Raw genomic sequence first — 110,208 nt, 5'->3', positions numbered from 1 at the left:
GGTATTCGTGGACGGTGCCGGGTGGTTACGGTGTCGGCGACGGTGGGCAGGTTGTCCTCGTCGACAACCGCACCCCGGGAAACGTCCCGTTCGTTTACACGTTGACAATGGCTGGCGTCGCGGAAGCGTCGAACGCTGTTGAGGTGCCTTTCCCAACCGACATGGTGTTGCAGTCGCTGGATGGGCAGCGGACCCTTCCGGTGGAGTTGCTGGACGGTTCGTTGGACGTTGAACTGCCGGTGAACGCAGCCCTATTCCGTATCCCCGGCCGAGCTCGCCCGGTGACCCGTTACGACGTGCTCGGCGATGTGGTGTCGACGTTCAAGATCATGGTGCCTGTTGAGGATTCGGCCAGGTTCCGTTCGTTGATCGCTTCGGGTGAGCCGGTCTTGTACCGGCTCGGTGCGACGGTCATGGACTTCGATCCGGTGAGTGTTGTGCAGCTTACGTCGGTGTCGTCGGTGGGTTATTCAAACGCGGGACTCCGCGTGTGGGATCTCGGGTACGCGCTGATCGATGACCCATATGCGGGTGTGCGTCTGGGTGCGTTCACGTGGGACCAGTTCGACGAGGCGTTCTCATCTTGGAACGAGTTCGACGCGGCGTTTACGGGGTTGTCGTGGGACGACATGGATCGGACGGACTGGGCGAATGCGTAGTGGGCCTAGTGAACGGCAGTTGGCTTCGGCGGTGTCGTGGCGTCCGAAGGTTCAAGCGTGGCTTGGCGGGCGGCTGCTTGCGGAGTCGTTGCCTGTCCTGTCGGGGCGGCTGGTGTGGGATGCGGGTAACAAGGTCCCAGACCGGGTGACCATGACGGTGGCGAGGTTCGATGGGCTCCGCGACTATCTCCCGTCTGCACCGGATGCACCGTTGGCTCGTTATGGGCAGCAGCTTGACGTGACTTTGGAGGTCGCGGGGGTTGATGTGCGGATGGGCCGGTATCAGATCGATGGGTGGGATTACGACGAGTCGACGATCACTGTGACGGGGTTGGGGCTTCTTCAGATTGCGGCTGATTCGCGTCTGTTGGAGCCGTTGTCGCCGCGGACTGATGGGTCGTTGGTGTCGGAGTTCATCCGCCTGTTGCCTCCGCAGATTTCTGCTCAGTTCGATGTGGGCTTGGTGAACCGTGATGTTCCGGCGGCGATGGCGTGGAATGAGGAACGCCTGGACAACCTGTGGGATATCGCTGATGCGTGGCCTGCGGTGTTGCGGTCGGATGCGTGGGGGCAGGTGAGGGTGAAACCGCCTGTCAAGGTGTCACCGTCGCCGGTGTTGTCTGTGACGGATGGTGTGGGTGGGACGGTGGTGTCGGTCCCCAGGGCGGATGAACGTCAGGGGTCGTACAACATTGTGGTTGCTCGTTCGTCTGCGGATGGGGTTGAGGCGTCTGCGGTTGCTGAGGTGACGCAGGGGCCGATGAATGTTGCGACGTATAACCCGGTGCCGAAGTTTTACGCGTCGCCGATGTTGTTGACGGATGCGCAGTGTCAGGCGACGGCGAATGCGATGCGGGATGAGGCGACCCGGAAGTCGTCGATTCTGAAGGTGACGATGGCGCCGGATCCGAGGCCGGAGTTGGACGACACGATCGGTGTGACCCGTGATGGGGTGCTCGATTTGGGTGTTGTGGTGGCGGTCGATTTGCCGTTGACGATCAATGACGGGCCGATGCGGGTTGATGTTGGTATCGCGGTGTAGGGGGTGAGCGTGGACGTTTCCCCTATCGATTTGTCGCGTATGGCGGCGTTGATCCCGGAGGGTGTGAAACCGGGTTCGGACGTGTCGCCGCTGCTGGTGGGGACGGTGACTGGCCTGGATATTGTGCACGGTCAGGTTCAGGTGACTGTGGGCGGGTCCGACCCGGTGTGGTTGCCTGCTGCACCGTTCATTTACACCGCTGGCGGGAAGGTTCGTGTTCGCCGGTCCCCGTTGGATGCTGGTCGTCTCGAGTATTGCGAGGGGCCTCTGACGGTGTCGCCTGTGGTGGTGACGGGGAGTGTGTCTGCGATCACTGATGAGACGTTGACGGTTGATGTTCTGGGTGGGTCGTGGGAGTTGGGGTACACGTCGTCGACGTATGACGTGGGGGAGACGGTTGCGGTGTTGCGGCATCCGACCGGGTTCGGTGTGCCGCAGTGGGTGTTGGGTATTGCGGGGCGTGAGCAGGCTGCGGTGGACCCGGGTGCTGGTGCTGCGAATCCTCGTCAGGAGGTGTCTCGGCAGGCTGTTGTGGGGCCGCAGGATTCTGGGTCGTGGCGGTCGGCGTATGGCCGTTGGGATACGTGGAACACGTCGCGGTATGGCGGGCCGCGTGCGTTGTGGCAGGGGAACGCGTACGGGTCTGGTCCGATGATCGGTTGGGCTGGGTACGGGGATCAGGTTGTGAATTTGCGTGCGGCCCGGATTGACCGGATGTGGGTTGATGTGATCCGGTCTGATTCGTCTGTGCCGAACCCTAAGGCTGTGGTGGTTCAGGGGTCTCCGCATGGTTCGCGTCCTGGTGGTTCGCCTGCTGGTGTGGGTGAGGGTGCGGGGTCTCCGGGTTTGACGCCGGGCGCGTCTCATCGGATCGAGTTGCCGGCGTCGGCGTATGAGGCGTGGCGTACCGGCGCGATTAAGGGTTTGGTCACGGTGGGCGGCGATTACATGGCCGTGTTTGGTGCGGACAGGGGTGGCGCTCTCGCTTTGGTCGTGCAGTACACGGTGGTGGTTTGAGTGGCTGTGTGGTCGAAATGTGCTGTTTGCGGCGTGGTTGTCGCGGACCAGGAACTTCATGACGTGTGGCATGGCCACGGGGAGCAGGTAGGCGATGGCGAAGAACACGCGTAAGCATGAGGTTCCTTCTGGGGTGGACGCGTCCGTTTCACGGCGGACGATTTTCGAGGTGTTCGGCAACTCGATTCACGATGTTGTGCCTGTCGCTAACGAGACGGACCGTGCGCTTCTTGTCGCGGGTCTGGCGGCTGCTGAGCCTGCGCAGGGTCCGTCGTCGGGGAACCCGTTGTACGTGCATCGCGCGAACGGCCGGGGCATGCACAAGCTCGAGTACACGGAGGACGGTGTTGTGTGGGCGTCCGCGTCGGGGACTCTGGGGTTCCCTGACATTGGAGCCCGGAACGCGTTTTCAACGGCGAACGGTGGGCTTCTCGCTGTGGGGGACGTGTGCTTCGTGGGGCCTGAGCGTTACGAGTGGCTTGGTGTGGGGGTGACTCCGTCCGGTTGGAACGACTGGGTTGCGGTCACGTCGTTTCAGAACGGTTTCTCGGCTGCGGCGGATGCTCCCCGGTATCGGCGTATTGCTGGGGTGGTTTATTTCGCTGGGTCGGTTCACCGTGCTTCTGCGACTGGTGGGTTCTTGACGGCGTTCACGGTGCCTTCGGGTTTTCGGACTGTCACGCAGGTGCGTTGGCAGGGTCGTCGGGACTTCTCTTTGGAGGTTGCGGTGATCTCGTCGGGCGAGGTGCAGGTTAACGCGGCGGCGGCGTCGGGTGTGGGCTTGGGTTACACGCTTGGTGGGCTTCAGTACCCAGCGGAGGGATGACTCATGGGTGGCGCACCGAGCATTGTGACGTTGCGCCCGGGGGTGCAGTTCACCCCGGAGGCTGCCGCGTCGTTTCGTCGTGCTGAGGGTGCGTGGGGTCGGTGGATTGACGTCAACCGGACGTACGCGGATTACGACACGCAGCTGCGGATGTACAACAACTGGCAGGCGTATGTGCAGGGGCGCGGCCCTCATCCGGGGCATTCGCGGGCGTTGCACCCGAACGATTCGATGCATTGCCGTGGGGTGGCGTTGGACTCGGATGACTGGCGCACTCCCGGGTTCGTCAATCACATGGCCGAACACGGGTGGATCCGTACAGCCGCGGGCGACCCGACTGAGCAGCACCATTTCGAGTATCAGGTGTGGCGTGACCAGCACCGCAACGAGCCCGCGTTCGCGGGAGACGAGGAGGAGGACATGCCACTGACACCGGACGAGATTAAGCGGATCGCGGTTGCGGTTTGGAACCATGATGTTCAGCCGCAGAACGCGGATGGACAGTATGTGGTGGGTGCGTTCCCGGCGCGGGGGTTCCTGGCGTCGGCCGCCGCCCAGTCGCAGGCAGCGAAGGTCGCAGCGCAGGAAGCGCCGGCCAAGGTGTGGAAGGTTCCCGTTCGCGTGCAGGACCCCGCGACGGGGACGTGGGTCACTCCCGAGAAAGCCTTCCCCGCCGAGTCGTTCCTGTCGAACACGAACACGCAGATCGGTGCGATGCGTGCGGACGGTGTGCAGGTGACGGTGGATGTGGAGTTGCTCGCGGAGCGCATTGTGGCGAAGTTCCTGAGCTCCAACATCACCGCGGATCCTGCCGCGATTGCTGCTGCGGTGAAGGCGGAGCTTCCTGCCGCGGTGGTGGACGAGCTCAGGGGGCGGTTGTGACCTGTTGAGTGTGCGACCCCGGGTGGTGTTACAGCACCGGTCCCGGGGTCTGACCCGCCGAATCGACTGAACCGATTGGAGGGCTGCCGTGCAGTCTACCGACCCCAGAATCCACGGTGCCGGAGGCTCCAACTTTGACGTCGCAGGGGGTGCCGTATGGACCCTTTCAGCGAGCTACTCGCGAACCTGAACCTCCTCGACCTTGGCGCTTCTGGGCTTCTCGTTTTGGTGGTGTTGATGATCCTCACCGGTCGTCTCGTGCCGAAGTCCGTCGCGGATGTGTGGCGTACAGCGCACGCGAAGTCTGAGGAAGCGTCACGGCAGAAGGACTCGATCATCGCGAAACTCGTGGAAGCGAACACTGTGGGGGTCCGTGTGTTGGATTCTCTGCCGTCAGCGTCTCCGGGGGGTGAACCGGATGTGGAAGAAACTACGCAAACTCGTCGGAGGCGACGCGAAAGCGGAGGCTGAGCAGGCGTTGCAAGCCGCGGAGGCCGACTATGAGTCGACGGTGCGGCAAGAGGCCGATATTGACTTGTTGGTGTCCCGGATTTACGCGCATGGGACTGAGAACCATATTGGTGAGCGCACCCTGGCGGGGTTGACGTCGAACCTGGCCGACCTGGCCCGGCACAGAGCGAAGGAGGCGTGATGTCGATCGATGACCTCATTCTTCTGATCCTGTTGACGTGGCCGCTCCCGTTGGCGAGGTTCATTTTCTACTCGATCACGGAGCCGGTGCCTGGTAGGCGGTGGCGTCGCCGGTTGGTGAAGTTCCGGTCGTTGCAGGCAATCACCCGGATCTTGTTGGCGCAGAAGACGGCGCTGATCCTGGTGGTCGCGTTCATTTTCGTTGCCCGCTGGTTGGGTGATTTCCCTGGCCGTGAGTGGGTTGCGTTCGGTTTGTATTCGTTGCTTGTGGGGTTGGCGTGGTGGGCGTCGGTGTATCAGCGGCGTGTGCAGAAGCCGTTTGAGGACCGCATCCGCGACCTGTAACCCCTGCCCTTGTCTTGTTGTGCCGTCCCGTGTGGGGCGGCTTTTTCTATGGAGGAAACCTAATGCTCGCGTTCTCGCTGTCATGGCCGCTCATCATCGGTCTTCTCGTGTCCACGATCCTGCCCCTTCTTGTCGGGCTGGTGACGACCCGTGTAACCCATCCCGGGGCGAAGGCTGCTCTCCTCGCCGGCCTTGCCGCTGCGACGGGTTTCCTGTCCGAGCTCGCTAACGCGCTCACTTCGCAGTCCCCGTACGACGTGGGCACCGGCCTGGTGTTCGCGCTCACGTCGTTCCTCGTCGCCGTGGGGCTGCACTACGGCATTTACAAGCCGACCGGTGCTTCCGCTCGAGTGCAGGAAACCGGGCGCACGAACGCGTGACCCGCCGCCTCGTCCTCGTCGTCGTGCTGTTGCACGCGGCATCCCTCATCGTTTTCGCACCCCACACACGGGAGTAACCAATGGCGTATAGCAAGAAATACCCGGGCGGGTGGAAGAACAAGGGTCAGTCGGGAACGCCTACCCCGTTCACCGCTGACGTGGGTAACCACCTTGAGGACGGGATCGCGGCGGCGGCTGAGGACGCGGATGTTGCGCGTACGGCTGTTGAGGGGCGACTGTCCGAAGGGGCACTATCAACCACGATTGCGGATGTCGCGGCTGCGTCGTTCAACGGTTTGCAGGACTTCGACGCGAAGGTGCTGAACAACAACGCGAACGTCGAAATCCTGTGCGTCGGTGACTCCACTCTCGACGCCGCGAACGGGGCGCAGGCATGGGGCTACAACCTGGCCGCGTTGCTGCACGAACGGTACCCGACGCACACCATCAAGCGTCGCGTTTGGGACACCGCCTCCGACACCGCATGGCTGGCCGAGACGACCGTCCACGCCGGCACGGGAACGCGCAGCATCACGATCTGGTCCGGCGGTCACGCGGGAATGAACTGGCGGTACTTCTTCCACGACTCGCTGCGGGAGACGTTCTGGAAGACCCCCACGCCGGATGCGGTCATCATCGCTCTCGGCCACAACGACAACGACGGCGACACCCCGGACGGGATCTGGGGTCGGAACCTCACCCTGATCGAGTGGGCGCGGACGCTCTGCCCGCGGGCTCAGTTCACGATCTCGTCGCAGAACCCACGCAGCGTCAGCCCCGGCCGCGCCGAACTGCGGAACGACCTGTACCGGCGGATGGCTCGCGAACGTGGGCTCGGGTACATCAACGTCACGCAGGCGTTCCACGACGACGGCCGGGCGCTCGCTCCGGGCGGGCCACTCATCGACGCCCTAGGCGTGCACCCCACCGCGGTCGCGATCGCGGAGATTTGGACGCCGCTGCTGCGTCGCTACATCTGGGAAGCACGCAACGCGCCTGTGACGCCGACCACACCGCCGAGCATCACACTCGCTGGGAAGTCCCTCGCGACCATGCGGAACCGGCCGCTCGCCGCGAACGGTTGGACTCTCGTCAACTGCACCGAGCAGGAGGACTACGCCATCCGGTACGGGTCGGCCACGTCTTCCGTCGCGCTCACCAAGAACGCCGGTTCCTCGACTGCGTACGCCGAGCGCGCATTGAACCTCGAGGAGATCCGCGGGCGGTCCATCTTCATCTCAACCCGTTACCGGCTCAGGTCTGCCGACACGGGCGACTTCGGCATGATCTGGGTGGTCATCAACGGTGCCCTGTCGTCGTTCTCGATCCTCGAAGGCACTCGTGACCAGTTCATCCCCGCGGGTGTTGTCGCGGACATCCCCACCACGGCTACGTCGGTCGTCGTCCGGTTCATGCTGAACCCGGGTGGGGGGACACCGACCCCGAGGATCAACGTCGACTCGCTCGACGTGTTCGTCGGGAACGTCCCGCTGGACGCCCAGCCGACGCCGGTACCCCTCTCGGTCACGGTCGCCGCGTCGAAGGCTGGGGCGCTCAAAGCGATGCGCGCGGCGGGCGGCAGTGTTGTGGCCGAGAACATGCACCCCAACGCCGGCTTCGAGCACGACGTGGCATCGTTCAGCCGATGGTTCTCAGGGGGCGGTGCCACGCCGACACGGAGTACGGAGTGGAAGGCCACAGGCGAGTTCTCGCTGCGCGCGGTGTGCAACGCGACGCTACAGAACGACATCCTCGGGACCTCGCTCAGCAGCTCCCCGGCCGCGGCAGAAGGGGATGTGTGGTCTGGCGCGCTGACCATACGGAACCCGAACAGCGGCTCATGCGCCTTCCGACGCAGCATCGCATTCATGGACGCTGCCGGAACCGTGCTCGCAGCCACATGGCTGGGACCGGCCTCTGTCGCGGCGGGAGCGTCCGCGCGCTTTGAGGTGACGTCCGCCGCGGCTCCGGCGGGGACCGCTCGTGTCGCGCTGCGCGTCGAGCGGAACAGCGGGGTCGGTGCCGGGGGCGACGTGTTCCACGTCGATGACGTGGTGCTGGTAAAGTCGGCTACCCTGCCAGCGGCACCCGCCAATGCGGACACGGACGACGCCTACTACTACAGCGGCCTCGTGGGGCTCTCGTCCTCGATCGGTATCGCGCTGTAACCGCTAGTAAGCGGTCGCCTGAGCGAAGTCGGCCTCGCAGGCATCGGAGCAATACCGCGAGTTTTCCGCGCGAGGTTCCGCAGCGCAGGCCACGCACAGTTCGCGGCGCTCGCGGAACCACTCCGCGAGGCGGTGAATTGGTAGGCGTTGCGACATGGTTTGACGGTATCAGGCCAGGGTTGTCTGTGAAAGCAAGAACAGTGCGATCGCGGTCGCTACGACGGTGGCGCAGCAGGCCACGATCACCCACACCACGTCATCGGGCACTCGACGTCGGAAGCGGCGGCTGTTCACGGTTCGACTCTAGCTGGCGGAGTGGCCCACTCTTGCTCAGATTGTGCCCCTTCTCATTCAGCCTTCATGGCTGGGTGGGGAGGGGCCTTTCTGTCGTTCTATGGGTGACCGCGTTGCGCCAGACGACGATCTCCCACCCGCCACCAGGCCCGTCAACCCACACGACCGCGACCCTGTCATTCGAGCCCTTGACGTAGCCCTTCCGGCGTTGCGCGGGCTGCGCGTCGGGGAAATGCACCCACACCCACACAGGAGGGCGCGCACCAGACCAGTCGATGGGTTGGGTCCCGTACGCCTCCAAGGGGAGGGTTTGTGGGCCGGGGGTGGATGCGGCGAGGCGTGCGTCCCGCCGCGCATCAATCTGCGCCGCGTACCTTTTCGAACCGCTCATGGCCGGTGCTCCCTATCTCCGGCCGGAACACAATCCTAAAACGCCACCCCCGACATCACACCCCGATGAAAACCACACGGCACCACGCACACCAGTACCCGCGCGGCAACGGCCGCAACACCGTCCCGCACGTCGGGCAGTGAGGCGTCGCGGCCACCTCGAGACCGTCCATGCGGGCAGAGTACGCCCAGGGTCGGAAGTCCCGGGTATAAAGACCCACATGCCCACTGCCGCCGAACTCCTCGACTTCGAACAAGCGTGGCCGCGGCATTCGGGGCACAAGGAAGAAGCGATCATCCGCCGGTTCGGCATCCCACCAGCCCGGTACTACACCCTTCTCCACCGTGCCGCGGACAGCATCGAAGGCATCCAAACCAACCCCCACACAGCCCGACACATACGGGAACGCGTATACACCGCCCGATAAAAGCAGAAGAGCGGCACCCGACACCCCCAACGCCGGGTACCGCACCACCACCTATATCAGGGCGAGGAATCGGTCGGATCGGAGTCTGAGTGCTTGTCGATCTGGACGACAGTGAAGCGCACCGTGCCGTCGTCTAGCCGCTCGGCTTCCGCCAGCGTCTCGAACTCGTCCGTCTCGTCGTGGCCGTACGTGCGCTCACCCATGTCGAGAATCCTCCCCGGTCGAACCGGACCTTAGGTGCATGCGCGCCCAGGCGAGGCCACTGTCGATCGACCGCGCGAAGGCCTCGCTCTCCGCGCGCTGGCACTCCTCGGACCGCTCCTCTTGCCAGCCGTCCTCATAGGTTCCAGGCTTGCACGCGCAACCGCTCATCGCTGCCCCTCCCCGGTCGGATTGGAGTCTGCGAGCCAGCGCGCGTGCCGCAGCCAGCCGCTCATGAAGCCCTCTTGCGCGTCGATGTCATCGGGGGCGTACTCCTCGGCGTAGATCCATCCCTGCGCCTCCTCGTTCTCGCTCATCGCTGCTCCTCCCCGGTCGGACAGGTCGGCGTATGCGTGCAGGTCTCGTCGTCGCCGGGCGCGAGCGGAGGGCACAGGCCCTTGAATGCGTCGATGTTGAACGAGGCGGGCGGCTGGGGGTTGTCCAGCGCCCATCTGAGCATCTGCTCGCGATCAGGCATCTGCGCCCCCATCCGTGTGATTGGTGAGCGCGCCGTCCGGGTCGTCGGCCGCGTCGATCCAGTACTTCGCGAACGACTTCACTGATCCCTGACGCACAGCGCCCACGTCCACGTGGACCTCGGTGCCGTCGTCGAACGTGATCCCCAGCCACCACGCGCACTTATCCATCCGCTCGAGATGCACCGACGCCGGCTGGAAGCAGACCACCTCGTCCAGCACGCCGGACTCGTCCTCGCGGACCTCCCAGCTCGGCGTGCGCGTCTCGGCGGTGACGCCCGGAGCCATAAGGCTACGCACGCGTCCGTCGTTGCTGACTTCATAGCGCCCCTCGGCGCCCACGATCGGGCGCCATTCCTCAGTCACGCTTGCTCCCCTCCGCGCCAGCCATGGCCTTGTTGATCGCGGCCACGAGGCGGTCGAGGCGTTCCTGGGCGTCGTCACGATCGTTGAGGATCCGCTCGAGGTCGTGGACGTGGTCCGGGAGGATGTCGTATCCAACGACGATCCGCTGCCGTCCGTCCTCGAACTGCTCGCCGTTCATGACGATGACCTGGCCGCGCTCCGGGATCGGTGATCGGGTGACGCGGGGGGTAGATGCTGACAGTTTCATTTCGGTGCCTCCTCAGCACGGTATTGGTGAACGTCTGCGACGGCATCGCGAGCCGCGGCAGCGAGGCGGTCCTCGTACTGCCAGCGCGTCTCCCGCTTGATGTCGTACGGCTTTTCCCGCTGAATTGCGCGGCGCGCAGCGTCGATCTCTACCGCGCGGTCAAGTGACCTAGGCATCACAGACCCCTGTCCTGTTGGTCTGTGTGCGTGCGCGAGGGGGCCATCCACCCGAGGCGAGCCCACTCCTCAATCGTTCGAGGTTCCGCGTATGACCAGTTCTCGTAGCGACCGTCTTCAGTCTTGACAACGTCCATGAGTCCGAGTCGGCGGTGAGTGAGCGTGAGGTCGCGAGCGGGTCGATCGGGCATGCAACCATGGTTGCAGAGTTGCGCGCTGCCTGCAACCCCAGTTACAGTCTGAGCATGGCCGACGACATCCTCGAAACCCTCTCCGCTTTCCAACAGCGGATGAACGGGATGCCCGCCCGCCGCGCCGAACTCATCGCCGAGGCCCGCGCTACCGGGCATTCCTGGCCCGCTATCGGCCGCGCGCTCGGGATGAGCCACCAGGCCGCGATGAAAGCCGCTCGCGCCGCTCAACGCTGATCCTCCGGCGCGCTGGTTCCTCCCTTGACCCGGTATGGGTTGACGGGTGGTTCGCCGAATTCACGGCTGTCCATCCAGCGATCTGCGCCCGCTGAGAGCCCCTCATCCCACGCTTCGGCGCGTACATGGGCGTCATGGGCGGCCCATAGGGGCTGCAAGTCATCGATCAGCCGCTCAGCCTCGTAGCGGTGACGCATCCACAGTTCGACGCCAGGAGCGACGACTTCATCGAGCGAGCGCCCGGTACGGCGTCCCTCGATAGCGCAGAGAACTCGGGCGACCGAATCGACGTCGGTCAGCGGGTCGGTGGTGGGCGTGTACTGCTCAGCCATGCTCATTCGCCTTCCGGTAGGTAGGTCATTCCGATGGGTTCGAGGTAGTCGCAGCCGTGGCACTTCTGCCAGTTGCGGTCGCGGTAGAAGTCGTGCTGTCCGCTGTGCTCGGCCTCAGTCATCAGTCGCCCCAACCTCTGGGATTGGAGCCTGGGGTCCTGCGAACGCGAGTTGCGGCTGCGTCAACGCCTCCCCTGTGAACGATCGAGCCTCGACTACGCGGCCCATCACGCCTGTCCCGGGAAACAGATCGACCACCTCGTCTCCGGGATGCCAGCCGAGCAGGTCGAGCACCCAAGAGCAGAACGCTTCCGGCTTCGCGCCGACGAGGCCACGCCGCAGGGTGATTCCCTCCGCCAGATAGTCACGGACGGTCGGTGTGGTGATGTCGTGCTTCCGGGTCCGCATGAAGATAACTGGCTCCCAGGTGTACGCCGGCGAGACGTTCTTCTTGAATGACGCGAACGGCTTCACCCAGGCGGCGATCCTGGCCTCATGCGGCACGAGGGGCAGGATGTCGTGCAGGTTCCCGCTGGTGAGGCTGAGGGCCCATCCGTCGCTGAACTCGTCGCACAGACGGGCGATCAGGCCACGGTGGGTCTCGAGGTCATCCCAGACCCGGGATTCTTCGTGGTGCTCGTCGTAGAACTTCCCGTACCCGAAGTACGGCGGGTCAGCGTAGGCGAGTTTCATGCTGCTGCCTTCTCTCAGATGTGGTCGGCAAGGTGAGCGCCGATGTGTTCGGTGTACGACGGGGGCAGCGCTTCAACGAACCCATGTCGGTCCATCCAGTCGATACCCATCGCCGCCGGCCATTCGTTCTGGCCGCCGGCGTTGCCGTAGACCTGCACGACCGTGGATAGACGCTTCTCGCCCTTGGGTCGCCAGCCGGTCCAGTACCGCGGCTCGGTGAACGCGCCGTGCGCGCAGGGGACGCCGGTGAGCGGGACGTTGGACTCGAACAGGCGGTGCCGGCGCAACGGTCGCCCGAGGCCGGTCCCGCAGATCCGCACCGGCTCGATCAGGTGCGCCTTGGCGTCCTCGACGTTCTCGATCACGAACGGCAGGCCCGAGTCGATCAGGAGATCCCGCGTGGGGCCGATCAGGTTCGGGTAGTCGTAGTCGCGTCCGAGCGCCTTGTTCACGGCACCGAGGTTGAGGAACGACTGGCACGGCGGGGATGCGTGCGCGGCGGCGAAGTCCGCCAGGCCGAGCCACTCGCTCGTCCCGTCAGGGTGGATGAACTCTAGGACACCGCCACGGTTGAGGGTGGTGAGCGCTTCGAGCGCGTCCATCTGGCAAAGCGGGAACGGGTAGCGGGGCTGCTGGTCCAGGTCCACACCGTAAGGCGTGAGGCCGGCGGCCTTGTACCCGGCGGATGCGCCGCCCTGGCAGCAGTAGAAGTCGATGATCCTGGGCATCTCAATGCACCATCCAGAAGGACCGTCGGCCGGTCATGCCGTCGTCCGGTCGGTGTGCACAGACACCAGGCCCCACGTGTCTACTGGCTTCCGGTTGGCGAGCCGGTCCGCGGCTCGGATCGCAGCCCACCAGGTCGAGAAGACAAAAACTCGGGTGAATACCTTCGGCCCCGTGTGGTCAATTACCTTCCAGTTGCGTCGGGCGCTCGTGTTGGCGTGCCCGTTGCGGGTCCGCTCCACGCGCAGCGCACTTCTCATGTCGGTCATGCCGCGTCCTCCTGCGAGAGTTGCTCGACGGGCACGTAGCAGTCGCCCTTGTGCTTGCAGCGCGTCCAACCGGGGTGGTGGGAGTGCCACCCGCACTTCGCGTCGTGGACGCTGGTCTCGTTGAGCGGGAGCTCGGCACCGCAGCCGACGCATCGGACTCTCATCGCGACACCGCCGGCCATGGGGTCTCGACCTCGATGTAGATCGCGAGGTGGTTGCGGTGGAAGAAGTACGGTGACCCGGACGCTTCTTCCTCGGTGGCGAGGAGGCGGAGGCGCTCGTATTCGGGGTTGCCTGCGAGGCGCGTTCGGGTGTCGGCGTAGCTTGCTTCCACCGCGGCGATCACCTCCGCCTTATGAAGGGGTGTCCCCTTATCGGGGGGAGTCCTGTCAGTCACCATGCGTCCTTCGGGTTGGGTCAGCATCCGGGGGGAATGCTTTTGGGTCCAGGGGGTGCGTGCCGTTTTGGTCTTAGCCCGGGCGTCATCGGCCGGGCTTACGGTCTCCTTCTGTGCGGGTACATTTCCGTCTTCTCCTCCGGCCAGGATTCGTGGGTGGGTGGGTGCTACATGGATGAGAATACACACCCCGTCTGCTGCGCGCAACAGACAGACAAGAATGATTTGTCCTGCGTGTGCGCAACCGGGGGAGCGAGGGGTTGACTCCAACGTCATCCAGTACTTACCCAGTACTTTCGGACCAACAAGCGCCAGCACTCACCAACGGATCGAGCCGTTAACAGGGGTCGGAATCGCCCGCGCGAGGCTGACGACGGGAGCGTCTAATACCCGCCGTTACCCCTCATTAACGGGGCTCCCTAACAGTGGGTTCTGGGTTCAAGTCCCAGGGGGTGCACGAAGCCCCGCAAACTCTCGCCAGTTTGCGGGGCTTCTTTCGTCACAGGGCGCACGCTCCTGTTCGCGGCGGCCGAGCCGGGGGTTATGAGGCCGGCGGACGCGTGGCGTCCATGACGAGATCGAGCAAGTGGCTCGAGCGTGCCTCCCACGTGGCATCGGTCTCTATACGCCACAGGAACCCGACCAGCAGGATCATCTCCTCGGCTTGGATATCCGGTCGCACGGTGCCCTCCGCCTTCCCGGCGTCCAGGAGCAGAGCGATGGCGTCCACGATCGAGCTGTACCCCTCCTCGGACAGCGTCTCCCGCATGGCGGAGTAAAGCGCGTCGGCAAGGCCGTGCTTGACCTTGCCGTAGGCCGCGAGCTGGTCGAGCCACTCGCGGAGTGCTTGGCGAGCTGGCCGTGAGGACGCCAGCTTCGGCGCGGCCTCCACCAGCGCACGTACGTCGTTCCGGTGGACTGCCATGATGAGCGCTTCGCGCGTGGAGAAGTGCCGGTAAAGGGTGCCCTGCCCGACCCCGGCCGCCTTCGCGACGGACTGCATCGTGGCATCTCCGGAGAGTGCGAGCACCGCGCGGGCGGCGTCGAGAATCTTCTGGCGATTCGCCGCAGCATCCGCACGCATGTGGGGCTGACTGCCGGCGTGATCTGTCGGCGGGGTCACACCAGCTCCTTCGAGTTCCCGGGCACAGGTCAGCCGGGGCATTGCTAAACGGGCAGCTGTCCGCTAACGTCGCAGACCGAACGGACACCTGTCCGTTTCGACAATAGTCTAAGCCACGAGCGTGGCGGACGCCAACGAAGAATCGTGGAACTCATGGATATGCACGACAAGGTCGCGGTCGTCACCGGCGGCAGTTCGGGGATCGGGCTCGCCATCGCGGAAGAACTCATCGCTGTCGGCGCCAAGGTGACCATCACCGGCCGCCATCCGGATTCTCTCGAGGCGGCGGCCGCGTCACTGGGGGATGCGTGTTCCGTCTTCACCGGCGACGTCGGCTCCCTCACCGACGTCGATGCTCTTTACGCAGACGTCAAAGCCCGGCACGGGCGCCTCGACATCGTGATCGCTAATGCCGGTGCCGGGTACCACGCCCCACTTGGTTCCATCACGGAGCAGGAGTTCGACCAGACCTTCCATACGAACGCGAAGGGCGTGGTCTTCACAGTGCAGGCGGCGCTGCCCTATCTCACGGCGGGTTCCAGCGTCGTGATCATCGGCTCGACCGGATCCATCAGCCCGCCCCGTGGCATGAGCATGTACGGGGGAGCGAAGGCCGCTGTGCGCGATTTCGTTCGGAGCTGGATCCAGGACACGAAGGGGTCTGGCATCCGTATCAACGTGCTCAGCCCTGGTGCTGTCGACACCGAGTCTCTCCGCGCCGCGATCGCCCGCGCCCAGGGCGAGCAGCGCGTCCAGTCGGAGGTCGACCGTATGGGCGCCGGCAGTCCCATCGGTCGTATCGGCCGACCGAGCGAGATCGCCAAGGCTGTCCTGTTCCTGGCATCTGAGGATTCGAGCTTCATCCACGGCGTGGAGCTGTTCGCCGACGGTGGACTGGCCCAGGTGTGAACAGCCAACAGGCTTGCGGGGAAAGGAAAGAACGCCATGAACGGGATTGACGGCAAGGTGATCGCCATCACCGGGGCCAGCAGCGGGATCGGGGAGGCAACCGCGCTTCTCCTGGCCGAACGGGGGGCCAAGATCGTCCTCGGCGCGCGTCGCGTCGAGCGGCTCGAGAAGCTCGCGGCCCAGATCATCGCGGCGGGTGGGGAGGCTGTGTACGCCGCGGTCGACGTCAGCAGTCGTCACGATGTCGAGATGTTGGTGGAGCTGGCCACGGCGACCTTCGGGCGACTCGATGTGCTTATCAACAACGCCGGCGTCATGCCCCTCTCCGCGCTGGATGAACTCCGGGTGGAGGACTGGGTGTCCATGGTCGACATCAACATCAAGGGGGTGCTGTTCGGCATCGCAGCTGCCCTTCCCGTATTCCGGTCTCAGAAATCCGGCCACATCATCAACACGGGATCCACCGCGAGCCTGAGGGTCGTGCCGACGATGGCCGTCTACGCCGGTACGAAATCCGCCATTCGCGCGATCACCGAGGGACTGCGACAGGAAGCGGGAGAGCATCTGCGTGTGACGCTCATCACCCCCGGGATGACGTCCACTGAGGCAGCCAACGCGGTGACCAATCCTGAGATCCGCGCAAACCTCCAGGGCACGATCGACAGCATGGCGATGCCCCCCTCGGCGATCGCGCGTGCGATCGCATTCGCGATCGAACAACCTGACGGGATCGACGTCGGCGAAATCGTCGTCCGCCCGACGGCGCAAGCGTGAGATCAATGACGGCGCTGGCGGGGCGAGTGCCGCTGCCGGTGTAGCGAGGGGCTCGCCTGCGAGAGGTCCGCGGGTCACTGCCCGGGTGCCGCCTCGCTCGCGGCGAGCCACGCCAGCATGACGGCCTTGGAGTTGCCGTCATCCACGCTGTCGCCGGGGAGAGCCGCCAGGGCCTCGCTCGCGGCGGCACGCGGGGCCGCACCGCCCAGCGCCGAATACATCAGCACGTACTCGCCCAGCGGGCCGCTGAAGGCCTGTGGGCCGGCGTCGGAGACGTTCACGGCGACGCGGTCGGGTTCCTGCCCCAGATAATCCAGCGTGACGGGGGTCAGCGGCAGTACCTGGATGCCGAGGATCGCCGACGGTTCCGGACTGAACCACGTGGCATAGTCGCGCTTGCCGCCCCACGTCAGCGACACGACGGGGTGGGTGAACCCGTCGGGGAGGGTGGCGGGGTCGGGCTCGAGCCAGAGGGCACGCGCGGCGGCCACTTCCGCCGACAGCAGCCATGCGGCGGTCTGCGCCAGCTCATCGTCGTCGCGGGTCTCGGCCCACAGCGCCAGGCCGTTCCACGCCGCGACCGCTTCGGAGCTGGACTCCTGGTTGTTGCCGTCGGCGAAGGGAGCCAGCCCGGACGCCCACGAGTGCCCGCGATACGGGTCGAACACGCGCAGGCGCGGGAGCGACTCCGCCGATGCACCGCCGGCGATGTCGGCGGCGAGAGCGTCCATCACCGTTGTCAGCTCAGCGGCCTTGTCCGGCTGGGCTGAGACGAGGGCGGCCGAGGCGGCCAGGAAGTAGCCGTAGTGGAAGTGGTGGTCATTGCCTTCCTCCGAGCCGAAGGACGGCGTCAGCCCGACGACGGTCCGCAATTCGTCGTCGTAGACGAAGCAGCGACTGTCACGTTCGCGGCAGCCATCCGCCTCCGCCCACGGTGCGAGCTCCGTCCACAACCGGTCTGCGACGCGTTCGGACAGCGCCGTGTCGCCGAGGTCGCGCGCGAGGGTGAGGAGCGCGCCGAGCCGGGCGAGGGCCTTGCCGCCGTAGTAGGTGTCCGCAGGGAGAGCGGGCGTCGCATCCAGGTCCGCGGCGACCTGCGCCAGGATGGCGGCGCGGGTGTCACCATCGATCGCCTCGAGATCGAACGAGGCGCGCGGCGAGATCTCGGGCACCGTCCACGTCAACTCCGTGCCGCGGCACGCGTCCGCCTCGCCATAGGCGGTGCGGAACGTGCCCAGCTCGCAGTCCGAACCCGCGCCGGCGTGGCTGGGGAAAGGCACGAGCACGGTGCTGTCCGTCCCGGCATAGGTCAGGGTGGTCGACGAACCCGAGGCGCTCGTGCCGGGCTCCACGCGCACCGCCTCGATCGGCGCGTCCAGGGCGTCGGCCCACTCGGTCACGTCGGCGCCTTCGGGCATGGCGAACCATTGCGCATGACCTCCCTCCGGGACGGTCAGCGTCTGCCCGTCCCAGCTGGCCCCGGCTGCCACGACCCCGAAGCTCGTTCCGTCTGTCGCGGCCGTCCACACCCCATCGCCGGCCGCGCGCAGCGGCGCGGCCGGAACCAGCGCGCTCTCGCGCGCAGCGGTGAAGCCCACGACGGGCGATCCCTCGGCGATGGTGACGTCGCCGACCGGAGCGTCGCCGTCCGACCAGCGCAGGGTGACGGACACGGGATCGGCCCGCACCGCCGCGAAGCGGTCGGCGTCCAGCCCGATGCGCAGCCCTCCGCCGAAGGAGGCGGCGATGGTCTTCTCCGTTGCGCTCACCTCCGGCAGGTCGACGGTGAACGCGTCGTCGTCGGCGGCGAAGGCGATGGGGAACGGGTAGACCGGCTGCGGTTCGGCGCCGAAGATCAGCCCGGAATACCATCGGTTGGTCGGCGGGATGAGATCCTCTGCCAGGCGGGCTTCGCCGATATCGGCCATCCGCTCCACGGGCAGCGCGGCGATCGACGCGGACGGCTGTGCGGCGTCTTCCCCGGCGGGGGCAGCCTCATCCGCGGGCGTCGCGGCGGTGCATCCGGTGACGGCGAGCGCCGCGACGAGCGCCAGCGCCGGCAACAGCCGGCGGGCGGTCATAGGCCGACCTTCCGGAGAAGATCGCGCACCGCGTCGCCGACCCCGGCCAAAGGCCCGTCTTCGCGCAGCTGCAGCGTCGCCTGCATGGGGGTTCCGGCCTGGAACATGCCTGTGGCGCTCTTGTCCGAGAGCTCCTCGCTGTCGATCCGCAGGGTCGACAGCGCCTCCCCGTCGACGGTCGTCACTTCGATGCCGACGACGGAACCCTGCAGTACCGCTTGGTTGGGAAGCAAGAGCTCGACGTCGCTTCCCTCGGAGATCCGGGCGTAGTCCCGTGCGGAAAGCTGGAACTCCGCTTCCACGAACAGCGAGGAATTCTCGTCGACGGTCGCGAGCATGCTTCCGGCCTGGGCGAAGCCGCCCTGCGGGACGGCGATCTCCCGTACGGTGCCGTCCACCGTCGCCGCGATGGTGGATGTGCCGTCCGCCGAGACACCGACCGCCACAGCGGGGTCCGCGATCTGGCCCGAGGCGATGTCGCGCTGCAGGTGCAGGCTCCGCACGTCGAAGAGCGGCTCGCCCACCGAGACCTCGTCGCCGACCTCGACGTATTGCCGGGTCACGATGCCGCCGTAATCCGTGCCGACCGGGAAGCTCTCCGCAGCGATCGTGGCGCTCGTGGAGAGGACGCGCTGCTGCCGCTGATTGAAAACGACCGTGAAGGCGGCCACGAGGACGAGCACGCACAGGATGCCTCCGGCCATTCTCAGCCGGTTCCCCCACGTCATCGGGCACCTCCCGCGGACACGAGGGTCGGTTCATCGGCGGTGGGCTCCGCCGCGACGGGGGCGAGCGCGAGCGGTCGTGCGACGATCGTCAGCGGGGCCGTCACGACCGGCGCCGCGGGGAGCCCGAGGCGTTCCTGCGGATGTGCGAGGGCGTGCGCTTCACGGAGCGCCGTCACCAGGAACGCCCCGAGGATCAGGGTGTTGGTGGCGTTCCAGGCCGTGGCGAGAGTGAGCGCCCCGTTCTCGACGTCGCGCCAACAGGCCACGATTGTCGTCAGCGCGAGGAAGACGAAGAACAGGGTCTGCGGGATGACGAAGTTGAAGGGCGAGCGGCGCGACGCCGATCCGGTGACGTGCCATCCGATGTCCCGCCCCAGAAGGACGTTCCACAGCGCCTTGACGTAGATCGGGAACGAGACCGTCGCCAGGGTCAGCGTCTCCCAGCGGAACGACCCCACGGCGAACCACGCGAGCAGGATCTGCATGGCGTAGAAACCGCCGTAGTACAGCGCCCACGTGAAAACGGTGGTCTCCAGCGTCATCGGCCGCAGGTCGAAGTAGATCTCCAGCGGCGGAACGAGCAGGAGCAGGAGCGGGCAGATGCCGGTGAGGTAGAAGGTGGCCGTCACCAGATACTGGATGCGCTGATCCATCGTCAGGCGACGCCGCAGGCCCAGCGGGTTGTGGCGCAGGAGGATCTCGAAGCCCCCCGTCGCCCAGCGCAATTGCTGCTTGCTGTACGCCTCGATGGTCTCGGGCGCCTCCCCGACCGCGAGAGCGTCGGCGAGGAAGACCGAACGCCAGCCTCGCTCGTGCAGGAGGAGTGACGTCCACACGTCTTCGGATTTCGAGTCGGTGTACATCCCGCCGACCTCGTCGATCGCCGACCGGCGGAATACCACGTTGGTCCCCACGCAGATCGCCGCGTTGAACCGGTTGCGCCCGGGCTGGACGAACCGGTAGAACACGGTCTGCATGTACGCGGCTCCGCGCGCGACGACCGTGTGCAGGTTTCCGTATACCTGCGGGGTCTGGACGAACGCGACGTCGTCGTGCACGAACAGCGGCATGGTCTGCAGCAGGAACGTCGGCACCGGAACGAAGTCGGCGTCGAAGATGGCGAAGAAGTCGCCTTTGGCCAGCGTCAGGCCGTGGTTGATGTTGCCGGCTTTGGCGCCGTGGGAGCTGAGCCGGCGTACGTAACGGGCACCGGCGGCTCCGGCCAGAGCCCGCACGTCGTCGGAGCGGCCGTCGTCGAGGACCCACGTGCGATGGGCGCCCTGCATCCCCACGGCGGCCGTGACCGTGCGCCGGACGGTGTCGAGGTCTTCGCCGTACACCGTCACGAGCACATCGATCATGACCGGCCTCCCACGGAGGTGGACCCGGTCGTCGCCGCGGGCCAGACGCGGCAGGAGGCGCGCGGCGGCCTCGTGCGCCGCGTAATCCCGGGGGTTGCGGCCGCTGGAGAGGATCGTCCACATCGACAGCAGCGCCTGTAGGACGAGAACGGACTCGGCGACGATGATCATGACATACGGCAGCAGATCGCCGCGGCTGCCCGGGGCGAGCAGGAACCCCGTATACGCCAGCACCCCGATGGTCGCGATCACGACGAGCAGGATCATGACGGGCGTCGGCTCCCCGCCCTTCTCCGGATGCTCCGGCGAGTGGCCGTGGCGGCGCTGGTGCGTGGATGAAATGCGTGCCATTGGGTTCCCTTCCCCATGGACGGCGGTGCCCCCATCCGCAGCGCCGTCGGCACGCATGGATCCCTACCCCAGGTTTCGTGCCCCCAGAGCCCGAAACGTTGGCTCCATGCTCCGCTCCTCCGGCGTCAACGGTGTTCCCCACGTGTGAACGCTGCGTGACGATCGCCTGTACGCGTCCTCAGCGGTCATGCCCAGGGGTGCACCAAGCCCCGCACCCTCTCGCGAGTGTGCGGGGCTTGTTTCGTCTCGTCGGGCGGCGCGGTGCGTCAGCTCCGGTCGACGACCACGTGCTCGTTCGGAACGACGTGGGTCATGGTGAGGCCGGACACATCGCGCGGGCCGTTATGGCCGAGGTTCTGCAGGCGCTGCATCTCTTCCTCGTTCAGCGTCTGGGATTGCAGCGGCGGAAGGTCCTTCACATCGTCCACGGTGATGCCCAGTCCCTCGCCGACGCGAAGGCCCAGCTCATCGTCGACCATGAGGAAGTGCCACACCATCCGCTGCTGGACCTGGGGCGTCGCCTCTCCGATGAGCGTCACGAAGTTCAGAACGAGGTCGTCCTTCTCCCACTGCTCCATGAGCTGGTAGCGCTGACCGGCCTGCATGTAGTCGTTCGTGCGAGGAATGCGGGCCCGTGTGAGGCGTCCGCTGATCACAGGACCCTGCTCGTCCTTGGTCGCGTACTGGGCTTCGCGCAGCCCGCCCATGGTTGATGGCTCGTAGTTGACGTGCGGGTTCTGGCCTTCGCCGAGGTCGACGCCGTACGACATCTGCCCGCCGCGCTGGTTGGTGGCCACCCGCGCGTTCTTCGGGCTGTTCACCGGCAGTTGCAGGTAGTTCGGACCCACGCGATACCGCTGGGTGTCGGAGTAGGAGAACGTACGACCCACCAGCATCTTGTCGTCCGAGAAATCGAGCCCATCCACGAGCACACCGGTGCCGAACGCGATCTGCTCGTTCTGATTGTGATGGTCGGAGACGTTGCTGGTGAGAGTCATCGTGCCGACCAGCTTCGGCTCGAACTCGTTCTCCGGCCACACTTTGGTGTCGTCCAGCGGGTCGTAGTCGAGCTCCGGGTGGTCGTCGTCGCTCATCAGCTGAACGAAAAGGTCCCACTGCGGGTAGTCGCCCGACTCGATCGCTTCGTAAAGGTCCTTGGACGCGTGGCCCAGATCGCCGGCTTGGATGTTCGCGGCGTCGGCCTCGGTGAGGCTCTTCACGCCGGCGCGGGGGAGCCAGTGGTACTTGACCAGGTGCGTCTCGCCCTGGGCGTTGACCCACTTGTAGGTGTTCACGCCGAAGCCCTGCATCGTCCGGTAAGTGGCCGGGATGCCGCGGGGACTGAAGAGGTTCACCAGCATGTGCATCGACTCCGGAGTCTGCGACATGAAGTCGAAGATCCGCGCCGGTTCCTGGCGGAAGGTGATCGGGTCGGGCTTGAGCGAATGGATGACGTCGGGGAACTTGATGGCGTCGCGGATGAAGAACACCGCGAGGTTGTTGCCCACGAGGTCCCAGTTGCCGTCCTCTGTGTACATCTTCACGGCGAACCCACGCGGGTCGCGCGCGGCCTCGGAGGAGTCCCGACCGCCGATGACGGTCGAGAGGCGGATCGCGAGGTCGGTCTTCTTCCCCGCCGTGCTGAAGACCTTGGCGCGGGTGTACTTCTCGATGGGCTCGTCGCCCCACTTGCCGGTGGCCTCGAAATGTCCGAACGCGACCGCGCCGCGCGCGTGGACGACGCGCTCCGGGATGCGCTCCCGGTCGAAGTGACTGATCTTCTCCAGGAACTGGTAGTTCTCCAGCGTGGCCGGGCCGCGGTCCCCGACGGTGCGGGAGTTCTGGTTGTCGTAGACGGGGTGACCCTGTCGGTTGGTCAGGATCGGGCGGTCCTCTTCGCTGGGTGCGGGCGGTTCGTTCGCGACATCGCTCATGGCGGGTCCTCTCGTTGGTTCCCTTCCAGCCTCCGCTGTCGCGGACAGGGTTCCACCCCCCTCGCAGACGATCTCACCCCGAGCTATAGTGCGGAGCCGCGCGGCCGCTGCGCGCAATCGTATGTACGGCGGGCGGGGGAGCATGGTGTACCGCTGCGTGGCCTGGTTATATCCAGAGGCGCACACAACCGGTGCGCCGTTTCCAGGAGGACCTCAGTGACTTACGCCCAAACCGACCCGACCGCCAACGTCATGAGGTTGCTGACGGGACTGGCCGACCCCCTGCTCCGTCCCGTGGAGGGCCTGCCCGAGGGTGCCCACGTGGTGCAGCTGGCCTCCGGCACCGGCGGGCTGAGCCTGACGCTGGCTCGTCGACGCCCGGATCTGCGGATCACGGCTATCGACATCGATCCGGCCGTGCTGACCGCCGGACGTGCCGAGTCGGACAGAGAGGGGCTCGGCGTCGACTTCCGACTCATGTCCATGGGCGCCCTGGAGTTCGAGGACGCCAGCGTCGACGCGGTCATCTCCCGGATGGGTCTGTTCCTGCCGGGAACGGCCCCGTTCGCTGTGGCGGCGGGGGAGGCCGCGCGGATTCTGCGCGCCGGGGGGCCGTTGAGCATCGCCACGTGGAGCGCCCTGGACGACAGCCCCTACACCCGGATCGGCATCTCCGTGCTGCGCCGGATCCTTCCGGAAGGATCGGTTCCCGACATGGACGCGCTGTTCCGCGAGGTGGGCGCACCTGGTGTCTTCGAAGGGTTCCTTTCCGAAGCGGGCTTCCGCGACGTCGAAGCCTCCTGGGTGCACTGGGACACGACGTATCCCGACTTCGGGGCGTGGTGGGAGTTCGACACCGGCTTCGGGCCACTCGCCGCGTTCTTCGGTGCCCTCGACGAGGAGCAGCGTCTCGCGGCGCGCCGCGCCATGCTCAGTGAGATGGAAGAGCACCGGACCGCGTCGGGCGGCTACGCCCTGCCGTCCACCGCACGATTCATCAGCGCTCGGCGGTGACGAGGCTCAGCCGCCGATCGACCGGAAGCGGCCGGGTGGGATGCCGTACTCGCGCCGGAAAGCGTGGCTGAGCGCGAACTCGGTGGAATAGCCGGCCTGGCGGGCGATCGCGGCCAGCGGGGCGTCGGTTTCGCGGAGCAGACGGGCGGCGTAGGACAGACGCCACGCGGTGAGATATCGCCTGGGTGGCTGGCCGACGGCGGCCGTGAAACGTTCGAGGAAGGTGGTCTTCGACACGCGGGCGATCGCGCTGAGCTCTGGAACCGTCCAGGCGTGGTCGGGGGCCGCATGAATGCGCCGGAGCACCTCCACGATCGTCGGGTCGGAGACATCCGCGGCCTCGGCGCTGCGGTTGTCCGCCAGCCATTGGCGCAACAGGTGCGTCAAGACCAGGTCGAGCAGTGCCGGGCGGGTGACCCGCGCCCCGGGACCGGTATCGGCAAGGGTCGCCCGCACCAGCGTCAACAGCGGGCTCAGCTCCGGATAACGGTCATGGTCGGGGGAGATCGCGATCACCTCGGGGAGAGAACGCAAGAGGTGCGGCACCGGGCCCTCGTGGAGCCGGTACGCGCCGCACAGGAACGCCGCGTCGGCCTTGGCCGGACCCGGGAAATCCTGCTTGGCGTCCGCGGGCGTCAGCTCGTGCAGCGGGCGTGGCGCGTGGCTCAGGCCATGCTCGGCCCCTGCAGGGGTGAAGACGACGTCACCGGGACGCAGGCGCCGCGGCGCCGCGCCGGAGACGGCCAACCACGCATCGCCCTCCAGGACGAGGTGGAAACCGGTTCCGGGAAAGGCGGGGTACCGCCAACCCCACGCTCCCGACTCCCGCACGGAGCATGCCTCCGCTCGCCCGATCCGAACGCCGCGGAGCGCCTCGCTGACGATGTCCACCTGCCAACGCTAACCGCCGAGCGTGAGCCACGGGCCGTCGCGTGGACGGGGCCGTGGCGTGGATGGGTGCGGGGTCAGCGCTTGCGGAGCCGCTTCTGCAGCAACTTCTGCTCCTTGCCCGAGATCGGGGAGTCGGAGGGGACGATGCCGCCTCGCCCCGCCCGGCGGGTGTCCACGACGGAACCGATGGCCAGAGCGAGCGAAATACCCCAGCTCAGCAGCGCCAGAGCGGTGCGCCATGTGAAGGGCTCGTTGCTGCGGAGGCTCCGCAGCAACGTCAGACCGCCGGTGATCGCCGTCACGAGTCCACTGCCGAAGAGGTACTTGCGCATGCGTCAACGCTAGCGGTGCGCACAGGGTAGCGCGGGAAGGGTTGACACGGGTCGCCCCCGGGCGCCCAGAAGGAGCGCTGTTAGCCTGGGGGGAACCGCACCGAGGAGCCCCGTGTGACCCAGGCAGAGTTCGTCGTCGTCGCCAACCGACTTCCCGTCGACCGCATCGCGGACGCGGAGGTGGACGATGACACCGCATGGCGTCGCTCACCCGGCGGTCTGGTCACCGCGTTGGAACCGGTCATGCGCAAGGCCGCGGGAGCGTGGGTCGGCTGGGCCGGACAGCCCGACCTCGACTTGGATGCGTTCGACTTCGACGGCGTTCACCTCGTGCCGGTGACTCTCTCGGCCGACGATGTCGAGAACTACTACGAGGGTTTTTCGAACGACACCATCTGGCCGCTGTACCACGACGTCATCTCGCCGCCCCGCTTCAAACGGCAGTGGTGGGAGGCGTACGTCAAGGTCAACCAGCGCTTCGCCGATGCGGCTGTCGCCGTCGCGGCGGAGAACGCGATCGTGTGGGTACAGGACTATCAGCTGCAGTTGGTCCCGCGGATGCTGCGCGATGCCCGACCGGATCTCACCATCGGGTACTTCCACCACATCCCGTTTCCCGCGTACGGTCTGTACTCCCAGCTGCCCTGGCGGCGCCAGGTCCTCGAGGGTCTCCTCGGGGCCGACGTGATCGGGTTCCAGCGCGTGGCTGACGCCGGAAACTTCGCTCGCGCGGTGCGGCGGCAGCTGCGCTATGAGACGAAGGCATCCGGGATCTCGGTACCCGACAGCACGGGCGGAACCCGCACGGCGCTGGCCAAGGCGTTTCCGATCTCCATCGACGCCGACTCCTACATCGAACTCGCGCATCGCCCCGACATCCGGGCGCGCGCGGCGGAGATCCGCGAAAGTCTGGGCAACCCGAAGAAGATCCTTCTCGGGGTCGACCGCTTGGACTACACCAAGGGCATCCGCCACCGCCTGAAAGCGTTCGGCGAGCTGCTCGACGACGGCCAGCTGAGCGTGGATGACGTCACGCTCGTGCAGGTGGCGAGCCCGAGTCGCGAGCGGGTGGAGGCGTACGTCCAGTTGCGTGACGAGATCGAGCTCACGGTGGGCCGGATCAACGGCGACTACGACACGATGGGCCATACGGCGATCCGCTACCTTCATCAGGCATATCCCCGCGAGGAGATGGTGGCGCTCTTCCTCGCCGCCGACGTGATGCTGGTCACCGCCCTCCGCGACGGGATGAACCTCGTCGCCAAGGAGTACGTGGCCAGCCGGGTGGACAACCGCGGAGTCCTGCTCCTCAGCGAGTTCGCCGGCGCCGCCGACGAACTCGGAAGCGCCATCCTCATCAATCCGCACGACATCGACGGACTGAAGGAGTCGATCATGCGCGCGATAAAGATGCCCGGGGCGGAACAAGGGCGGCGGATGCGGGCGCTCCGCCGCCGCGTGCGCGAGCACGATGTCGAGGACTGGTCGCAGGACTTCCTCGACGCCCTCTCCGCGTTCCACGACCGTCCCTCGGCGGTCACGTCGTGACCACCACGGTGGCCGAGGACGTCCTGGCACCCCTGGCCGACACCCCACGCCTGCTGCTCGCCCTCGACTTCGACGGCACGCTGTCGCCGCTGCAGAACGAACCGATGGACGCGCGGATGCTTCCCGCCGCCGCGCAGGCGGTCGAGAAGCTCGCCGCCCTGCCCGACACCGTCGTGGCGCTGGTGTCGGGTCGGAGCCTCAGCGATCTCCGCATCATCGCCGAGCACGATGACACTTCCCCGCTGTGGCTCGCAGGCTCCCACGGCGCCGAATACTGGGAGCCGGGCATCGGCGCGGTCGAACCCGACGAAGCGCCGGCGGACTTCGCTCTGCGCAATCGTGTGCGCCTGGCCGCCGAGGAAGCCACGCGGGCCATGGAGGGCGTGCGGATCGAGCCGAAGACGTTCGGCATCGCGGTGCATACCCGCGTCGCAGACGCGGCCACCGCGGCGCGGGCGAACGCCGTCGTCGACGAGCTCATGCACGCCCAAGCGCCGACGTGGCGCCGGCGCACCGGGCACAACATCGTCGAGTACGCCTTCCGCCATGAGGGCAAGGACACCGCCGTGCAAAACCTCCGGGAGCGGACGAACGCCACGGCCGTGCTGTTCGCGGGCGATGACGTGACCGACGAGGATGCGCTGCGCTCACTCGGCGCCGGCGATCTCGGGGTTCGAGTCGGGGCGGGGGACACCGCCGCGACCGTGACGGTGGCCGACATCCCGGCGTTCGCCGATCTTCTCGGGCTGCTCGCGGAGATGCGAGCCGCGCGGCGGCAATAGACTTCGAGAATGCCTGACAGCACCATCGACATCAAGCCGCGCAGCCGCGTCGTGACCCATGGCATCGAAGCCACGACCTCCCGCGGGATGCTCCGCGGCGTGGGTATGGGCGACGAGGACTGGGACAAGCCCCAGATCGGCATCGCGTCCAGCTGGAACGAGATCACCCCCTGCAACCTGAGCCTCGACCGGCTCGCGCAGGGCGCCAAGGAAGGCGTGCACTCCGGCGGGGGATACCCGCTGCAGTTCGGCACGATCTCCGTCTCGGACGGGATCTCGATGGGGCACGAGGGGATGCACTTCTCGCTCGTGTCCCGGGAGGTCATCGCCGACTCCGTCGAGACCGTCATGATGGCCGAGCGCCTCGACGGATCCGTGCTGCTCGCAGGGTGCGACAAGTCCATTCCCGGGATGCTGATGGCAAGCGCCCGCCTCGACCTGTCGAGCGTGTTCCTGTACGCGGGCTCGATTGCCCCCGGCTGGGTGAAGCTCTCGGACGGCACCGAGAAGGAGATCACGATCATCGATTCCTTCGAGGGCGTCGGTGCGTGCCTCGCGGGGCGGATGAGCGAGGCCGATCTCAAGCGCATCGAGTGCTCCTTCGCGCCCGGCGAGGGCGCCTGCGGTGGCATGTACACCGCCAACACCATGGCTTCCGTCGCCGAGGCGCTGGGGCTCAGCCTCCCCGGTTCCGCCGCGCCGCCCTCGGCCGACCGTCGTCGCGACTACTTCGCCCACCGGTCGGGTGAGGCCGTCGTCAACCTCCTCCGCCTGGGAATCACGACCCGCGACATCCTCACGAAGGAGGCGTTCGAGAACGCGATCGCCTTGGCGATGGCGCTCGGCGGCTCCACCAACGTCGTCCTCCATCTCCTCGCCATCGCGAGCGAGGCGGAGGTCGAGCTGAACCTGCACGACTTCAACCGCATCGGCGACAAGGTGCCGCACGTGGCCGACATGAAGCCGTTCGGCCAGTACGTCATGAACGATGTCGATCGGCACGGCGGCATCCCGGTGATCATGAAGGCGATGCTGGACGAAGGCCTCCTTCACGGCGACGCCCTGACCGTCACCGGCAAGACGCTGGCCGAGAACCTCCGCGACCTCGACCCCGACCCGGTCGACGGCACGGTCATCCACACCTTCGACAACCCCATCCACGCAACCGGCGGCATCACCGTCCTGCACGGGTCCTTCGCCCCCGAGGGAGCGGTCGTGAAGACCGCGGGCTTCGACGCCGCAGTGTTCGAAGGACCCGCGCGCGTGTTCGAGCGCGAGCGCGCAGCGATGGACGCCCTCGAAGCGGGAGAGATCGCCGCGGGGGACGTCGTGGTCATCCGGTACGAGGGCCCCAAGGGCGGGCCGGGCATGCGCGAGATGCTCGCCATCACCGCTGCCATCAAGGGCGCAGGCCTCGGAAAAGATGTACTACTGTTGACGGACGGACGATTCTCGGGCGGCACAACCGGCCTGTGCATCGGCCACATAGCACCCGAAGCGGTGGACGCTGGTCCCATCGCCTTCGTGCGCGATGGTGATCTGATACGGGTCGATATCGCGGCTCGCACTCTCGACCTACTCGTCGACGAGGCCGAGCTCAGTTCCCGCCGCTCTGGCTGGGAGCCGCTTCCCCCGCGCTATACCCGTGGCGTCCTGGCCAAGTACTCCAAGCTCGTGCACTCCGCCGCGGAGGGCGCGGTCACGGGGTAACCCGGCCCACCCGTCATCCCTTCTCTGTTCTGAGGATTTCACCATGCCCGCCGAATCCGCCCCGGCCGTTCCCCGGCCACCCGCTCGCGCCGCGGCCGCTCCCGTGCTCACCGGCGCGCAGGCGGTCGTCCGCTCGCTCGAACTGCTCGGCGTCACCGACGTGTTCGGTCTGCCCGGCGGCGCGATCCTGCCCGTCTACGACCCGCTCATGGACACCTCCGAGATCCGCCACATCCTCGTGCGCCATGAGCAGGGCGCCGGCCACGCCGCCGAAGGGTATGCATCGGCGTCCGGACGCACCGGCGTGGCGATCGCCACATCCGGGCCCGGCGCGACGAACCTCGTGACGGCGATCGCCGACGCGTACATGGACTCCGTGCCGATCGTCTGCATCACCGGGCAGGTCTTCTCGACCCTCATGGGCACGGACGCCTTCCAGGAGGCCGACATCGTGGGGATCACGATGCCGATCACGAAGCACTCGATCCTGGTGAAGCGCCCCGAGGAGATTCCCGGCGCCATGGCCGCCGCGTTCGAGATCGCCGGTACCGGCCGCCCCGGTCCGGTGCTGGTGGACATCACCAAAGACGCCCAGCAGGCCGAGGCGCCGTTCGTGTGGCCGCCGAAGATCGACCTGCCCGGTTACCGACCGGTGACGAAGGCCCACGGCAAGCAGATTCAGGCGGCGGCGCAGCTGCTGGCCGGGGCGAAGAAGCCGGTGCTCTACGTCGGCGGCGGCGTCATCCGTTCCCGCGCCTCGAAGGAGCTGCTGGCGTTCGCGGAGACCACGGGCACCCCCGTCGTGACGACTCTGATGGCGCGAGGGGCGTTCCCCGACTCGCATGCCCAGCACTTGGGCATGCCCGGCATGCACGGCACCGTTCCCGCGGTGCTCGCCCTCCAGGAGTCCGACCTGCTCATCTCGCTCGGCGCGCGGTTCGATGACCGGGTGACCGGCAAGGCCGCACTGTTCGCCCCGCATGCGCAGGTCGTGCACGTCGACATCGACCCCGCCGAGATCTCCAAGATCCGGACGGCCGATGTCCCGATCGTCGGCGACCTGCGCGAGGTGCTGGTCGACCTGGATGCCGCCTACCGCGAGGCTCTCGGCACCGCGACGCCCGACACCGAGGAGTGGTGGGCCTACCTCGACGGTCTGCGGGCGGAATTCCCGCTCGGCTACACGCAGCCCACCGACGGACTGATGTCGCCGCAATACGTGATCCAGCGCATCGGAGAGCTCACCGGTCCTGAAGCCGTGTACGCCGCGGGCGTGGGGCAGCACCAGATGTGGTCGGCGCAGTTCATCAAGTACGAGCGGCCCAACTCGTGGCTGAACTCCGGCGGTGCCGGCACGATGGGCTACGCGGTTCCGGCGGCGATGGGGGCCAAGGTCGCCGAGCCGGACCGGGTGGTGTGGGCGATCGACGGTGACGGATGCTTCCAGATGACCAACCAGGAGCTCGCCACCTGCGTCATCAACAACATCCCCATCAAGGTCGCGATCATCAACAACTCGTCCCTGGGCATGGTCCGCCAGTGGCAGACGCTGTTCTACGACGGCCGGTATTCGCACACCGACCTCAACACCGGCCACAACAGCATCCGCATCCCCGACTTCGTCAAGCTCGCCGAGGCGTACGGCTGCCTCGCGCTGCGCGTGGAGAAGGAGGAGGACGTGGACGCCGCCATCCGCACGGCCCTCGAGACCAATGACCGCCCCGTCGTGATCGACTTCGTCGTGAGCGCTGACGCCATGGTGTGGCCGATGGTGCCGCAAGGCGTGAGCAACAACTACGTCCAGTACGCGCGCGACCACTCGCCCGCCTTCGGCCAGGAGGACTGACACGATGCCCAGTCATGTGCTGAGCCTCCTCGTGGAGGACAAACCCGGTCTGCTCACCCGCGTGGCGGGGCTGTTCGCCCGCCGGGGCTTCAACATCACCTCTCTCGCGGTGGGCGTCACCGAGGTTCCCGGGCTCTCCCGCATCACGGTGGCCGTCGACGTGGAAGATCTTCCGCTGGAGCAGGTGACGAAGCAGCTGAACAAGCTGATCAACGTCATCAAGATCGTTGAGCTCGATCCCGCGTCATCCGTGCAGCGCGAGCACATGCTCGTGAAGGTGCGGGCCGACAACGCCTCGCGCTCCCACGTCCTGGAGGTCGTGAACCTCTTCCGCGCGTCTGTGGTCGACTACGCGCCCGACGCCCTCGTGGTCGAGATCACCGGCGACCACGGCAAGGTCGAGGCTTTCCTCCGGGCGGTCGAGCCGTTCGGTATCAAGGAGATCGCCCAGTCCGGACTCGTGGCGATCGGGCGCGGCGGCAAGAGCATCACCGAGCGCGTTCTGCGCAACTGACCACCGATTCCACCCCTCATGAAGGAGAACAACCCCATGGCAGAGATCTTCTACGACGACAACGCCGACCTCTCGATCATTCAGGGCAAGAAGGTCGCCATCGTGGGCTACGGCTCGCAGGGCCACGCTCACGCGCAGAACCTTCGCGACTCCGGCGTCGAGGTCGCGATCGCGCTGAAGGACGGCTCGAAGTCGGCGGCGAAGGCGCAGGAGGACGGGTTCGAGGTCCTCTCCGTCGCCGACGCGACGACGTGGGCCGACCTCATCATGATCCTCGCGCCCGACCAGCACCAGCGCGGCATCTACAACGAGAGCATCCGCGACAACCTGACCCCCGGCAAGACCCTCGCCTTCGCGCACGGGTTCAACATCCGCTTCGGGTACATCGACGCACCCGAGGGTGTGGACGTCATCCTCGTCGCCCCGAAGGCTCCCGGTCACACCGTGCGACGTGAATTCGTCGCCGGTCGCGGCATCCCCGACATCATCGCGGTCGAGCGCGACGCGTCGGGTACCGCCTGGGACACCGCCCTGTCGTACGCGAAGGCCATCGGCGGCACGCGTGCGGGCGTCATCAAGACGACCTTCACCGAAGAGACCGAGACCGACCTGTTCGGCGAGCAGGCGGTTCTCTGCGGCGGCGTCAGCCACCTCGTGCAGGCCGGGTTCGAGACCCTCACCGAGGCCGGCTACCAGCCGGAGATCGCGTACTTCGAGGTGCTGCACGAGCTGAAGCTCATCGTCGACCTCATGTGGGAGGGCGGCATCGCCAAGCAGCGGTGGTCGATCTCCGACACCGCGGAGTACGGCGACTACGTCTCCGGCCCGCGCGTCATCTCGCCGGCGGTGAAGGAGAGCATGCAGGGCATCCTCGCCGACATCCAGTCCGGCGCCTTCGCGAAGCGCTTCATCGCCGACCAGGATGCGGGCGCGCCCGAGTTCCTCGCTCTGCGCGAGAAGGAGCAGAACCACCCGATCGAGGCCACCGGCAAGGAGCTGCGGTCGTTGTTCGCGTGGAAGCAGACCGATTCGGATTACGTGGAGGGCTCGGCCGCGCGCTGACCTTTCTTTCCTTGGATGCCCCGGACCCGTCGAGGTCCGGGGCATCCGGCGTTCGTGCCTGGGTATCGTGAGTTCATGCAGGCAGACCCGGATGTGCCCACCTCGCTCGCGTTGGATGCGTGGCTGGCCCGTCTGGCCGAACCGACCGGCGCCCCCGGCGGCGGGTCGGCCGCGGGAGTGATGATGGCGATCGCCGCCGCCCTCCTGCACATGGTGTGCGGCTACACGCCGGACGAGCCCGTCGCTGCGCGGGCGGGCGAACGCGTGCGGGTGCTGCGGGAGGAGTCTCTCGACGCCGCCCACGAGGATGGGGTCCGCTCCGTCGCCCTCGGCGCAGCGCTGGCCGCGAAGGGACCCGGCCGCGAGGGCAACCTGCACCGGGAGGCGGTCGCCGCCGCAGCATCCTCGGCTCGGCTCGCCGAACTCGGCATCGCCCTCGCGGAGCAGTTGCGTGTGATCGCCGAGGTGGGGAACCCGCACCTCGTGGCCGACACCGGTGTGGCGGGGGAGGCCCTGCGCGCGGGGCTCGGTGCCGCCCTCATCAACCTGCGCTCCAACGTCCGCTTGGCTGAGGCGCATGCCGGCGACGCGGGGGATCCGCACGACGCCGCGCCCCTCGCGGCGACAGCAGACCGTGCCGCGCGGACGCGCTCCGAGATCGACGGGCTGCTGGCGTCGCTGCCGGTCGGCTGAGCCACGGCCACGGCGACGGGACATCCCGGCATCGAACAGGGATCGACCCGGACGCCCGTCGAGCGGGGCCCTGTCGGCAGAGGGAGGCGCCGCGGATACTCTGGGGGAATGAGCACCGGACGCGACGACGACGCCCTGAACTGGAACGGCGACGACGATCCGACGCTCGACGCGCGTGCGAATTCCACCCCTCCCCGCGCGCCGAAACGGAACGGGCGCGACCTGCCGCCGGGGTACACCGCCGTGGGGCGGGGGAGCGGTCGTAGGCGCACGGATCACGCGCCGGACCCCGAGACGGAACCGACCGCGCTCAGCAACGCTGCCCTCATCGGCATCGGGGCGGTCGGGGCGGCGTTCGTCCTCTTCGCCGTGGGCTGGCTCTTCGTCAGCTTCCGGCTGCAGGCCGTGGAAGGGCTGCCGGTGCCGGCCGTCGCGCTCGTCACGATCAGCCTCGCCGCTGCGGCGGCGCCGCTGATCTGGTTCGCCGCGGCCTACCTCCTGACGCGTCGCTCGAAGACCTGGGTGCGATTCGCCTGGCTCCTGGCCGGCGTGGTGCTGCTCGTGCCGTGGCCGTTCCTCGCGACGGGAGGACTCGGATGACCGCGGACATCGCCGGTCCGCGCGCGGCGCGGCTTCCGTGGAAGACGGTCGCGATCGCCGCCGTCTTCGGACTCTTCTACGCCTACCTCGTGTGGAGCGCCGTCGACGTGCTGGTGCGACAGGCGACGGGGCCGTTGGGGTTGAACGGATGGGGGTGGTTCGTCCACATCCTGCCGATCGTCTTCCCGATGATCGCGTTCGCGGTCGCCCTGGCCCTGGGCTGGCGTCGCCGATCGTGGGAGTTCGCGCTCGTGCTGTTCGCGGGGCTCGCGCTCTCGGCCGCGTTCTGGGTCAACATCCTCGCCTACGCCGTCACATCCTTCGCCCTCTACGGCGGCTGATGCCGCGGTCCGTCACACGGTCAGAGCGCTCCCGGCGCCCGCGCTAGGCTGGCGGAGGCCTCGCCACGCCTCCCGAGGCCCGAAGGTTCGGCGGCGCGGCTCTCCTGCCCGCGCGCCCGAAGGAATTGCCTGTGACGAAGCCCGTCGTCCTCATCGCCGAAGAACTCTCACCCGCGACGATCCACGCCCTCGGTCCCGACTTCGACGTACGTTCCGTCGACGGCACCGACCGTGCCGCGCTTCTGGCGGCCCTGTCCGACGCCAACGCCATCCTCGTCCGCTCCGCGACGAAGGTGGATGCTGAGGCGATCGCCGCGGCGCCCGTTCTGAAGGTCGTCGCCCGCGCCGGGGTGGGCCTCGACAACGTCGACATCAAGGCGGCCACATCCGCCGGCGTGATGGTGGTCAACGCGCCGACGTCGAACATCGTCTCCGCGGCCGAACTCACCGTCGGTCACATCCTCAGCCTTGCCCGTCGCATCCCGGCCGCCCACGCGTCGCTCGCGGAGGGGCAGTGGAAGCGCAGCGCGTTCACCGGCACCGAGCTGTTCGAGAAGACCGTCGGCATCGTCGGGCTGGGTCGCATCGGGGCGCTCATCGCCGCGCGCCTCCAGGCGTTCGACATGCGCGTGATCGCCTATGACCCGTACGTCACGAGTGCGCGCGCGCAGCAGCTGGGCGTGCAGCTGGTGACCCTGGAGGAACTGCTCGAGCAGGCCGACTTCCTCACCATCCACATGCCTAAGACGCCCGAGACCACCGGCATGATCGGCATCGATCAGCTGCGCCGCATGAAGCGCACCGCCTACGTCGTGAACGTGGCGCGCGGCGGGTTGATCGATGAGGACGCGCTCTACAAGGCGCTCACCACGAACGAGATCGCCGGAGCGGGCCTGGACGTCTTCACGACCGAACCTCCCGCCGAAGACGGCCCCGCCCGTCGCCTGCTCGATCTCCCGAACGTCGTCGTCACGCCGCACCTGGGCGCGAGCACCGAGGAGGCCCAGGAGAAGGCCGGCGTGTCCGTCGCACGCTCGGTGCGTCTGGCCCTCGGCGGTGAGCTCGTCCCCGACGCCGTCAACGTCGCCGGCGGCGTCATCGACCCGTATGTGCGCCCCGGCATCCCGCTCGTGGAGAAGCTCGGACAGATCTTCGCCTCCCTCGCGCACAGCCCGCTCACGAGCCTCGACGTCGAGGTGCACGGAGACCTCAGCCAGTACGACGTGAGCGTCCTCAAGCTCGCCGCGCTGAAGGGCGTGTTCACCAACATCGTCAGCGAGACCGTGTCGTACGTGAACGCCCCGCTCCTGGCCGAGCAGCGCGGAGTGGATGTGCGGTTGCTGGTGGACGACGTCAGCGACGAATACCGCAACGTCATCACACTGCGCGGTGCGCTGGCCGACGGTTCGCAGCTGTCGGTATCGGGCACGCTGACCGGCACGAAGCAGATCGAGAAGCTCGTCGGGATCAACGAGTACGCGGTCGAGCTGCCGATCGAGAAGCACCATGTCGTGATGCTCTACACCGACCGGCCCGGAATCGTGGCGGTCTACGGCCAGCGCTTCGGCGAGGCAGGAATCAACATCGCCGGAATGCAGATCGCCCGTCTTGCGGCCGGCGGCCAGGCGCTGTCGGTGCTCACGGTCGATTCGCCGGTGCCGGACGACCTCCTCGAGCGAGTGCGCGCCGACATCGACGCCGACCTCTTCCGTCAGATCGAGATCACCGAGTCCTGACCGCCGTCATCCGCCGCGGTGCGGGGAGCGCCGCACCGATGCGGGCGGCTGTGTCGCCGGTGGCTTGCTGTGCCACCGGGGGGCGCTGTGTCGCCGGATCAGGTGTTGTCGCGTAGGCAGGACGATTCGGCGGGGATCCTCCTGTGTCCGCGAATACTCCTGATCTCGGGCCCGGTTCGAGGCGTCCGCGGGCGCCGCGCAAGGCCCGATGCCCCGCGGCTTCCGCGGAGCGCGCGGGTTCGCGTCGCACGGGATGCCGGCGGCGCGCTGTGTCGCCGGATCAGGTGTTGTCGCGTAGGCAGGATGATTCGGCGGGGATCGTCCTGTGTCCGCGAAAACTCCTGATCTCGCGGCGAGCCGCACCCGCGGATGCCGCGCCAGGACGGGCGGCGGCCGACGCGTCAGGCGCCGGGGCGCGTCGCGGCGCGGACGAGCGCGACGAGCGCATCGAGCTCGGCGCCCGAGGGGACGGGGCCGGGGACGGAGCCGACGGTGAGGGCGTTGTTGAAGTAGAGCCCGTCGCTCACGAGCATCACGAGCTGAAGTGCTGTCTCGTCGCGCGTATCCGGCCTGATCGCGTCTTCCCACAGGTCGCGAACGCGACGGAGGGCTGCGATCGCGGGAGCACTGCCGTTCTGGGCGAGGCGGGACACCGCGACGATGGCGTTATCCAACGGCGTGCCGGTATGCAGCGACGTACGCATGAAGGCAGCAGCGGCGCCTTCGGGCGACTCCCTGATGCGCGCGATGTCCTCGGCAGCCAGGGTCTCCAGGCGCTCCAGGAGGCCGGCTTCGAGTGCCTCCTTGGAGGCGAAGTGGTAGAGCAGGCCGCCTTTGGACACGCCGGCCGCACGGGCGGTCGCATCGATGGTGGCAGCGCGTTCACCATCCTGGGCGAGGATGCCGGCGAAGGCGTCGAGGACGCGTTCGCGGGCGCGGGGCGGACGGCTCATGAGTGGATGGTATCCAGGGGAGAGGGCGGGGGGCACGTGTTACTATACCGGCTGGACGGTTAAGTAAAGGCACTCATGCTCCAAACGACAAGCACCACCTCGACCCTTCCCGTGATCCGGGCGGATTGGCGCGGATGGGTGGCCCTGGTGGTGCTCATGCTGCCTGTCCTCCTGGTTTCGGTCGACAACACGGTGCTGAGCTTCGCGCTCCCCGCGATCGCCCTCGACCTCGCGCCCACCAGCATCGAACAGCTCTGGATCATCGACGCGTACCCGCTGGTGCTCGCCAGCCTCCTTGTCACGATGGGATCGCTGGGCGACCGGTTCGGCCGCAAGCGGATGCTGCTCCTGGGCGCGACCGGATTCGGCGTCGTCTCGGCGCTGGCGGCGTTCGCCCCGACGGCGGCGCTTCTCATCACCGCGCGGGCACTCCTCGGCGTCTTCGGCGCGATGCTGATGCCCTCGACCCTCTCGCTCCTGCGGACGATCTTCCGCGACCGTGATCAGCGCCGCATCGCCATCGCGATCTGGGCCACCGGCTTCTCGGCGGGATCCGCCCTCGGCCCGATCGTCGGCGGATTCCTGCTGGAGCACTTCTCGTGGGGGTCGGTCTTCCTACTCGCCGTACCCGTGCTGGTCCCGCTGCTGATCCTCGCGCCCCTCCTCGTGCCCGAAAGCCGAGACCCGAGCCCGGGTCGCATCGACGTCCTCAGCATCCTGTTGTCGCTGGCAACCATGGTCCCGATCGTCTACGGCATCAAGGAGCTCGCCGTGCACGGCATCCTCAGCCCTGCGCCATGGATGTTCGCGGTCGGTGCGGTCTTCGGCGTGCTCTTCGTCCGCAGGCAGCTGCGGCTGGACTCGCCCATGCTGGACATGAGCCTCTTCCGCCGCGGCACCTTCTCCGGGGCGATCCTCGTCAATCTGCTCAGCGTTGTGGGGCTCGTCGGCTTCCTGTACTTCGTCGCGCAGCATCTGCAGCTCGTGGTCGGACTCTCGCCGTTGCAGGCGGGACTCGCGCTGCTGCCCGGACTCGCCGCCATGATCGCGTCCGGGCTCCTCGTCGTACCGATCGCCAAACGTTTCCCGCCACAGATCGTGGTGCCCGTTGCCCTGGTCTTCTCCGTCGTCGCCTACCTCGTCGTGGCGTTCGCCACCGGGGATCTACCCGCCCTCATCGGCGCGTTCGTCGCGCTCGGGATCGGTCTCGGCGCGGCCGAGACGGTGTCCAACGAGCTCATCCTCTCGAGTGCACCCTCGGCCAAGGCCGGCGCCGCGAGCGCCGTATCCGAAACGGCCTACGAGCTGGGAGCGGTTCTGGGAACGGCGGTCCTCGGCGGCATCCTCACCGCGATGTACCGTGTGCAGCTCGTCATCCCGGCCGGGGTGCCCGACGCCGCAGCGGATGCGGCGCGCGAGACACTCGCCGGAGCGGTCGCTGCCGCCCAGTCGCTCCCACCGGATGTCGGCGCAGCGCTCCACGAGGCCGCCGCGCACGCGTTCGACTCCGGGGTCGTGGTCACCGCCCTGATCGGCGCGGCGCTCATCGTCCTGGCCGGGGTCATCGCGGCCGCTAGCCTGGGAGGACCCCGCGGCGCGAAGTCCTGACGCGCCCGATCCTCGCTAGGAGTGCCATGTCGCGTGTCGTCAAGCTTGCCGTCATCCCGGGCGACGGCATCGGCCCGGAGGTGGTCGCGGAGGCCGTGAAGGTGCTCGACGCCGCCACGGACGGTCGTGACGTGGCTTTCGAGCGCACGACCTTCTCGCTCGGAGCCGCCCGTTACCTCGACACCGGCGACACCCTCACCGACGACGACCTCGACGCCATCAAGGCGCACGACGCGATCCTCCTCGGGGCTGTGGGCGGGGTCCCGGGCGATCCGCGCCTGAAGGACGCGAACATCGAGCGCGGGATGCTCCTGAAGCTGCGCTTCGAACTCGATCACTACGTGAACCTGCGCCCGTCCAAGCTCTACCCCGGAGCCCCGGGCCCGCTCGCCGATCCGGGCGAAATCGACTTCGTCGTCGTCCGGGAGGGCACCGAGGGCCCGTACGTCGGCAACGGCGGGTCGATCCGCAGGGGCACCCCGCACGAGATCGCCAATGAGACATCCGTCAACACGGCCTTCGGGGTGGAACGCGTCGTGCGATACGCGTTCGAGCTCGCCGGGCGGCGGAGGCACAAGCTCACCCTCGTGCACAAGACCAACGTGCTCGTGCACGCCGGCGGGATCTGGAAGCGGATCGTGGACGCCGTGGCTGCGGAGCATCCCGACGTCGCCGTGGACTACCTGCACGTCGACGCCGCGACGATCTTCCTGGTCACCGACCCGGGCCGTTTCGATGTGATCGTCACCGACAATCTCTTCGGAGACATCCTCACCGACCTGGCCGGCGCCGTCACCGGTGGTATCGGCCTGGCAGCCTCGGGCAACATCAACCCCGACGGCGCCTTCCCCTCGATGTTCGAACCCGTGCACGGATCGGCGCCCGACATCGCTGGACAGCAGAAGGCCGACCCCACCGCCGCCATCCTCTCCGTCGCGCTGCTGCTCGATCACCTCGGGCTGTCCACGGAGGCCGACCGCGTCACCGCTGCGGTCGAGGAGGACATCGCATCCCGGGGCGGCTCCGCCCGCACCACGTCGGAGATCGGCGACGCCATCGTCGCGCGGCTCCAGGCGTAGTCTGAAGCCCAGCGCGCACCGACGCCCTGCTCCCTAACCCGCCAGGACGAACATGACTCTCATCGACAGCGACCCCGACACCGGACTCGAGCCCCTCGAGTTCGCCGTCACGCGAAACCTTGCCGCGAAGTCCCCGGCCCAGCGCGAGGAGATCCTCGCCAACCCCGGGTTCGGTACGAACTTCACCGACCACATGGTGGACATCTGCTGGTCGGTCCGCGGCGGATGGCACCGGCCGCGGGTCTCGCCGTATGGACCCATCTCCCTCGATCCGGCGGCAGCGGTGCTGCACTACGGCCAGGAGGTCTTCGAGGGGATCAAGGCGTACCGTCACGCCGACGGATCCATCCACACGTTCCGCCCCGACCAGAACGCCCGTCGGATGCAGCGCAGCGCCCGGCGCCTCGCGCTGCCCGAACTCCCCGCCGCGTATTTCCTGCAGTCGCTGCGGGAACTCATCGCCGTGGATGGCGCGTGGGTGCCCTCGGGCGATGACCAGAGCCTCTACCTCCGCCCCTTCATGTTCGCGAAAGAGGCCTTCCTCGGCGTCCGACCCGCGAACAAGGTGGCGTACTACCTGATCGCGAGCCCGGCCGGCGCGTACTTCAAGGGCGGCGTGCAGCCGGTGTCGATCTGGCTGAGCGAGGACTACGCGCGTGCGGGCCGCGGCGGCACGGGCGCCGCCAAGACCGGAGGCAACTACGCCTCCAGCCTGCTTCCGCAGTCGGAGGCCTACGAGCACGAGTGCGACCAGGTCGTCTTCCTCGACGAGAAGCGCAACGTCGAGGAGCTCGGCGGGATGAACGTGATCTTCGTCTTCAAGGACGGAACGATCGTCACGCCCGAGTCGCCCAGCATCCTCGAGGGCATCACCCGTGACTCGCTCCTCCAGCTCGCGAAGGACCGCGGCCACAAGGTGCAGGGTCGCTCGGTCTCCCTGGACGAATGGCGCGAAGGCGTGGCATCCGGGAACATCACCGAGGTCTTCGCCTGCGGAACCGCAGCCGTGGTGACGCCGATCGGCATGCTGAAGGGCCGCGACTTCATCGACGTGCAGCCGACCGGCACGCTCGCACTGGAGCTGCGCCAGGAGCTGACCGACATCCAGTACGGCCGCGCCGAAGACCGGCATCACTGGCTCACGCGCCTCGACGCCTGACCTGACCCGACCCGCGACCCGCGACCCGCGACCCGCGAGACTGCGTCTCCGCCACGGGACCGCGTCCGATGGATGGGGTCTCGTGGCGTGCGTGCAGTCTCGCGGCTCGGGGGAGCGGGACGCGCGGGACGGACGGGCCGGGGGAGGGTGGAAGGGCGGGAGCGGCTGGGTAGGGTGGACGGGTGAAGATCGCGCGGTTCAGCCACCAGGACGCCATCCGCTACGGCATCGTCGACGACGACGACCTGGTCGTCCTCGCGGGCGACCCGATGTTCGCCGGGTTCGAGCCCACCGGGGAGCGCGTGCCCCTGGGAGACGCCGCTCTCCTGGCGCCGGTCATTCCGCGGTCGAAAGTGGTCTGCGTCGGCAAGAACTACGCCGACCATGCCGCCGAGATGGGCGGCGAAGCCCCCGCCGAGCCGCTGCTGTTCCTCAAACCCAACACCGCCGTCATCGGGACCGGCGATGTCATCGTGCGGCCGTCGCAGTCGCAGAACACCCACTTCGAGGGCGAGCTGGCTGCCGTCATCGGCCGTATCGCCAAGAACGTCCCGGCCGAGCGAGCACTCGACTACGTCTTCGGCTACACCGTCGCCAACGACGTGACAGCGCGTGACCTGCAGCGCAGCGACGGCCAGTGGTCGCGCGCCAAAGGCTTCGACACGTTCTGCCCGCTGGGCCCGGTGATCGAGACGGAGTTCGACGCCTCCTCGGCCACCGTGACGACGCGCCTGAACGGTGACGTGAAGCAGCAGGCTCCGCTCACCGACATGATCCACTCGGTCGCCGACATCATCGCCTACGCGTCCGCCGCCTTCACCCTGCTCCCCGGAGACGTCATCCTCACGGGTACGCCCGCCGGCGTCGGCCCGTTCGGTGCCGGCGACACGATCGAGGTCGAGATCTCCGGCATCGGCGTGCTGCGCAATACCGCGCGGGATGCCTGACTCCTCGGTCCCCGCGGACACCGACCTCGCCCGCATCCAGCGCCGTACGATCGCGGTGCTCGCCGCGGCCCAGATCCTCGGCGGCGTGGCGTTCGGAGCCACGCTGTCGCTCGGCGTCCTGCTGGCCGCCGACGTCTCCGGCGACGAATCCCTCGCGGGACTCGCGACCGCCGCGATCACCTTCGGTACCGCGCTCGTCGCGATCCCCCTGGCGGGACTCGCGCGCCGCCGCGGCCGCCGGCTGAGCCTGACGACCGGGATGCTGGTGGCTCTCGCGGGCGTGCTCCTGGTGATCGTCGCCACCGCGGCACGAGCCTTTCCCCTTCTCCTGGTGGCGTTCGCGCTGGTGGGGGGAGGGCAAGCGTCCAATCTCCAGTCGCGATTCGCCGCGACCGACCTCGCGTCGGATGCATCGCGGGGTCGCGCGCTGTCGATGGTCGTCTGGGCCACGACGATCGGCGTCGTCCTCGGCCCGAACCTCGTCGGGCCCGGTGAGGTGCTCGGGGGGCTCCTGGGGATGCCGGAGCTCACCGGTCCTTACGTGTTCACCGTGGTGGGTCAGCTCCTGGCGGTCGTGGTGTACCTCGTCGGTCTCCGCCCCGATCCGCTGCTCCTGGCCCAGCGACTCGCCGTGCGCGCGGCCGAGGGTTCCCCCGCCGCCGCCGTCGCGAACGAGGACCACCCGCGCGCCGCCCGGTACGCGATCTTCGCCGTCGCGGCGGCGCACGCCACGATGGTCTCGGTGATGGCCATGACTCCCGTGCACCTGCTGCACCATGGCGCCACCCTGTCGATCATCGGGCTCACCATCAGCCTCCACGTGGCCGGGATGTACGCGCTTTCCCCGGTGTTCGGTTTCCTGGCTGACCGTGTAGGGCGCGCAGCGACCATCCTCATCGGCCAGGCGCTCCTGGCCGCATCCCTCGTCCTCGCCGCGGCCGCACCGGACAGCATGCCCGCCGTGACGACGGCGCTGGTCGTGCTGGGGCTCGGCTGGAGCGCCACGACCGTTGCCGGGTCTGCGCTTCTGACGGAGGCGTCCGCCGCCTCGTCCCGCGTCCGCCGGCAGGGGCTGAGCGACTTCACGATGAGCATGGTGGGCGCCGCCGGCGCCATCATCGCCGGGGTGGTCCTGACGTGGATCGGCTACGGCGGGCTCGCATTGACCGCGCTCGTCCTGGTCGCCGCCGTGTGCGCGGGGCTGCCGTTCAGCCGTGCAGAGCGCGCATCGACCGCTGGAGATCGCGGACGTAGCGCCCCGGCGTCGTATCCGCCACCGCCCGAAACTCGTTGATGAGGTGCGCCTGATCGGCGTATCCCAGAGCGGCGGCCGTGGCCGCCGCGTCGGCGTCCGGCAGTGACAGCTGACGAACGACCTCCTGAAGCCGGATGCGTCGCGCAACGTCGTTCGGTCCGAGGCCGATCGTGCAGCGCAAAGCGCGTTGCAGGGTGCGCTCGCTCGTCCCGATCTCGGCAGCGATCGATCTGCCCCTCCGAACCCGGGGGCTCGCGGTGAGCGCGTCGAGGGCAACGTTCGCCAGCCGCTGCGCTGCGCTGAGGCTTCGTTCTCGCAACATCCCGAGAATAAGGTCATCCGCCCGCGATGCGCGGTCGGGCACGGAGTGAGCCCGTGAGACCGCGCTCAGGAGGCGGTGGGCCCGGTCGTCCACTTCGGGAGTGATCTCCTGCTCGTGATCCATCGCACGCACGTCGAGATCAGACACCACCGCGAGGCCAGCCGGCCGCAACCGGATCGCGAAGACGGCGCCGCGGCCTCTGATGACCCGCGACCATGCGCCTGGCCGCACCGTGGTACCGACGAAGGGCGCCGGCACATCGCCCTCCTCGATGCTGAGGGTGACCGCCGGGAAGTCCACGATCCGCTGCTCGACCGCGTCTGCGGGGGCGAGCTGCCAGTTGACGGCCCAGTAGGTGTCCACGACGTCGCGGACGGCGGCCGCCGGCTGCACCCATTCGGCCCGGAACCGGGTGAGATTCGACGGCACGAGCACCCCCGACCGTTCGCTGTCGTCTATGCGTCGGGTCCGGGCGTCCATGATCTGGCGCAATTCTCCAAGACAGCGGGGCCGGCTGTCGAGAGCATCAGAGGGTGACGACCAACTACCTCAACACGTTCATCGCGGTCGCCCCCGACTGCCGGGTGTCGAGCGCCGAGATTCCTCCGCTCACGGCGGGCACGCCGACCGTTGCCACGCTGCAGTTCGAGCTCATCGCCGCGCATCCCTACGCGATGACGTCGGACGACATCCTCTTCGCGGTGCATGCCACACGCAAGGGCATCCGCGCCGACGAGCTCGACGCCGAGCGCGAGCGCTTCTGGGCGAGAGAACAGGCGTGCCTGCGCGCCTCGCCGCTCGGAAAGCGGTACGGGTGGGGAACGCACCACGACGCGCACGGGCGGGTGGCGGTGTACGGGGTCGGCACGACCGACTACGAACGGCTCATCGCCCGGCCGGATCTCAGCCAGAAGTCCGCGATGCGTTCGCGGCGGGCCTGAGGGTGACGGGGGAGATCACGTGGTGGGGCGTCGCCGTCGCCGCGATCGTCTACTACGCGCTCGGCGCGCTGTGGTTCACGCCCTTCTTCGGTCGCGCCTGGGACCGGTCCATCGGCTACGACCGCGCGAACGACACCGACCGGTTCCCCCTGGCCTACTACACCGTGCCACTGGCAGGAACCGCCATCAGCACGGGTGCCGTGGCGGCTCTCGCCGCACTGGCCGGAGCCGACGGGGTTCTGATGTCTGCCGCGGTCGGCGCGGGGGTCGGCTTGGCGATCGCGGCGGCGTCCACCACGAATGCCCTGACGCCGCACACACCCCAGCCTTATCGGTTCGCGGCCATCACGGGGGGATACCACCTGGTGGGATGTACGCTCGGAGGGTTCGTCATCGGGCTGTTCTGAGCACGGCCGGCCGCCGCGCCTCCCCCCGGCGCTCAGCGGGAGGCGGTGGATGCGGCGACTAGGATCGGGGGGTGCCTGCCACGCCCCACCCCCGTACCACGACCGCCTCCGGCGGCGACATCCGCGTCCGTTTCTGCCCGTCTCCGACAGGACTGCCGCACGTCGGGCTCATCCGCACGGCCCTGTTCAACTGGGCGTACGCGAGGCACAACGGCGGCAAGCTGATCTTCCGCATCGAGGACACCGACGCCGCCCGGGACAGCGAGGAGAGCTATCTCCAGCTTCTGGACGCTCTCCGCTGGTTGCGCATCGACTGGGACGAGGGCGTCGAGGTCGGCGGCCCCCATGCGCCCTACCGGCAGTCGCAGCGGCACGACATCTACCGCGACGTGCTCGACAAGCTCGTCGCATCCGGCGCCGTGTACGAGAGCTATTCCACCGCCGAAGAGATCGACGCCCGCAACGAGGCGAACGGCCGCGCGAAGCAGCTCGGCTACGACAATCACGACCGGCACCTCACCGACGAGCAGAAGGCCGCCTTCCGCGCCGAGGGCCGCGAGCCGGCGTGGCGACTCCGCGTGCCGGACCACGACCTCACCTACGTCGACCTCATCCGCGGCGAGGTCACCTTTCCCGGCGGGAGCTTCCCCGACTTCGTGGTCGTCCGCGCCGGGGGAGTGCCGCTGTACACGTTCGTGAACCCTGTGGATGACGCGCTCATGGGCATCACGCACGTGATCCGCGGCGAGGACCTCATGCCCTCCACCGCCCGCCAGCTCGCGCTGTACGCGGCGCTGATCGACGCGGGCGTGACCGACTTCGTCCCCCGGTTCGGCCACATGCCGCTGGTCCTGGGGGAGACCGGGAACAAGAAGCTCTCCAAGCGCGACCCGAAGGCGGATCTGTTCCTCCAGCGTGAGAAGGGTTTCGTCCACGAGGGCCTCCTGAATTACCTCGCCCTTCTCGGGTGGTCGATCGGGCCCGATCGCGACGTCTTCTCCCTCGACGAGCTGGTCGCCGCTTTCGACATCGCCGACGTCAACCCGAACCCGGCCCGGTTCGACCAGACGAAGGCGGAGTCCATCAACGGTGACCACATCCGGATGCTGGAGCCCGCTGATTTCGCCGGACGCATCGTTCCCTACCTGGCCTCCGCCGGCCTGGTCGACGCGATCCCCACGCCCGAGCAGACCGCCATCATCACCGCGGCGGCGCCCCTGGTGCAGGAACGCGTTCAGCTGCTCGGGCAGGTTCCGGGGATGCTCGGGTTCCTCTTCGTGGAGGAGGTCGCGTACGAAGACGACGCCCTCAAGTCGCTCCCGGCCAATGCCGGCGAGGTGCTCGTCGCCTCCGTCGGTGCGTTGGAGCTCGTCCCCGAGGCGGAGTTCACCGCGGCAGCCGTGCAGCAGGCGCTGTCCACGGCGTTGGTCGAGGAGCTCGGGCTCAAGCCCCGCGTCGCCTACGGTCCGCCCCGCGTGGCTCTCACCGGCCGCCGTGTGTCGCCGCCGCTGTTCGAGTCCATGGAGCTGCTGGGAAAGGCGGTCAGCATCCGTCGCCTGGGAGCGCTGGTGGAACGCCTCGGGCGGTAGCCGCCGGTTTGGCGAGGGTCCGGCTGTCCTCTAGACTGGATCGTCGGCACGGCTTCGGCTGTGACCCGGTGGGGTATGGTGTAATTGGCAACACGGCGGTTTCTGGTACCGTTGTTCTTGGTTCGAGTCCAGGTACCCCAGCAAGACGAAGCAGCCCGGAAATTCGCAGAAGCGCGGATACCCCCGGGCTTCTAGTTTTCTCCGGCGAGGAGCGGGTCACACTGGACCTATGCTCCATCAGCGGCCCCCTGATCGACCCGGTCCGGCGCGGGCGGTGGACGTGGCGCTGCCGGGCCCAGGTCTCTGGCTCGTGCGGAACAGCCCGGCCGATCGCGTTCCCAGCCATGGGACGACGCTTCTCGCCACCGCGTACGCGATCGACCTCGTGCCCGTGGACGATCGCGGTCGGACGGCACCGGTGCGCGCAAAGACGCTGTGGCGCCCGGAGTCGCCCGAGTCCTTCCCGGGGTTCGGGCGGCCGATCCTGGCGCCGATCGCCGGCCGAATCGTCGCGTTGCGTGATGGCGACCCTGACCACGCGACCTACCGTGGCGTCCCCTCGCTCTGGTACGCACTGACGCAGACGCGGCGCGTCAGACAGGGGTGGGCATCCGCAGCCGGAAACCATGTGATCATCGCCGCGCGTCCTCACGTGCTCGTGGCGGTGTGCCACCTGCGGCGGGGAAGCGTCCACGCAGCGGTGGGCGCCGAGGTCGCTCTCGGTGAGGAGGTGGGGGAGTGCGGGAATTCCGGTAACAGCACGGAGCCGCACATTCACCTTCAGGCGATGGACGATGGGGACCCCCGTCGGGCGCGCCCTCTCCCGATCTCCTTCGGTGGCCGGCTCCCACGCAACGGCACCGTGATCGGCACCAGACCCCCTCGTCAGTGACCCGCACGCGGCGATAATGAAGCATGGACGCAACGGCGCTGAGTCCTGAGGAATCTCGGGAGCTCGCCGCGCTGCGTCGCCGGGCGTACGGCCCGAGGCCCGACATCGCCGCCGACCCTGTCGCCGTCGCTCGGCTGGAGGCTCTCGAAGCGCTGCTGCACCGCGCGGGCGCGATGCCTGCGCCGGTGCCGGCACCGACCGCATCCGCTCCATCGTCCCCGCGGGGGGACCGACCCAAGGTTGGGGGGACCCTCGCCGACGCTCCCGCCGATGACATCGGCGACACCGGTGCCGCGTCAGAGGGGACCGGGGCACGGTCGCGCCGGGTTCCGCCAGGGTTCGGCCGGGTCCGGAAGCCGTGGCTCGTGGCCGTCCTCGCCGTCGCCCTCACGGCCGTGCTCGTGTGGGGCGTCTCCCAGCTCTCGGCACCCGGATCCGACATGTCTCTGGGGCGCATTCCCGCCGGGCAGGATGCGGAGCGCCTGGCTCGACAGGGGTTCCTGGATGCGGCGGACGTCACCGCGGACGAGGTCCAGAGGTTCGAAGCCTACGAGGCGCTTCAGATCTGGCTGGTGGTGGCGGCGTCGGGGGAGCGATGCCTCGTGATCGAAGCGGAGAGGTACGGCATCCTCGGCGTGAACTGCACGCCCCGTGGACTTGATCCCACGATCGATCTCCGGATCTGGCGCGGGATGCGCGCCAACGTCTTCGGTGATCTTCCCCCCAACACGTTCCTCCGTTTCTCCCACCACAGCGACCGCGTGCACGTCTGGATCCGCCCGCCATCCGGGGAGAGCTGAGCCGGGGTCAGATGTCCGCGCTGTCGCCCGGGTCCAGGGCGAGGAACTCGCCCCCGTGCTGCTCGGTGGCCCACTGCAGCCGTGCGCGCCCCATATCGCGGCCGGCTACGGACAGGGTCATGTCGTGGGTGCCGAACGCACGTCGTGGGCGCACGGCGAGGACGAAGTCCATCGCCTCGCCGATCTTGAGCCACGGAGCCCCCACCGGGGCGGCCAGGAGCTGTACATCCGCGCCTTTGGGTACGGCGTAGGAATCGCCCGGGTAGTAGAAGGCGCCGTTCACGAGCACACCGACGTTGTCGATCACCGGGATGGACTCGTGGATCACGGCGTGCCGACCGCCGAAGAACTCCAAACGGAACGGTTCGAGTTCGACGGTGTCGCCGGGCGCGACCACCGTGATGTCGTGGCCCGGCGCGGCGTGTGCGAGGCCCTCGGGACCGAAGATGGGGACACCCCCGGTCGCCTTCCGGATGCGGTCGAGGTGTTCGGCCGTCCAGTGGTCGGGGTGCTCATGCGTGACCACGACGCCGATCACGCCGCCGAGGTCGGTCAGTGGAGTGGTAAACACCCCCGGATCGATGATCAGATGCTTGCCCGACACCTCCACGCGGAGGGCCGCGTGCTCATACTTCGTCACTCGCATACGGCCGAGTCAACCGCGCCGTGAGCCGCCGGGCAACCACCCCTCGCCGGGTCGCCCCCGATTTGGCCGCCTCCCCGCGTGCATGGCATAATCGAACGGTTGTCGACGGCCCCATCGTATAGAGGCCTAGTACGCCGCCCTCTCACGGCGGTAACGCGGGTTCGAATCCCGCTGGGGTCACAACAGGGAAAGAAGCCCGTCCGGATGGACGGGCTTCTTCCGTATTCCCCCAGGCAAGAGCCGGGGCGCGTTAGCTCGCCTCGGAGGCGCGCGCAACCCCGGGAGCGCGGTTGTCCCGGCGAGGCGACCGCGGGGGAGGATGAGGGTATGTCCACCAATCCGTACGAGTCTCGTCCCTGGCTCTCCTCCTATGCCGACGGCGTTCCCGCCGACATCGAGGAACCCACGCAGACGCTCCCCGCGATGATGGACGCGAGCGTCCGCGCGTTCGGGCGACGGCCGGCGCTGGAATTCTTCGGAGCTGTGACGACCTACCGGCGGCTCGGCGAGGAGATCGAGCGCGCCGCGGAAGGCCTGCGGCGGATGGGCGTTCGGCGCGGAGATCGGGTGGCCCTCGTGCTCCCCAACTGTCCGCAGCACGTCGTCGCCTTCTATGCGGCGCTCAGGCTGGGTGCGGTCGTGATCGAGCACAACCCGCTCTACACCGCGCGCGAACTCCGTCATCAGTTCGAGGATCACGGCGCGCGGTTCGCGATCGTCTGGGACAAGGTGTACGACACCGTCGCGGGGTTCCCGTCCGATCTGGCGCTCGATCGGATCGTGAGCGTCGACATCACCGAGGCCCTCCCTCTTGCCAAGCGGCTCGCTCTGCGCATTCCGATTCCGAAGGCGCGGGCAGCGCGCGAGCGCATGACGAGCACGCCGAAGACGCGGCATCCGCTGGCCTGGAAGAAGCTCATCGCCTCGCGCCGTCTCTCGCGGCGGGTGGCCGGCCCGGTGGTCACCGATCTGGCGCTGCTGCAGTACACCAGCGGCACCACGGGCACTCCGAAGGGCGCGATGCTCACCCACGCCAACCTGCGCGCGAATGCCATGCAGGGGCGGGCCTGGGTACCCGGACTGGTCGACGGTCGCGAGACGTTCTACGGCGTCCTGCCCCTGTTCCACGCGTACGGGATGACCCTGTGCCTGACGTTCGCGATGAGTATCGGCGCGAAGCTCGTCCTGTTCCCGACGTTCGACCTGGAGCTGGTGACGGATGCGGTGAAGAAGAGCCCACCGACGTTCCTCCCCGCCGTTCCTCCGATCTATGACCGCCTCGCGCGCGCTGCATCCCGCGGCACCATCGACCTCTCGAGCGTTCGATTCGCGATCTCCGGCGCCATGAGCCTGCCGACCGCCACGGTCGAGAGGTGGGAGGAGGCAACCGGCGGACTGCTCGTCGAGGGATACGGGATGACGGAGACGTCTCCCGTGGCGCTCGGCAACCCCATGGGACCCACCCGGCGCCCGGGCACCGTCGGCGTCCCTTTTCCGAGCACGGAGATCCGCGTGGTCGACCCCGACGACCCCGCCGTCGACCGGCCGCTGGGGGAGCCGGGCGAGCTGCTCCTTCGTGGACCGCAGGTGTTCCAGGGGTACTGGCACCGTTCGGAGGAAACAGCCGCCACCCTGCTTCCCGGTGGATGGCTGCGCACCGGCGACATCGCCTCCGTATCGCCCGACGGTTTCGTCACCATCGTCGACCGGCTCAAGGAGCTGATCATCACGGGGGGTTTCAACGTGGCACCGACGGAGGTCGAGTTCGCGCTGGAGACCCATCCCGACGTCGCCGAGGCCGCGGTCGTGGCGCTTCCGCGTTCCAGCGGAGGTGAGGATGTGGCAGCGGCCGTCGTTCTGCGCGAGGGTGCGGAGCTCGACGTGGAGGCACTCCGCGACCACTGCCGCGAGCACCTCGCGGCGTACAAGGTCCCGCGTCGCATCGTCGCCGTGGACGACCTGCCGCGCTCGCTCATCGGCAAGGTGCTGCGACGAGAGGTTCGGGAGCGCCTGCTCGCCCGCTCCTAGGCCGGCAGGACAGGGAGCCTCGCCCCCGGGACCCGGATTCGGCCGCGGGCACCACCGGCGTCGCGTACCGTTGAGACGAACGAGGAGGAGACGCCGTGCGGGTTGTGCAGTCATCGGATTGGCGGGACGAGATCCCGTTCGACGTACCCACCCCCGCGGCCGAGGCGGCTCCGGGCGAGCCGACGCGCTGCTTCACGTGCGGCGTGGCCGGCGATCCCCTTCCGCGCACCGAGCTGTGGGTTGTGAAGCACCGTCACCCCAACCACCACGCCGGCTATGTCCGCTTCTACTGCAGCGCGCACACCCCCGCCGCCCCGGCACCGCCCGCCGTCGTCGCGCCGGTGCGACCCGCGCGTTCGTCGAAGCCCCGGGCTCCGCGCGCCGAGGCCCCCGTCCGCCGCCCCGCGCCGTCGGACACTGTTCGGGCGATGTGCCCGGACTGCTTCGTCGAGGTGTCTGCCACGGGTGAGTGCGGCATGTGCGGCCGACAGGTCGCCTGAAACCCGCTCGAACTCAGGAGCGGGGGTCGGAGGGCCCCGACGTCCGGGTGCGGCGACGCCGTGCGGTCCGCACGAGGCGCACGATGCCCCAGACGACGGCGGCGGCGACGGCGGCGACAGCGATCCAGGGCAGCAGGAATCCGATCGCGATGACGAGACCGTTGAGGCTCGCGACGAGGCCGTTCCAGCCGGCCACGACGCCATCGGTGAAACCCGCCGGGTCGGCTTCGACGGCTGTGGATCGCGGTGTCAGCTGCACGCTCAGCGTGGAGAGCTCGACCTGACCCTCCAGCCAGGCAAGCTGCTGCCGGTCCGATTCCAGAGTCGCCTGTCGCTCTGACAGCGCTGTTTCGGCGGCGATGAGGTCAGCGACGTCGGCCGCCTGCGCCATGAGTTCGGTGAGCCGGGCGACGGATGCTTCGCCGGACGCGATCCGGGGGCGTAGGTCGATCGCCTGGTCCGTGACGTCTTGACGCGACACGGTGGATGACGTCACCTCTCCGATTTCGCGCAGCTGCGCCATCGCGGCATCGAGCTGATCGGCCGGAACCCGGACGGTGACCCACCCCTCGCCGGTGGCGCCCGGTGCGGGGTAGACGAGCATCTCCGAACCGTCGGGCCCGCTGCGTGCATCCCCGCCGCCGGCGCCGAGGTTCTGCGACTCGACATAGCCCCCGCGTGCCTCGGCATCGCGGGCGACAGCAGCGGCGGCTTCGGCGACGTCCTCCACGACGACGGTCGCCGAGGCGGTGGAAATGACCTCGCGACCGGTCTCCGCCAGGCCCTCGGCGGCCACGACGGCCCCTCGGGAGTCGTCGACCGCGACATCCTGTGCCCCTTCGGGAACAGCCCCCCACTCGACCTCTCCGCGGTCGTCGATGGGCGCGACGGCCGAGCTTCCGCCTGTCCCGCCGGAAAGCGACGACATGACACCCGGCGCGATCACGGCCGCGACGAGAACGATGGCTGCCGCAGCCCCGCCGACCGACCAGCGCAGCCGCCGGCGCCGCCGCTCATGGTCACGGTCCGCGGCGATCCGGGCGAAGACGGCGCGCTCCATTCCGGCGACGCGGTCGTCGCTGAGGGCGGGCAGCACCGGGGGCTGGGCGTCTGTGGTGTTCATGCGTTCTCCGTCTCGGTCACAGCGCTTCGCACACGCGTGCGGATGCGGGAGAGACGGTTCCGAACGACCCCGTGCGCGACGCCGAGTTCTTCGGCGGCGGCCTGATACGCGTACCCCTCGGCGGCGCACAGACGGAAGATCTCGCGATCGAGCTCGCTCAGACCCTCCACTTCCCGCAGGATGGCCGCCACCGTGGCGCCGTCCACCACCTGCTGCTCGACGTCGATGGTGGCAGGAACGCTCTCGTCCAGTTCGGTTGACCGTGCCCTGTCCCTTCGGCGCGCGCGGAGCCTGTTTGCGGCCTGCAGGCGACAGATCGTCGCGAGCCACGGGAGCAGCGACGTGCCCTGAAGATGCAGCTGCGGAAGCTTCCGCCACGCGACGACGAAGGTCTCCTGCGTCACGTCTTCGGCGTCGGCCGCGTTGCTCAGGAGGCGGTGGGCCATCCAGTAGACCGGTCGCACATACGCCTGGTAGAGCGCGCGGAACGCGAACTCCGATCCGCCCGCGGCGTGCGCCACGAGCGTCGCGTCGTCGACCTGGTCGTGCGTCATGTGGTCCCGTCCCCGGAAGCGCCCCCGCGCCGCCGGATCATTGTCTCTCACTGAGAAGGTGTCCGACCGGCCGCGATCGTCTCACGTCCATTCGCGCCCGCGGTCATGGCGATAGACTCGACGCCGCGAGAGGGAGTATCCCGACAGTGCGCATCCGTCATCACGGGCTCTTCCTCGGGCCCCGGGTACGCGCCGCGACAAGCGTCGCGGGGAGAGACTTTCGGATTCCGCCGACCCCTCACCTCTGAAAGGCCCCGATGGACCTGGAACTGCCGCTCTGGTTCGAGATCGGCTCGCTCGTCGTGCTGACGCTCATCCTGATCGCCGACCTGCTGCTGATCCTCAAGCGGCCGCACATCCCGTCCACGCGTGAGTCGACGATGTGGGTCGTGTTCTATGTGGTGCTGGCGCTGATCTTCGCCGGGCTCATGTGGATCTTCGCCGGGGGTGAGTACGCGGGCCAGTTCATCGCCGGATGGCTGACCGAGTACAGCCTCTCGATCGACAACCTGTTCGTCTTCGTGCTGATCATGTCGCAGTTCTCGGTGCCTCGCCGGTACCAGCAGGAGGTGCTGATGGTGGGCATCATCATCGCCCTGGTCCTGCGCGGCGCGTTCATCCTCGTCGGCGCGGCGGTCATCGAGAACTTCAGCCCCATCTTCTACTTCTTCGGGCTGTTCCTGGTCTACACGGCGATCCGCCAGGCCTTCCCCGGCGGCGAGCACGAAGACACCGCGAAGCGCGAGAACTTCATCGTGCGTCTTCTACGCCGCACCATCGACATCAGCGACGAGTACGACGGCTCCAAGATCCGCACCGTCGTCGACGGCAAGAAGATCTGGACGCCGATGATCATCGTGTTCGTCGCGATCGGGGTCACCGACCTGCTCTTTGCGATCGACTCGATCCCGGCGATCTTCGGAATCACACAGAGCGCCTTCATCGTCTTCACCGCCAACATCTTCGCGCTCATGGGCCTCCGGCAGCTGTACTTCCTGCTCGGCGACCTTCTCGACCGCCTGCGCTACCTGCACTACGGGATCGCGTTCATCCTCGCGTTCATCGGTGTGAAGCTGGTGCTCCACGCGATGCATGTCAACGAGCTCCCGTTCATCAACGGCGGCGAGCACATCGAATGGGCGCCGGAGATCTCCACGGGCGCGTCGCTCGTCGTGATCGTCGCCGCGATGGCCGTGGCCACCGTCGCGAGCCTCCTCGCCTCCGCCCGCGAGCGGCGCGCGGCAGCGGCAGCCGCGACGCGCGACCGCTGATCTGGATCGCCCGTCCCGGGCTGAGCAGCGAGAGCGCCGCAGAACGGGGCGGGTGAACCGCGTGGCGGGTGCGTTGTCGGACGATCGGCCGCGGCGCGGTGGTATCGTGGGCGCGTGCGGATCGCTCGCCTTCTCCTTAGCGGCCGCGACGGGACCTCGTAACCAGGCCTTTCTCGTCGCGGAGTTGTCGCGGGCTTGATCCCATCCGAGGAGAACGGCAGAACCCATGGGCATCCCCCATCCCGAAATGACGTCCATTCCCGATCGTCCCCGCACTCTCGCGGAGAAGGTGTGGGACGACCATCTCGTCGTCAAGGGCCACAACGGTGAGCCCGACCTGATCTACATCGACCTGCACCTGGTCCACGAAGTGACCAGCCCGCAGGCGTTCGACGGACTGCGTGCGGAAGGGCGACCGGTCCGACGGCTCGATCTCACGATCGCGACCGAGGACCACAACACCCCGACGCTCAACATCGACAAGCCGATCGCCGACCTCACCAGCCGCACGCAGATCCAGACGCTGCGCAACAACGCGGCGGAGTTCGGCGTCCGTCTGCACTCCCTCGGCGACAAGGAGCAGGGGATCGTGCACGTCGTGGGCCCGCAGCTCGGGCTCACCATGCCGGGGATCACGGTGGTGTGCGGAGACTCTCACACCTCGACCCACGGTGCGTTCGGCGCGATGGCCTTCGGTATCGGCACGAGCGAGGTCGAGCATGTGCTGGCGACGCAGACGCTGCCGTTGAAGCCGTTCAAGACGATGGCCATCACTGTCGAGGGTGAGCTGAAGCCGGGCGTCACGGCGAAGGACATCATCCTCGCCGTCATCGCCAAGATCGGCACCAACGGCGGGCAAGGCTACGTGCTGGAGTTCCGCGGCTCCGCCATCCGCTCCCTCTCGATGGAGGGGCGGATGACGATCTGCAACATGTCGATCGAGGCCGGCGCCCGCGCCGGCATGGTCGCGCCGGACGAGACGACCTTCGCCTATCTGAAGGGCCGCCCGCACGCGCCGCAAGGGCAGGATTGGGACGAGGCCGTCGCGTACTGGCGGACGCTCCCCAGCGACGAAGGCGCCGTGCACGACGCCGAGGTGTTCCTCGACGCCGCCGAGCTGGAACCTTTCGTGACCTGGGGCACGAACCCCGGACAGGGAGTGTCGCTGAGCGACGTCGTGCCCGACCCGGCTGCCATGGACGACGAGGGCGACCGGGCCGCCGCGGAACGCGCGCTGCAGTACATGGACCTCGTTCCGGGGACGCCGCTCAAGGACGTGCCGGTGGATGCGGTGTTCATGGGCTCCTGCACGAACAGTCGCATCGAAGACCTCCGCGCTTTCGCGTCCATCATTCGCGGGCGTACGAAGGCGGACGGTGTGCGCGTGATGGTCGTCCCCGGTTCGGCTCGCGTGCGGCTGGAGGCCGAAGCCGAGGGCCTCGACAAGATCTTCGAGGAGTTCGGCGCGGAATGGCGCTATGCGGGGTGCTCGATGTGCCTGGGCATGAACCCTGACCAGCTCGCACCGGGGGAGCGTTGCGCGTCGACGTCGAACCGCAACTTCGAGGGTCGGCAGGGCAAGGGCGGACGCACCCACCTGGTGTCGCCGCTCGTGGCCGCCGCGACCGCGGTGCGTGGCACGCTGTCCAGCCCGAGCGATCTGAACGAGCTCGTGGGCGCGTCGTCTCTCACTCCGGGCGCACGGTTCACGGTCGAGCGGAGCGAAACGAACGGCAGCCACGGCGCCCTGACCGACGACCGCAGCGAGGAGACGAAGGGTGAGGTGAACCGCTGATGGAAAAGTTCTTCACGCATACCGGGGTCATCCTGCCCCTCAAGCGCTCCGCGGTCGACACCGACCAGATCATCCCCGCCGTGTACCTCAAGCGGGTCACGAAGACCGGTTTCGAAGACGCGCTGTTCGCCAGCTGGCGGCAGGACCCTGAGTTCATCCTCAACCAGCCGGCATTCTCAGCCGCCTCGATCCTCGTCGCCGGCGCGAACTTCGGCACCGGGTCGAGCCGCGAGCACGCTGTCTGGGCGCTCCGAGACTACGGGTTCCGCGTGGTGCTCAGCCCGAAGTTCGCCGACATCTTCCGCGGCAACGCCGGCAAGCAGGGCCTGGTGACCGGCGTCATCAGCGAGGACGATCTCGCCCGCATCTGGGCGGCAGTCGACGCCGATCCCGGCGTCTCGATGACGGTCGACCTCGAGGCCCGCGAAGCGCGACTCGGCGACCTCCGAGTCCCGTTCGACATCGACGATTACACTAGATGGCGGCTTCTCGAGGGGCTCGACGACATCGGGCTCACTCTGCGCAGCGAAGACAAGATCGCGCAGTTCGAGGCTCGCCGCGAGGCTTGGCGCCCGCGGACACTGCCCGTCCCGTAAGTCATGTCTGCCCCACCAGGGCCGGCGCCCATCCCTCGTCCACACCAAGTGAGGTCCCCGCATGAGAGCACTCGTCCCCGACACCGGTACCGCCTACTCCGGACCGGCAGGAGAATCCGGCGAGGTCCTCTCCATCCGGGGCGGACGGCCGCTCACCGGTCGGGTCGAGGTCAAGGGTGCGAAGAACCTCGTGACGAAGGCGATGGTCGCGGCCCTGCTGGGTGAGACCCCCAGCATCCTTCGCGACGTCCCCGACATCAGCGACGTTCAGATCGTCCGCTCCCTCCTCGAGGTGCACGGCGTCCGGGTGGAAGACGGCGCGGAGGACGGCGAGATCCGCCTGGACCCCAGCGGCGCCGTCACGGCGCACTTCGAGGAGATCGACGCCTACGCCGGCGCGAGCCGCATCCCGATCCTCTTCTGCGGTCCGCTGCTGCACCTGCTCGGCGAGGCGCTCATTCCCGACCTGGGCGGCTGCCGCATCGGCGACCGGCCGATCAACTACCACATGGACGCCCTGCGCGCCTTCGGCGCCGTCGTGGACAAGAGCTACGAGGGGATCCGGATCTCGGCGCCCGACGGACTCCACGGCGCCAAGATCGACCTGCCCTACCCCAGCGTCGGCGCCACCGAGCAGGTGCTGCTGACAGCGGTACGGGCGAAGGGCGTCACCGAACTGCGCGGCGCGGCGATCGAGCCGGAGATCATGGATCTCATCGCCGTCCTGCAGAAGATGGGCGCCATCATCTCCTACGAGCCCAACCGTGTCATCCTCATCGAGGGCGTCGACTCGCTGCGGGGGTACGATCACCGCGCGATCTTCGACCGCAACGAGGCGGCATCATGGGCGTGCGCGGCCCTGGCGACAGACGGTGACATCTTCGTCGGCGGCGCCAAGCAGCAGGAGATGCTGACCTTCCTCAATGTCTTCCGCAAGGCCGGCGGGTGGTTCGACGTCCGCGAGGACGGCATCCAGTTCCGCCGTGGCAGCACGCTCAAGCCCGTGATGGTGGAGACCGACGTGCACCCCGGGTTCATGACCGACTGGCAGCAGCCCCTCATCGTGGCGCTCACGCAGGCCGAGGGCACGTCCGTGGTCCACGAGACGGTGTACGAGAACCGCCTCGGCTTCACCGAGGCGCTGGTGCAGATGGGCGCCGACATCGTCGTGCACCCGCAGGGGATCGACAGCCCCGACCGCCGCGTGCCCCGCCGCTTGCTGGAGCAGGCCGCCGTGATCAACGGCCCGACGCCGCTGCACGGGGCGGATGTGGTGGTCCCCGACCTCCGCGGTGGCTACAGCTACGTGATCGCGGCCCTCGCTGCCGAAGGCGAATCGGTAGTGCGCAACATCGGCATCATCCGCCGGGGTTACGAGAAGTTCCTGGCGAAGCTCGACGCGCTGGGTGCCGACTTCGACGTCATCGGATAGTCGTGGCACGTACCCGCCGCCGGTCGAGCGAGAAGACCCGGCCCAGCGCCTACTGGTTGCTGGGCGGCCTGATCGTCCCCGCTGTCGGCGTCCTGGCAAAGATCGAGATCTCCGGCGAAGAGAATCTCCCGGCGGAGGGCGCGTACGTCCTCGCGCCCAACCACTATTCCGAACTGGACCCGCTTATCGTGGCCGTGGCCGTCTGGCGGATGGGTCGCGCGCCGAGTTTCATGGCGAAGGAGAGCCTCTTCCGCGTGCCCGTCCTGGGCGCGGCCATGCGTGCGGCAAAGATGGTGCCCGTGGCGCGCGCATCCTCGGGAGCATCGGCTCGCGAGACGATCCGCAACGCCGAGCTTCTCGTCAAGAGCGGACGCGGCGTCGTGGTCTACCCGGAGGGGACGCTCACGCGCGATCCCGACATGTGGCCGATGCGCGGGAAGACGGGGGCGGTGCGTCTCGCGCTCGCGGGCGGTCTTCCCGTCATCCCCGTGGCGCACTGGGGCGTCCAGCAGATCATGCCCCGGTACGGCAAGCTCCGCCTGTGGCCCCCTCGTCGCCGCGTGCGTCTGGTGGTCGGCGAGCCGGTCGATCTCTCCGCGTTCCGCGACCGCGGCGCCCAGCCCGCAGTGCTCGCCGAGGCCACGGCGGTCGTGATGGATCGGATCACCGAACTGCTCGAACCCTTGCGTGGCATCCCGGCACCCACCGAACGCTGGAACCCCGCCGTGCACGGGCAGACCGAGACGGGGCGCCTTGAGCCGTAGGCAGGATGCGGCGATGCCGCGCGTCGCAGTTCTGGGCGCCGGAAGCTGGGGAACGACGTTCGGCAAGGTGCTCGCCGACGGCGGTGCGCACGTGACCATGTGGTCACGCCGTCCGGAGCAGGCCGAAGAGATCCGCCAAGCCCACCGGAACACCCAGTACCTCCCCGGCATCAACCTTCCCCGCTCGCTGACGGCGACCTCGCACCTCGCTGAAGCGCTGGAGGGGGTCGAACAGGTCTACCTGTCGGTGCCGAGTCAGGCGTTGCGCGAGAACCTCAAGGCCGTGCGCCCGCTGCTCGCACATTCGCAGGCTCCCATCGTGTCGCTCATGAAGGGCGTCGAGAAGCGCACCGGGCTCCGCATGAGCCAGGTCATCGAGGAGGAGCTCCAGTGCGACCCGGATCGGATCGCGGTGGCGTCCGGACCGAACCTGGCGCTCGAGATCGCCCGGGAGCAGCCCACCGCGGCCGTGATCTCCTCCACGAGTGAGCTCACCGCCCAAGCCGTGGCGCTCCGCGCCCGCAACAAGTATTTCCGCACGTTCGTCAACACCGACGTCATCGGTACCGAATTCGGCGGGGTCTTGAAGAACCTCATCGCCGTGGCGATCGGGATCGTCGACGGCGTCGGCTACGGGGAGAACACCAAGGCGTCGATCATCACGCGGGGCCTGGTGGAGATGACAGACTTCGCCGTCGCGCAGGGCGCGCACCCCGAGACGCTGCAGGGGCTCGCCGGACTCGGCGACCTCATCGCGACGTGCCAGTCGCCCCTGAGCCGCAACAACACGGCCGGCCGGCTGCTCGGCCAGGGGGTCACCCTTCCGGACGTCATCAAGCAGATGCAGCAGACCGCGGAGGGGCTCGCATCGGTGGCGCCGGTGCTTCAGCTCGCACGCGAAGTGGGGGTCGACATGCCCATCGTCGAGCAGGTGAAGATGGTGCTGGACGGCACGATGGATCCGCGCGACATCGCCCCCCACCTCACCACCGACGACGACAAGCCCACGGGCGAGAGGACGCAGAATGGACAAGCCGGCGGTCGTGGTGCTCTTTGGCGGTCGATCCAGCGAACACTCGATCAGCTCCGCGACGGCGGGCGGCGTGCTTCGGGCGATCGACCGTGACCGCTACCGTGTGATCCCCGTCGGGATCACACGCGACGGCGCCTACGTGCTCGAGGACGACGATCCGGACAAGTTCGCGCTGGATGCCGCCCGGCTCCCGGAGGTCGTCGACAACGGCACCCGCATCCGCTGGCCCGAGTCAGCCGTCTCACGCGAACTGACGGTCGTGGATGCGTCGGGGGAGCGCTCGCTCGGCGACGTCGACGTGGTACTTCCGATCCTCCACGGCCGGTTCGGCGAGGACGGCACCGTGCAGGGGATGCTGGAGCTGCTGAGCCTTCCGTATGCCGGCGCAGGCGTCCTCATGTCGGCGCTCGGGATGGACAAGAACGTGGCGAAGACCGTGTTGCGCTCGGCCGGCGTGCCGGTCGTGCCGTGGGTGGCCGTCACACGTGCCGACCTGGCGCGCAACCGTGACCTGTGGGAGCGACGGATCGCGTCGCTCGGCCTCCCGCTCTTCGTGAAACCGAACCGGGCAGGGTCGAGTGTGGGCGTATCGAAAGTCACGTCGTGGGACGAGTTGCAGCCCGCACTGGAGGTCGCGTTCGCCGAGGACGGGCTGGCGCTGGTCGAGCAGGCGGTCATCGGCCGCGAGCTCGAGTGCGGCGTGCTGCCGGGGGCCGATGGGGAGTCGCCGCGCGTGAGCGTCGCCGGCGAGATCGTCGTCAGCGGCCGAGATTTCTATGACTTCGAGGCCAAGTACCTCGACGCGCCGGGCATCGACCTGGTGTGCCCCGCCGACCTCCGCGACGGCGAGTTGGCCGAGATGCAACGCATCGCCGCGCGCGCCTTCGAGGCGCTGGGCGGGGAGGGTCTGGCCCGCGTGGACTTCTTCTACACGGGCGCGGAGTTCTTCGTCAACGAGGTCAACACGATGCCCGGGTTCACTCCCATCTCCATGTTCCCGCGCTGCTGGATCGAGTCGGGGATGACCTATCCGCAGCTCATCACCGAGCTCATCGAGGACGGCCTCGCTCGCGCCTGAGCCCATCGACTCGCCAGGAAACGCGCGATTTTCGGCCCCGAGGGGACGGATGCTGGCGACTCGACGGTCAGGCGCGGGGCGTGCAGACCGAATCGGTCTTCTGGAGCGCACGGTCGAGGATCGGCGAGAGCGCGCGGAGGGTGTCCGCGCTTCCCACCACGTCGAAATCGAGGTAGACCTCGACCGCAGGAGTACGCCCGAAGGTCGTGAACCGATAGCGATCGTCGGCAGCGTCCGACTCGTCGATGAGCCAATCGACGCCCTCCACCGTCTCGCACCGGAGGGTGGAGGGGCCGGGTTCCGCGACGCCGCACGTCAGGATGATGGCGGCAGGCGATCCCCAGGCCCCGGTCGCCTGCGCGTCCGTCCATCGCCGCTCTTCGCCGGCCACGGTGTCGGGCAGCCGCACGGACACATCCGCGCAGGCCGGATCCCCGGCGTTGTCGGCGGCTTCCAACGACACCGTCGCCGCACACGACGACATCGCGAGCGCCAGAGAGGCGGGGAGCGCCACGGCGGCGAGCAGACGGCGCAGACGGATCACACGTCCAGGCTAACCCGCCCGGTAGCGTGGTCGCGTGGATGCAACAGTCGGCGCAATCAGTGAAGGTCAGCTGCTGCGGCGCATCCTGGCCCGGTTCCCCGCCTCCGCTGCGCTGGTCGGTCCCGGCGACGACGCCGCCGTGATCGCGGCGCCGGATGGCCGCGTGGTGGCCACCACCGACACCCTCGTCCACGGACCCGACTTCCGCCTCGCCTGGTCCTCGGCGTTCCAGCTCGGCTGGAAGGCGGCGGCCGTCAACCTGGCCGATGTGGCCGCGATGGGCGCGCGTCCGACGGCGCTGCTGGTGGCTCTGGCCCTGCCGGATGCGACTCCGTTGAGTTTCGTCGACGGCCTTGCCGACGGGCTGGCCGCCGCGTGTGCCGAGCTTGCACCGGGGTGCGCGGTGGAGGGGGGCGACCTCACGGTCTCCGACACGCTCACGATCGCCGTGACGGCGCTCGGCTCCCTCGACGGGCGCCGACCGGTGCTGCGGTCGGGGGCGCGTGTCGGCGACGAGGTGCGCATCGTCGGCGACGTCGGCGTGGCCGCGCGGGGTCTCGCCGTGCTGTTCGAGCGCTTCGTCGACGAGGCGGGCGACCCCATTCCCCTGACTCCCGAGGGCCTGGACGCTCTTTCCCCGGCCGACGCGCACGCGGTGGCGCGCCAACTGGCGCCGGTGCCGCCGATCGCGGCGGGCATCGCCGCCGCCGGGGCCGGGGCCACCGCCATGATGGATGTGTCAGACGGCCTGGCGCTGGATGCAGCGCGCCTGGCCGATGCCTCGGGCGTAACGCTCGACCTGGACCGGGCCGAGCTCGGATTGGACCCGGAGTCTGCGCTCTCCGGTGGTGAGGACCACGCGCTGCTGGTGACGGCTCCCGCGGGAAGCGGTGGCCCGGGGCGGCGCATCGGCGCGGTCCGCGCTCGCGGAGCGGACGCGGTGACCGTCGACGGTGCTGCGTGGGCGGGCCGTGGGGGATGGGATCCCTATCGGGACTGGGACTCCGCGCGCGGCTGAGCCCACCACGTCACGGTGTCACCGTACGACCGGGATCGCAGCAGCTCCAGCCCCGCGTCCGCCCAGGCGGGCTCGGGGGAGCGGCGGGCGCGCTCCACGATCACCACGGCCTCCGCGGTCACGTGCGGCGCGAGAGCTCCCAGCGCTTCGGTCAGCTCAGCCTCGGGGAGCTCGTACGGCGGGTCGAGGAAGACGAGGTCGTAGGGTCCGCGGGTGGTGCCGCGGAGGAACGTGGCCACCGCGGTCCGGTGCACGCGGACGACGGCGCGGACGCCGGGGGGTCTGGTCACCAGGTCGGCGTTGCGCCGGATGACGGAGGCGGCGCCCGACGCGTTCTCGACGAGATCGACGCTGAGCGCGCCCCGGCTGGCGGCCTCGAGGCCCAGCGCCCCGGAGCCGGCGTACAGGTCGGCCACTCGGGCGCCCTCCAGCAGGTCCGCCGCATCCAGCGCGCTGAAGAGCGCCTCTCGAACGCGGTCGCTGGTGGGTCGCGTGCCGGTGGGCGGTACGGCGATGCCGGTGCCGCCGGCCGCTCCGGCGATGATGCGTGTCACCGTCTCACCCTACAAACCTGCGGAGCCGGCCGTGTCCCCGCTCGTGCCTAGACTCGAAGCATGCCCGGCCTCACGCTCGCCTCGCGCCTGGATGGCGCCGTGGGCGGCAAGACCGCCAGTGCCTTCGAGCGCGCGTTCGGCATGGCGACCGTCGGAGACCTGCTCACGCACTATCCCCGTCGCTATGCCTCGCGTGGCGAGCTGACGCCGATTGCGTCGTTGCCGATCGGCGAGCCCGTCACCATCGTCGCGGAAGTCGTCAGCGCCGGCGAGCGGCGCATGCAGAATCGCAAAGGCTCGATCCTCGAGGTCGTCATCAGCGACGGCGACGGGCGCCTGACCCTGACCTTCTTCAATCAGGCGTGGCGGCTGAAGGATCTGCATCCCGGACGGCGCGGGATCTTCTCGGGGAAGGTGGGGGAGTACCGCGGGACGACGCAGTTGTCGCACCCCGACTACGAGCTCTTCGAAGACGTCGAGACGGCCCGGCTGGCCGCGGAGGCTCATGCGAACCTGCCGATCCCGATCTATCCGGCGACCAGTTCCGTGCCCAGCACCCTCATTCACAAGGCGATCGGTCTCGTGCTCGACGGGCTGGATGAGGTGGACGATCCGCTTCCCGACGACCTCCGCGCCCGCTATCAGCTGCTGGATGCGCGGACGGCTCTCGAACGCATCCACCGGCCTGACTTCGAGGACCAGGTCGGACCGGCCGTCGCCACCCTGCGTATGCACGAGGCGTTCGTGCTGCAGGCCGCGCTCCTCCAGCAGCGCCAGTTCGTCCGCGCGCTGTCGGCGACGAAGCGTTCGGCCGCAGCAGGCGGACTCCTGGAGAGTTTCGACGCTGCCCTGCCGTTCGGTCGCACCCCCGACCAGATCTCGGTGGGAGACCAGATCGCCGCAGACCTGGCGGGGGATTGGCCGATGAACCGTCTCGTCCAGGGCGAGGTGGGCTCGGGAAAGACCCTCGTGGCGTTGCGCGCGATGCTGCAGGTCGCCGAATCCGGGGGGCAGTCCGCGCTCATCGCGCCCACAGAGGTGCTGGCGGCACAGCACGTGCGCTCGATCGCACGGATGCTGGGGCCCCAGCTGGCGCCCCAGCTGATGCCGACGCTGCTCACCGGCCAGCTCTCCGCCGCCGAACGGCGCAAGGCCGCACTCCGGGTGGCCTCGGGGCAGGCGCTCATCGTCGTCGGCACTCACGCGCTCCTCAGCGCGACCACGACCTTCGCCGACCTCGGTCTGGTCGTCGTGGACGAGCAGCACCGCTTCGGCGTCGACCAGCGCGAGGCATTGCGGGCCAAGGGAACGGCGCCCCACACCCTGGTCCTCACGGCCACGCCGATTCCGCGGACGGTAGCCATGACCGTCTTCGGCGACTTGGATGTCTCCACCATCCGTACGATGCCGGCCGGGCGCGCGGGCATCCAGACGTTCGTCGCTCCGGTGGCCGAGAAACCAGGGTGGTTCGCGCGCGTGTGGGAGCGGGTTGCGGAGGAGGTCGAGCAAGGACGGCAGGCCTTCGTCGTGTGCGCCGCCATCGATTCCGACACCGGAGCCGAAGACGACACCGCGGAGGACGTCGTATCCGATGCCGGGGAGGTCTCCCGCACGCGGTGGGGTGTCGTGCAGGTCGCCGACGTCTTGTCGCGGCATCCGCTCTTCGCCGACATCCGCGTCGCCACGTTGCACGGCAAGATGCCGGCGGACGAGAAGGACGCCATCATGCAGGCCTACGCCCGCGGCGATATCGACGTGCTCATCGCCACGACCGTGATCGAGGTGGGCGTCGACGTGCCCAACGCGTCGACCATGGTCATCCTGGAAGCCGATCGGTTCGGTGTGTCGCAACTGCACCAGCTGCGCGGCCGTGTGGGTCGTGGTGGCGTACCGGGACTGTGCCTCCTGGTGACGGAGTCCTCGCCGGGCACGCCGGCGCGCGCCCGCGTGGAGGCCGTGGCACGCACCCTGGACGGGTTCGAGCTGGCCGAAGTCGATCTCGAACTCCGCGGGGAGGGCGATGTCCTGGGTGCCGCCCAGTCCGGCGCGCGCTCATCGCTGCGACTGCTGCGCGTGGTCGCCGATGCGGATCTCATCACCCAGGCGCGGGCTGTGGCCGAGACGGTGCTCGCGGAGGATCCCGCGCTCACGCGTCACCGGGGGCTGGCGGCGGCCATCGAACGCCGGGTCGGGGCGGAGGAGCGCGCGGCCCTGGCGAAGGGATGACGGGCGGCGCCGATAGGGTGGTGGCATGAACAGCCGGATCGCTGTCGTCCCGGGATCGTTCGACCCGCCGACGCTCGGACACCTCGACGTGATCCGCCGCGCCGCGGCGCTCTACGACGAGCTGCACGTGCTCGTGGTGCACAACCCGGGCAAAGAGGCGATGCTGCCGATCGCCCAGCGGCTCACACTGCTGGAACAGTCGATCGCTGACAGCGCCCTCGACGGCGCCGAGATCGTCGTCGCATCCTGGACCATGGGGTTGCTCGTGGACTACGCCACCGACGTGGGCGCCGGAGTGCTGGTCAAGGGCATCCGGTCGCAAGTGGATGTCGCGTACGAGACGCCCATGGCGATCGTGAACCGCCACCTGGCGCACGTGGAGACGGTGTTCCTGCTGCCCGATCCTGCGCACGCCATGGTCTCCAGTTCGCTCGTGCGGCAGGTGGCGGCACTGGGTGGAGATGTGTCCCCCTTCGTCCCGCCGGCCGTCTCCCGCTTCCTGAACCGAGGCGCTCGGCCCTGACTCGGCCCGCGCATCTCGTGGCGCGGGTAGCATGGACGACCGTGAGAACCCGACCTGGACCCTTCTCCGTGGCCGTCCGCGACATCGTTCGCCGGCCCGGGGAGATGCGCGAATTCGAGCTCGAGGTCCCGGCCCCGACGAAGTGGGGCGAGGGACTGGTCTCCATACCCGAGGGCGAGCCGATCGGCATCGACCTGCGAGTGGAGTCGGTGCACGAGGGCATGCTCGTGTCCGGAATCGCGGATGCGACGTACTCCGGCGTCTGCGGACGGTGCCTCATCGACATCACCCAGCCGGTCGAAGTCGAGTTCCAAGAGCTTTTCGCGTATCCTGGGGATGAAGCGGAGGACTTCGAGGTTCGCGATGACCGTGTGGATCTGGAAATTCTCGTCCGAGACGCGATGGTTCTGTCGCTTCCGTTCCAGCCGGTGTGTCAGCCGGATTGCCCCGGCCTCGACCCGGCCACGGGTGAGCGACTGACCAGAAGCATCGAGGAACGACCGCAGGAAACCGTCGATCCTCGATGGGCCGCCCTGCAGCAATTCACCCCAGAGCCCGGCGACGACGCACCGCACCACGATGTCCAGAACACAGGAAAGAGTTAGCCATGGCAGGTAACCCCCCGAAGCGGAAGGTATCCCGCTCCAACACCCGTTCGCGCCGCGCGCAGTGGAAGGCCAAGGCGACTGCCCTGGTCAAGACGATCGAGAACGGCAAGGTCGTCTACAGCCGTCCCCACCAGGCGAAGGTCGTCACCGACTCGCAGGGCACCGAGCTGTTCCTCGAGTACAAGGGCCGCAAGGTCGCTGACGTTTGACGTCTACGGCATGTGCCGTGACCGACGTACCTGAGCGCAAGACGCTCACCGAGAAGCTCGGGGTCGACATCGACCCCGAGCTTCTGTCACTGGCCCTGACACATCGGTCGTTCGCGTACGAGAACGGCGGCATCGCGCATAACGAGCGCCTCGAGTTCCTCGGTGACTCGGTGCTCGGGCAGGCGGTGACGGTACGGCTGTTCACGCAGCATCCCGACCTGGACGAGGGCGAACTGGCCAAGCGGCGCGCGAGTGTGGTGTCCACGGTGGCGCTGGCGGAGATCGCGCGGGCCATCGGCCTCGGCGCCCATCTGCTGCTCGGCCGAGGCGAAGACCTCACCGGGGGGCGCGACAAGGATTCGATCCTGGCCGACACCATGGAGGCGGTGATCGGCGCCACGTATCTTTCCGCCGGGCCCGACGCTGCCACGGCGCTGGTGCTGCGCCTCACCGAGCCTCTGCTGGCCGATCCCGACCGCTACGGCGCGGCGATGGATCCCAAGACCAGCCTGCAAGAGCTTGCCGCGCGGCGCGGACTTTCTGCCCCCGCCTACAAGGTCGACGCCCGCGGGCCCGACCACGACCGGCGCTTCACCGCGACCGTGCTCGTGGGCGAACTCGCCGGGGTGGGAGAGGGATCCAGTAAGAAGCAGGCCGAGATGGCTGCCGCCCTCACCGCATGGCGTGAGCTCAGCGCCCATGCCTGAACTCCCGGAAGTCGAGGTCGTTCGTGCCGGTCTCGCTCCCGCCTTGACCGGAGCCCGTATCGCCGGCGTGTCGGTACGCGACCCGCGGGCACTGACTCGCCACGACGCACCGGGGGAGGCGTTCGAAGCGGCGCTCATCGGCCGGACCATCGAAGGCGTGGCGCGGCGGGGGAAGTTCCTCTGGCTGCCGCTGGCGGACGATTCGGAGGCGGTCATCGCGCACCTCGGGATGAGCGGCCAGCTGCTGCTGCGGACGCCCGGTGCGGCACCGGAGCGGCACGAGCGCATCCGCATCGATGTGGAGCATCCCGACCACGGCGAGCTTGCGGTGGCGTTCGCCGATCAGCGCACGTTCGGCTCGCTCGCCATCGACGACCTGGTGCCGACCCCCGACGGTGCTCCCGGCGGACGCGGGAGCGAGCGGGCGGAGGTGCCGGTGCAGGTCGCGCACATCGCCCGTGACCCGCTCGACCCTGCCTTCGATGAGGGTCGTTTCCGCGCGGCACTGGCCCGCAAGAACTCCGGCATCAAGCGCGTGCTCCTGGATCAGACCACCGTGAGCGGCATCGGCAACATCTACGCCGATGAGGCACTGTGGGCCTCCCGCCTTCACCCTGAGACGCCGGCGCGGAGCCTGTCCGCACGCGCCGTCGGGCGCCTGCTGGCCGAGGTGCGTGCGGTCCTGGACAAGGCCCTCGCCGAGGGCGGGACGAGCTTCGACGCGCAGTACGTGAACGTCAACGGCCAAGCGGGATACTTCGCCCATTCGCTGAACGCCTACGGCCGCACCGGCAAGCCCTGTCCACGATGCGGCCGGCCCCTCGTGCGCGCATCGTTCATGAACCGCTCGAGCCACTACTGCCCGCGCTGCCAGCGACTCCCGCACGCGCGGACGGTCAGTCCGCAAGAACCTTCTTCCACGCTCCCTCGTAGGCGATAGGCGCGAACCCGATCGCTTCGTTGATGCTGAGCATGGGCCGGTTCTCCTCGGCGTTGGACGTCAGCACCCGCGGCGAGTTCGGGGCGATGTCCAGCCACGCGAGAAGCGCCGCGCACTTGACCAGCATGCCCAGCCGGTGGCCGCGGTGCTCGGAGAGGACGAGCGTGTCCTCCTGCGACGTGGCTTGCGTGGGGTCGTTCCCGATGACGAGCTCGTTGAAAGCCACGACGTCGCCCGAGTCCACGTGTTGCGCCGCCGTGACGAGCATCGTTCTGCCTGCGTCGAGGTAGACCCGCTCGTGGCGCCGCAGGCGGTCCGCATCCCACGTCTCCTCGTCGAACTCGAGCATCCCCGCCGGCACATCCGTCGCCATCCGCGACTTCATCCACGCGTAGCCGTCGACGAACTCCGGCGGCGTCGGAAGCTGCCACTGAACGACGCGATATCCCGCGGAAGCCCGGGTGGCGTCCTGGAGCAGCCCGTCCAGGTGGCGACGCAGCTGCGGATCAGCCAGGTCGAGGGCGCTGTTGCGTTCGACCTGCTCGAGCGAATGGCCGGTGCGGAGATAGAACCGCGCGGCGTGGTCGTGCGGGATACTGCCGAAACCGGTCGGTGACGAGATGCGCGGGCCTTCGGCCTCCGGATGCTGCGCCCACGACTGCAGCACGGTGCGCCCATGGCCGCGGGCGGTGCGCTCGACGAGGTCATAGGCGGCGGTGCCGATCCCGCGTCCCCACACCGCGCGGCGCAGCTCGATCAGCCAGTAAGCCACGCGGGATCCGGGCTCGCGGGGGATGTCGACGCCCACGCGGCCGACGATCTCGCCGTCCAGCACGGCCACCCAGACGAGCCGCAGTTCGGTGGGGTCGGGGGCGTACGCGGGCAGCAACTCCTGCGGAGCCAGACGGAAGTCGCCGTGTCCGGAGATCTCCTCGTACACGATGTTGCGCACGCGAACCATCTCGATGAAGTCGGCGGCGTCGTCGTCGTCGATGGTGGTGGGCAGGGTCAGCGGGCGCAGCTCGAGGCCGGCCGGGGTGGTGCTCATCGGAATGTCTTTTCGTCGGAGTGGATCGGTGCGCCGGGGACCGCAGAACCTGCAGTCCCCGGCGCGGATAGCGAAGGTCAGGTGCGCACCGTGAGGAGAGCCGCGAGCTTCTGTCCCGCGCGCTCGCGGAGCTCCCGATCGCGGAGGGCGGCGAGGCGCCGCGTGTGGTCGGCGTGCTCCGGGAGGGGGAGGGCCGTGCTGCGTGTGCTCCGCAACAGGAGCCACAGCCCGACCCGCAGCGACAGCCGGTCGATCGCTGAGAGAGGCTGCGGGAGCGACCGCAGGTCGTTGAGCGTGCGTTGGTTCTCGGAGTCCAGAGCCCGTACGCGCGGAAGGGTGGTATTCATGGCTGTTTCTTTTCGAGCGAAGGAAAGGGGCGTGCCCGGAGTCGGGCGGATGGCCGCAGAGAAGTGCGACGGGAATGGGCGACGCGGAGTCGCACAGGGCGGCGACGAAACCCGCGCGGTGATCGACCCCGCCGAAAAGGCGGAGTCTTCCCCCGGGGGTGGGTCAGCCGGCGAGGCCGGGGAGGGCGCGGAAGGAGCCGATCACCCCGGTGCCGAATGGCATGCTGGTGGGTGCGACGCGGTGCGCGATTCGCTGAATCATCTGGGGTGACCTCCTCTCAACTTCGAACGCGATCTGTGACGCTAGCGGATCTCCGCGGGGCGCGTCAAGGGATCTCCCAGAAAACCCAGGCCGCCGGGCGTGTCGTCCCGAGCCGAGTCGGCGGGTGTACGGCACGCCGTGCGAGGTCAGCGGTGCAGGTCCGATACCGTGAACCGGTGAGAATGCCGGTCGGGAAGGCGCATCCATGCACCTGAAGAGCGTGACGATGAAGGGCTTCAAGTCGTTCGCGCAGCCCACGACGTTCGCGTTCGAGCCGGGCGTGACCTGCATCGTCGGGCCGAACGGGTCCGGAAAGTCCAATGTGGTCGACGCTCTCGCGTGGGTGATGGGCGAGCAGGGTGCCAAGACCCTGCGCGGCGGGAAGATGGAAGACGTCATCTTCGCCGGCACCTCCACGCGTGGACCGCTCGGGCGGGCCGAGGTGCAGCTCACGATCGACAACAGCGACGGAGCGTTGCCGATCGAGTACTCCGAGGTCACCATCAGCCGCACCCTGTTCCGAACCGGTGCGAGCGAGTACGCGATCAACGGAGACACCTGCCGGCTGCTCGACGTCCAAGAGCTCCTCAGCGACTCGGGGCTCGGCCGTGAGATGCATGTGATCGTCGGGCAGGGCCGGCTCGACAACGTCCTTCAGGCCACCCCCGAGGACCGCCGCGGCTTCATCGAGGAGGCGGCCGGCATCCTCAAGCACCGCCGCCGCAAGGAAAAGACCCTGCGCAAGCTGGACGCGATGGAGGCGAACCTGACGCGCCTGAGCGACCTGGCCGGAGAATTGCGCCGCCAGCTCAAACCTCTGGGGCGTCAAGCCGAGATCGCCCGGGAGGCAGCCACCATCGCCGCGATCGTGCGTGACGCCAAGGCGCGCCTGTTCGCCGACGAACTGGTGGCCCTGCGCACACAGCTCGCGGACCACGCGCGAGCCGAGAGCGAGCGGCACACCGAACGGGTCGTTCTCCAGGACCAGGCCGAGAACCTGCGGGCGCGGATCGAGCGGCTGGAGAACGACCAGCGCTCCGAGGCAGTGGATCGAGCGCGACGCGTGTCCTTCGCGCTGGAACAGGTGCAGGAGCGCCTGCGCGGTCTGTATTCCCTCGCCGGTCAGCGGCTCGCGCTGCTCTCCGCGGACGGGGACGACCCGTCCGGGTTCACCCCCACGGTGTCCCGCGGGATGATCGACGACGCACGCGCCGAGATCGACGAGATCTCGGCCGGACTGGGGGATGCCCAGGATGCGGCCGCCGATGCTTCGCGCGCCGTGAGCCGGGCTCGCGCGGAACTGGACGCGCTGGACGTCGACATCGCCGCGCAGAGCGCCCTCGTCTCCGAGCATGACATGCGCATCAGCACGCTGCGCGGAACGGCCGAGGCTGCGGCGTCGGCGCTCGGAGCCGTACGGACGGCGGTGGAGCGCCAGCAGCGCGCGCTGGATGCGGCGCTCGTGCGGCGGGCAGAGGCCGAAGCGGAATGGGAAGGGCTCGACCCTGAGCTCGCGCCCGAGGAGTCGGCGGCCGAGCATGCCGCCGCGTACGAACGCGCCCAGCGGGATGCCGCCGATGCGGAGACGACGGTCTCCGAACTTCGCGACCGGCTGCACGCCGCCGAGCGCGAAGTGGAGGCTCTGACCGCGCAGACCACCGCGCTCGGGCGCGCTCTGGATGTGCGCAACGCCGCCGCCGAGCTGGTTTCGGGGGGCGGTCGCGGCATCCGCGGTCTCGTCAGCGACGCCGTGAAGGTGCAGCCCGGGTTCGAGGCGGCGATCGCGGCGGCGCTCGGTCCTCTCGGTGAGGGCCTGCTCGTCGACACGCGGGACAACGCCTTCGCTACCGCGGAACTCGCCCGTGACAGCGACCTGGGGGTGGTGGATATCGCGGCGGCCGACGTCTCCGCCATGCCCGTCGAACTCCCGGCCATCCCCGGCATCGTGTCGGCCGCCGATGTGGTGACCGCCCCGGAGGGTGTGCGGGGCATCCTCGGTTCGGTCCTCATCGCCGACGACCTGCCCACCGCGCGTGCCGCGCTGGAACGACTGCACTCGGTGGCCGCTTCCGTCACTCTGGTGACCCGCGCCGGCGAAGTGATCACCGCCTTCACGCTGCGCGCAGGCTCGGGGGCGGGGCGGTCGCGGCTCGAACTCGCCGCCGAGCGGGATACAGCGGCTGAGCGCCTGACGGAGATTTCGGTGGTGGCCGATTCGCTGAGAGAGGCCCTTGCCGATGCGGTCTCCACTCATCACACGGCACGCCAGCGCGCGCGGGAGGCTCTGGCGGCGCTGCGAGCGCAGGACGCGGCTCTCGCCGCACACGCCGAGAAGGTGAACCGCGCGAGCGTGCGGCACGAGGCGGCGGTTGCCGAATGCGACCGACTCGTCGCAGGCCTCGTGCCGGCGCAGGCGGCCGTCACCGACGCCGAGTCGGCGGAGCGAGCCGCGCGGGATGCGCTGGCGCGCGCGTTGGAAGCTCCCCGGCCGATCCTGGACGCGTCGGCCCGTGAAGGCATGCTCGCTGCGCTGGAGGCGGCGCGTGACGCCGAGATGCGGGCACGCCTCGACGTGGAGACCCTCCGCGAACGCGTGCGCGCGGGCGAGGCCCGCGTCGTGCAACTCGAGCGGCAGCGGGAGCGCGAACGCGTTGCGGCGGAGGAGGCCGCTCGCCGGGCCGTTCTCCGGCGCGCGCAGCGCGAGATCGCCGCGGACGTGGCGAGGCAGCTGCCCCCACTGCTGGATTCCGTGGACCGTTCGGTGAGCCAGGCGCGGGTGGAATTGGCCGCGGCGGAGTCTGCGCGCACCGCGGTCACCGCAGAGCTGGCGGAGGCCCGGTCCCAAGACGCGGCCCTGCGTGAGCGGCTCAGTGCGCTCACGGAGAACGTGCACGGGTTGGAGCTGAAGATCCACGAGAAGCGTCTCCATGCCACGAGCCTGCTCGAACGCGTCTCCTCGGAGTTGGGTCTCGACGAAGACATTCTTGTTTCAGAATATGGTCCGGACCAGCCGGTGCCGTCGGACGCCCCTCCCGCGGACGGGGAGGAGCCGGAATCGACCCCCTTCGACCGGGCCGGCCAGCGACGTCGGCTCGCTGACGCGGAGCGCAAGCTGGGACAGCTCGGCCGTGTGAACCCGCTCGCACTCGAGGAGTTCGCCGCTCTCGAACAGCGTCACGCGTTCCTCACGGAGCAACTCACCGACCTCACGCAGACGCGCAAGGACCTCCTCACCATCATCGATGAGCTGGATGAGCGGATGCAGACGATCTTCCTGGCTGCCTTCGAAGACACCCGGAATGCGTTCACGGAGGTTTTCCCGATCCTCTTCCCCGGGGGAACCGGGAGCATCTCGCTGACCGACCCCGAATCGCCCCTGACGACGGGGATCGAAGTGTCGGTGCGGCCCGTCGGAAAGAAGATCGAGCGGCTGAGTCTGCTGTCGGGCGGGGAGAGGTCGCTGGCAGCGGTGGCGTTCCTCGTGGCGATCTTCCGCGCCCGCCCGAGCCCGTTCTACATCCTGGACGAGGTGGAGGCCGCGCTGGACGACGCGAACCTCGGGCGGCTGCTGGGCGTGTTCGAGCGTCTGCGCGAGAACAGCCAGCTCATCGTCATCACGCACCAGAAGCGCACGATGGAGATCGCGGACGCGCTCTACGGTGTGTCGATGCGTCAGGACGGCGTGTCTGCCGTGGTGGGGCAGCGGGTCGGCGATCGCGCTTCGGCCTGAGCGCGCGCCGTAGGCTGGACCCATGGCGGAGAACTCCTGGTCGCTCGGTCGCGCGCTGCGCGGTCTGTTCGTCAAGCCCACGATCGACGAGACGACATGGGAAGACCTCGAGACCGCCCTGCTGACCGCCGATTTCGGTCCCGACATCACGGAGCGCCTCGTCGATGAACTCCGCGAGAAGGTCGACCGATATCGCACGACCGACCCCCGCGACCTTCAGCGCATGCTGCGGGAGACGCTCGAAGAGCACTTCGCGAAGTTCGACACCACGCTGCGCTTGACCGAGCGCCCCGCCGTGGTGCTCGTCGTGGGCGTGAACGGCGTGGGCAAGACCACCACCATCGGGAAGTTCGCGAAGTTCTTGCAGCGCTACGGCCGCTCCGTCGTCGTCGGTGCCGCCGACACCTTCCGGGCGGCAGCGGTGGACCAACTCGCCACCTGGGCAGAACGGGGAGGGGCGACCATCGTCCGCCCGCAGCACGAGGGGCAGGACCCTGCATCCGTCGCCTTCCAGACCATCTCCTACGCGAAGGAGACCGGCACCGAGATCGTGCTGGTCGACACCGCCGGCCGCCTGCACACCAAAGGTGGGCTGATGGATGAACTGGGCAAGATCCGCCGCGTGGTCGAAAAGCAGGCGCCGATCAGCGAGGTGCTGCTGGTGCTGGATGCCACGACGGGGCAGAACGGCGTGATGCAGGCGCAGGCCTTCCTCGAGCATGCCGGCGTGACAGGTCTCGTGATCACGAAACTCGACGGCTCGGCCAAGGGCGGGTTCATCCTGGCGGTACAGGAGCGCACCGGCATCCCGGTCAAGCTCCTCGGTTCGGGGGAGGGGATCGGCGACCTGACCGGCTTCACCCCGCACGTGTTCGCGGCGTCCCTCGTCGACTGATGCTGCCGACTATCGCACGAGCGAAGGGACTGGTTTCATAGGGCCATGGCGATCGAGCACGACTTTTTCGGACTCCTCGAGTCGGGCCCGGACGGATCCATCTTCTGGTCGGAGAACGTCGAGCTCGGCGATCAGACCGTGACGGTCGATCTGACCGCTCCCGACCAGGACGACGTCTCCCAGGCCGCATTGGATGTGGCCGCAGCCATGGTGTCCTCGCTCGAGGGCATCGACGCGACCGCCCGCAACGCGATGGTGTCGGAGCTGGACGATCGCACGAGCGAGGTGATCGAGTACATCCTGCAGCAGCAGCAGGCGCTCGGAGACGAGCTCGAGGACCTGATGGTGGATGTCTCCGGCGACGTGCAGGTGGACGTCATCCGGTCTCTGCAGTTGATGAGCATGACGATCCTGGCCGACGAGCATGGCGGTTCCGAGCCGTTCGCGGTGCTGGAGTACGCCCTGGACCCCGACGCAACCGACGACGTTCTGCTGGTGAACCTCGCCTCCGACGGGTCGGTGCAGTCCGTCACGAGCGCGGACTGACCCCTCGGCTGCGCGTGCAGACCTTCCTGCCGTACCCTTCCTTCCTCGAGTCGGCGCGGGCGCTGGATGCGCCCAGGCTCGGCAAGCAGCGAGTCGAGACGTTCCAGCTCCTGCGGGCGAACACCGTGCCGGGCTACGGCTGGCGCCATCACCCGGCGGCGAAGATGTGGACTGGGTACCTGCCGGCGCTCGTCGCGTACGGCCTGGCGATGACCGACGTGTGGATCGCCTCGGGACGTGCGGACACGGTACGAGACAAGCTCCTGCTCTTCGCACCCGAGGTGGACGGGGTCGCACAGGCGGACCTGGTCCTGCCGCCCTGGCTCGGCGACGAGGCGTTCCACCTGTCGCACCGGTCCAACCTCCTGCGGAAGGACCCGGAGCACTACCGTCCGATCTTCGGGGACATCCCCGACGACCTGCCCTACATCTGGCCGACCGTCTGAGCGGGACCGTCGACGTCAGACGCCCTGCGCGAAACCTCGGTCGCCCGCAGGGAGGGCGGCCGCCGGGTCGGCGGGATCGATCTCGGGCGGGGGCGACGCCCGGCCCTCGTTGATGGATGCAGCCCAACAACACATCGCGCGAGGGAGCGCCGGCGATAACCTGGGGACATGCCGACGGAGAGCCGCACCGGTCGCCCCCGGGCGTCGTCACGCGAGACGCTCGCCGAAGCCGCCTGCGAACTGTTCCTCGAACGCGGCTACCACTCGACGTCCGTGACGGACATCACCACCCGGGCCGGCGTCAGCCGCTCGAGCTTCTTCAACTACTTCGCGACCAAGGGCGATGTCTTCTGGGCGGCCCTGGATGAGCGCATCGCGGCCCTCGCCGACCGGCTGCGCGCCGACGATTCCGACACCCTCGCTGCCATCCCGACCGCAGTCGCGTCGCTGGCCGACGGGTTCCGCCCCGACAGCCTCGCGCTGGCGCTCGGGCAGGCCGAGACGATGGGGATCGGCGAGGACCTGCAGCGCGAGGCGGGGGTGCGGCGCGCGCGGATTGCGGATGCGGTCGCCGAACGGTTGCGGCGCGGAGGCGTCGAGCCCCTCCGTGCCGAGGTCATCGGAGCGGCCTACGGCGGGGCGGTGCTCGCGGCCATCTCGCGCTGGGCGGCGTTGGGCCCCGGCCGCACGAACCTCGCCGACATCCTCAGTCAGGCCCTCGACTGCGTGCCGCGGTGATCCCCGGCGGAGCGGGTGGCGCGCTCGCGTAAACTTGCCGCATCATGGCTACCTTCGGCACGCTCTCCGACCGGCTCACCGAGACCTTCCGCAACCTTCGCACCAAGGGCAAGCTCACGCCTGCCGACGTCGACGGGACGGTTCGAGAGATCCGTCGCGCCCTGCTCGACGCCGACGTCGCTCTCCCCGTCGTGAAGGAGTTCACCGCGGCGATCCGCGAGCGTGCACTCGGCGACGAGGTCAGCAAGGCCCTGAACCCTGCACAGCAGGTGGTGCAGATCGTCAACGAGGAGCTCGTCGGCATCCTCGGTGGTCAGCAGCGTCGACTGCAGTTCGCGAAGAACCCGCCCACCGTGATCATGCTCGCGGGCCTTCAGGGGTCGGGGAAGACGACTTTCGCCGGAAAGCTCGCACGTTCGCTCGAGAAGGACGGGCACACGCCGTTGCTGATCGCGGCCGACCTGCAGCGACCGAACGCCGTGAACCAGCTGCAGGTGGTCGCCGAGCGTGCGGGTGCGGCGATCTACGCTCCCGAGCCGGGCAACGGGGTCGGCGACCCCGTCAAGGTCGCCCGTGACGGGGTCGAGTACGCACGTCGCTCTCAGCACGACACCGTCATCATCGACACCGCCGGCCGGCTGGGCGTCGACGCCGAGCTGATGAAGCAGGCCGCGAACATCCGCAACGCCACGGATCCGGACGAGGTCCTGTTCGTCATCGACGCGATGATCGGTCAGGACGCCGTCAACACCGCCAAGGCGTTCCAGGAGGGTGTGGACTTCACGGGCGTCGTGCTTTCCAAGCTCGACGGTGACGCCCGCGGTGGTGCGGCGCTCTCCGTCGCATCCGTCACCGGCCGCCCGATCATCTACGCCTCCACGGGGGAGGGACTCGACGATCTCGAGCCCTTCTACCCGGACCGGATGGCGTCGCGCATCCTCGACCTCGGCGACATCCTGACCCTCATCGAGCAGGCGCAGGCCGCGTTCGACGAGGAAGAGGCGATGAAGGTCGCCGAGAAGCTGGCGACGGAGACCTTCACGCTCGAGGACTTCCTCGAGCAGATGCAGCAGATGAAGAAGATGGGCTCCATGAAGAAGATGCTCGGGATGCTCCCGGGCATGGGGTCGATGAAGCAGCAGCTGGAGGACTTCGACGAGCGTGAGATCGACCGCACGGAGGCGATCATCCGCTCGATGACACCGGGGGAGCGGCGGAACCCGAAGGTGCTCAACGGCTCCCGTCGCCTGCGCATCGCGCGCGGCTCCGGTATGACCGTCACGGACGTGAATTCCCTCGTCCAGCGGTTCGAACAGGCCGCGAAGATGATGAAGACCATGGCCCGGGGCGGTGTGCCGAACATTCCCGGGATGGGCCCCGTGCCCGGCGCGGGGCGCCCCGGCGCATCCGCCAAGCGGGGAAAGCAGCAGAAGGCCAAGGGATCCCGGTCGGGCAATCCGGCCAAGCGCGCGGCCGAGAACGCGGGGATCGCCGCGGCTGCCCCCGCAGCGCCGTCCGGCTCCGGCTTCGGGCTCGGCGGCGGTGCCGGCGGCGGTGCGGGCGCGGGTCCCGCCGCGCCGCCGAGCGAGGCCGACCTCGCCGAGCTCCAGAAGCTCCTCGGCCGGGGCTGACCCCGCCCGCATCCGCCGCGGGTCTGACCCCGCCCCATCCACCATGCGGGGGCGAGTTCAGGAGTTTTGGCGGAGACAGGCCGCTGCAGGCGAATCGAGCCTGTGTCGGCCACATCTCCTGATTCGGCGACGCGGGGATGGCTCCGGGGGTCGGCACCGCCTGCGCTCGCCGCGGGCGCGCGGCCCGACCCGCCCGCATCCGCACTACCGTGTGACGAGTTCAGGAGTTTTGGCGGAGACAGGACGGAATCGGCGAATCGAGCCTGTGTCGGCCGCATCTCCTGATTCGGGGACGCAGGGATGGCTCCCGGGGCTGACGTCGCCTGCATTCTCGCCGCCGGCGCGGCGCCGGGCCGACCCGCCCGCATCCGCCGCCGGGGCCCGACCGCGCCCGCATCCGCCGTGCCGGTTCACGAGTTCAGGAGTTTTGGCGGAGACAGGCCGATGCAGGCGAAACGAGCCTGTGTCGGCCACATCTCCTGATTCGGCAACGCGGGGATTAACCCCTGTCCGAACCCGGGCGGCCGGCCGGACCGGCGAGCAGGCGGCGTCAGGGAGCGACGGAACGCAGGTGCTCGCGCAGGGTGGGACCGCTGCGGAACTCCCGGATCAGGTGCTGTACGACCTCACGGAGGTCGCCGTCCGCGGCCTCGGCGACCGCGATCTGGCGCGCCGAGCTGCCTCCGGTGGCAAGGATGGTGTCCAGCGCCGCGAGTTCGCGCCCGCACTTCAGCTCCACGGCGATATCGGTGACCTCGGCGATGGTCTCGCGGAGATGCTCGACGACCGGCGCCTGCCGTCCGTCGGCATCGACGATGATCCGCGCGCCCAGGCCGTACCGCGCCGCCCGCCACTTGTTCTCACGGATGTACCAGGGCGGGATGCGGGGGATGGGGCGGCCCTCGTCGAGGTCGCGGGAGAACCGCTCGACCAGCGACTGAATGAGCGCGGCCACGGCGGCGAGCTCCGGGAGCGTGGACATCCCGTCGCACGCCCGCACTTCGATCGTGCCCCACCGGGGGGCCGGCCGGACGTCCCAGCGGACCTCTGTCGCATCGGCGATGACTCCGGTGCGCGTCATGTCGTCGATGTATGCCTCGTACTGGGCCCAGTTCTCCAGCTGCCACGGCAGTCCCGCGGTCGGGAGTTGCTGGAATACGAGTGCGCGGTTGGAGGCGTACCCGGTGCGCTCACCCGCCCAGAACGGGCTCGAGGCCGATAGCGCCTGAAGGTGCGGCAGGTACACCGACAGTGCGTCGATGAGGGGGAAGACCTTGTTGACGTCCTCAACCCCCACGTGCACGTGGATGCCCCAGATCATCATGTTGCGCCCCCACCACTGGGTGCGCTCGATCAGCTTGTGGTACCGCGTCTTGTCCGTGACCTCCTGATCGAACCACTGGGCGAACGGATGGCTGCCGGCGCACAGCAGCTCCACGCCGCGGGGCTCGGTCTCGGTCCGTACGGCGGCGATGGCGTCGCCGATGTCGTCAACGGCCGCAGCCACCGTGCCGCCGATCCCGCTGGTCAGCTCGATGGTGTTGGTCAGGAGCTCCTGCGTGATGGTGAAGCGCTCGAGCTTCGTGCGCTCCTCGAGCGGCGGCACGATGTCGGGCGCACGCGGCACCAGATCACCGGTCTCGCGGTCGGCGAGCATCAATTCCCACTCGATCCCGACCGACGAACGTGCAGAGGGCGCGAACGGGACCGTCATGGCGACAGTCTGGCATGGGAGGCGGCACGACCCCGCGTTTCGCGGCATCCGCAGATGTCTGGCAGAATAGAGGGCTGGACCGTCTGCTCGACCCTCTATCCAGCCTCGGTCCAACCATTTGAGCTTCCGCCGGATGCGTACCCCACTCCGGCGACCAGTTCGTCACTTCCATATCACCAGGAGAATCGTGGCTGTCAAGATCCGTCTCAAGCGTCTCGGAAAGATCCGCGCGCCCTACTACCGCATCGTCGTTGCCGACTCGCGCACCAAGCGCGATGGTCGTGTCATCGAGGAGATCGGCAAGTACCACCCCACGGAGGAGCCCTCGTTCATCGAGGTCGACTCCGAGCGCGCGCAGTACTGGCTCGGCGTCGGCGCACAGCCGACCGAGCAGGTCGCCGCACTGCTGAAGCTCACCGGAGACTGGGGTCGCTTCAAGGGCGACGAGAACGCCGTCTCGACGGTCAAGGTCGCCGAGCCGAAGCAGCCGTTCGAAATCGACTCGGCCAAAAAGTCCGTCGTGAAGCCCAAGGCGGAGAAGAAGGCGCCCGAGGCCCCCGCCGCGGACGCCGACGCCGCTGCGGCGTCAGACTCCGAGTAATCCGTTGCTCGCCGCCGCGCTCGAGCACGTCGTCAAGGGGATCGTCGATCACCCGGACGATGTCGCCATCACCTCCAGCACATCTCCTCGCGGTGACGTGCTGGAGGTACGCGTGCACCCGGATGACCGGGGCCGCGTCATCGGGCGCGGCGGACGCACGGCCAAGGCCCTGCGCACCCTGATCTCGGCGCTCGCGGACGGTCGTCGCGTTCGCGTCGACGTCGCCGACGACTGATGTCGGACGCCGCTCCGTCCCGTTCCCCGAAACCCGCGCGCACTCAGCTGCGCGTGGGGCGCCTCGTGAAAGCCCACGGGCTCAAGGGCGCGTTGAAGCTCGAGCTCTACACCGATGACCCGGACGGCCGATTCACCCCGGGAGCGACATTCACGCTCCAGGTGCCGACCGCGTCGCCGTGGCACGGTAAGTCACTCACCGTCCGCGAGTTCAAGTGGATGAACAGCCACGCCGTCGCCTTCTTCGAAGGCGTGGACGATCGGTCCGCCGCCGAGGAGCTTGTTCGTGCCATCCTGTGGATCGACGAGGATGCTTTGGCCTCACCCGCCGAAGACGACGCGTGGTTCGATCACCAACTGGTGGGCCTCGACGTCATCCGCGACGGCGAGATCGTCGGGCGCGTCGCCCGGGTCGACCACATGCCGGCGCAGGACCTGCTGATCGTGACGGTGGGGGAGCGCGAGGTCCTGGTCCCCTTCGTGAAGGCTCTCGTCCCCGAGGTGGACGTCGTCGGCGGCCGTGTCGTCGTCACTCCGCCTCCCGGTCTCTTCGAAGACCTGCCGGGGGCCTCCGATGAGCCGGAGCCGGGAACCGTCGACGAAACGGTGACCGAGGACGGCGACCGGGAGGACTGACGTGCGCATCGACGTCGTCTCGATCTTCCCGTCGTTCTTCGACGCGCTCGAAGTCTCTCTCCTGGGTAGGGCTCGCGGGGCGGGCCTGCTCGACATCCGCGTGCACGACCTGCGCGACTGGACGCACGATCGTCACCGCACCGTCGACGACACCCCGTACGGGGGCGGAGCGGGCATGGTGATGAAGCCGGAACCCTGGGGCGAGGCCCTCGAGGAGATCGCGCGGGATGCGGCGGACCGCCCCGTGTTCGTCTTCCCCTCTCCCGCGGGCGAGGTGTTCCGTCAGTCCACCGCCCGAGAGCTCGCCGAGGCCCCGCACCTCGTCTTCGGATGCGGGCGCTACGAAGGCATCGACGAGCGCGTCTTCGCGGAGGCGGCGAGCCTGGGCGACGTCCGGCTGGTGAGCCTCGGCGACTACGTCCTCAACGGCGGCGAGGTGGCCGCGATGGCGATGATCGAAGCGATCGGACGGCTCATCCCCGGCGTCGTGGGCAATCCGGCCAGTCTCGTCGAGGAGTCCCACGAGGACGGCCTGCTGGAATACCCCTCCTACACGAAGCCCGCCGTCTGGCGCGGCCGGGAGGTTCCGCCCGTGCTGCTGAGCGGCAACCATGCCGCCATCGCCGCGTGGCGCCGCGAGCAGCAGCTGGAGCGCACGCGCGAGCGGCGCCCCGATCTCCTGGGCGACTGAACCGAGAGCGGGTGTCAGTCCACGCCGAGGAACGAGCGGTCGGTCAGCACGATGGGGCCGTCCTCGGTGATGGCAACGGTGTGCTCGGAGTGCGCACCCCGTGAGCCGTCTGCGCTGCGCAGCGTCCAGCCGTCGGGGTCGGTGATCAGCCGGTCGGTGGTGGCCAGGAACCAGGGCTCGAGCGCCAGGACGAGCCCCGCCCGCAGCGGGTAGCCGCGGCCCGGCTTGCCGTCGTTCGGGACGTGCGGGTCGCCGTGCATCTCCCGGCCGACCCCGTGCCCACCGAAGTCGGTGTTGATGGAGTACCCGTCCGCGTGGGCGACCGCGGCTATCGCGGCGGAAATGTCGCCGATCCGGTTGCTGACGACGGCCGAAGCGATGGCCGCATCCAGAGCACGCTCGGTCGTGTCGATGAGAGCGAGGTCTTCGTCGCGAGGGGTGCCCACGACGAAGGAGACAGCGGAATCGGCGACCCATCCGTCGATCGACACGGCGAAATCCAGAGAGACGAGATCGCCGTCGCGGAGCGCGTAGTCGTGAGGAAGGCCGTGCAGCACGGCGTCATTGATCGACGTGCAGATGACCTTGCCGAACGGGCTCGCCCCGAAGGACGGGTGGTAATCGATATAGCAGGACTCCGCGCCGGCGCGGCGGAGGAGATCGTGTGCGCGACGGTCGATGGCCAGGAGGTTGGTCCCCACCTTCGTTTCCTCACGCAGGGTCGCCAGGGCCTCGGCTACGAACCGGCCGGCCGGCCGCATCGCCTCGATCTCCGCGGGGGTGCGCAACTCGATCATGGAAATCCTTCCGTCTGTTCCATTGTCGCGGATGCCCAAGCCGTGAGGATGCCGAGGGATGCGCCCGTCCCGGGCGGTGGGGAGGGCGGCGGCATTAGCATCAGGGGCATGTGGCTTCGACGGGCGTTCTTCTGGTGGCTCTTCCCGGCCGCCGTCGTGCTGCCGGTGTGGCTCCTGGCCGGGTGGATCGCCTTCGATGCGGGCGGGTGGGCCCTCATCTGGGTGCTCTTCCTGGCGATGCCCTCGGTGTTCTTCGGACAGATCGTGCTCGCACTACTGGTCCGTGCACGCAGCAGCGTGCGGGCTCTGCGGGCCGTGTCGTGGTGGGATGTGCTCGGGTTCGGGGTGTGGCACGTCCTCGTGATCGCCACGGGCTTTTTCAGTCCGGCGTGGTTCGGCATCGCTTTCGTGGCCGCCCTCGTCGGCGCGGTCGCCCTTTTCTGGCTGACGGTCTGGCAGCTCTGGCGCGAGGCGCGTGCCGGGGCCCAGTCGCTTCTCCGCGCGGCAGACGGCACCGGGTATCTCCCGCCATCGCAACCACCGCGGGCGGCGCCCACCGAAACTCCCGTGATCGTCGTCACGGAGCGACCCTCCGGCTCCTGACGGTTTGGGGCCGCACCACATCCATGGCAGAATGGATGTTTGTGTCCTGACCGGCTCTGCCTCAGGGGAGTCCGCCGCTTTCGCGGCCTCGGGCACATCCGAAACTATTCATACATCATGCGGTCGACCTGTGGCGGCCGCAGGAAGAGAAGATCATGCAGATCCTCGATGCCGTCGACGCGGCTTCACTCCGCTCGGACATCCCCGCCTTCGCTCCCGGCGACAACGTCAAGGTGCACGTGAACATCACGGAAGGCACCCGCTCGCGTATCCAGGTGTTCCAGGGCATCGTGCTCGGTCGCTCCGGCGATGGCGTGCGCGAGACCTTCACGGTTCGCAAGATCAGCTTCCAGGTGGGTGTCGAGCGCACCTTCCCGGTGCACAGCCCCGTCATCGACCACATCGAGGTCGTGACGCGCGGTGACGTGCGCCGCGCCAAGCTGTACTACCTCCGTGCCCTGCGCGGCAAGAAGGCCAAGATCAAGGAGAAGCGCGACCGCTGATCGCACTCCCGAGAAACGCCCCGGCATCGCCCGGGGCGTTTCGTCGTTTGTCGATGAACTGCGCCGACGATTGCCGCCGGTTGCGTGAGGTGTGCGACGCTTGGTGGGCGGTTCGCGTCGTCATGCGGGCCGGGTGAAGGATCCCATGAGCAGCGAGCAGACCGCATCCGCCCCCGCACGGGCCGAAGGCCAGGTCGGTGGGGAACGTGATCGCCGGCGCGGGCTGCTGATCTTCCTCCGCGACGTCCTGGTGATCGTCGTGATCGCGCTGCTCGTTTCGTTCCTGGTGAAGACGTTCCTGGTCCGCTCCTTCTACATCCCGTCCGCCTCCATGGCCCAGACGCTCCTCGTGAACGACCGCATCCTCGTCGATGAGATCACACCCCGCTTCGGGGAGTACGAGCGCGGCGACGTCGTCGTGTTCCGTGACCCGGGCGGTTGGCTCCCGCCCTCGAATGAGCCTGAGCGGCCGGCGATCGTCGAAGCCGGGGACTGGATCCTCTCGCTCGTCGGATTGTCAGCTCCCGACAGCGACGACCACCTCATCAAACGGGTGATCGGTCTGCCGGGTGACCACGTGGTGTGCTGCAACGCGCTGGGTCAGGTGACGGTGAACGGCGTGCCGATCGACGAGACCGATTACCTGAACCTGCCTCCCGGTCGCTCGGCCGCCGAACCCGTCCCGTACGACGTCGAGATTCCCGAGGGGTCGTTGTGGGTGCTCGGCGACAACCGAGACAGCTCGCGTGATTCGCGCTACAACCAGGACCAGCCGGGCCAGGGGTTCGTCCCGCTGGAGAACGTGGTCGGCCGGGCGTTCCTGATCACCTGGCCGCTGGGACGCTTCGGTGGCATCGACTTCCAGCACGATGCGTTCGCCGGCATCCCCGCCGCGGAGGACGCGCCATGACCGTCGTCGAGCCGCGACTCACCCTCGAGCGGCGGCTCTTGAAGGAGCATCCACTGATCATCGCGTGTGACGAGGTGGGGCGTGGCGCGTTGGCCGGCCCGGTCGCGGTGGGCGCCGCGGTCATCGACCCGGAACGCTCGCGCAAACGCGTGCCGGCGGGACTCCGCGACTCCAAGCTGGTCCCCGAGCCCAAGCGCGCCGACGTCGCGGCGCGGGCGGCGGGGTGGGTCGCGGCCAGCGCGGTGGGGTGGGCCAGTTCGATCGAGATCGACGAGGTCGGGATCATCCGCGCGCTCGGGCTCGCCGCCATCCGGGCGATCGCGGATCTGCGCGTCGCCGGGGTGGTGCCGGAGAGCGCCATCGTGATCCTCGATGGCAACTACGACTACATCACGCCGGCGGGTGCCACCGGCCTTCGGGTGACCCCCGTCATCAAGGCCGATCGCGACTGCGCCAGCGCCGCTGCGGCCTCGGTTATTGCGAAGGTCGCGCGCGACAACGTCATGACCGGCCTGCACGACGAGCTGCCCGCCTATCACTGGGCGCGTAACAAGGGGTACGCCAGTCCCGAACACCGCGAAGCGATCCGCTCGCATGGCGTGAGTGCGCATCATCGGCAGTCCTGGTCGATCACCGACGCCCCGACGCTTTTCTGAGCCCCTGCGTCCGGTGGCACGCCCACCGCGGGCAGTGCCGCTCGGCCTAGGATGGAGACACCATGGATGACGATGTCTTCGAGGATTACGACCGCGAACTCGAACTGGCGCTGTACCGCGAGTACCGCGATGTCGTCTCGCAGTTCCAGTACGTGATCGAGACCGAGCGACGGTTCTACCTCGCCAACGAGGTGAACGTCGTACGCCGCGACACCGAGCACGACTTCTACTTCGAGATCTCCATGACGGACGTCTGGGTGTGGGATATCTACCGCGCCGACCGCTTCGTGAAGTCCGTTCGCGTCCTCACCTTCAAGGATGTCAACGTCGAGGAGTTGTCGCGGCGGGACTTCCAGCTTCCCGAGGAACTCTCTCTCGACGGCTGAGCGACTTCTCCTCCCCAGGCGCGGCCCCGTCGAACTCATCCCCGGTTCCTTCCGCGGGCGCCCCGAGGGAGACGACCGGCCGCGAGGCTGGGCTGCATGGCAGCGAAAGACGACTTCGGGCGAGCGGGTGAGGAACGGGCGGCGGCCCATCTGCGCTCTGCGGGCTTCACCGTCATCGACCGCAATTGGCGGTGTCCACAGGGCGAGATCGACATCGTCGCCGTCCGCGGAAGAGACCTCGTCGTGGTCGAGGTCAAATCACGCCGGTCCGTGGCCTTCGGGCATCCGCTGGAGGCGATCGACGCGCGCAAAGCCGCCCGGCTGTGGCGTCTGGCACTTGCGTGGATCGTGGCGCACCCCGACCTGGCGCGGGGCCGTCGTCTGCGGATCGATGCGATAGCGCTCACCGGACCCGACGCGCCGACTGCGGTGCTCGAACACCTCGAGGACGCGCTGTGACGACCGCGAGGACGCTGTCGATCGCGCTGTCCGGCCTCAACGGAGCGGTCGTGGAGGTGGAGGCCGACCTCTCCCCGCAGACACCGGGCTTCCGTGTGATCGGGCTGCCGGACAAGGCCATCGGTGAGGCCGTGCAACGGGTGACAAACGCGTGCGCGAACCGGAACGTTCCCGTCCCGCGGCGCCGCCTCACGGTCAACCTGTCACCGGCCAGCCTGCCCAAACACGGTGCCGGCTTCGACGTCGCGATCGCCGTTGCGGCACTGGCGACCGAGCGTCAGATGGATGCGGCGCGGCTGGCGACGACCGTGCACATCGGCGAGCTGGGGCTCGACGGCCGGCTCCGTCCGCTTCCCGGGGTCCTTCCGGCGGTGCTGGCGGCCGCCCGGGCAGGAATCACCCGCGTCGTCGTGCCCTTCGCGAATCGGCAGGAGGCGGAACTCGTCGACGGCATCGAGGTTCTCGGGGCAACGTGCCTGGCCGACGTGCTGCGCTGGCACGGAGCCGAAGTGGACGCCCCGGATCTGGAGCCCGTCACCGCCGCCGCCGACGATTCCGGCGCGGCCGGAGACGTTCCCGACCTGGCCGACGTGATCGGGCAACCGGAAGCCGTCGAGGCGCTGGTGGTGGCCGCGGCGGGCGGACATCACCTGCTGATGAGCGGGCCCCCGGGGGCCGGAAAGACGATGCTCGCCCGACGGCTTCCAGGAATCCTGCCGCCCCTGGACGACGAGGCTGCCCTGACCGCGGCCTGCGTCCGGTCGCTGGCGGGCGCATCGGTGACCCGCCTCTCACGCGTGCCGCCCTGGGAAGCACCGCACCACAGCGCGACCGTGGGAGCTCTCGTCGGCGGCGGGTCGCGGGTGGTGCGGCCCGGCGCCATCGCGCGGGCCAGCGGCGGCGTGCTGTTCCTCGATGAGGCGGGCGAATTCGCGGCGTCAGCGTTGGATGCACTCCGCCAGCCTCTGGAGTCCGGCACCATCGCGATCCATCGGGCTGGAGCGGAGGCGTCCTATCCGGCTCGGTTCCAGCTCGTTCTGGCGACGAACCCCTGCCCGTGCGGTCAGTACGGCGTCCCCGGCGGCACGTGCGTGTGTCCGCCCTCGGCGATCCGCCGATACCTCGGTCGGCTGTCGGGCCCTCTGCTGGACCGCATCGACATCGAGCTGTCGCTGCGCCGCGTCTCCGTCGCACACCGCGACGTCGTCCCTGCGGCCGCGACCAGCGCCGCCGCGCGAGAACGGGTCCTGGCTGCCCGGGAGCGCACGTCGGCCCGGCTGTCCGAAACCCCATGGCGACGCAATGCCGACGTGCCCGGCAGCTGGCTGCGTCAGGGTCCCTTGGCCCCACCGCCGATCGTGCGGCGGCCGTTGGACGCGGCGCTTCACCGCGGTTCGCTCACACTCCGCGGGTACGACCGCGTCCTGCGGGTCGCGTGGACACTGGCTGACCTTGCGGGCCGAGCCGCCGTGGATGTGAACGACGTCGGCCGGGCGCTGTTCTTGAAGAGAGGAGTCACAGTGTGAGCATGTTCGACCTATCACCCGAACGCTCTGCCACGGAGCTCAGGGGCCTGTGGAATCGGTCCGGCGACGCCCGAGAGGCCTATGCCCGTGCGGTGTGGAGCGTTCTGACCGAGCCCGGCGACCGCGTCGCCGGCGTGCTGATCGCAACGCTCGGGGCTGCGGCGGCGCTGCGGCGGGCGATGACCGGCTTGATGGACGATACCGTCGACCTCGCGCCGCGGGAGTTCGCGGTCGCACGAGATCGGTGGATGCCGCGGGCGAACCCGGAGCTGGTGTCCGCTGCGCTGGAGAGAGCGCGCCGTGCGCACGTGCGTCTGGTGGTTCCGGGTGACCCGGCGTGGCCGACGCGGCTCGCCGATCTGGGCGACCACGCGCCGCACGCGCTGTGGCAGCGGGGGGACGTCGCCCCCGCCACGGCGGCACCGGCCGTCGCGATCGTGGGGGCGCGGGCCGCGACAGGGTACGGAGAGCACGTTGCGGCGGAGCTTGCGGCAGAACTCGCTGCCGACGGCATCACGGTGGTCTCCGGGGCTGCCTACGGGATCGACGGGGTCGCGCACCGCGCGGCCCTCGCCGCAGGCGGACTCACGACAGCGCTCCTGGCGGGCGGCGTCGACCGCCCCTATCCGTCAGGCCACGCCGACCTCCTGTCCCGCATCGCGCAAACGGGCATCGTTGCCAGCGAGACCCCGTGCGGCACCGCCCCCAGCAAGTGGCGTTTCCTCGCCCGCAACAGATTGATCGCCGCACTGTCGGACGCGACCATCGTGGTGGAGGCGGGCACGCGCAGCGGGTCGCTCAACACCGCCGCGCATGCAGCCTCCCTGGGGCGGGCGTTGGGGGCCGTGCCGGGCCCGGTCACCAGCGCTGCTTCAGCCGGCTGCCACCGCATCCTCCGCGAGTACGACGGCGTGTGCATCACCGGCCCCGACGATGTGCGTGAGCTCCTCGGGGTGACCGTCGCCGGCCCCGCGGGAGTGCCCGGACGCACCGACGACCTCACGCGGCTTCTGGATGCGGCCAGCACACGGGTATCCGCAGGGGCGGCCGAACTCGCCCGACGCAGCGGGCTGGCCATCGGCGAGGTCGAGGCACTCGTCGGGCTCGCCCTCCTGGATGGACGTCTCGTCGCCGACGGTGAGGGGTGGCGTCGCGCATCGAGCCGGTGACGCGCCGCGCGGCCGGGGCCGGGCTGGCCCATCGTGGGTCATCCTGGGGGAGTGCAGCTGCGCGCCGCGATCGATTCCTACCTCGCCCACCTCGCTGAGGTGCGGCGACTCGCCCCTGCGACGGTGAGGGCCTACCGTGCCGATCTGTACGACCTCGTCGCCTCCCTCGGCGATGCCCCGCTCCCGGGAATAGACGTCGAGCACCTCCGTGAATGGGCCTGGTCGGCTGCGCAGCAGGGCCTCGCGCGGAGCACCCTCGCGCGCCGGACGGCCGCCGTGCGGGGCCTCTTCCGGTGGGCTCTTGAGGAAGGGCTCGTCGCAACGGATCCCACCCTGCGGCTGGTGACGCCCAAACGCGGCCGCACGCTGCCGCATGTCGCGACGGCCGACGGGCTCCGCGAGGCTTTGGAGGCGGCCGCCGTCCGCGCCGTGGACGGCGACACGAGCGCCCTGCGCGATTCGGCCGTGCTGGAGATGCTCTACGGCGCCGGGCTGCGGGTGTCCGAGCTGTGCGGACTGAACGTCGACGACCTGGACCCCCACCGCCGCACGGTACGCGTGCTCGGAAAGGGCTCCAAGGAGCGCGTGGTGCCGTACGGCGGCGCTGCCGGTCGAGCGCTGGACGGCTACCTCGTGCGTGCGCGCCCCGTGCTGGCTGCGCGCACCGACACTGCCGGCGCAGCACTGTTCCTCGGTGCACGCGGACGCCGCCTCGGCCCGCGGACGGTCTACGACCTCGTCGCGCGCACGATCGGCCCGGTCGTGGGGTCGGCGGCGGTCGGTCCGCACGCCCTTCGTCATTCGGCGGCGACGCACCTGCTGGACGGGGGCGCCGATCTTCGGGCGGTCCAGGAGATCCTCGGCCATGCCAGTCTCGGCACCACGCAGATCTACACCCATGTGTCCAGCGAGCGACTCACCGAGGCCTATCGGCTCGCTCACCCGCGGGCCTGACACAGCGCGCCGACGAGGCGTAGCGTGTACACCATGCGCAAGCGACAGGCGGGTCTGGCAGCGGTCGCGCTGTCGGCCGCGATGCTCGTCGGGTGCTCCGCTTCGCCGTCGGGGCCGGCGGTCACGCGTCTGCCCAGCGACGGGGCGCGTCCGGTTCCCTCGACGTCTGCGAGCGCCGCTCCGACGGCGGAGTCATCCGCCGCCCCCCTCGCTCCCGGCGTCGCGCAGAACTGCGCAGGCTCGCCGGTGACCCTCACGGCGGACTCTCCGTCTCTCGTCCTGGCGGGCGACTGCCCCGATGTGCAGATTCAGGGGAACGACCTCCACGTGGATCTGACCACGGCCGACGTGGACATCGTGACGCTGGCGGGGGATCGCCTGACGGTGGCCCTGGATGATGCGGACTCGGTGACGGTTCAGGGCAACGAGGACACCGTCACCGCCGACGAGATCGACGTCCTCGTCGTCCGCGGCGACCGCAACTCGGTCACGGCCACCGACTCCATCGACAACGTCACCGTTCAGGGCAACGACAACACGGTGCGCGGGATGGATGACAGCGGCGCCGCATCCGACGAGGGCGCGCGCAACGTGATCGGATGACCTCGAGCGGCCTCTGCCGCACGGTCAACAGCAGGGCAGCAGCACCGCGCGGGGGACACCGCCCAGGAGCAGCAGCGGATTGATGTAGTCGCCGTTCAGGCGCACGCCGAAGTGCACCGTGGCCGGCTCCGCGTGCCCTCCCGCCGCCACGTCCGCCACGTCCTGCCCTCCGGCGACGACATCCCCAGATCGAAGAGTCGTCTCCACGGGCTCGAACGTGGTCACCAGCCCGCCCCCGTGATCGATCGTGAGCACACCGCGGTCGACGACGGCTCCAGCGAACGCCACGACTCCGTCCGCGGGTGAGCGCACAGCGCCCACTGCGGCGAGGTCGACGCCGCGGTGCCCGGCGCCGTAAGGAGTCGCGGGCGCCGCGAACGGCCGGCTGACCTGCACGGGAGTCACCGGCCATGTCCACGAGGTGTCCGCCGGCGTCGGTGATCCCGGCGCAACGATCCCGACGAACGCGACGGCCATGGCGACGGCGAAGCGGAGAGGATGCGACATCGCTCCAGCTTTCCTCCCGAGGGCCTGGGTGGCGGCGTCCAGCGGCGATGGGTGGATGGACTGCAGCGGCAAGCCGCCTGGGGAGGCGTGGCTGGTACAGTAGGAGGGCACCCCGTCCGCCGGGGTGACTCCGCGTGTCCATAGCGCACCGCGATTCCTCCGAACCGCACGCGTGGCATCTCGCATCCACCGGTCTCCCGAGCAATCGCACGGGAGCGGATGCCCGCCGGACACCAGGCTCGCCGCCCGACCGGGTAGGCGCGAAACAACCGCAACCAGGCGCGCACGCGCCCAAAGAAGGAGAACGGCCATGGCCGTCGTCACCATTCGCCAGCTGCTCGACAGCGGCGTCCACTTCGGACACCAGACCCGCCGGTGGAACCCGAAAGTGAAGCGCTTCATCCTCACCGAGCGCAGCGGTATCCACATCATCGACCTGCAGCAGTCGCTGTCGTACATCGACAAGGCGTACGAGTTCGTCAAGGAGACGGTGGCCCACGGCGGCACGATCCTCTTCGTCGGCACGAAGAAGCAGGCGCAGGAAGTGCTCGCCGAGCAGGCGACGCGCGTCGGGCAGCCCTTCGTCAACCAGCGCTGGCTCGGTGGTCTTCTCACCAACTTCCAGACCATCTCCAAGCGTCTGGCCCGCATGAAGGAGCTCGAGGAGCTCGACTACGAGACCCCCGCCAACAGCGGCTTCACCAAGAAGGAGCTGCTGCTCAAGAAGCGCGAGCTCGACAAGCTGCACAAGTCCCTGGGCGGTATCCGCAACCTGCAGAAGACCCCCTCGGCGATCTGGGTCGTCGACGCGAAGCGCGAGCACCTCGCTGTCGACGAGGCCAAGAAGCTCGGCATCCCCGTGATCGGTATCCTCGACACCAACGCCGACCCCGACGAGTTCCAGTACCCGATTCCCGGCAACGACGACGCGATCCGCTCGGTCGGCCTGCTGACCCGCATCATCGCCGACGCCGCTGCGGAAGGCCTCATCCAGCGTCACCAGCCCGCCGGCGAGACCGCTGAGGTCGCCGAGCCGCTGACCGAGTGGGAGCGCGAGCTGCTCGAGCAGGGTGCGCCGGCCCAGTCGTCCGCCGAGACCGAGAAGGTCGCCGACGTCGCCGAGGCTGCTGCTGAGGCAGATGAGCTCATCGCCGACGAGCAGGCCATCGAGGGTGAAGCAGCGACCGAGTCGGACGCCGACGCCGAGGGCGCGGCCGCTCACGACGAGGTCATCGCCGCTGAGTCTGCCGAGAGCACCGAAGAGGTCGCCGCGGCCGAGCCCGAGGCTGCAGAGAGCACCGAAGAGGTCGCCGACGCCGAGCCTGAGGCTGCCGACAAGTAAGAGTCCGCACGAACGAATTTCTCGTCGGCGAGGTCGTCCCGAACGACCTCGCCGACGCTTCCTTCCAGAACTTTCAGAACAAGGAGCCGACATATGGCAAACTTCACGATCGCTGACATCAAGGCGCTGCGCGAGCAGCTCGGCACCGGCATGGTCGACACCAAGAAGGCGCTCGAAGAGGCCGACGGAAACGTCGAGAAGGCCGTCGAGATCCTGCGCCTGAAGGGCGCAAAGGGCAACGCCAAGCGTGCCGACCGGTCCACCAGCGAAGGACTGATCACCGCCCGCGAGCAGGACGGGAAGGCCACGCTGATCGAGCTCGCGTGCGAGACCGACTTCGTGGCGAAGAACGAGCGTTTCATCGCACTGGCAGAGAAGGTCCTCGAGGCGGCGGTCGCCGCGTCCGCCGACTCCGCCGAGGCTGCTCTCGCTGCCCGCGCGGGCGACGTGACGGTGGACCAGCTCATCTCGGACGAGGCTGCGATCATCGGCGAGAAGGTCGAGCTGCGTCGCGTTCGCACCCTGAGCGGTGAGCACTTCTCGGTGTACCTGCACAAGACCAGCAAGGACCTGCCCCCGCAGGTCGGCGTGGTGCTCGCCTACACCGGCGAGGACGCTGAGGCCGCCCGGAGCATCGCCCAGCACATCTCCTTCGCCAACCCGACGTACCTGTCGCGCGAGGACGTGCCGGAGGCCGACGTCGACAAGGAGCGCGAGATCGTCACGGAGATCTCTCGCAACGAGGGCAAGCCGGAGGCCGCTCTCCCCAAGATCGTCGAAGGGCGCGTGAACGCGTTCTTCAAGCAGGTCGTCCTCCTCGATCAGGACTTCGCGCGGGACAACAAGCTCTCGGTTGCTCAGGTCGCGAAGAACGCGGGTCTCACGATCACCGATTTCGCGCGTTTCAAGGTCGGCGCGTAGCCTTCGACGGGATCACGCACCGGAAGCCCGCAGGGTCGGGGACCGGATCAAGGGCCCGGGATGCACCGCATCCCGGGCCCTTCAGTCTGTCCACGGCGGAGGGGGATAGGTTGTATCCGACGAGAGGGATCACACGTGATCGATGAAGCAACCGGGCGCCGCCGCGTTCTACTGAAACTGTCGGGCGAGGCATTCGGCGGGGGCCAGTTGGGTGTCAACCCTGACGTCGTGAGCCAGATGGCTCGGGAGATCGCCGCCGCGGTGGACCGCATCGAGATCGCCGTCGTCGTCGGAGGGGGCAACTTCTTCCGGGGCGCGGAGTTGAGCCAGCGCGGCATGGACCGCGGCCGGGCCGACTACATGGGAATGCTCGGCACGGTGATGAACGCGCTTGCCCTGCAAGACTTCCTCGAGCAGGCCGGGGCCGCCACGCGCGTGCAGTCCGCCATCTCGATGACCCAGGTCGCCGAGCCCTACATCCCGCGCCGTGCCGAACGCCACCTGGAAAAGGGCCGCGTCGTCATCTTCGGCGCCGGTGCCGGCCTGCCCTACTTCTCCACCGATACCGTGGCCGCCCAGCGTGCCCTGGAAATCGGCGCGATCGAGGTGCTCGTCGCCAAGAACGGTGTGGACGGCGTCTACACCGCCGATCCGCGCAAGGACGCCACAGCCACGCGGATCGACAGCATCACGTACATGGACGCTCTCCAGCGGGGGCTCAAGGTCGTCGATTCGACGGCGTTCAGCCTCTGCATGGACAACGGCATGGACATGCGCGTGTTCGGCATGGAGCCGGAGGGCAACGTGACGCGTGCTCTCCTGGGCGAATCGATCGGAACGCTCGTCACGGCCTGAGCGCGTCGTGCGCCTGCCGGATGGCGTGCGCCTGTCTAGACTGGGACGTCGAGCCCAACGAATGGAGTCCCCGTGATCGCCGATGTTCTGGCCGACGCCGAAACGCGCATGGACCGCGCCGTGGAAGCGGCCAAGGAGGACTTTGCCACCGTTCGCACCGGGCGCGCGAACCCCCAGCTCTTCCAGAAGGTGTTGGTCGATTACTACGGTTCGCCCACGCCGCTCGCGCAGCTCGCGTCCGTGAACGCGCTCGAGGCGCGCACACTCGTGGTGACGCCCTACGACAAGTCCGCGCTGAAGGCGATCGAGTCGGCCATCCGCGACATGCCCAATCTCGGTGCGAACCCCACGAACGATGGCACTCTCGTGCGCATCACCATGCCCGAGCTGACCGCTGAGCGGCGCAAGGAGTTCGTCAAAATCGTGCGGTCCAAGGGTGAGGACGCGAAGGTACACGTCCGCGGCATCCGCCGGAAGTCCAAGGACGAGCTCGACGCTCTGAAGAGCGACGTCGGTGAGGATGAGCTCGGTCGTGCCGAGAAGGAGCTGGACGCGTTGACCAAGGCGCACGTCGACGCGATCGACGAGGCGCTCAAGCGCAAAGAGGCAGAGCTCCTCGAGGTCTAGCCCCATGACCGATCCATCCGGCCCGGACAGCGCGTCACCGCTCGACGCGCCGCTCTCGCGACGCGAGGCCGCCCGCGCGCGGCGTGCGCAGAGCGCCGCCGATGTCGGTGACGGCCTCCAGCCACGCATCCGCGCAGCACGCTCCGAGTTCGAGAGCCAGGTCGCGCACGCGCGTGCCGAGTTCGAAGAGGCGAACGCGCGCATCACGCAGCGCACCGGCCGCAACCTGCTGCTGGCCATCGTGATCGGTCTCGCCATCGGCGCCGCGGTCATGGCTTCACTGCTCTTCTACAAGTGGATCTTCCTCCTCTTCGCGATCGCGGCCATCATCCTCGGCACGTTCGAGCTCACCCGTGCACTCCAGGCCTCCGGCCGCCGGATCGACCTGGTCCCGCAACTGATCGCCGGAACGTTGCTGCTCGTGTCCGGCTACTTCGCGACGCTGTGGCTGCACTGGGTGGCCACGATCTCGGCGGTCGCTGTCGTGGTGGTGTGGCGCCTCCTCGGCCAGATGTTCCGGCGCGACGGACGTACCTACGGGGCCGTGCTCTCGGACGTCCTCATCTCGTCCTTCGTGCAGCTGTACGTGCCGGTCCTCGCGAGCCTCGCGCTGGTGTTGCTGAGCCAGGACCGCGGCGAGTGGTGGGTTCTCGCCTTCATCATCGTGACGGTCGTCGCCGACACCGGGGCCTATGCCTCCGGGCTGACCTTCGGCCGTAGCGGGCGGCACCTCATGGCACCGCGGATCAGCCCCAAGAAGACCTGGGAGGGCTTCGCCGGTTCGGCGGTGGCCGCTCTGGCCGCCGGGGTCGTGTTGGCGCTGTACATGCTCGAACTGCCCTGGTGGGCGGGACTGATCTTCGGCGCGGTCATCCTCGGTACCGCCACTGCGGGCGATCTCGGCGAGTCGATGATCAAACGCGACCTGGGGATCAAGGACATGAGCTCGTGGCTGCCCGGTCACGGCGGCGTCCTGGACCGGCTTGATTCCATCCTGCCCTCGGCGACGGCCGCGCTCGCGCTGTACTACCTCCTGACCCCCCTGGCGGTGACATGACGATAGACACCGAACACCCGAGCGCCGAGCATTCCCGCACCGAGCCCGCCGAAGCGGAGGATCCCCGGATCGAGCGCTCGGACGCCGCGACTTCCGGCGCCACGCCGTTTCCCGAAGCCCCCCGGCGCGGGAAGGGGTACGAGAAACGAGCCGTCGACGCATTCCTGGCTCAGGCGCGGGCGGCCTTCGAGTCTGACGACGATGACGACGCCCTCCGTTCCGCGGAGGTACGCGCCGCCGCGTTTCCGCTGGTCCGCCAGGGCTATGCGATCGCCGCAGTCGACGCGGCGCTGGGACGTATCGAGGATGCCTTCGCCGCCCGCGAGCGTGAACGAGCCATGAGCAGGCGGGGCGCCCGGGCGTGGGTGGCGGAATCACGCGACGTCGCCCAGGTCGTCCTCGATCGGCTGCTCCGTCCGAAGGGGCGACGTTTCGACCGGGTGAGCGTCTTGCGGTACGGGTACCGCGTGGACGAGGTCGATCTCGTCACCGACAAGCTCGCGCGGTATCTTGCCGTGGGGGAGCCGGTGACGGTGGAGCAAGTGCGGGCTGTGGCGTTCCGCATGCAACGCGGCGGGTACCGCGAGGCACAGGTCGATGCGGTGCTCGATGCCGTCGTGGAAGTGATGCTCGCCGTCGGATGATCCCGGCCGGTCCGGTCGCCGCGATCGCCGTGCCACGGATGGCACGCCTCTCGGCAGGCGGCTAGAATCGAGCGCATTGTGACCCCCGGCACCGAGATCACGCGCGCCACGTCCGGACGGATCGTCCGCCGGGGGCCGGCAGGCGTCGACGTCGTTCCGGCTCCCGTCACACCGCGGCGCGCACCGCGGTGGTCGCGCCGTCGCGGCGTTCTCGCCGTGTTCGCGGGCCTCTCCGTGCTCGGCTTCGTCGCCGCATACGTGGGACCCACCGGCGCAGCCCTCGCTGAGGCCGATGCCGACCGTGTGTCGCTGTATGAGAGCGCCCTGGCCGACATGCAGACGTACACGCTTTCTGCCGAAGCGGTCACGACGGCATCCCTCCAGCGCAGCAGCTACTCGGTGTACGTCACGCCGAAACCCACGCCGACCCCCACCGCGCGTCCGGCAGCGTCGGCCTCTTCCTCCGGCTCGGGGTGGCGCCCCCCGTTCGTCGCACCCGACCCCGGAACCGCGCAGGCGGTCGCCTACGAGATGGTCCTGGCACGGGGGTGGGGCGACGACCAGTTCGCGTGCCTGCGTGCTCTGTGGCAGAAGGAGTCCGGCTGGCGAGTCAACGCCTACAACGCCTCCAGCGGGGCGTACGGCATCCCGCAGGCGCTGCCGGGCAGCAAGATGGCCAGCGCCGGAGCGGACTGGGAGACCAATCCCGCGACGCAGATCGCGTGGGGACTCGGATACATCGGCAGCCGCTACGGCGACCCTTGCGGTGCGTGGGGGAGCTCCCAAAGCCGCGGTTGGTACTGACCGGTGCCGCGGTCCCATCGTCGGCGCCCCGAGCCGGCGGGCGATGACTCACTTGCCCGCCTGATCGCCGGGTGGAAGCGCACGGAGACCCGCCGCGGCGTCGCATGGACGGTCCAGCCGGTGTCGGCGACGTCGGCGCAGAAGGCATACGTATGCCCGGGATGCGGCAAGACCATCGAGCCAGGGACAGCCCACGTCGTCGTGTGGCGTGCCGACGGCGTCCTCGGCGACGCGGCCGACCTGGCCGGCCGTCGACACTGGCACAGCCACTGCTGGAGGATCAGCTGACATGGAAATCCGCGGACCGCTTGCCCTGCCCGCACGGCGGGAAGACATCGAGCTGCACACCGAGGACGGGCTCACCCTCGTCGGCGAGCTCGCCCTTCCCCAGGACCGCGACCCGGTCGCCACCCTCGTGACCCTGCACCCCCTGCCCACCGCCGGCGGGTTCATGGACTCTCACATTCTCCGGAAAGCCGCAGCCAGGCTGCCCGCTCTGGCCGACCTCGCCGTGCTCCGGTTCAACACCCGCGGCACGACCTCCCCGCGCGGGACGAGCGAGGGCGCGTTCGACGGCGGGGAGGGCGAACGCTACGACGTGGCAGCGGCCGTCCAGTTCGCCGCCGACCGCGGGCTGCCGCATCCGTGGCTCCTCGGGTGGTCCTTCGGCACCGAGCTGGCTCTGAAGTACGGCCGGGAGCACGACGTGGAAGGCGCCATCCTCCTGTCGCCACCGCTGCACCGCACGAGCGCCGACGAGGTCGCCGCGTGGAATGACGGTGACCGCCGCCTGGTGGTCATCGTTCCCGAGTTCGACGACTACCTTCGGCCTGCCGAGGCCGCCGAGCGTTTCGCCTCCGTACCCGCCGCCCGCCTCATCCCGATCGAGGACGGCAAGCACCTCTGGGTGGGGGAGAGCCAGACGCGGCGAGTGCTGACCGAGATCGTCCGAGTCGTCAACCCGGGCGCCCTCCCGCTCCCGGACACGTGGGACGGACCGGTCGCACAGGAATGATGCGTCAGCGCTCGTTCTGGCGCGGGATGATCACCTGGCGGTAGATGATCAGGATGCTCGCCGCGACCGGGATCGCGACGAGTGCGCCCAGGAGCCCGAGCAGGGAGCCGCCGGCGAGGGCGGCGATGACCACGACAGCGCCGGGGATCGCGACCGCACGGTTCATGATCCGGGGCGACACGATATACGCCTCGATCTGCATGTAGATCAGGTAGTAGATCGCTGCGATCAGCGCGGTGGTGGGCGAGCTGAGTCCGAGGCACGTGAGGACGATGAGCGTAGACCCGGTCAGAGTTCCGACCAGCGGAATGAGGGAGAAGAAGAAGGCGATCACCGCGAGCACGGCGGGGAACGGTGCCCCGATGATCGTGAGGAGAATGGCGCTCAGGACGCCGTTGATCACGCCGAGGCTGGCCTGACCGATGACGTAGTAGCCGACAGAGTCGGTGATCTGCTCCGCGAGATCGATGAAGCGCGCACGCTTGGACGCAGGAACCAGCTGGTACACCGCTGCCTTGAGCGACGGCGTGGACGCCGTGAAGTAGATCGTCAGGATGAGCACGATGAACGCGCCGCCCAATCCCGCCACGACGGCCCCGCCCACGGCCAGGATGCCGCTCCCGACATTGCTGGAGATCTCGCCGAAGTCCAGCGAGCCCCACCAGTCCTCGATGTACCCCCACACGACGTCGACGTCCAGCGCGGGGAAGACCGACTGCGCCCATTCGCGAGCGATCGGCAGCGCGTCCTCCCAGTCGAACGACTGGGTGGTGGCTTCGATCCTCGCGATCAGCTGCGCGATCTGGTCGACGATGACCGGCACGATGGTCAGGATGATGCCGGCGAAGATTCCCAGGACTCCGAGGATCGTCACCAGGACCGCCGCCCACCGAGGGAGCTTCCGCCGTTCCAGCCACGAAATGACCGGATCCAGGCCCAACGAGAGGAACAGGGCCGTACCGACGTAGAGGAGGATCGTCGAGAGCGTCTGCACACTGTTGAGGAGCAGAATTCCGACGCCGACGCCGAGCGTGGCAACGAGCGCGACGCGGAACGGGTTATAGATCTTCACGGGTCTCCTGTCGGGCGGCGGCCGGCCACTGGCCGCGCCTTGTTCCGCCAGGATACGCATTCGGCACCATCCAGCGCGGCAGGGACTCCCTCCTGGGCAACTTTCAGGTCGTTGCCACTAGTCTGAAATGTCGTATGCGTGGTCCGACCCGAAGGACCACCATCGGGAAGGTTTGAATTTCGTGCGTTTTGTTTGGGCTGTCGCGGCGTTCATCCTCGCCGCGCTCATGATCGGCGCGGGGATCGCACAGCGCACCGTCTTCGAGCCCGCACCCGCTGAAAGCACACCGCTTCCCGCCGGTGAGGACCTGCCGTACACCCTCGTCGACGGCGAGGTACTCAATCTGTTCTCCGGAGCGCAGACGCTGACCGCGGAGGGTGACGGCACCGTATTCGCGGCCTACGGCCGCACCCCCGACGTGCAGGCGTGGCTTTCCGACGTGCCGTACAACCATGTGACCGTCGGTGATGACGGCCAGATGGAAACCGAAGTCATCGAGCCGGCGGCAGAGGAAAGCGTCGACGAGACAGCTGCCCCGGACCCGGCCACTGACCCGGCGCCGACCGACGACGCTTCCGCGAGCACCGTGGGACGTTCGCCCGTCGGCTCCGATTTGTGGCTCGACGAGTTCCAGCAGGAGGGACGCCTTTCCACTCCGCTTCAGCTGCCGGAGACGATGAGCGTTCTGCTGGCAACCGACGGGACGGCGCCCGCTCCTTCCGAGATCGCCGTGATGTGGCCCGTTGACCGCAGCACCCCCTGGGCCGGACCCCTCATCGTCGGCGGCAGCGTCGTGCTCGTCGTCGGCGTGGTCCTGTATCTCCTCGGCATCCGTCATGTCCGCCGTTCTCGCGGCCCACGCCGCAAGGGCCTCCCGATGCCGCCGACCGAGCCCATCGACCTTGCCGTGGAGGACCCCGACAAGGGAGTCATCAGCGCGGGGCGGCGCCGCGCCGTGTCCGGCCGCCGGTCCTTCATCGTCATTCCCGCCGTGGCGGTGTCGGCGGTGCTGTTCGCCGGATGCTCCGCCGACGCGTGGCCCGATCTCTCTCCGAGTCCGACTCCCTCGCCGTCGGAGTCCGTCATCGTCCCGGACGGGCAGCAGTCCCCGGCGGTCACGAAAACGCAGGCAGAGCGCATTCTGACGCGCGTCTCGACGACGGTCGCGGAGGCCGATGCGGCCATGGATCCCGCGCTCGCCGGCGCGCGCCTGGAGGGAGCTGCTCTGGCGGAGCGGCAGACGAACTACACCCTCCGCGCTCAGCTGCCCGAGCAGACCGACCTGCCGGGGATTCCCGACCGCCCCGTCGAGATCGTGTTGCCGCAGGCGTTCGACGCATGGCCCCGCTCGTTCATGACGGTGGTGGAGGACCCGGCCGACTCGACCGTCGCGCCGACCATCATGCTGATGACCCAGGCCGATCCGTGGTCGGAGTACAAGGCGAGCTTCATCGCGAGCCTCGAGGCAGCGACGCTGCTTCCGAATCTTCCCGCCGAGTACGTCGGGGCGGCGCTGGCACCCCCTGACTCGCCGTTCCTGCGCCTGCGGCCGGATGAACTCGCCGGAGCGTATGCGGACCTCATCAACAACGGCGAGAACAGCGCGTACTGGGGCGACTTCGACACCGCGGGCGACCTTCTCCTGGCGAACATCAAGCAGAGCCAGCAGAGCCGTCTGGATCAGCTCAATCAGACCGGCGCGAACACGTCGACGCTGGAATTCCTGGCCGTTCCCGGCACATCCGCCCCCATGGCATTGACCACTGTCGACGGCGGCGCCATCGTCGCCGTCGATATCCACGAGACCGACACCGTCAAGCCGACGAATCCCGACGCGGTCATCCGGCTGCCCGACAATCCCGCCGCGCGCGCGCTGACGGGTGTCGAGCAGTCCGCGACGGGGTTCACCACGACCTACGGCGACCAGCTGTTCTTCTATGTGCCGTTGGAGGGGACCAATGAACCGATCCGCCTCCTCGGCTACCGTTCCAACATCCTGGAAGCGAAGGTGATCGAGTGAGCACTCCTCAGCCCGGCTCCGTCCTGCGCGGCGCTGTCGATCTGTCCGCCCTACGGAACCGCCCGCAGGCGCCGCCCGCGGCCGGACCCGGACAGCCCGTCGCGGGACAGCCCGTCGCCGGCGCAGGGGCGCCCGCGACCGATGCCGCGTCGGTGCCGTCCCTCGTGGTGGACGTCACGGACGCGACCTTCGGGCAGGTGCTCGAGCTGTCCCGCACCGTGCCGGTGGTCGTCGACCTGTGGGCCGAGTGGTGCGGACCGTGCAAACAGCTCAGCCCGATCCTCGAAAAGGTCGTGCTCGAGTACGGCGGCCGTATGGTCCTGGCGAAGGTCGACGTCGACGCCAACCCGCAGCTCGCGCAGGGGTTCCGTGCCCAGTCCATCCCGATGGTCGTCGCGCTGGTGGGCGGACAGCCTGTCCCGCTGTTCACCGGAGCGGTGCCCGAGCAGCAGGTGCGGGAGGTTTTCGCGCAGCTGCTTCAGCTGGCGGCGCAGAACGGGGTGACGGGCACCGTCGGCGTGGAGGCCGTGGAGCCCTCGGACGAGCCCGTCGAGGCGCCGATGCCACCGCTCCACGCAGAGGCGTTCGAGGCGATCGAGAGCGGTGACTACGCCCGGGCCATAGCGGCGTACGAGCAGGCGCTGGCGGAGAACCCGCGCGACGAGGATGCTCAGGCCGGCCTCGGTCAGGTGCGCCTTCTCGCCCGGATCCAGGGGGCCGACCTGCAGGCGGCACGAGCGGCGGCCGCGGCGGACCCCACGGACGTGGAGGCGCAGTTCGTCGTCGCCGACCTCGACCTGGCCGGTGGTCACGTCGAGGACGCCTTCGACCGTCTCCTCGACCTCTTCGCCGCGCTGCCCGATGACACGCGGCCGCCGGTGCGCGAACGGCTTCTCGAGCTCTTCGGCCTCATCGGCGACGCAGACCCACGCGTCATCCGCGCCCGCGGGCGCCTCGCTTCGCTCCTCTTCTGAGACACGGCACCGAGACTCCATCCCCGCCACGAAACCGCGTCCAACGGCGGCAGTCTGGTGGCGGAGATGGAGTCTCGCGGTCTCGGGGCGTCAGCCCTTGCCGGGGGCGGGGAGGCGCGCGGCGTCCTTACGGTGATGGAGCCACAGCACTCCCAGGGGCGGGAGCGTGAAGACGGCGTGACCGTTCTCGTCGGCGTGCACCACTCCGAGGTTTCCGACGCCGGAGCCGCCGTACGCGGCGGCGTCCGTGTTCAGGATCTCCTGCCACACGCCGTGCTCGGGAAGGGTCAGCTCGAAGCCTGAGATCGGTGCGCCGGAGAAGTTGCACACCACCGCGATGGTGTTGCCGTGCCAGTCCCGGCGTGCGAAGGCGAGCACGTTCGGGTTCCACGACGGGGCGCCGAGCCGCGTGAAGGCCGCTCCATCGGAGTCGCGGGACCACAGCGGCGCCTGCTCGACGTAGACCCGGTTCAGCACCGCGACGAAGTCGTGCAGTTGCGCGTGCGACGGCTGCTCCAGGGTCCACCAGTCGAGGCTCCGCGCCTCCGCCCACTCCGACATCTGGCCGAATTCCTGACCCATGAACAGCAGCTGCTTGCCCGGATGACCCCACATGTAGGCGAGGAACGCCCGCATGTTCGCGAGCTTCTGCCAGTGATCGCCCGGCATGCGGCCGAACAGGCTTCCCTTGCCGTGCACGACCTCGTCGTGGCTGATGGGGAGGATGAACTTCTCGCTGAACGCGTAGACGAACGAGAACGACAGTTCGCCCTCGTGGTGGCTACGGTGAAGCGGGTCGCGTGCGATGTATTGCAGCGAGTCGTTCATCCAGCCCATGTTCCACTTCATGCCGAAGCCCAGGCCCGCGGCGTCGGTGGAGGCGGTGACCCCGGGGAAGCTCGTGGATTCCTCGGCAATGATGGCGATGCCGGGGTACCGCTTATAGGCGGTCCCGTTCACCTCCTTGAGGAACCGGATCGCCTCGAGGTTCTCCCGGCCGCCGTACTGGTTCGGTACCCATTCGCCGTCCTGGCGCGAGTAGTCGAGATACAGCATCGAGGCCACCGCATCCACGCGCAGGCCGTCGACGTGGAACTCTTCCAGCCAGTAGAGCGCGTTCGCGACGAGGAAGTTGCGCACCTCGTTGCGCCCGTAGTCGAAGATGAGCGTGCCCCAGTCCTTGTGCTCGCCACGGCGGGGGTCGGGGTGCTCGTACAGGGGTTCGCCATCGAAGCGGGCGAGCGCGAACGCGTCCTTGGGAAAGTGGCCGGGGACCCAGTCCATGATCACGCCGATGCCGGCCTGGTGGAGTCGGTCGATGAGGTATCGCAGATCGTCGGGCTCGCCGAACCGGCTCGTGGGGGCGTAGTACCCGGTGACCTGGTATCCCCAGGAGCCGCCGAAGGGGTGCTCCGCCAGCGGGAGGAACTCCACGTGCGTGAAGCCCTGCGCGGTCACGTACTCGACGAGCGGATCGGCCGCGTCGCGGTAGGAGAGCCCGGGGCGCCAGGAGGCCAGATGGATCTCGTAGATCGACATCGGTGAGGACAGCGGCGAGGTACGCGCCCGCTTGGTCATCCATGTGTCGTCCTGCCACGTGTACGAGGAGTCGGTGACGATGGATGCGGTCGCCGGCGGCTTCTCGGCATACCGGGCCATCGGGTCGGCCTTCTGGATCCACTCGCCGCGGCGAGTGAGGATCTCGAACTTGTACGCGTCGCCGGCGGCCATGCCGGGGACGAACAGCTCCCACACGCCGCTGCCGCCCATGGAACGCATGGCATGCCCGCGGCCATCCCATCCGTTCACGTCTCCCACGACCCTGACGGCGCGCGCGTCCGGCGCCCACACCGCGAAGGCCACGCCGGGAGAGCCGTCGAGTGTGCGTACGTGCGAGCCGAGTACGCGCCACAGCTCCTCGTGGCGCCCTTCCCCGATGAGATAGAGGTCCACCTCGCCGATGGTCGGGACATGACGGTAAGGGTCGTCGGCGGTGTACTCGCTGCCGTCGTCGTAGGTCGCCGTCACGGTGTAGTCCTGCGGCTGACGGGGAGTCACCGCTTCCCAGATGCCCGCGCGGAGGTGCTCGAAGCGCGCAGCGGTGCCCCCGGTGAGGTTCGCGGTCACCGTGGTCGCCAGCGGGCGGCGGATGCGGATGACCCACGTCCCGTCGTCGGCGGGGTGCACCCCGAGCACGGCGTGCGGATCGTGGTGGTTTCCGGCGGCGACGGCGTCGAGGATGCCGTCGTCGAGGTGTTGACCGGTCATCGGATCTCCTTCACGTGCAAGATGTGCACCGGCTCGGTGAAGGCGTCCAGCCGCACGTAGTTGCGATCGGTCCACGTCCACACCGCGCCGGTGACGAGGTCTTCGACCTCGTACGGCGTGCCCGGCTCGACACCCCAGACGGTCGTGTCGAGGAACACCGTCGTCTCCCGGATGGAGTGAGGGTCGACGTTGGCCACCACGATGATCGTGTCTGCCACGCCCGTCGGTGAGAGCGCGGCGTCGAGGTGCTTGGAGTACACGAGGATGGCGTCATCCCCGCTCCAGTGGAGGGACAGGTTCCGCAGTTGCCCGAGCGCGGGGTGCGAGCGACGGGCGGCGTTCAGCATCCGCAGGTACGGCGCCAGCGACTCGCCGCGCTCCTCAGCGCCCTCCCAATCCCGGATCTTGTACTCGTACTTCTCGTTGTCGATGTTCTCCTCGGACCCGGGCCGCGCCACGTTCTCGAAGAGTTCGTACCCGGCGTAGACGCCGTAGGTCGGCGCCGCGGTGGCGGCGAGGGCAGCGCGCACCTTGTAGGCGGCACGACCGCCGAACTGCAGGTACTCGCTGAGGATGTCGGGGGTGTTCACGAACAGGTTCGGCCGCAGGAAGTCATCCGTCTCGGTCGCGAGCGACGTGAAGAACTCCGCCAGCTCCTCCTTCGTGTTGCGCCACGTGAAGTAGGTGTAACTCTGCTGGAATCCCGCCATCCCCAGGCCCCGCAGAGGGGCAGGGCGCGTGAAGGCTTCGGCGAGGAAGACGACGTCCGGATGCTCCGCATTGACGGTGGCGATGAGCCATTCCCAGAACTGGAGGGGCTTGGTGTGCGGGTTGTCGACGCGGAAGATCTGCACGCCCTGGGCGATCCAGTGCCGGACGATCCGGATGACCTCCGCCCGGATGCCCTCCGGGTCGTTGTCGAAATTGACGGGATAGATGTCCTGGTACTTCTTCGGCGGATTCTCCGCATAGGCGATCGAGCCGTCCGGGAGGGTCGTGAACCACTCGGGATGCTCCGTGACCCACGGGTGGTCGGGGGAGGCCTGAAGGGCGAGGTCCAGGGCGACTTCGATGCCGTCCGCCCGTGCCGCCCGCACGAACGTGCGGAAATCCGCCAGCGTGCCGAGATCAGGGTGAACGGCGTCGTGACCGCCCGCGGCGGACCCGATCGCCCAGGGTGAACCGGGATCGCCCGCCTGCGGATCGAGCGTGTTGTTGCGGCCCTTGCGGTTCGTCTCCCCGATGGGGTGGATGGGCGGCAGGTACAGCACGTCGAAGCCCATCGCCGCGACGGCGGGCAACCGCCGCGCGGCGGTGCGGAACGTGCCCGACGTGATCGTGCCGTCCTTGGCCTGGCGGGCGCCTTCGGAACGGGGGAAGAACTCGTACCAGGACCCGACACCGGCTCGCCGTCGCTCGACGAGCACTTCGAGCTCGTCTCCGGCCGACCCCAGGCTCGCGAGGGGGCGTTCGGCGAAGTAACCGGCGATCGTCGGATCCGTCACGATCGCCAACGCGGCTTCGTCGGAGAGCGCGGCATCCCGCAACGTGGTCGCCGCAGCCTGGAGGGTGACACGCTCGGCCCGGGGGCGGTTCTTTTCCGCGGCAGCGCGATCGAACAGCAGGGCACCTGCTTCGCGCATGAGGGCGGGGTCCACACCGGCGGCGATCTTCACTTCGGCGGCGTGCTGCCACGTGGCGAAGTCATCCGCGAACGTCTCGAACCGGAATCGCCAGATCCCCTGCTCGAGCAGCACCACGAGTGTCGACCAGCGGTCCAGGCCGTCGTTGAGGGAGGAGAGACGGTGCAGCGACTCGTCCCCGGAGGGGGAGAAGAGCCGCACGTGCACGCCGATGAGGTCGTGCCCCTCGCGGAAGGCCGTGACCGTGAACGGTACGGCCTCTTCGACGTATGCCGAGGGGCGGAAACGTCCGCCCGGCACGGAGGGGCGCGGCGCAACCATCGGGATGCGGGGCGTCACGGTCTCGGAGTCGGTGTTGGCTGCGGGGCGAACGGGGATCGTCGTGCCGCTGCGCCAGGGACGGGAGATGGGAGATCGCGTCGGAGGAGCCACGATCCGAACCTACCTTGGCGGCCGCGACCGGCACACAAGGACACCGGCGGTTGACAAGCCGCGCGTCGTTGGATCACTCCCCGCGAGAGCGCGCATCACTCCACGCGGAAGAGGTGCATCGAGGTGTCGGTCATGGTCAGGGTGCCCCCTGGCGCGAACTGCGCGCCCGCCTCGAGCGGGCGCTCGTCCGCGCTTGACCAGAGCGACACGAACCGTTCGGCGCCGGCGATCACGGGGAGAGTCACCTCGACGGGCGACTCGTTGCCGTGGATGACCAGCAGGATGCGGTTGAACGCCTCACGCTCGGGCGTCGATGCGGCGACGTACTGCAGCGTCCGGTGGGCGGGGTTGGTCCACCGCTCGGTCGACATCGTCTCGCCGTGCTCGTCGTACCACTCCATGACGGAGGCCGAGGGGGTGTGCTCGCCGAGCCGTGCGAAGCGGCTGGGGCGGAGTGCCGGGTTCTCGCGCCGCACCTCGAGGAGCCGTCGGACGTGTGCGGACAGGTCCTGCTGCCACGGGGCGTGCTCCCACGCCAACCAGGTGAGGGGCGAGTCGTGGCAATAGGCGTTGTTGTTTCCGCGCTGGGTGCGCCCGAACTCGTCGCCGGCGGTCAGCATTGGAACTCCCGCCGAGAGGAGCACCGTGCCGAGGAGGTTGCGCATCGCCTTTCGGCGGGCGGCCAGGATCCGCTCGTCATCGGTGCGCCCCTCGATCCCGTGATTGAACGACCGGTTCGTGTCGGCGCCGTCTCGGCCCTGCTCGCCGTTGCCGAGGTTGTGCTTGACGTCGTACGAGACGAGGTCGTGCAGGGTGAACCCGTCGTGCGCGGTGACGAAGTTGATGCTGGCGAGGGGGCCGCGCTCGACGCTGAAGGTGTTGGACGAGCCCGCCAGCCGGGTGGCGAAACCGCCGATCCCGGTCGGTGACGTGTCGGCGCGGCGCGCGTAGTCGACGTCGCTCAGCCAGAAGTTCCGCACCCGGTCGCGGTACCGGTCGTTCCACTCGTGCCATCCGGCGCCGAAGTTACCGGTCTGCCATCCGCCCATTCCGACGTCCCACGGCTCGGCGATCTTCTTCACGCCCGCCAGCGCCGGATCGTCGATGATGGCCCGGAGCAGGGGATGGTCCGGGGTGAAAGTGTGTGCGGCGTCGCGGCCGAGTGTTGCGGCCAGATCGAACCGGAACCCGTCGATCTGCACGTCGTTCGCCCAATACCGCAGCGAATCCAGGATCAGGCGTGCTGCGCCGTCCGTCGCGGTGTTCACCGCGTTGCCGCATCCGGTGACGTCGATATAACCCCCGTCCTCGGTCTGCCGGTAGTACGACCGATTGTCCAGGCCCCGAAGGCTGGATCGCGGGCCGCCGACCCCCTCTTCTGCGGTGTGGTTGTAGACGACATCGAGGATGACTTCGAGTCCTGCCTCGTGCAGCAGCTTGACCATCCCCTTGAACTCCCGCAGCACCGCCTCGGGCCCGTTCCGCTGGTTCTCGACGGTCGCGTAGGACGCGTGGGGTGTGAAGAAATTGAGGGGGTTGTAGCCCCAGTAGTTGGTGAGCCCGAGCTGCAGCAGGCGCGGTTCGGTCGTGAACGCGTGCACGGGAAGCAGCTCGACCGCCGTGATGCCCAGACCCACCAGGTACTCGATCATCGCGGGGTGCGCCAGGCCCGCGTAGGTGCCGTGCAGAGCGGGAGGCACCCCGGGGTGCCGCTTGGTGAGCCCCTTGACGTGGCCTTCATAGATCACGGTGCGATCAAGAGGGACGCCGGGCTTCGCGACGCCGCCCCAGTCGAACCCGCCGTCGACCACCACGGCGCGGTGGTCGCCGAAGCCGCCGGTGACGATCCCGCGGGCGTACGGGTCGAGCAGCAGGCTCTCCCGGTTGAAGGTGTCCTGCGGGCCGACGGGACCGTCGGCGCGCACCGCGTACCGCGCCCCCGGGCGCAGCAATTCGGTCGTCACCGTCCATACGCCGCCGCCGGCCGAGGACATCGCCAATGTCGCCACCGCCCAGTCGAGGTCGGTGTCATCGAAGACGACGAGCTCCATCGCGTCGGCGTGCGCCGACCAGACGCGCAACGTTCCGCCGTCCGGCCCCTGCGTGACGCCGAGGCCGTCGAGGGAAGGGCTGAGGAGGCCTGCGGTGGCGGGAAGCACGAAAGGGGATGCGGGTCGCGCCATGGATCTACAGTAGTTAGGCCGTAGGTCAGGCGCGTTACGGCGGGAGGTGGCGATGTCGGTGTATCTCGATCACGCCGCAACGACGCCGCTGCGTGAGGAGGCGCGCGACGCCTGGCTCGCCGCCGCATCCATCGGGGGCAATGCCTCGTCGATCCACGGCGGCGGGCAGGCCGCGCGTCGTTTGCTGGAGGAGGCGCGTGAGCGCCTGGCGGCGGTCCTCCACACGGACCCTGTCGAGGTGGTGTTCACCTCCGGGGGCACGGAGTCGATCAACACGGCTCTGAAGGGCCTGTGGTGGGCGCGGGGCGACCGGCCCGACCGCATCGCCGTCCCCGCGGGCGAGCACCATGCCACGCTGGACACCGTCGCCTGGCTCGTCGAGAGCGAGGGCGCGCGGGTGGAGCCGGTGGCACTGGATGCGGTGGGCCGCATCGACCCGGAAGCCTTCGGTGCAGCCGCCGGCCGGTCGGCTCTCGCAACGGCGATCGTGGCGAACAACGAGGTCGGCACGGTGCAGGATGCCGCGGCGCTGGCCGCCGCCTCCGCCTCTGCCGCCGTTCCGTTGCACCTGGACGCCGTCTCGGCCTTCGGCCACGTGCCGATCGACGTCGCCGCCTGGCGCGGGGACGCGCCGCCGGGGGTGGGCCTGGTCGCGCTGAGCCTCTCCGCGCACAAGGTGGGTGGACCGGTCGGGGTGGGAGCGCTCGTGGTGTCGCGCTCCGCGCGGCTGGGTGCCCTCGTCCACGGCGGGGGCCAGCAGCGGGCGCTGCGGGCGGGGACGCAGGACGTCGCCGGCGCAATCGCCTTCGCCGTCGCCGCCGAACGGGCCGAAGCCGAGCGCGAGGCGGAGGCCACGCGACTGTCGGGGCTCCGCGATGCGCTGGTGGCGGGCATCCGCGCTCGCGTGCCCGGGGCAGAGCTGCTGGGCGATCCGGTGCGGCGGTTGCCGGGCAATGCCCACGTGCTGTTCCCGGATGCGGCGGGGGAGACGCTCCTCTTCCTCCTCGACCAGGCGGGCATCGCCGTGTCGACCGGTTCGGCGTGCCAGGCCGGCGTCCCCGAGCCGTCGCACGTCGTGCTGGCCCTCGGCCGCACGGATCGGGAGGCGCGGTCCGTGCTGCGCCTCACCCTTGGCCGTACCTCGACGGAGGCCGACGTGGAGGCGTTCCTCGCGGCGCTCCCGGAGGCCCACGCGCGGGCGGCGGCTGCCGCATCCCGAGCAGCCCGCCGCTGATCCGGCGCCCCGCGGTCCGTCGCCGCACGGCGGGCGGGAGTGGGGTGGGGTGGGGCGCGTGGCTTCGTGGGTCCGTGGCTTCGCAGGGGCCGGTCCGGGCGCGAGCGGTTGGGGAGGAGATGTGCACTGGGGAGGGCTGTTTGTGCCGGATTCGCCCTCCCGAATGGTCATCTCCTCCCTAGCTGTACGCGGCCGCTGTGCGGCGTGGCTTCGTGGTTGCGGGCGCCGGTCCCGCGGCGAGCCGCTAGGGAGGAGATGTGCACTGGGAGGGCGGATTGTGCCGGATTCGCCCTCCGAACGTTCATCTCCTCCCAGGCTGCACGCGGAACCCCCGCCCCACGCCCGCGCAGCCCGGGCCGCCGCCGCGCGCCGCCCGCCGCCCGCGCCGCCCGCCCCACACCGGCCCCGCCCATCCACCTTCCCCACGCCGCCCACAGGAAGGCGCTCGTAGACTGAGGGAATGCGTATTCTGGCGGCGATGAGTGGTGGCGTCGACTCTGCCGTCGCGGCTGCGCGGGCCGTGGAGGCGGGACACGACGTCGTCGGCGTGCATCTGGCCCTCTCCCGCGCCGGGGGGACCCTTCGTGCCGGCAGCCGAGGATGCTGCACGATCGAGGATGCGATGGATGCGCGCCGCGCGGCCGACCGCCTCGGCATCCCCTTCTACGTGTGGGACTTCTCCGAGCGCTTCCGCGAAGACG

118 protein-coding genes and 2 tRNA genes (2 of these 120 running past the window's edge) are annotated in these 110,208 nt (G+C 68.7%); 85 read left to right on the top strand and 35 right to left on the bottom strand.

Annotated elements, in window-relative coordinates; translation table 11 throughout:
- The 9 genes from AC4FS2_RS07505 to AC4FS2_RS07465 all read left to right on the top strand — a co-directional run.
- On the top strand, window positions 1-659 hold the 3' portion of the coding sequence (locus AC4FS2_RS07505; protein WP_491176859.1) for a hypothetical protein. Its footprint begins 193 nt before the window's first position; only the last 659 of its 852 coding nucleotides appear in the window; its start codon lies beyond the left edge, outside the window; it ends in the stop codon at window positions 657-659.
- A gap of 31 nt (window positions 660-690) precedes the next feature.
- On the top strand, window positions 691-1,701 hold the full coding sequence (locus AC4FS2_RS07500) for a hypothetical protein (protein WP_491176857.1): 1,011 nt from the start codon (window positions 691-693) through the stop codon (window positions 1,699-1,701).
- A 9-nt stretch (window positions 1,702-1,710) separates the two neighbouring features.
- Window positions 1,711-2,718, top strand: a complete 1,008-nt coding sequence (locus tag AC4FS2_RS07495) for a hypothetical protein (RefSeq protein ID WP_491176856.1) — start codon at window positions 1,711-1,713, stop codon at window positions 2,716-2,718.
- A 94-nt stretch (window positions 2,719-2,812) separates the two neighbouring features.
- Window positions 2,813-3,544, top strand: a complete 732-nt coding sequence (locus AC4FS2_RS07490) for a hypothetical protein (RefSeq protein ID WP_491176854.1) — start codon at window positions 2,813-2,815, stop codon at window positions 3,542-3,544.
- Window positions 3,545-3,547: 3 nt separating this feature from the next.
- Complete coding sequence (locus AC4FS2_RS07485) at window positions 3,548-4,426, top strand: hypothetical protein (protein ID WP_491176852.1); 879 nt, start codon at window positions 3,548-3,550, stop codon at window positions 4,424-4,426.
- 409 nt (window positions 4,427-4,835) lie between these two features.
- Window positions 4,836-5,078: a hypothetical protein gene (locus AC4FS2_RS07480; RefSeq protein ID WP_491176850.1), complete on the top strand. Its 243-nt coding sequence runs from the start codon at window positions 4,836-4,838 to the stop codon at window positions 5,076-5,078.
- Complete coding sequence (locus AC4FS2_RS07475; RefSeq protein ID WP_491176848.1) at window positions 5,078-5,422, top strand: putative phage holin; 345 nt, start codon at window positions 5,078-5,080, stop codon at window positions 5,420-5,422. The genes AC4FS2_RS07480 and AC4FS2_RS07475 overlap by 1 nt, the downstream gene beginning before the upstream one ends.
- A 62-nt stretch (window positions 5,423-5,484) precedes the next feature.
- Window positions 5,485-5,802: a hypothetical protein gene (locus tag AC4FS2_RS07470; protein WP_491176846.1), complete on the top strand. Its 318-nt coding sequence runs from the start codon at window positions 5,485-5,487 to the stop codon at window positions 5,800-5,802.
- An 80-nt stretch (window positions 5,803-5,882) separates the two neighbouring features.
- Window positions 5,883-7,970 carry an SGNH/GDSL hydrolase family protein gene (locus AC4FS2_RS07465; RefSeq protein WP_491176844.1) on the top strand — a complete coding sequence of 696 codons (2,088 nt, stop codon included), beginning with the start codon at window positions 5,883-5,885 and terminating at the stop codon, window positions 7,968-7,970.
- 168 nt (window positions 7,971-8,138) lie between these two features.
- Here AC4FS2_RS07465 and AC4FS2_RS07460 read toward each other — a convergent pair whose 3' ends face one another.
- A complete protein-coding gene (locus AC4FS2_RS07460; RefSeq protein ID WP_491176842.1) occupies window positions 8,139-8,264 on the bottom strand; it encodes a hypothetical protein in 126 nt (41 codons plus the stop codon).
- A 611-nt stretch (window positions 8,265-8,875) separates the two neighbouring features.
- Between AC4FS2_RS07460 and AC4FS2_RS07455 the strand changes: the two genes are divergently transcribed.
- Window positions 8,876-9,082: a DUF3263 domain-containing protein gene (locus AC4FS2_RS07455; protein WP_491176839.1), complete on the top strand. Its 207-nt coding sequence runs from the start codon at window positions 8,876-8,878 to the stop codon at window positions 9,080-9,082.
- 56 nt (window positions 9,083-9,138) lie between these two features.
- Here AC4FS2_RS07455 and AC4FS2_RS07450 read toward each other — a convergent pair whose 3' ends face one another.
- From AC4FS2_RS07450 to AC4FS2_RS07425, 6 genes are all read right to left on the bottom strand, one after another.
- Entirely contained in the window at window positions 9,139-9,285 is a 147-nt protein-coding gene (locus tag AC4FS2_RS07450; RefSeq protein ID WP_491176837.1) for a hypothetical protein, read from the bottom strand.
- A gap of 165 nt (window positions 9,286-9,450) precedes the next feature.
- On the bottom strand, window positions 9,451-9,600 hold the full coding sequence (locus AC4FS2_RS07445; RefSeq protein ID WP_491176834.1) for a hypothetical protein: 150 nt from the start codon (window positions 9,598-9,600) through the stop codon (window positions 9,451-9,453).
- The gene (locus tag AC4FS2_RS07440; RefSeq protein ID WP_491176832.1) at window positions 9,597-9,761 is read right to left on the bottom strand and encodes a hypothetical protein; all 165 of its coding nucleotides are present in this window, start codon (window positions 9,759-9,761) and stop codon (window positions 9,597-9,599) included. The genes AC4FS2_RS07445 and AC4FS2_RS07440 overlap by 4 nt, the downstream gene beginning before the upstream one ends.
- On the bottom strand, window positions 9,754-10,125 hold the full coding sequence (locus tag AC4FS2_RS07435; RefSeq protein WP_491176830.1) for an NUMOD4 domain-containing protein: 372 nt from the start codon (window positions 10,123-10,125) through the stop codon (window positions 9,754-9,756). Before AC4FS2_RS07435 ends, AC4FS2_RS07440 begins: the two co-directional genes overlap by 8 nt.
- On the bottom strand, window positions 10,118-10,372 hold the full coding sequence (locus tag AC4FS2_RS07430; RefSeq protein ID WP_491176828.1) for a hypothetical protein: 255 nt from the start codon (window positions 10,370-10,372) through the stop codon (window positions 10,118-10,120). Before AC4FS2_RS07430 ends, AC4FS2_RS07435 begins: the two co-directional genes overlap by 8 nt.
- Window positions 10,369-10,548, bottom strand: coding sequence for a hypothetical protein (locus AC4FS2_RS07425; protein ID WP_491176825.1), 180 nt, complete (start codon window positions 10,546-10,548; stop codon window positions 10,369-10,371). Before AC4FS2_RS07425 ends, AC4FS2_RS07430 begins: the two co-directional genes overlap by 4 nt.
- 245 nt (window positions 10,549-10,793) lie before the next feature.
- On the opposite strand from AC4FS2_RS07425, the gene AC4FS2_RS07420 reads away from it, so the two are divergent.
- The gene (locus tag AC4FS2_RS07420; protein WP_491176823.1) at window positions 10,794-10,976 is read left to right on the top strand and encodes a hypothetical protein; all 183 of its coding nucleotides are present in this window, start codon (window positions 10,794-10,796) and stop codon (window positions 10,974-10,976) included.
- On the opposite strand, the gene AC4FS2_RS07415 is transcribed toward AC4FS2_RS07420, so the two are convergent.
- The 6 genes from AC4FS2_RS07415 to AC4FS2_RS07390 all read right to left on the bottom strand — a co-directional run bounded on the left by AC4FS2_RS07415 (window position 10,967) and on the right by AC4FS2_RS07390 (window position 14,516).
- Window positions 10,967-11,308 carry a hypothetical protein gene (locus AC4FS2_RS07415; RefSeq protein ID WP_491176822.1) on the bottom strand — a complete coding sequence of 114 codons (342 nt, stop codon included), beginning with the start codon at window positions 11,306-11,308 and terminating at the stop codon, window positions 10,967-10,969. The two genes, AC4FS2_RS07420 and AC4FS2_RS07415, sit on opposite strands and share 10 nt — an antisense overlap.
- A 114-nt stretch (window positions 11,309-11,422) precedes the next feature.
- Window positions 11,423-12,001: a hypothetical protein gene (locus tag AC4FS2_RS07410; RefSeq protein ID WP_491176820.1), complete on the bottom strand. Its 579-nt coding sequence runs from the start codon at window positions 11,999-12,001 to the stop codon at window positions 11,423-11,425.
- A gap of 14 nt (window positions 12,002-12,015) precedes the next feature.
- On the bottom strand, window positions 12,016-12,729 hold the full coding sequence (locus AC4FS2_RS07405; RefSeq protein WP_491176818.1) for a hypothetical protein: 714 nt from the start codon (window positions 12,727-12,729) through the stop codon (window positions 12,016-12,018).
- Window positions 12,730-12,762: 33 nt separating this feature from the next.
- Window positions 12,763-12,996 carry a hypothetical protein gene (locus AC4FS2_RS07400; RefSeq protein WP_491176816.1) on the bottom strand — a complete coding sequence of 78 codons (234 nt, stop codon included), beginning with the start codon at window positions 12,994-12,996 and terminating at the stop codon, window positions 12,763-12,765.
- Between the two features lie 160 nt (window positions 12,997-13,156).
- Window positions 13,157-13,393, bottom strand: coding sequence for a hypothetical protein (locus AC4FS2_RS07395; RefSeq protein ID WP_491176814.1), 237 nt, complete (start codon window positions 13,391-13,393; stop codon window positions 13,157-13,159).
- Window positions 13,394-13,934: 541 nt separating this feature from the next.
- Entirely contained in the window at window positions 13,935-14,516 is a 582-nt protein-coding gene (locus AC4FS2_RS07390; RefSeq protein ID WP_491152367.1) for a TetR/AcrR family transcriptional regulator, read from the bottom strand.
- A 153-nt stretch (window positions 14,517-14,669) separates the two neighbouring features.
- On the opposite strand from AC4FS2_RS07390, the gene AC4FS2_RS07385 reads away from it, so the two are divergent.
- Together AC4FS2_RS07385 and AC4FS2_RS07380 are read left to right on the top strand one after the other, a co-directional pair.
- The gene (locus AC4FS2_RS07385; protein ID WP_491152368.1) at window positions 14,670-15,425 is read left to right on the top strand and encodes an SDR family NAD(P)-dependent oxidoreductase; all 756 of its coding nucleotides are present in this window, start codon (window positions 14,670-14,672) and stop codon (window positions 15,423-15,425) included.
- A gap of 36 nt (window positions 15,426-15,461) precedes the next feature.
- Window positions 15,462-16,199 carry an SDR family oxidoreductase gene (locus AC4FS2_RS07380; protein WP_491152369.1) on the top strand — a complete coding sequence of 246 codons (738 nt, stop codon included), beginning with the start codon at window positions 15,462-15,464 and terminating at the stop codon, window positions 16,197-16,199.
- A 74-nt stretch (window positions 16,200-16,273) separates the two neighbouring features.
- Here AC4FS2_RS07380 and AC4FS2_RS07375 read toward each other — a convergent pair whose 3' ends face one another.
- The 4 genes from AC4FS2_RS07375 to AC4FS2_RS07360 all read right to left on the bottom strand — a co-directional run bounded on the left by AC4FS2_RS07375 (window position 16,274) and on the right by AC4FS2_RS07360 (window position 22,654).
- On the bottom strand, window positions 16,274-18,280 hold the full coding sequence (locus tag AC4FS2_RS07375; RefSeq protein ID WP_491152371.1) for a glycosyl hydrolase: 2,007 nt from the start codon (window positions 18,278-18,280) through the stop codon (window positions 16,274-16,276).
- Window positions 18,277-18,984 (bottom strand): HlyD family efflux transporter periplasmic adaptor subunit, encoded by a 708-nt coding sequence (locus AC4FS2_RS07370; protein ID WP_491152372.1) that lies wholly within the window; start codon window positions 18,982-18,984, stop codon window positions 18,277-18,279. The genes AC4FS2_RS07375 and AC4FS2_RS07370 overlap by 4 nt, the downstream gene beginning before the upstream one ends.
- 20 nt (window positions 18,985-19,004) lie before the next feature.
- Window positions 19,005-20,720 carry a glycosyltransferase family 2 protein gene (locus tag AC4FS2_RS07365; protein WP_491152373.1) on the bottom strand — a complete coding sequence of 572 codons (1,716 nt, stop codon included), beginning with the start codon at window positions 20,718-20,720 and terminating at the stop codon, window positions 19,005-19,007.
- Window positions 20,721-20,986: 266 nt separating this feature from the next.
- Entirely contained in the window at window positions 20,987-22,654 is a 1,668-nt protein-coding gene (locus AC4FS2_RS07360; RefSeq protein WP_491152375.1) for a catalase, read from the bottom strand.
- A 216-nt stretch (window positions 22,655-22,870) separates the two neighbouring features.
- Between AC4FS2_RS07360 and AC4FS2_RS07355 the strand changes: the two genes are divergently transcribed.
- Entirely contained in the window at window positions 22,871-23,668 is a 798-nt protein-coding gene (locus tag AC4FS2_RS07355; protein ID WP_491152376.1) for a class I SAM-dependent methyltransferase, read from the top strand.
- Window positions 23,669-23,674: 6 nt separating this feature from the next.
- Here the strand turns inward: AC4FS2_RS07355 and AC4FS2_RS07350 are convergent, their stop codons facing one another.
- The gene (locus tag AC4FS2_RS07350; protein WP_491152378.1) at window positions 23,675-24,559 is read right to left on the bottom strand and encodes an AraC family transcriptional regulator; all 885 of its coding nucleotides are present in this window, start codon (window positions 24,557-24,559) and stop codon (window positions 23,675-23,677) included.
- A 74-nt stretch (window positions 24,560-24,633) separates the two neighbouring features.
- Window positions 24,634-24,891, bottom strand: coding sequence for a hypothetical protein (locus AC4FS2_RS07345; protein ID WP_491152380.1), 258 nt, complete (start codon window positions 24,889-24,891; stop codon window positions 24,634-24,636).
- Between the two features lie 114 nt (window positions 24,892-25,005).
- Between AC4FS2_RS07345 and AC4FS2_RS07340 the strand changes: the two genes are divergently transcribed.
- From AC4FS2_RS07340 to serA, 10 genes are all read left to right on the top strand, one after another.
- Complete coding sequence (locus AC4FS2_RS07340) at window positions 25,006-26,439, top strand: alpha,alpha-trehalose-phosphate synthase (UDP-forming) (RefSeq protein WP_491152382.1); 1,434 nt, start codon at window positions 25,006-25,008, stop codon at window positions 26,437-26,439.
- Entirely contained in the window at window positions 26,436-27,221 is a 786-nt protein-coding gene (gene otsB / locus AC4FS2_RS07335; RefSeq protein ID WP_491152384.1) for a trehalose-phosphatase, read from the top strand. The genes AC4FS2_RS07340 and otsB overlap by 4 nt, the downstream gene beginning before the upstream one ends.
- A gap of 9 nt (window positions 27,222-27,230) precedes the next feature.
- Window positions 27,231-28,931: a dihydroxy-acid dehydratase gene (ilvD, locus tag AC4FS2_RS07330; protein WP_491152386.1), complete on the top strand. Its 1,701-nt coding sequence runs from the start codon at window positions 27,231-27,233 to the stop codon at window positions 28,929-28,931.
- A 43-nt stretch (window positions 28,932-28,974) separates the two neighbouring features.
- Window positions 28,975-30,777 carry an acetolactate synthase large subunit gene (locus tag AC4FS2_RS07325; protein ID WP_491152388.1) on the top strand — a complete coding sequence of 601 codons (1,803 nt, stop codon included), beginning with the start codon at window positions 28,975-28,977 and terminating at the stop codon, window positions 30,775-30,777.
- A 4-nt stretch (window positions 30,778-30,781) separates the two neighbouring features.
- A complete protein-coding gene (ilvN, locus tag AC4FS2_RS07320; protein ID WP_491152390.1) occupies window positions 30,782-31,291 on the top strand; it encodes an acetolactate synthase small subunit in 510 nt (169 codons plus the stop codon).
- Between the two features lie 36 nt (window positions 31,292-31,327).
- Window positions 31,328-32,353, top strand: coding sequence for a ketol-acid reductoisomerase (gene ilvC / locus AC4FS2_RS07315; RefSeq protein ID WP_491152392.1), 1,026 nt, complete (start codon window positions 31,328-31,330; stop codon window positions 32,351-32,353).
- Between the two features lie 75 nt (window positions 32,354-32,428).
- Entirely contained in the window at window positions 32,429-33,046 is a 618-nt protein-coding gene (locus AC4FS2_RS07310) for a cyclodeaminase/cyclohydrolase family protein (RefSeq protein WP_491152394.1), read from the top strand.
- Between the two features lie 108 nt (window positions 33,047-33,154).
- Window positions 33,155-33,646: a DNA polymerase III subunit gamma/tau gene (locus tag AC4FS2_RS07305; protein ID WP_491152395.1), complete on the top strand. Its 492-nt coding sequence runs from the start codon at window positions 33,155-33,157 to the stop codon at window positions 33,644-33,646.
- The gene (locus AC4FS2_RS07300) at window positions 33,643-33,987 is read left to right on the top strand and encodes a bacitracin resistance protein (RefSeq protein WP_491152397.1); all 345 of its coding nucleotides are present in this window, start codon (window positions 33,643-33,645) and stop codon (window positions 33,985-33,987) included. The genes AC4FS2_RS07305 and AC4FS2_RS07300 overlap by 4 nt, the downstream gene beginning before the upstream one ends.
- Before the next feature lie 131 nt (window positions 33,988-34,118).
- On the top strand, window positions 34,119-35,723 hold the full coding sequence (gene serA / locus AC4FS2_RS07295) for a phosphoglycerate dehydrogenase (RefSeq protein WP_491152399.1): 1,605 nt from the start codon (window positions 34,119-34,121) through the stop codon (window positions 35,721-35,723).
- A gap of 401 nt (window positions 35,724-36,124) precedes the next feature.
- On the opposite strand, the gene AC4FS2_RS07290 is transcribed toward serA, so the two are convergent.
- A complete protein-coding gene (locus AC4FS2_RS07290) occupies window positions 36,125-36,676 on the bottom strand; it encodes a TetR/AcrR family transcriptional regulator (protein ID WP_491152401.1) in 552 nt (183 codons plus the stop codon).
- A 75-nt stretch (window positions 36,677-36,751) separates the two neighbouring features.
- Between AC4FS2_RS07290 and AC4FS2_RS07285 the strand changes: the two genes are divergently transcribed.
- The 5 genes from AC4FS2_RS07285 to AC4FS2_RS07265 all read left to right on the top strand — a co-directional run bounded on the left by AC4FS2_RS07285 (window position 36,752) and on the right by AC4FS2_RS07265 (window position 42,763).
- Complete coding sequence (locus AC4FS2_RS07285; protein WP_491152403.1) at window positions 36,752-38,284, top strand: MFS transporter; 1,533 nt, start codon at window positions 36,752-36,754, stop codon at window positions 38,282-38,284.
- A gap of 26 nt (window positions 38,285-38,310) precedes the next feature.
- Window positions 38,311-39,363 carry a 3-isopropylmalate dehydrogenase gene (locus tag AC4FS2_RS07280; RefSeq protein WP_491152405.1) on the top strand — a complete coding sequence of 351 codons (1,053 nt, stop codon included), beginning with the start codon at window positions 38,311-38,313 and terminating at the stop codon, window positions 39,361-39,363.
- A 52-nt stretch (window positions 39,364-39,415) separates the two neighbouring features.
- Window positions 39,416-40,522, top strand: a complete 1,107-nt coding sequence (locus tag AC4FS2_RS07275) for a branched-chain amino acid aminotransferase (protein ID WP_491152407.1) — start codon at window positions 39,416-39,418, stop codon at window positions 40,520-40,522.
- 182 nt (window positions 40,523-40,704) lie between these two features.
- The gene (locus AC4FS2_RS07270; protein ID WP_491152409.1) at window positions 40,705-41,469 is read left to right on the top strand and encodes a fumarylacetoacetate hydrolase family protein; all 765 of its coding nucleotides are present in this window, start codon (window positions 40,705-40,707) and stop codon (window positions 41,467-41,469) included.
- Window positions 41,462-42,763 carry an MFS transporter gene (locus AC4FS2_RS07265; protein ID WP_491152411.1) on the top strand — a complete coding sequence of 434 codons (1,302 nt, stop codon included), beginning with the start codon at window positions 41,462-41,464 and terminating at the stop codon, window positions 42,761-42,763. The genes AC4FS2_RS07270 and AC4FS2_RS07265 overlap by 8 nt, the downstream gene beginning before the upstream one ends.
- Here the strand turns inward: AC4FS2_RS07265 and AC4FS2_RS07260 are convergent.
- Window positions 42,678-43,526 (bottom strand): helix-turn-helix domain-containing protein, encoded by an 849-nt coding sequence (locus AC4FS2_RS07260; RefSeq protein ID WP_491152412.1) that lies wholly within the window; start codon window positions 43,524-43,526, stop codon window positions 42,678-42,680. The two genes, AC4FS2_RS07265 and AC4FS2_RS07260, sit on opposite strands and share 86 nt — an antisense overlap.
- Window positions 43,527-43,579: 53 nt before the next feature.
- Between AC4FS2_RS07260 and AC4FS2_RS07255 the strand changes: the two genes are divergently transcribed.
- From AC4FS2_RS07255 to AC4FS2_RS07230, 6 genes are all read left to right on the top strand, one after another.
- Complete coding sequence (locus AC4FS2_RS07255; RefSeq protein ID WP_491152414.1) at window positions 43,580-43,987, top strand: DUF6157 family protein; 408 nt, start codon at window positions 43,580-43,582, stop codon at window positions 43,985-43,987.
- A gap of 2 nt (window positions 43,988-43,989) precedes the next feature.
- A complete protein-coding gene (locus AC4FS2_RS07250) occupies window positions 43,990-44,394 on the top strand; it encodes a DUF1761 domain-containing protein (RefSeq protein WP_491152415.1) in 405 nt (134 codons plus the stop codon).
- Window positions 44,395-44,465: 71 nt separating this feature from the next.
- Entirely contained in the window at window positions 44,466-45,983 is a 1,518-nt protein-coding gene (gltX, locus tag AC4FS2_RS07245) for a glutamate--tRNA ligase (protein ID WP_491152416.1), read from the top strand.
- A 69-nt stretch (window positions 45,984-46,052) separates the two neighbouring features.
- A tRNA-Gln gene (locus tag AC4FS2_RS07240) sits at window positions 46,053-46,124 on the top strand.
- 88 nt (window positions 46,125-46,212) lie between these two features.
- Window positions 46,213-46,875, top strand: coding sequence for a M23 family metallopeptidase (locus AC4FS2_RS07235; RefSeq protein WP_491152418.1), 663 nt, complete (start codon window positions 46,213-46,215; stop codon window positions 46,873-46,875).
- A 23-nt stretch (window positions 46,876-46,898) separates the two neighbouring features.
- Window positions 46,899-47,675: a hypothetical protein gene (locus AC4FS2_RS07230; RefSeq protein WP_491152419.1), complete on the top strand. Its 777-nt coding sequence runs from the start codon at window positions 46,899-46,901 to the stop codon at window positions 47,673-47,675.
- 7 nt (window positions 47,676-47,682) lie between these two features.
- Here the strand turns inward: AC4FS2_RS07230 and AC4FS2_RS07225 are convergent, their stop codons facing one another.
- Window positions 47,683-48,321, bottom strand: a complete 639-nt coding sequence (locus tag AC4FS2_RS07225) for an MBL fold metallo-hydrolase (protein ID WP_491152421.1) — start codon at window positions 48,319-48,321, stop codon at window positions 47,683-47,685.
- Window positions 48,322-48,428: 107 nt separating this feature from the next.
- Between AC4FS2_RS07225 and AC4FS2_RS07220 the strand changes: the two genes are divergently transcribed.
- The 3 genes from AC4FS2_RS07220 (at window position 48,429) to AC4FS2_RS07210 (ending at window position 50,849) form a co-directional block, all read left to right on the top strand.
- Window positions 48,429-48,501 (top strand) — tRNA-Glu (locus AC4FS2_RS07220).
- Between the two features lie 147 nt (window positions 48,502-48,648).
- Window positions 48,649-50,349, top strand: coding sequence for a long-chain-fatty-acid--CoA ligase (locus AC4FS2_RS07215; protein WP_491152423.1), 1,701 nt, complete (start codon window positions 48,649-48,651; stop codon window positions 50,347-50,349).
- Window positions 50,350-50,444: 95 nt separating this feature from the next.
- Window positions 50,445-50,849, top strand: coding sequence for a glucose-6-phosphate dehydrogenase (locus tag AC4FS2_RS07210; protein ID WP_491152424.1), 405 nt, complete (start codon window positions 50,445-50,447; stop codon window positions 50,847-50,849).
- Window positions 50,850-50,862: 13 nt separating this feature from the next.
- On the opposite strand, the gene AC4FS2_RS07205 is transcribed toward AC4FS2_RS07210, so the two are convergent.
- Both AC4FS2_RS07205 and AC4FS2_RS07200 read right to left on the bottom strand, forming a co-directional pair.
- Complete coding sequence (locus AC4FS2_RS07205; RefSeq protein WP_491152426.1) at window positions 50,863-51,972, bottom strand: DUF4349 domain-containing protein; 1,110 nt, start codon at window positions 51,970-51,972, stop codon at window positions 50,863-50,865.
- Window positions 51,969-52,526: an RNA polymerase sigma factor gene (locus AC4FS2_RS07200; protein ID WP_491152428.1), complete on the bottom strand. Its 558-nt coding sequence runs from the start codon at window positions 52,524-52,526 to the stop codon at window positions 51,969-51,971. Before AC4FS2_RS07200 ends, AC4FS2_RS07205 begins: the two co-directional genes overlap by 4 nt.
- Window positions 52,527-52,783: 257 nt before the next feature.
- Between AC4FS2_RS07200 and AC4FS2_RS07195 the strand changes: the two genes are divergently transcribed.
- The 7 genes from AC4FS2_RS07195 (at window position 52,784) to AC4FS2_RS07165 (ending at window position 60,495) form a co-directional block, all read left to right on the top strand.
- A complete protein-coding gene (locus tag AC4FS2_RS07195) occupies window positions 52,784-53,797 on the top strand; it encodes a TerC/Alx family metal homeostasis membrane protein (protein WP_491152429.1) in 1,014 nt (337 codons plus the stop codon).
- Window positions 53,798-54,044: 247 nt separating this feature from the next.
- On the top strand, window positions 54,045-55,592 hold the full coding sequence (gene leuC / locus AC4FS2_RS07190; RefSeq protein WP_491152431.1) for a 3-isopropylmalate dehydratase large subunit: 1,548 nt from the start codon (window positions 54,045-54,047) through the stop codon (window positions 55,590-55,592).
- Window positions 55,592-56,188 (top strand): 3-isopropylmalate dehydratase small subunit, encoded by a 597-nt coding sequence (gene leuD, locus AC4FS2_RS07185; RefSeq protein ID WP_491152433.1) that lies wholly within the window; start codon window positions 55,592-55,594, stop codon window positions 56,186-56,188. Before leuC ends, leuD begins: the two co-directional genes overlap by 1 nt.
- A 61-nt stretch (window positions 56,189-56,249) precedes the next feature.
- Complete coding sequence (murA, locus tag AC4FS2_RS07180) at window positions 56,250-57,620, top strand: UDP-N-acetylglucosamine 1-carboxyvinyltransferase (RefSeq protein ID WP_491152434.1); 1,371 nt, start codon at window positions 56,250-56,252, stop codon at window positions 57,618-57,620.
- On the top strand, window positions 57,617-58,384 hold the full coding sequence (locus AC4FS2_RS07175; RefSeq protein WP_491155630.1) for a lysophospholipid acyltransferase family protein: 768 nt from the start codon (window positions 57,617-57,619) through the stop codon (window positions 58,382-58,384). Before murA ends, AC4FS2_RS07175 begins: the two co-directional genes overlap by 4 nt.
- Before the next feature lie 13 nt (window positions 58,385-58,397).
- Window positions 58,398-59,510, top strand: a complete 1,113-nt coding sequence (locus AC4FS2_RS07170; RefSeq protein ID WP_491152435.1) for an NAD(P)H-dependent glycerol-3-phosphate dehydrogenase — start codon at window positions 58,398-58,400, stop codon at window positions 59,508-59,510.
- Window positions 59,410-60,495: a D-alanine--D-alanine ligase family protein gene (locus AC4FS2_RS07165; RefSeq protein ID WP_491152438.1), complete on the top strand. Its 1,086-nt coding sequence runs from the start codon at window positions 59,410-59,412 to the stop codon at window positions 60,493-60,495. Before AC4FS2_RS07170 ends, AC4FS2_RS07165 begins: the two co-directional genes overlap by 101 nt.
- A gap of 67 nt (window positions 60,496-60,562) precedes the next feature.
- Here AC4FS2_RS07165 and AC4FS2_RS07160 read toward each other — a convergent pair whose 3' ends face one another.
- On the bottom strand, window positions 60,563-61,039 hold the full coding sequence (locus AC4FS2_RS07160; protein WP_491152441.1) for a DUF3515 family protein: 477 nt from the start codon (window positions 61,037-61,039) through the stop codon (window positions 60,563-60,565).
- A gap of 34 nt (window positions 61,040-61,073) precedes the next feature.
- Between AC4FS2_RS07160 and thiL the strand changes: the two genes are divergently transcribed.
- Window positions 61,074-62,057: a thiamine-phosphate kinase gene (thiL, locus tag AC4FS2_RS07155; protein ID WP_491152443.1), complete on the top strand. Its 984-nt coding sequence runs from the start codon at window positions 61,074-61,076 to the stop codon at window positions 62,055-62,057.
- On the opposite strand, the gene AC4FS2_RS07150 is transcribed toward thiL, so the two are convergent.
- Entirely contained in the window at window positions 62,027-62,611 is a 585-nt protein-coding gene (locus tag AC4FS2_RS07150) for an RsmD family RNA methyltransferase (protein ID WP_491152445.1), read from the bottom strand. The two genes, thiL and AC4FS2_RS07150, sit on opposite strands and share 31 nt — an antisense overlap.
- Window positions 62,612-62,671: 60 nt before the next feature.
- Here AC4FS2_RS07150 and AC4FS2_RS07145 point away from each other — a divergent pair, with 60 nt between their 5' ends.
- From AC4FS2_RS07145 to mutM, 6 genes are all read left to right on the top strand, one after another.
- Window positions 62,672-64,837: an ATP-dependent DNA helicase RecG gene (locus AC4FS2_RS07145; RefSeq protein WP_491152447.1), complete on the top strand. Its 2,166-nt coding sequence runs from the start codon at window positions 62,672-62,674 to the stop codon at window positions 64,835-64,837.
- Between the two features lie 25 nt (window positions 64,838-64,862).
- A complete protein-coding gene (gene coaD, locus AC4FS2_RS07140) occupies window positions 64,863-65,360 on the top strand; it encodes a pantetheine-phosphate adenylyltransferase (protein ID WP_491152449.1) in 498 nt (165 codons plus the stop codon).
- 104 nt (window positions 65,361-65,464) lie between these two features.
- Window positions 65,465-65,965: a YceD family protein gene (locus AC4FS2_RS07135; protein WP_491155631.1), complete on the top strand. Its 501-nt coding sequence runs from the start codon at window positions 65,465-65,467 to the stop codon at window positions 65,963-65,965.
- A 2-nt stretch (window positions 65,966-65,967) separates the two neighbouring features.
- A complete protein-coding gene (gene rpmF, locus AC4FS2_RS07130; RefSeq protein WP_484509023.1) occupies window positions 65,968-66,177 on the top strand; it encodes a 50S ribosomal protein L32 in 210 nt (69 codons plus the stop codon).
- Window positions 66,178-66,194: 17 nt separating this feature from the next.
- Window positions 66,195-66,884 carry a ribonuclease III gene (gene rnc / locus AC4FS2_RS07125; RefSeq protein WP_491176812.1) on the top strand — a complete coding sequence of 230 codons (690 nt, stop codon included), beginning with the start codon at window positions 66,195-66,197 and terminating at the stop codon, window positions 66,882-66,884.
- Window positions 66,877-67,824 carry a bifunctional DNA-formamidopyrimidine glycosylase/DNA-(apurinic or apyrimidinic site) lyase gene (gene mutM, locus AC4FS2_RS07120; protein ID WP_491152453.1) on the top strand — a complete coding sequence of 316 codons (948 nt, stop codon included), beginning with the start codon at window positions 66,877-66,879 and terminating at the stop codon, window positions 67,822-67,824. Before rnc ends, mutM begins: the two co-directional genes overlap by 8 nt.
- On the opposite strand, the gene AC4FS2_RS07115 is transcribed toward mutM, so the two are convergent.
- A complete protein-coding gene (locus tag AC4FS2_RS07115; RefSeq protein ID WP_491152455.1) occupies window positions 67,781-68,872 on the bottom strand; it encodes a GNAT family N-acetyltransferase in 1,092 nt (363 codons plus the stop codon). The two genes, mutM and AC4FS2_RS07115, sit on opposite strands and share 44 nt — an antisense overlap.
- 77 nt (window positions 68,873-68,949) lie before the next feature.
- Window positions 68,950-69,219, bottom strand: coding sequence for a hypothetical protein (locus tag AC4FS2_RS07110; protein WP_491152457.1), 270 nt, complete (start codon window positions 69,217-69,219; stop codon window positions 68,950-68,952).
- A gap of 467 nt (window positions 69,220-69,686) precedes the next feature.
- Here AC4FS2_RS07110 and smc point away from each other — a divergent pair, with 467 nt between their 5' ends.
- From smc to ffh, 6 genes are all read left to right on the top strand, one after another.
- Window positions 69,687-73,211: a chromosome segregation protein SMC gene (gene smc, locus AC4FS2_RS07105; protein ID WP_491152459.1), complete on the top strand. Its 3,525-nt coding sequence runs from the start codon at window positions 69,687-69,689 to the stop codon at window positions 73,209-73,211.
- A gap of 22 nt (window positions 73,212-73,233) precedes the next feature.
- Complete coding sequence (gene ftsY / locus AC4FS2_RS07100; RefSeq protein ID WP_491152461.1) at window positions 73,234-74,106, top strand: signal recognition particle-docking protein FtsY; 873 nt, start codon at window positions 73,234-73,236, stop codon at window positions 74,104-74,106.
- A gap of 45 nt (window positions 74,107-74,151) precedes the next feature.
- Window positions 74,152-74,652, top strand: a complete 501-nt coding sequence (locus AC4FS2_RS07095; protein ID WP_491152463.1) for a DUF2004 domain-containing protein — start codon at window positions 74,152-74,154, stop codon at window positions 74,650-74,652.
- 14 nt (window positions 74,653-74,666) lie between these two features.
- Window positions 74,667-75,098 (top strand): MSMEG_6728 family protein, encoded by a 432-nt coding sequence (locus AC4FS2_RS07090; RefSeq protein WP_491152465.1) that lies wholly within the window; start codon window positions 74,667-74,669, stop codon window positions 75,096-75,098.
- Window positions 75,099-75,266: 168 nt separating this feature from the next.
- Entirely contained in the window at window positions 75,267-75,836 is a 570-nt protein-coding gene (locus AC4FS2_RS07085; protein ID WP_491152466.1) for a TetR/AcrR family transcriptional regulator, read from the top strand.
- Window positions 75,837-75,880: 44 nt separating this feature from the next.
- A complete protein-coding gene (gene ffh, locus AC4FS2_RS07080) occupies window positions 75,881-77,467 on the top strand; it encodes a signal recognition particle protein (RefSeq protein WP_491152468.1) in 1,587 nt (528 codons plus the stop codon).
- Window positions 77,468-78,017: 550 nt separating this feature from the next.
- Here the strand turns inward: ffh and AC4FS2_RS07075 are convergent.
- The gene (locus tag AC4FS2_RS07075) at window positions 78,018-79,181 is read right to left on the bottom strand and encodes a glutamate--cysteine ligase (protein ID WP_491152469.1); all 1,164 of its coding nucleotides are present in this window, start codon (window positions 79,179-79,181) and stop codon (window positions 78,018-78,020) included.
- A 187-nt stretch (window positions 79,182-79,368) separates the two neighbouring features.
- On the opposite strand from AC4FS2_RS07075, the gene rpsP reads away from it, so the two are divergent.
- From rpsP to trmD, 4 genes are read left to right on the top strand one after another with little or no spacing between them, the layout of a single operon-like run.
- Complete coding sequence (gene rpsP, locus AC4FS2_RS07070) at window positions 79,369-79,782, top strand: 30S ribosomal protein S16 (RefSeq protein WP_491152471.1); 414 nt, start codon at window positions 79,369-79,371, stop codon at window positions 79,780-79,782.
- A 4-nt stretch (window positions 79,783-79,786) separates the two neighbouring features.
- Window positions 79,787-80,017 carry an RNA-binding protein gene (locus tag AC4FS2_RS07065; RefSeq protein ID WP_491152473.1) on the top strand — a complete coding sequence of 77 codons (231 nt, stop codon included), beginning with the start codon at window positions 79,787-79,789 and terminating at the stop codon, window positions 80,015-80,017.
- Window positions 80,017-80,652 (top strand): ribosome maturation factor RimM, encoded by a 636-nt coding sequence (gene rimM, locus AC4FS2_RS07060; RefSeq protein WP_491152475.1) that lies wholly within the window; start codon window positions 80,017-80,019, stop codon window positions 80,650-80,652. The genes AC4FS2_RS07065 and rimM overlap by 1 nt, the downstream gene beginning before the upstream one ends.
- Window position 80,653: 1 nt before the next feature.
- Entirely contained in the window at window positions 80,654-81,343 is a 690-nt protein-coding gene (gene trmD, locus AC4FS2_RS07055; RefSeq protein ID WP_491152477.1) for a tRNA (guanosine(37)-N1)-methyltransferase TrmD, read from the top strand.
- Window positions 81,344-81,357: 14 nt separating this feature from the next.
- On the opposite strand, the gene map is transcribed toward trmD, so the two are convergent.
- A complete protein-coding gene (gene map / locus AC4FS2_RS07050; RefSeq protein WP_491152480.1) occupies window positions 81,358-82,140 on the bottom strand; it encodes a type I methionyl aminopeptidase in 783 nt (260 codons plus the stop codon).
- Between the two features lie 108 nt (window positions 82,141-82,248).
- On the opposite strand from map, the gene AC4FS2_RS07045 reads away from it, so the two are divergent.
- The 10 genes from AC4FS2_RS07045 (at window position 82,249) to AC4FS2_RS07000 (ending at window position 89,909) form a co-directional block, all read left to right on the top strand.
- Window positions 82,249-82,743, top strand: coding sequence for an MFS transporter permease (locus AC4FS2_RS07045; protein ID WP_491152481.1), 495 nt, complete (start codon window positions 82,249-82,251; stop codon window positions 82,741-82,743).
- A 155-nt stretch (window positions 82,744-82,898) separates the two neighbouring features.
- The gene (gene rplS, locus AC4FS2_RS07040) at window positions 82,899-83,246 is read left to right on the top strand and encodes a 50S ribosomal protein L19 (protein WP_491152483.1); all 348 of its coding nucleotides are present in this window, start codon (window positions 82,899-82,901) and stop codon (window positions 83,244-83,246) included.
- Between the two features lie 145 nt (window positions 83,247-83,391).
- Entirely contained in the window at window positions 83,392-84,156 is a 765-nt protein-coding gene (gene lepB, locus AC4FS2_RS07035) for a signal peptidase I (RefSeq protein WP_491152485.1), read from the top strand.
- On the top strand, window positions 84,153-84,812 hold the full coding sequence (gene rnhB, locus AC4FS2_RS07030; RefSeq protein ID WP_491152487.1) for a ribonuclease HII: 660 nt from the start codon (window positions 84,153-84,155) through the stop codon (window positions 84,810-84,812). Before lepB ends, rnhB begins: the two co-directional genes overlap by 4 nt.
- 62 nt (window positions 84,813-84,874) lie before the next feature.
- Window positions 84,875-85,198: a DUF2469 family protein gene (locus AC4FS2_RS07025; RefSeq protein ID WP_125132127.1), complete on the top strand. Its 324-nt coding sequence runs from the start codon at window positions 84,875-84,877 to the stop codon at window positions 85,196-85,198.
- Window positions 85,199-85,294: 96 nt separating this feature from the next.
- Window positions 85,295-85,657, top strand: coding sequence for a YraN family protein (locus AC4FS2_RS07020; protein ID WP_491152488.1), 363 nt, complete (start codon window positions 85,295-85,297; stop codon window positions 85,655-85,657).
- Complete coding sequence (locus AC4FS2_RS07015; RefSeq protein WP_491152490.1) at window positions 85,654-87,183, top strand: YifB family Mg chelatase-like AAA ATPase; 1,530 nt, start codon at window positions 85,654-85,656, stop codon at window positions 87,181-87,183. Before AC4FS2_RS07020 ends, AC4FS2_RS07015 begins: the two co-directional genes overlap by 4 nt.
- A 2-nt stretch (window positions 87,184-87,185) precedes the next feature.
- The gene (gene dprA / locus AC4FS2_RS07010) at window positions 87,186-88,352 is read left to right on the top strand and encodes a DNA-processing protein DprA (protein ID WP_491152491.1); all 1,167 of its coding nucleotides are present in this window, start codon (window positions 87,186-87,188) and stop codon (window positions 88,350-88,352) included.
- Window positions 88,353-88,403: 51 nt separating this feature from the next.
- The gene (locus tag AC4FS2_RS07005) at window positions 88,404-89,306 is read left to right on the top strand and encodes a tyrosine recombinase XerC (RefSeq protein ID WP_491152492.1); all 903 of its coding nucleotides are present in this window, start codon (window positions 88,404-88,406) and stop codon (window positions 89,304-89,306) included.
- 33 nt (window positions 89,307-89,339) lie between these two features.
- The gene (locus AC4FS2_RS07000) at window positions 89,340-89,909 is read left to right on the top strand and encodes a DUF3060 domain-containing protein (RefSeq protein WP_491152494.1); all 570 of its coding nucleotides are present in this window, start codon (window positions 89,340-89,342) and stop codon (window positions 89,907-89,909) included.
- Window positions 89,910-89,933: 24 nt separating this feature from the next.
- Here the strand turns inward: AC4FS2_RS07000 and AC4FS2_RS06995 are convergent, their stop codons facing one another.
- The gene (locus AC4FS2_RS06995) at window positions 89,934-90,416 is read right to left on the bottom strand and encodes a murein hydrolase activator EnvC family protein (protein WP_491152496.1); all 483 of its coding nucleotides are present in this window, start codon (window positions 90,414-90,416) and stop codon (window positions 89,934-89,936) included.
- Between the two features lie 310 nt (window positions 90,417-90,726).
- Between AC4FS2_RS06995 and rpsB the strand changes: the two genes are divergently transcribed.
- The 9 genes from rpsB (at window position 90,727) to AC4FS2_RS06950 (ending at window position 97,681) form a co-directional block, all read left to right on the top strand.
- Window positions 90,727-91,758 (top strand): 30S ribosomal protein S2, encoded by a 1,032-nt coding sequence (gene rpsB / locus AC4FS2_RS06990; protein ID WP_491152498.1) that lies wholly within the window; start codon window positions 90,727-90,729, stop codon window positions 91,756-91,758.
- A 93-nt stretch (window positions 91,759-91,851) separates the two neighbouring features.
- The gene (gene tsf, locus AC4FS2_RS06985) at window positions 91,852-92,679 is read left to right on the top strand and encodes a translation elongation factor Ts (RefSeq protein ID WP_491152500.1); all 828 of its coding nucleotides are present in this window, start codon (window positions 91,852-91,854) and stop codon (window positions 92,677-92,679) included.
- A gap of 135 nt (window positions 92,680-92,814) precedes the next feature.
- Window positions 92,815-93,534, top strand: a complete 720-nt coding sequence (pyrH, locus tag AC4FS2_RS06980; RefSeq protein ID WP_491176810.1) for a UMP kinase — start codon at window positions 92,815-92,817, stop codon at window positions 93,532-93,534.
- Between the two features lie 72 nt (window positions 93,535-93,606).
- Window positions 93,607-94,161 carry a ribosome recycling factor gene (gene frr / locus AC4FS2_RS06975; RefSeq protein WP_491152503.1) on the top strand — a complete coding sequence of 185 codons (555 nt, stop codon included), beginning with the start codon at window positions 93,607-93,609 and terminating at the stop codon, window positions 94,159-94,161.
- A gap of 4 nt (window positions 94,162-94,165) precedes the next feature.
- Window positions 94,166-95,218: a phosphatidate cytidylyltransferase gene (locus AC4FS2_RS06970; RefSeq protein WP_491152505.1), complete on the top strand. Its 1,053-nt coding sequence runs from the start codon at window positions 94,166-94,168 to the stop codon at window positions 95,216-95,218.
- Window positions 95,215-95,862, top strand: a complete 648-nt coding sequence (locus tag AC4FS2_RS06965) for a DivIVA domain-containing protein (protein ID WP_491152506.1) — start codon at window positions 95,215-95,217, stop codon at window positions 95,860-95,862. Before AC4FS2_RS06970 ends, AC4FS2_RS06965 begins: the two co-directional genes overlap by 4 nt.
- Before the next feature lie 78 nt (window positions 95,863-95,940).
- The gene (locus AC4FS2_RS06960; protein WP_491152508.1) at window positions 95,941-96,666 is read left to right on the top strand and encodes an aggregation-promoting factor C-terminal-like domain-containing protein; all 726 of its coding nucleotides are present in this window, start codon (window positions 95,941-95,943) and stop codon (window positions 96,664-96,666) included.
- Window positions 96,667-96,669: 3 nt separating this feature from the next.
- Window positions 96,670-96,954, top strand: a complete 285-nt coding sequence (locus AC4FS2_RS06955) for an Rv1322 family protein (RefSeq protein ID WP_491152510.1) — start codon at window positions 96,670-96,672, stop codon at window positions 96,952-96,954.
- A gap of 1 nt (window position 96,955) precedes the next feature.
- Entirely contained in the window at window positions 96,956-97,681 is a 726-nt protein-coding gene (locus AC4FS2_RS06950) for an alpha/beta hydrolase (RefSeq protein ID WP_491152511.1), read from the top strand.
- A gap of 4 nt (window positions 97,682-97,685) precedes the next feature.
- Here AC4FS2_RS06950 and AC4FS2_RS06945 read toward each other — a convergent pair whose 3' ends face one another.
- A complete protein-coding gene (locus AC4FS2_RS06945; protein ID WP_491152513.1) occupies window positions 97,686-98,753 on the bottom strand; it encodes an AI-2E family transporter in 1,068 nt (355 codons plus the stop codon).
- A 181-nt stretch (window positions 98,754-98,934) separates the two neighbouring features.
- Here AC4FS2_RS06945 and AC4FS2_RS06940 point away from each other — a divergent pair, with 181 nt between their 5' ends.
- Both AC4FS2_RS06940 and AC4FS2_RS06935 read left to right on the top strand, forming a co-directional pair.
- On the top strand, window positions 98,935-100,773 hold the full coding sequence (locus AC4FS2_RS06940) for a DUF8094 domain-containing protein (protein ID WP_491152515.1): 1,839 nt from the start codon (window positions 98,935-98,937) through the stop codon (window positions 100,771-100,773).
- Window positions 100,770-101,747 (top strand): tetratricopeptide repeat protein, encoded by a 978-nt coding sequence (locus AC4FS2_RS06935; protein ID WP_491152517.1) that lies wholly within the window; start codon window positions 100,770-100,772, stop codon window positions 101,745-101,747. The genes AC4FS2_RS06940 and AC4FS2_RS06935 overlap by 4 nt, the downstream gene beginning before the upstream one ends.
- Before the next feature lie 90 nt (window positions 101,748-101,837).
- Here AC4FS2_RS06935 and glgB read toward each other — a convergent pair whose 3' ends face one another.
- The 3 genes from glgB to glgX all read right to left on the bottom strand — a co-directional run bounded on the left by glgB (window position 101,838) and on the right by glgX (window position 108,273).
- Window positions 101,838-104,015, bottom strand: a complete 2,178-nt coding sequence (gene glgB / locus AC4FS2_RS06930) for a 1,4-alpha-glucan branching protein GlgB (protein WP_491152518.1) — start codon at window positions 104,013-104,015, stop codon at window positions 101,838-101,840.
- A complete protein-coding gene (locus tag AC4FS2_RS06925) occupies window positions 104,012-105,979 on the bottom strand; it encodes an alpha-1,4-glucan--maltose-1-phosphate maltosyltransferase (RefSeq protein WP_491155632.1) in 1,968 nt (655 codons plus the stop codon). The genes glgB and AC4FS2_RS06925 overlap by 4 nt, the downstream gene beginning before the upstream one ends.
- 206 nt (window positions 105,980-106,185) lie before the next feature.
- Complete coding sequence (gene glgX / locus AC4FS2_RS06920) at window positions 106,186-108,273, bottom strand: glycogen debranching protein GlgX (protein ID WP_491152520.1); 2,088 nt, start codon at window positions 108,271-108,273, stop codon at window positions 106,186-106,188.
- Window positions 108,274-108,325: 52 nt separating this feature from the next.
- Here glgX and AC4FS2_RS06915 point away from each other — a divergent pair, with 52 nt between their 5' ends.
- Window positions 108,326-109,507 carry a cysteine desulfurase family protein gene (locus AC4FS2_RS06915; protein WP_491152522.1) on the top strand — a complete coding sequence of 394 codons (1,182 nt, stop codon included), beginning with the start codon at window positions 108,326-108,328 and terminating at the stop codon, window positions 109,505-109,507.
- A 460-nt stretch (window positions 109,508-109,967) separates the two neighbouring features.
- Window positions 109,968-110,208: the 5' portion of a tRNA 2-thiouridine(34) synthase MnmA gene (gene mnmA, locus AC4FS2_RS06910; protein ID WP_491152524.1), read on the top strand. It continues 857 nt past the right edge of the window; only the first 241 of its 1,098 coding nucleotides appear in the window; it begins with the start codon at window positions 109,968-109,970; its stop codon lies beyond the right edge, outside the window.

The organism is Microbacterium sp. Z10_103, from assembly GCF_058310455.1.
The sequence above is the reverse complement of the archived record's forward strand: the minus strand, read 5'-3'. Positions and strand labels throughout refer to the sequence as shown.

What these genes read in the sequence shown, in the direction of transcription:
- AC4FS2_RS07450 (WP_491176837.1), bottom strand. Translation starts at nt 9,285, where the DNA reads ATGGGTGAGCGCACGTACGGCCACGACGAGACGGACGAGTTCGAGACG.
- tsf (WP_491152500.1), top strand. Translation starts at nt 91,852, where the DNA reads ATGGCAAACTTCACGATCGCTGACATCAAGGCGCTGCGCGAGCAGCTC.
- AC4FS2_RS07085 (WP_491152466.1), top strand. Translation starts at nt 75,267, where the DNA reads ATGCCGACGGAGAGCCGCACCGGTCGCCCCCGGGCGTCGTCACGCGAG.
- coaD (WP_491152449.1), top strand. Translation starts at nt 64,863, where the DNA reads ATGAACAGCCGGATCGCTGTCGTCCCGGGATCGTTCGACCCGCCGACG.
- rpmF (WP_484509023.1), top strand. Translation starts at nt 65,968, where the DNA reads ATGGCAGGTAACCCCCCGAAGCGGAAGGTATCCCGCTCCAACACCCGT.
- smc (WP_491152459.1), top strand. Translation starts at nt 69,687, where the DNA reads ATGCACCTGAAGAGCGTGACGATGAAGGGCTTCAAGTCGTTCGCGCAG.
- AC4FS2_RS07420 (WP_491176823.1), top strand. Translation starts at nt 10,794, where the DNA reads ATGGCCGACGACATCCTCGAAACCCTCTCCGCTTTCCAACAGCGGATG.
- ffh (WP_491152468.1), top strand. Translation starts at nt 75,881, where the DNA reads ATGGCTACCTTCGGCACGCTCTCCGACCGGCTCACCGAGACCTTCCGC.
- AC4FS2_RS07455 (WP_491176839.1), top strand. Translation starts at nt 8,876, where the DNA reads ATGCCCACTGCCGCCGAACTCCTCGACTTCGAACAAGCGTGGCCGCGG.
- AC4FS2_RS07445 (WP_491176834.1), bottom strand. Translation starts at nt 9,600, where the DNA reads ATGAGCGAGAACGAGGAGGCGCAGGGATGGATCTACGCCGAGGAGTAC.
- AC4FS2_RS07485 (WP_491176852.1), top strand. Translation starts at nt 3,548, where the DNA reads ATGGGTGGCGCACCGAGCATTGTGACGTTGCGCCCGGGGGTGCAGTTC.
- ilvC (WP_491152392.1), top strand. Translation starts at nt 31,328, where the DNA reads ATGGCAGAGATCTTCTACGACGACAACGCCGACCTCTCGATCATTCAG.
- AC4FS2_RS06950 (WP_491152511.1), top strand. Translation starts at nt 96,956, where the DNA reads ATGGAAATCCGCGGACCGCTTGCCCTGCCCGCACGGCGGGAAGACATC.
- AC4FS2_RS06995 (WP_491152496.1), bottom strand. Translation starts at nt 90,416, where the DNA reads ATGTCGCATCCTCTCCGCTTCGCCGTCGCCATGGCCGTCGCGTTCGTC.
- AC4FS2_RS07075 (WP_491152469.1), bottom strand. Translation starts at nt 79,181, where the DNA reads ATGACGGTCCCGTTCGCGCCCTCTGCACGTTCGTCGGTCGGGATCGAG.
- AC4FS2_RS07025 (WP_125132127.1), top strand. Translation starts at nt 84,875, where the DNA reads ATGGATGACGATGTCTTCGAGGATTACGACCGCGAACTCGAACTGGCG.
- ftsY (WP_491152461.1), top strand. Translation starts at nt 73,234, where the DNA reads ATGGCGGAGAACTCCTGGTCGCTCGGTCGCGCGCTGCGCGGTCTGTTC.
- AC4FS2_RS07020 (WP_491152488.1), top strand. Translation starts at nt 85,295, where the DNA reads ATGGCAGCGAAAGACGACTTCGGGCGAGCGGGTGAGGAACGGGCGGCG.
- AC4FS2_RS07260 (WP_491152412.1), bottom strand. Translation starts at nt 43,526, where the DNA reads ATGGACGCCCGGACCCGACGCATAGACGACAGCGAACGGTCGGGGGTG.
- AC4FS2_RS07400 (WP_491176816.1), bottom strand. Translation starts at nt 12,996, where the DNA reads ATGACCGACATGAGAAGTGCGCTGCGCGTGGAGCGGACCCGCAACGGG.
- AC4FS2_RS07275 (WP_491152407.1), top strand. Translation starts at nt 39,416, where the DNA reads ATGACTCTCATCGACAGCGACCCCGACACCGGACTCGAGCCCCTCGAG.
- AC4FS2_RS07170 (WP_491152435.1), top strand. Translation starts at nt 58,398, where the DNA reads ATGCCGCGCGTCGCAGTTCTGGGCGCCGGAAGCTGGGGAACGACGTTC.
- ilvD (WP_491152386.1), top strand. Translation starts at nt 27,231, where the DNA reads ATGCCTGACAGCACCATCGACATCAAGCCGCGCAGCCGCGTCGTGACC.
- AC4FS2_RS06965 (WP_491152506.1), top strand. Translation starts at nt 95,215, where the DNA reads ATGACGATAGACACCGAACACCCGAGCGCCGAGCATTCCCGCACCGAG.
- AC4FS2_RS07365 (WP_491152373.1), bottom strand. Translation starts at nt 20,720, where the DNA reads ATGGCACGCATTTCATCCACGCACCAGCGCCGCCACGGCCACTCGCCG.
- dprA (WP_491152491.1), top strand. Translation starts at nt 87,186, where the DNA reads ATGTTCGACCTATCACCCGAACGCTCTGCCACGGAGCTCAGGGGCCTG.
- AC4FS2_RS07430 (WP_491176828.1), bottom strand. Translation starts at nt 10,372, where the DNA reads ATGAAACTGTCAGCATCTACCCCCCGCGTCACCCGATCACCGATCCCG.
- leuD (WP_491152433.1), top strand. Translation starts at nt 55,592, where the DNA reads ATGGAAAAGTTCTTCACGCATACCGGGGTCATCCTGCCCCTCAAGCGC.
- ilvN (WP_491152390.1), top strand. Translation starts at nt 30,782, where the DNA reads ATGCCCAGTCATGTGCTGAGCCTCCTCGTGGAGGACAAACCCGGTCTG.
- AC4FS2_RS07285 (WP_491152403.1), top strand. Translation starts at nt 36,752, where the DNA reads ATGCTCCAAACGACAAGCACCACCTCGACCCTTCCCGTGATCCGGGCG.
- glgX (WP_491152520.1), bottom strand. Translation starts at nt 108,273, where the DNA reads ATGGCGCGACCCGCATCCCCTTTCGTGCTTCCCGCCACCGCAGGCCTC.
- rplS (WP_491152483.1), top strand. Translation starts at nt 82,899, where the DNA reads ATGCAGATCCTCGATGCCGTCGACGCGGCTTCACTCCGCTCGGACATC.
- AC4FS2_RS07370 (WP_491152372.1), bottom strand. Translation starts at nt 18,984, where the DNA reads ATGGCCGGAGGCATCCTGTGCGTGCTCGTCCTCGTGGCCGCCTTCACG.
- AC4FS2_RS07385 (WP_491152368.1), top strand. Translation starts at nt 14,670, where the DNA reads ATGGATATGCACGACAAGGTCGCGGTCGTCACCGGCGGCAGTTCGGGG.
- AC4FS2_RS07165 (WP_491152438.1), top strand. Translation starts at nt 59,410, where the DNA reads ATGGACAAGCCGGCGGTCGTGGTGCTCTTTGGCGGTCGATCCAGCGAA.
- mutM (WP_491152453.1), top strand. Translation starts at nt 66,877, where the DNA reads ATGCCTGAACTCCCGGAAGTCGAGGTCGTTCGTGCCGGTCTCGCTCCC.
- AC4FS2_RS07475 (WP_491176848.1), top strand. Translation starts at nt 5,078, where the DNA reads ATGTCGATCGATGACCTCATTCTTCTGATCCTGTTGACGTGGCCGCTC.
- AC4FS2_RS07280 (WP_491152405.1), top strand. Translation starts at nt 38,311, where the DNA reads ATGTCGCGTGTCGTCAAGCTTGCCGTCATCCCGGGCGACGGCATCGGC.
- rpsB (WP_491152498.1), top strand. Translation starts at nt 90,727, where the DNA reads ATGGCCGTCGTCACCATTCGCCAGCTGCTCGACAGCGGCGTCCACTTC.
- AC4FS2_RS07045 (WP_491152481.1), top strand. Translation starts at nt 82,249, where the DNA reads ATGTGGCTTCGACGGGCGTTCTTCTGGTGGCTCTTCCCGGCCGCCGTC.
- AC4FS2_RS07265 (WP_491152411.1), top strand. Translation starts at nt 41,462, where the DNA reads ATGCCTGACTCCTCGGTCCCCGCGGACACCGACCTCGCCCGCATCCAG.
- AC4FS2_RS07095 (WP_491152463.1), top strand. Translation starts at nt 74,152, where the DNA reads ATGGCGATCGAGCACGACTTTTTCGGACTCCTCGAGTCGGGCCCGGAC.
- AC4FS2_RS07195 (WP_491152429.1), top strand. Translation starts at nt 52,784, where the DNA reads ATGGACCTGGAACTGCCGCTCTGGTTCGAGATCGGCTCGCTCGTCGTG.
- AC4FS2_RS07225 (WP_491152421.1), bottom strand. Translation starts at nt 48,321, where the DNA reads ATGCGAGTGACGAAGTATGAGCACGCGGCCCTCCGCGTGGAGGTGTCG.
- AC4FS2_RS07410 (WP_491176820.1), bottom strand. Translation starts at nt 12,001, where the DNA reads ATGAAACTCGCCTACGCTGACCCGCCGTACTTCGGGTACGGGAAGTTC.
- AC4FS2_RS07290 (WP_491152401.1), bottom strand. Translation starts at nt 36,676, where the DNA reads ATGAGCCGTCCGCCCCGCGCCCGCGAACGCGTCCTCGACGCCTTCGCC.
- AC4FS2_RS07230 (WP_491152419.1), top strand. Translation starts at nt 46,899, where the DNA reads ATGGACGCAACGGCGCTGAGTCCTGAGGAATCTCGGGAGCTCGCCGCG.
- AC4FS2_RS07000 (WP_491152494.1), top strand. Translation starts at nt 89,340, where the DNA reads ATGCGCAAGCGACAGGCGGGTCTGGCAGCGGTCGCGCTGTCGGCCGCG.
- murA (WP_491152434.1), top strand. Translation starts at nt 56,250, where the DNA reads ATGAGAGCACTCGTCCCCGACACCGGTACCGCCTACTCCGGACCGGCA.
- AC4FS2_RS07380 (WP_491152369.1), top strand. Translation starts at nt 15,462, where the DNA reads ATGAACGGGATTGACGGCAAGGTGATCGCCATCACCGGGGCCAGCAGC.
- AC4FS2_RS07360 (WP_491152375.1), bottom strand. Translation starts at nt 22,654, where the DNA reads ATGAGCGATGTCGCGAACGAACCGCCCGCACCCAGCGAAGAGGACCGC.
- lepB (WP_491152485.1), top strand. Translation starts at nt 83,392, where the DNA reads ATGAGCAGCGAGCAGACCGCATCCGCCCCCGCACGGGCCGAAGGCCAG.
- leuC (WP_491152431.1), top strand. Translation starts at nt 54,045, where the DNA reads ATGACGTCCATTCCCGATCGTCCCCGCACTCTCGCGGAGAAGGTGTGG.
- AC4FS2_RS07470 (WP_491176846.1), top strand. Translation starts at nt 5,485, where the DNA reads ATGCTCGCGTTCTCGCTGTCATGGCCGCTCATCATCGGTCTTCTCGTG.
- glgB (WP_491152518.1), bottom strand. Translation starts at nt 104,015, where the DNA reads ATGACCGGTCAACACCTCGACGACGGCATCCTCGACGCCGTCGCCGCC.
- rnhB (WP_491152487.1), top strand. Translation starts at nt 84,153, where the DNA reads ATGACCGTCGTCGAGCCGCGACTCACCCTCGAGCGGCGGCTCTTGAAG.
- AC4FS2_RS07235 (WP_491152418.1), top strand. Translation starts at nt 46,213, where the DNA reads ATGCTCCATCAGCGGCCCCCTGATCGACCCGGTCCGGCGCGGGCGGTG.
- AC4FS2_RS07425 (WP_491176825.1), bottom strand. Translation starts at nt 10,548, where the DNA reads ATGCCTAGGTCACTTGACCGCGCGGTAGAGATCGACGCTGCGCGCCGC.
- AC4FS2_RS07490 (WP_491176854.1), top strand. Translation starts at nt 2,813, where the DNA reads ATGGCGAAGAACACGCGTAAGCATGAGGTTCCTTCTGGGGTGGACGCG.
- AC4FS2_RS07205 (WP_491152426.1), bottom strand. Translation starts at nt 51,972, where the DNA reads ATGAACACCACAGACGCCCAGCCCCCGGTGCTGCCCGCCCTCAGCGAC.
- AC4FS2_RS07465 (WP_491176844.1), top strand. Translation starts at nt 5,883, where the DNA reads ATGGCGTATAGCAAGAAATACCCGGGCGGGTGGAAGAACAAGGGTCAG.
- AC4FS2_RS07145 (WP_491152447.1), top strand. Translation starts at nt 62,672, where the DNA reads ATGCCCGGCCTCACGCTCGCCTCGCGCCTGGATGGCGCCGTGGGCGGC.
- AC4FS2_RS06915 (WP_491152522.1), top strand. Translation starts at nt 108,326, where the DNA reads ATGTCGGTGTATCTCGATCACGCCGCAACGACGCCGCTGCGTGAGGAG.
- AC4FS2_RS07405 (WP_491176818.1), bottom strand. Translation starts at nt 12,729, where the DNA reads ATGCCCAGGATCATCGACTTCTACTGCTGCCAGGGCGGCGCATCCGCC.
- AC4FS2_RS07310 (WP_491152394.1), top strand. Translation starts at nt 32,429, where the DNA reads ATGCAGGCAGACCCGGATGTGCCCACCTCGCTCGCGTTGGATGCGTGG.
- AC4FS2_RS07345 (WP_491152380.1), bottom strand. Translation starts at nt 24,891, where the DNA reads ATGCGCAAGTACCTCTTCGGCAGTGGACTCGTGACGGCGATCACCGGC.
- AC4FS2_RS06970 (WP_491152505.1), top strand. Translation starts at nt 94,166, where the DNA reads ATGACCGATCCATCCGGCCCGGACAGCGCGTCACCGCTCGACGCGCCG.
- AC4FS2_RS07200 (WP_491152428.1), bottom strand. Translation starts at nt 52,526, where the DNA reads ATGACGCACGACCAGGTCGACGACGCGACGCTCGTGGCGCACGCCGCG.
- AC4FS2_RS07440 (WP_491176832.1), bottom strand. Translation starts at nt 9,761, where the DNA reads ATGCCTGATCGCGAGCAGATGCTCAGATGGGCGCTGGACAACCCCCAG.
- AC4FS2_RS07325 (WP_491152388.1), top strand. Translation starts at nt 28,975, where the DNA reads ATGCCCGCCGAATCCGCCCCGGCCGTTCCCCGGCCACCCGCTCGCGCC.
- AC4FS2_RS07415 (WP_491176822.1), bottom strand. Translation starts at nt 11,308, where the DNA reads ATGGCTGAGCAGTACACGCCCACCACCGACCCGCTGACCGACGTCGAT.
- rimM (WP_491152475.1), top strand. Translation starts at nt 80,017, where the DNA reads ATGTCGGACGCCGCTCCGTCCCGTTCCCCGAAACCCGCGCGCACTCAG.
- map (WP_491152480.1), bottom strand. Translation starts at nt 82,140, where the DNA reads ATGATCGAGTTGCGCACCCCCGCGGAGATCGAGGCGATGCGGCCGGCC.
- AC4FS2_RS07215 (WP_491152423.1), top strand. Translation starts at nt 48,649, where the DNA reads ATGTCCACCAATCCGTACGAGTCTCGTCCCTGGCTCTCCTCCTATGCC.
- AC4FS2_RS07110 (WP_491152457.1), bottom strand. Translation starts at nt 69,219, where the DNA reads ATGAATACCACCCTTCCGCGCGTACGGGCTCTGGACTCCGAGAACCAA.
- AC4FS2_RS07115 (WP_491152455.1), bottom strand. Translation starts at nt 68,872, where the DNA reads ATGAGCACCACCCCGGCCGGCCTCGAGCTGCGCCCGCTGACCCTGCCC.
- AC4FS2_RS07135 (WP_491155631.1), top strand. Translation starts at nt 65,465, where the DNA reads ATGCGCGAATTCGAGCTCGAGGTCCCGGCCCCGACGAAGTGGGGCGAG.
- AC4FS2_RS07375 (WP_491152371.1), bottom strand. Translation starts at nt 18,280, where the DNA reads ATGACCGCCCGCCGGCTGTTGCCGGCGCTGGCGCTCGTCGCGGCGCTC.
- AC4FS2_RS06925 (WP_491155632.1), bottom strand. Translation starts at nt 105,979, where the DNA reads ATGGTTGCGCCGCGCCCCTCCGTGCCGGGCGGACGTTTCCGCCCCTCG.
- AC4FS2_RS07305 (WP_491152395.1), top strand. Translation starts at nt 33,155, where the DNA reads ATGAGCACCGGACGCGACGACGACGCCCTGAACTGGAACGGCGACGAC.
- AC4FS2_RS07300 (WP_491152397.1), top strand. Translation starts at nt 33,643, where the DNA reads ATGACCGCGGACATCGCCGGTCCGCGCGCGGCGCGGCTTCCGTGGAAG.